At 40.5% G+C, this 115343-nt stretch carries 107 protein-coding genes and 1 pseudogene; 18 read left to right on the forward strand and 90 right to left on the reverse strand.

Annotated features, from left to right (window positions below):
• Positions 1–31 precede the first annotated feature (31 nt).
• On the forward strand, positions 32–1081 hold the full coding sequence (locus tag ACDD58_RS14860) for a tyrosine-type recombinase/integrase (protein WP_117922151.1): 1050 nt from the start codon (positions 32–34) through the stop codon (positions 1079–1081).
• Positions 1082–1224: 143 nt separating this feature from the next.
• On the opposite strand, the gene ACDD58_RS14865 is transcribed toward ACDD58_RS14860, so the two are convergent.
• On the reverse strand, positions 1225–1950 hold the full coding sequence (locus ACDD58_RS14865) for a 1-acyl-sn-glycerol-3-phosphate acyltransferase (protein ID WP_117922152.1): 726 nt from the start codon (positions 1948–1950) through the stop codon (positions 1225–1227).
• A gap of 142 nt (positions 1951–2092) precedes the next feature.
• Entirely contained in the window at positions 2093–2428 is a 336-nt protein-coding gene (locus ACDD58_RS14870; protein ID WP_117922153.1) for a hypothetical protein, read from the reverse strand.
• Between the two features lie 222 nt (positions 2429–2650).
• Here ACDD58_RS14870 and lexA point away from each other — a divergent pair, with 222 nt between their 5' ends.
• Entirely contained in the window at positions 2651–3268 is a 618-nt protein-coding gene (gene lexA, locus ACDD58_RS14875) for a transcriptional repressor LexA (RefSeq protein ID WP_117922154.1), read from the forward strand.
• Between the two features lie 123 nt (positions 3269–3391).
• On the opposite strand, the gene rsfS is transcribed toward lexA, so the two are convergent.
• The 25 genes from rsfS to ACDD58_RS15000 all read right to left on the reverse strand — a co-directional run bounded on the left by rsfS (position 3392) and on the right by ACDD58_RS15000 (position 26603).
• The gene (rsfS, locus tag ACDD58_RS14880) at positions 3392–3739 is read right to left on the reverse strand and encodes a ribosome silencing factor (RefSeq protein WP_006856091.1); all 348 of its coding nucleotides are present in this window, start codon (positions 3737–3739) and stop codon (positions 3392–3394) included.
• A gap of 78 nt (positions 3740–3817) precedes the next feature.
• Positions 3818–4396: a bis(5'-nucleosyl)-tetraphosphatase (symmetrical) YqeK gene (gene yqeK, locus ACDD58_RS14885; RefSeq protein ID WP_186898768.1), complete on the reverse strand. Its 579-nt coding sequence runs from the start codon at positions 4394–4396 to the stop codon at positions 3818–3820.
• An 89-nt stretch (positions 4397–4485) separates the two neighbouring features.
• Positions 4486–5130 (reverse strand): nicotinate-nucleotide adenylyltransferase, encoded by a 645-nt coding sequence (gene nadD, locus ACDD58_RS14890; RefSeq protein ID WP_370778194.1) that lies wholly within the window; start codon positions 5128–5130, stop codon positions 4486–4488.
• Position 5131: 1 nt separating this feature from the next.
• On the reverse strand, positions 5132–5428 hold the full coding sequence (yhbY, locus tag ACDD58_RS14895; protein ID WP_370778196.1) for a ribosome assembly RNA-binding protein YhbY: 297 nt from the start codon (positions 5426–5428) through the stop codon (positions 5132–5134).
• Between the two features lie 57 nt (positions 5429–5485).
• Positions 5486–6769 (reverse strand): GTPase ObgE, encoded by a 1284-nt coding sequence (gene obgE / locus ACDD58_RS14900; RefSeq protein ID WP_370778198.1) that lies wholly within the window; start codon positions 6767–6769, stop codon positions 5486–5488.
• A 175-nt stretch (positions 6770–6944) separates the two neighbouring features.
• Positions 6945–7229, reverse strand: a complete 285-nt coding sequence (gene rpmA, locus ACDD58_RS14905) for a 50S ribosomal protein L27 (RefSeq protein ID WP_006856086.1) — start codon at positions 7227–7229, stop codon at positions 6945–6947.
• Between the two features lie 3 nt (positions 7230–7232).
• A complete protein-coding gene (locus tag ACDD58_RS14910) occupies positions 7233–7562 on the reverse strand; it encodes a ribosomal-processing cysteine protease Prp (protein ID WP_117922158.1) in 330 nt (109 codons plus the stop codon).
• Between the two features lie 18 nt (positions 7563–7580).
• Positions 7581–7886, reverse strand: a complete 306-nt coding sequence (rplU, locus tag ACDD58_RS14915) for a 50S ribosomal protein L21 (protein WP_006856084.1) — start codon at positions 7884–7886, stop codon at positions 7581–7583.
• Between the two features lie 160 nt (positions 7887–8046).
• The gene (locus ACDD58_RS14920) at positions 8047–8880 is read right to left on the reverse strand and encodes an undecaprenyl-diphosphate phosphatase (protein ID WP_370778201.1); all 834 of its coding nucleotides are present in this window, start codon (positions 8878–8880) and stop codon (positions 8047–8049) included.
• 17 nt (positions 8881–8897) lie between these two features.
• The gene (locus tag ACDD58_RS14925) at positions 8898–10154 is read right to left on the reverse strand and encodes a ribonuclease E/G (protein ID WP_370778203.1); all 1257 of its coding nucleotides are present in this window, start codon (positions 10152–10154) and stop codon (positions 8898–8900) included.
• A complete protein-coding gene (locus ACDD58_RS14930; protein WP_370778204.1) occupies positions 10151–10876 on the reverse strand; it encodes a TIGR03936 family radical SAM-associated protein in 726 nt (241 codons plus the stop codon). Before ACDD58_RS14930 ends, ACDD58_RS14925 begins: the two co-directional genes overlap by 4 nt.
• Positions 10877–10947: 71 nt before the next feature.
• Entirely contained in the window at positions 10948–12810 is a 1863-nt protein-coding gene (locus tag ACDD58_RS14935; RefSeq protein WP_370778206.1) for a TIGR03960 family B12-binding radical SAM protein, read from the reverse strand.
• A gap of 33 nt (positions 12811–12843) precedes the next feature.
• Positions 12844–13143: a hypothetical protein gene (locus ACDD58_RS14940; RefSeq protein ID WP_241070675.1), complete on the reverse strand. Its 300-nt coding sequence runs from the start codon at positions 13141–13143 to the stop codon at positions 12844–12846.
• A 146-nt stretch (positions 13144–13289) separates the two neighbouring features.
• Positions 13290–14357 carry an acyltransferase gene (locus ACDD58_RS14945; protein ID WP_370778208.1) on the reverse strand — a complete coding sequence of 356 codons (1068 nt, stop codon included), beginning with the start codon at positions 14355–14357 and terminating at the stop codon, positions 13290–13292.
• 122 nt (positions 14358–14479) lie between these two features.
• The gene (hisIE, locus tag ACDD58_RS14950; protein WP_370778210.1) at positions 14480–15763 is read right to left on the reverse strand and encodes a bifunctional phosphoribosyl-AMP cyclohydrolase/phosphoribosyl-ATP diphosphatase HisIE; all 1284 of its coding nucleotides are present in this window, start codon (positions 15761–15763) and stop codon (positions 14480–14482) included.
• Positions 15764–15859: 96 nt separating this feature from the next.
• Positions 15860–16447: an imidazoleglycerol-phosphate dehydratase HisB gene (gene hisB / locus ACDD58_RS14955; protein ID WP_118208836.1), complete on the reverse strand. Its 588-nt coding sequence runs from the start codon at positions 16445–16447 to the stop codon at positions 15860–15862.
• A gap of 16 nt (positions 16448–16463) precedes the next feature.
• On the reverse strand, positions 16464–17756 hold the full coding sequence (gene hisD, locus ACDD58_RS14960) for a histidinol dehydrogenase (RefSeq protein ID WP_117922165.1): 1293 nt from the start codon (positions 17754–17756) through the stop codon (positions 16464–16466).
• Positions 17757–17826: 70 nt separating this feature from the next.
• Complete coding sequence (gene hisG, locus ACDD58_RS14965; protein WP_117922166.1) at positions 17827–18474, reverse strand: ATP phosphoribosyltransferase; 648 nt, start codon at positions 18472–18474, stop codon at positions 17827–17829.
• 13 nt (positions 18475–18487) lie between these two features.
• Complete coding sequence (gene hisZ / locus ACDD58_RS14970) at positions 18488–19672, reverse strand: ATP phosphoribosyltransferase regulatory subunit (protein ID WP_118208834.1); 1185 nt, start codon at positions 19670–19672, stop codon at positions 18488–18490.
• Between the two features lie 138 nt (positions 19673–19810).
• Positions 19811–20344, reverse strand: a complete 534-nt coding sequence (locus ACDD58_RS14975) for a Holliday junction resolvase RecU (RefSeq protein WP_117922168.1) — start codon at positions 20342–20344, stop codon at positions 19811–19813.
• An 87-nt stretch (positions 20345–20431) separates the two neighbouring features.
• On the reverse strand, positions 20432–21424 hold the full coding sequence (locus tag ACDD58_RS14980; RefSeq protein WP_370778213.1) for an RluA family pseudouridine synthase: 993 nt from the start codon (positions 21422–21424) through the stop codon (positions 20432–20434).
• A gap of 12 nt (positions 21425–21436) precedes the next feature.
• Positions 21437–23371, reverse strand: coding sequence for a YgiQ family radical SAM protein (locus ACDD58_RS14985; RefSeq protein WP_370778215.1), 1935 nt, complete (start codon positions 23369–23371; stop codon positions 21437–21439).
• Between the two features lie 78 nt (positions 23372–23449).
• Positions 23450–24160 carry a pseudouridine synthase gene (locus ACDD58_RS14990; protein WP_117922171.1) on the reverse strand — a complete coding sequence of 237 codons (711 nt, stop codon included), beginning with the start codon at positions 24158–24160 and terminating at the stop codon, positions 23450–23452.
• 96 nt (positions 24161–24256) lie between these two features.
• On the reverse strand, positions 24257–25099 hold the full coding sequence (locus tag ACDD58_RS14995; RefSeq protein ID WP_117922172.1) for a M23 family metallopeptidase: 843 nt from the start codon (positions 25097–25099) through the stop codon (positions 24257–24259).
• A gap of 46 nt (positions 25100–25145) precedes the next feature.
• Positions 25146–26603, reverse strand: coding sequence for an aminoacyl-histidine dipeptidase (locus ACDD58_RS15000; RefSeq protein ID WP_118208830.1), 1458 nt, complete (start codon positions 26601–26603; stop codon positions 25146–25148).
• A 30-nt stretch (positions 26604–26633) separates the two neighbouring features.
• On the opposite strand from ACDD58_RS15000, the pseudogene ACDD58_RS15005 reads away from it, so the two are divergent.
• Positions 26634–27002 (forward strand): annotated as a pseudogene (locus ACDD58_RS15005) (nucleoside recognition domain-containing protein); the annotation flags it as partial.
• Between the two features lie 234 nt (positions 27003–27236).
• On the forward strand, positions 27237–27617 hold the full coding sequence (locus ACDD58_RS15010) for a hypothetical protein (protein ID WP_243102828.1): 381 nt from the start codon (positions 27237–27239) through the stop codon (positions 27615–27617).
• On the opposite strand, the gene ACDD58_RS15015 is transcribed toward ACDD58_RS15010, so the two are convergent.
• From ACDD58_RS15015 to ACDD58_RS15060, 10 genes are all read right to left on the reverse strand, one after another.
• The gene (locus ACDD58_RS15015; protein WP_117922175.1) at positions 27544–28149 is read right to left on the reverse strand and encodes an ATPase; all 606 of its coding nucleotides are present in this window, start codon (positions 28147–28149) and stop codon (positions 27544–27546) included. The two genes, ACDD58_RS15010 and ACDD58_RS15015, sit on opposite strands and share 74 nt — an antisense overlap.
• Positions 28150–28161: 12 nt before the next feature.
• Positions 28162–28647: a pantetheine-phosphate adenylyltransferase gene (coaD, locus tag ACDD58_RS15020; RefSeq protein WP_117922176.1), complete on the reverse strand. Its 486-nt coding sequence runs from the start codon at positions 28645–28647 to the stop codon at positions 28162–28164.
• Positions 28648–28683: 36 nt separating this feature from the next.
• Positions 28684–29238, reverse strand: a complete 555-nt coding sequence (gene rsmD / locus ACDD58_RS15025) for a 16S rRNA (guanine(966)-N(2))-methyltransferase RsmD (RefSeq protein WP_186898757.1) — start codon at positions 29236–29238, stop codon at positions 28684–28686.
• 89 nt (positions 29239–29327) lie between these two features.
• Complete coding sequence (locus tag ACDD58_RS15030; protein ID WP_186898756.1) at positions 29328–29870, reverse strand: CinA family protein; 543 nt, start codon at positions 29868–29870, stop codon at positions 29328–29330.
• Between the two features lie 11 nt (positions 29871–29881).
• A complete protein-coding gene (gene pgsA, locus ACDD58_RS15035; protein ID WP_117922179.1) occupies positions 29882–30424 on the reverse strand; it encodes a CDP-diacylglycerol--glycerol-3-phosphate 3-phosphatidyltransferase in 543 nt (180 codons plus the stop codon).
• A 41-nt stretch (positions 30425–30465) separates the two neighbouring features.
• Complete coding sequence (gene rimO / locus ACDD58_RS15040) at positions 30466–31800, reverse strand: 30S ribosomal protein S12 methylthiotransferase RimO (protein WP_117922180.1); 1335 nt, start codon at positions 31798–31800, stop codon at positions 30466–30468.
• On the reverse strand, positions 31790–32035 hold the full coding sequence (rpoZ, locus tag ACDD58_RS15045; RefSeq protein ID WP_186898755.1) for a DNA-directed RNA polymerase subunit omega: 246 nt from the start codon (positions 32033–32035) through the stop codon (positions 31790–31792). The genes rimO and rpoZ overlap by 11 nt, the downstream gene beginning before the upstream one ends.
• Positions 32036–32132: 97 nt before the next feature.
• Positions 32133–32771, reverse strand: coding sequence for a guanylate kinase (gene gmk / locus ACDD58_RS15050; protein ID WP_117922182.1), 639 nt, complete (start codon positions 32769–32771; stop codon positions 32133–32135).
• The gene (locus tag ACDD58_RS15055; RefSeq protein ID WP_117922183.1) at positions 32752–33021 is read right to left on the reverse strand and encodes a DUF370 domain-containing protein; all 270 of its coding nucleotides are present in this window, start codon (positions 33019–33021) and stop codon (positions 32752–32754) included. Before ACDD58_RS15055 ends, gmk begins: the two co-directional genes overlap by 20 nt.
• Before the next feature lie 11 nt (positions 33022–33032).
• The gene (locus ACDD58_RS15060; RefSeq protein ID WP_117922191.1) at positions 33033–33911 is read right to left on the reverse strand and encodes a YicC/YloC family endoribonuclease; all 879 of its coding nucleotides are present in this window, start codon (positions 33909–33911) and stop codon (positions 33033–33035) included.
• 297 nt (positions 33912–34208) lie between these two features.
• On the opposite strand from ACDD58_RS15060, the gene ACDD58_RS15065 reads away from it, so the two are divergent.
• A complete protein-coding gene (locus ACDD58_RS15065; protein WP_370778221.1) occupies positions 34209–34583 on the forward strand; it encodes a helix-turn-helix transcriptional regulator in 375 nt (124 codons plus the stop codon).
• On the opposite strand, the gene ACDD58_RS15070 is transcribed toward ACDD58_RS15065, so the two are convergent.
• The 4 genes from ACDD58_RS15070 to nadA all read right to left on the reverse strand — a co-directional run bounded on the left by ACDD58_RS15070 (position 34537) and on the right by nadA (position 38180).
• Positions 34537–35073: a transcription repressor NadR gene (locus tag ACDD58_RS15070; RefSeq protein ID WP_117922184.1), complete on the reverse strand. Its 537-nt coding sequence runs from the start codon at positions 35071–35073 to the stop codon at positions 34537–34539. The two genes, ACDD58_RS15065 and ACDD58_RS15070, sit on opposite strands and share 47 nt — an antisense overlap.
• 63 nt (positions 35074–35136) lie before the next feature.
• Entirely contained in the window at positions 35137–36021 is an 885-nt protein-coding gene (nadC, locus tag ACDD58_RS15075) for a carboxylating nicotinate-nucleotide diphosphorylase (protein ID WP_370778760.1), read from the reverse strand.
• Positions 35990–37210, reverse strand: a complete 1221-nt coding sequence (locus ACDD58_RS15080) for an L-aspartate oxidase (RefSeq protein ID WP_370778223.1) — start codon at positions 37208–37210, stop codon at positions 35990–35992. The genes nadC and ACDD58_RS15080 overlap by 32 nt, the downstream gene beginning before the upstream one ends.
• 61 nt (positions 37211–37271) lie before the next feature.
• Positions 37272–38180: a quinolinate synthase NadA gene (gene nadA / locus ACDD58_RS15085; RefSeq protein WP_370778225.1), complete on the reverse strand. Its 909-nt coding sequence runs from the start codon at positions 38178–38180 to the stop codon at positions 37272–37274.
• A 254-nt stretch (positions 38181–38434) separates the two neighbouring features.
• Between nadA and ACDD58_RS15090 the strand changes: the two genes are divergently transcribed.
• A complete protein-coding gene (locus ACDD58_RS15090) occupies positions 38435–38869 on the forward strand; it encodes a hypothetical protein (protein WP_370778227.1) in 435 nt (144 codons plus the stop codon).
• 55 nt (positions 38870–38924) lie between these two features.
• On the opposite strand, the gene ACDD58_RS15095 is transcribed toward ACDD58_RS15090, so the two are convergent.
• The 6 genes from ACDD58_RS15095 to ACDD58_RS15120 form a co-directional block, all read right to left on the reverse strand.
• On the reverse strand, positions 38925–39158 hold the full coding sequence (locus ACDD58_RS15095; RefSeq protein ID WP_370778229.1) for an HPr family phosphocarrier protein: 234 nt from the start codon (positions 39156–39158) through the stop codon (positions 38925–38927).
• A gap of 66 nt (positions 39159–39224) precedes the next feature.
• A complete protein-coding gene (pepF, locus tag ACDD58_RS15100; RefSeq protein WP_370778231.1) occupies positions 39225–41027 on the reverse strand; it encodes an oligoendopeptidase F in 1803 nt (600 codons plus the stop codon).
• Between the two features lie 100 nt (positions 41028–41127).
• Positions 41128–45045 carry a hypothetical protein gene (locus ACDD58_RS15105; protein WP_370778233.1) on the reverse strand — a complete coding sequence of 1306 codons (3918 nt, stop codon included), beginning with the start codon at positions 45043–45045 and terminating at the stop codon, positions 41128–41130.
• A 165-nt stretch (positions 45046–45210) separates the two neighbouring features.
• The gene (locus ACDD58_RS15110; protein ID WP_370778234.1) at positions 45211–46827 is read right to left on the reverse strand and encodes an Ig-like domain-containing protein; all 1617 of its coding nucleotides are present in this window, start codon (positions 46825–46827) and stop codon (positions 45211–45213) included.
• An 809-nt stretch (positions 46828–47636) separates the two neighbouring features.
• A complete protein-coding gene (locus tag ACDD58_RS15115; protein WP_370778236.1) occupies positions 47637–48383 on the reverse strand; it encodes a hypothetical protein in 747 nt (248 codons plus the stop codon).
• A 62-nt stretch (positions 48384–48445) separates the two neighbouring features.
• Positions 48446–49195, reverse strand: coding sequence for a hypothetical protein (locus tag ACDD58_RS15120; protein ID WP_243102826.1), 750 nt, complete (start codon positions 49193–49195; stop codon positions 48446–48448).
• A gap of 320 nt (positions 49196–49515) precedes the next feature.
• On the opposite strand from ACDD58_RS15120, the gene ACDD58_RS15125 reads away from it, so the two are divergent.
• Positions 49516–51312 carry an NFACT family protein gene (locus ACDD58_RS15125; protein ID WP_370778238.1) on the forward strand — a complete coding sequence of 599 codons (1797 nt, stop codon included), beginning with the start codon at positions 49516–49518 and terminating at the stop codon, positions 51310–51312.
• A gap of 121 nt (positions 51313–51433) precedes the next feature.
• Here ACDD58_RS15125 and ACDD58_RS15130 read toward each other — a convergent pair whose 3' ends face one another.
• Together ACDD58_RS15130 and ACDD58_RS15135 are read right to left on the reverse strand one after the other, a co-directional pair.
• The gene (locus ACDD58_RS15130; RefSeq protein WP_370778239.1) at positions 51434–52291 is read right to left on the reverse strand and encodes a lysostaphin resistance A-like protein; all 858 of its coding nucleotides are present in this window, start codon (positions 52289–52291) and stop codon (positions 51434–51436) included.
• A gap of 40 nt (positions 52292–52331) precedes the next feature.
• On the reverse strand, positions 52332–53459 hold the full coding sequence (locus ACDD58_RS15135; protein WP_370778241.1) for a glycoside hydrolase family 105 protein: 1128 nt from the start codon (positions 53457–53459) through the stop codon (positions 52332–52334).
• A gap of 385 nt (positions 53460–53844) precedes the next feature.
• Here ACDD58_RS15135 and ACDD58_RS15140 point away from each other — a divergent pair, with 385 nt between their 5' ends.
• Positions 53845–54051: an alpha/beta-type small acid-soluble spore protein gene (locus ACDD58_RS15140; protein ID WP_117921873.1), complete on the forward strand. Its 207-nt coding sequence runs from the start codon at positions 53845–53847 to the stop codon at positions 54049–54051.
• A 175-nt stretch (positions 54052–54226) separates the two neighbouring features.
• On the opposite strand, the gene recG is transcribed toward ACDD58_RS15140, so the two are convergent.
• The 3 genes from recG to ACDD58_RS15155 are packed head-to-tail and all read right to left on the reverse strand — an operon-like array spanning position 54227 to position 58369.
• Positions 54227–56284, reverse strand: a complete 2058-nt coding sequence (gene recG / locus ACDD58_RS15145; protein WP_370778243.1) for an ATP-dependent DNA helicase RecG — start codon at positions 56282–56284, stop codon at positions 54227–54229.
• Positions 56285–56297: 13 nt separating this feature from the next.
• Entirely contained in the window at positions 56298–57995 is a 1698-nt protein-coding gene (locus ACDD58_RS15150; RefSeq protein WP_370778245.1) for a DAK2 domain-containing protein, read from the reverse strand.
• Positions 57996–58009: 14 nt separating this feature from the next.
• Positions 58010–58369, reverse strand: a complete 360-nt coding sequence (locus ACDD58_RS15155) for an Asp23/Gls24 family envelope stress response protein (RefSeq protein WP_015560583.1) — start codon at positions 58367–58369, stop codon at positions 58010–58012.
• A gap of 206 nt (positions 58370–58575) precedes the next feature.
• On the opposite strand from ACDD58_RS15155, the gene rpmB reads away from it, so the two are divergent.
• A complete protein-coding gene (rpmB, locus tag ACDD58_RS15160; protein WP_006856028.1) occupies positions 58576–58761 on the forward strand; it encodes a 50S ribosomal protein L28 in 186 nt (61 codons plus the stop codon).
• Between the two features lie 183 nt (positions 58762–58944).
• On the opposite strand, the gene ACDD58_RS15165 is transcribed toward rpmB, so the two are convergent.
• The 11 genes from ACDD58_RS15165 to ACDD58_RS15215 all read right to left on the reverse strand — a co-directional run bounded on the left by ACDD58_RS15165 (position 58945) and on the right by ACDD58_RS15215 (position 76942).
• On the reverse strand, positions 58945–64506 hold the full coding sequence (locus ACDD58_RS15165; protein ID WP_370778247.1) for a carbohydrate binding domain-containing protein: 5562 nt from the start codon (positions 64504–64506) through the stop codon (positions 58945–58947).
• Between the two features lie 187 nt (positions 64507–64693).
• Positions 64694–65956: a hypothetical protein gene (locus ACDD58_RS15170; protein ID WP_117921870.1), complete on the reverse strand. Its 1263-nt coding sequence runs from the start codon at positions 65954–65956 to the stop codon at positions 64694–64696.
• 104 nt (positions 65957–66060) lie between these two features.
• On the reverse strand, positions 66061–66903 hold the full coding sequence (locus tag ACDD58_RS15175; RefSeq protein ID WP_370778249.1) for a sugar phosphate isomerase/epimerase family protein: 843 nt from the start codon (positions 66901–66903) through the stop codon (positions 66061–66063).
• Positions 66904–66922: 19 nt separating this feature from the next.
• On the reverse strand, positions 66923–68479 hold the full coding sequence (locus ACDD58_RS15180; protein ID WP_370778251.1) for a glycoside hydrolase family 28 protein: 1557 nt from the start codon (positions 68477–68479) through the stop codon (positions 66923–66925).
• Between the two features lie 14 nt (positions 68480–68493).
• Positions 68494–69132 (reverse strand): hypothetical protein, encoded by a 639-nt coding sequence (locus tag ACDD58_RS15185; RefSeq protein ID WP_370778253.1) that lies wholly within the window; start codon positions 69130–69132, stop codon positions 68494–68496.
• A gap of 32 nt (positions 69133–69164) precedes the next feature.
• Positions 69165–71057 carry a family 43 glycosylhydrolase gene (locus ACDD58_RS15190; protein WP_370778256.1) on the reverse strand — a complete coding sequence of 631 codons (1893 nt, stop codon included), beginning with the start codon at positions 71055–71057 and terminating at the stop codon, positions 69165–69167.
• A 3-nt stretch (positions 71058–71060) separates the two neighbouring features.
• On the reverse strand, positions 71061–72641 hold the full coding sequence (locus ACDD58_RS15195; RefSeq protein ID WP_117921865.1) for a glycoside hydrolase 43 family protein: 1581 nt from the start codon (positions 72639–72641) through the stop codon (positions 71061–71063).
• A 57-nt stretch (positions 72642–72698) separates the two neighbouring features.
• Positions 72699–73385 (reverse strand): rhamnogalacturonan acetylesterase, encoded by a 687-nt coding sequence (locus ACDD58_RS15200; RefSeq protein ID WP_006856021.1) that lies wholly within the window; start codon positions 73383–73385, stop codon positions 72699–72701.
• Positions 73386–73399: 14 nt separating this feature from the next.
• Positions 73400–74242 carry a carbohydrate ABC transporter permease gene (locus ACDD58_RS15205; RefSeq protein WP_006856020.1) on the reverse strand — a complete coding sequence of 281 codons (843 nt, stop codon included), beginning with the start codon at positions 74240–74242 and terminating at the stop codon, positions 73400–73402.
• Positions 74243–74257: 15 nt separating this feature from the next.
• On the reverse strand, positions 74258–75223 hold the full coding sequence (locus ACDD58_RS15210) for a sugar ABC transporter permease (protein ID WP_006856019.1): 966 nt from the start codon (positions 75221–75223) through the stop codon (positions 74258–74260).
• Positions 75224–75340: 117 nt separating this feature from the next.
• The gene (locus tag ACDD58_RS15215) at positions 75341–76942 is read right to left on the reverse strand and encodes an extracellular solute-binding protein (protein ID WP_370778258.1); all 1602 of its coding nucleotides are present in this window, start codon (positions 76940–76942) and stop codon (positions 75341–75343) included.
• Positions 76943–77195: 253 nt separating this feature from the next.
• On the opposite strand from ACDD58_RS15215, the gene ACDD58_RS15220 reads away from it, so the two are divergent.
• The 3 genes from ACDD58_RS15220 to ACDD58_RS15230 all read left to right on the forward strand — a co-directional run bounded on the left by ACDD58_RS15220 (position 77196) and on the right by ACDD58_RS15230 (position 81425).
• Positions 77196–79463, forward strand: a complete 2268-nt coding sequence (locus ACDD58_RS15220; protein WP_370778260.1) for a helix-turn-helix domain-containing protein — start codon at positions 77196–77198, stop codon at positions 79461–79463.
• 46 nt (positions 79464–79509) lie between these two features.
• Positions 79510–80943 (forward strand): serine hydrolase domain-containing protein, encoded by a 1434-nt coding sequence (locus ACDD58_RS15225; RefSeq protein WP_370778261.1) that lies wholly within the window; start codon positions 79510–79512, stop codon positions 80941–80943.
• A 257-nt stretch (positions 80944–81200) separates the two neighbouring features.
• Positions 81201–81425, forward strand: a complete 225-nt coding sequence (locus ACDD58_RS15230) for a hypothetical protein (protein WP_147402997.1) — start codon at positions 81201–81203, stop codon at positions 81423–81425.
• Between the two features lie 232 nt (positions 81426–81657).
• On the opposite strand, the gene ACDD58_RS15235 is transcribed toward ACDD58_RS15230, so the two are convergent.
• From ACDD58_RS15235 to ACDD58_RS15245, 3 genes are all read right to left on the reverse strand, one after another.
• Entirely contained in the window at positions 81658–82461 is an 804-nt protein-coding gene (locus ACDD58_RS15235; RefSeq protein ID WP_015560591.1) for a gluconate 5-dehydrogenase, read from the reverse strand.
• A gap of 198 nt (positions 82462–82659) precedes the next feature.
• The gene (locus ACDD58_RS15240) at positions 82660–84141 is read right to left on the reverse strand and encodes a UxaA family hydrolase (protein ID WP_117921858.1); all 1482 of its coding nucleotides are present in this window, start codon (positions 84139–84141) and stop codon (positions 82660–82662) included.
• Between the two features lie 14 nt (positions 84142–84155).
• A complete protein-coding gene (locus ACDD58_RS15245) occupies positions 84156–85622 on the reverse strand; it encodes a tagaturonate reductase (protein ID WP_117921857.1) in 1467 nt (488 codons plus the stop codon).
• Between the two features lie 313 nt (positions 85623–85935).
• Here ACDD58_RS15245 and ACDD58_RS15250 point away from each other — a divergent pair, with 313 nt between their 5' ends.
• The 4 genes from ACDD58_RS15250 to ACDD58_RS15265 all read left to right on the forward strand — a co-directional run bounded on the left by ACDD58_RS15250 (position 85936) and on the right by ACDD58_RS15265 (position 90060).
• Entirely contained in the window at positions 85936–86946 is a 1011-nt protein-coding gene (locus tag ACDD58_RS15250) for a LacI family DNA-binding transcriptional regulator (protein WP_117921856.1), read from the forward strand.
• Between the two features lie 24 nt (positions 86947–86970).
• Positions 86971–88386, forward strand: a complete 1416-nt coding sequence (gene uxaC, locus ACDD58_RS15255) for a glucuronate isomerase (RefSeq protein ID WP_117921855.1) — start codon at positions 86971–86973, stop codon at positions 88384–88386.
• Between the two features lie 52 nt (positions 88387–88438).
• Positions 88439–89302, forward strand: a complete 864-nt coding sequence (gene kduI / locus ACDD58_RS15260) for a 5-dehydro-4-deoxy-D-glucuronate isomerase (RefSeq protein WP_117921854.1) — start codon at positions 88439–88441, stop codon at positions 89300–89302.
• A gap of 119 nt (positions 89303–89421) precedes the next feature.
• Positions 89422–90060: an RpiB/LacA/LacB family sugar-phosphate isomerase gene (locus ACDD58_RS15265; protein WP_370778265.1), complete on the forward strand. Its 639-nt coding sequence runs from the start codon at positions 89422–89424 to the stop codon at positions 90058–90060.
• Here ACDD58_RS15265 and ACDD58_RS15270 read toward each other — a convergent pair.
• From ACDD58_RS15270 to proB, 18 genes are all read right to left on the reverse strand, one after another.
• Complete coding sequence (locus ACDD58_RS15270) at positions 90057–90203, reverse strand: hypothetical protein (RefSeq protein WP_006856007.1); 147 nt, start codon at positions 90201–90203, stop codon at positions 90057–90059. The two genes, ACDD58_RS15265 and ACDD58_RS15270, sit on opposite strands and share 4 nt — an antisense overlap.
• Before the next feature lie 123 nt (positions 90204–90326).
• Positions 90327–90764, reverse strand: coding sequence for a GerW family sporulation protein (locus tag ACDD58_RS15275; protein WP_370778267.1), 438 nt, complete (start codon positions 90762–90764; stop codon positions 90327–90329).
• A 29-nt stretch (positions 90765–90793) separates the two neighbouring features.
• Positions 90794–91729, reverse strand: coding sequence for a hypothetical protein (locus tag ACDD58_RS15280; RefSeq protein ID WP_370778269.1), 936 nt, complete (start codon positions 91727–91729; stop codon positions 90794–90796).
• A gap of 10 nt (positions 91730–91739) precedes the next feature.
• Positions 91740–92057: a hypothetical protein gene (locus tag ACDD58_RS15285; RefSeq protein WP_117921851.1), complete on the reverse strand. Its 318-nt coding sequence runs from the start codon at positions 92055–92057 to the stop codon at positions 91740–91742.
• A gap of 32 nt (positions 92058–92089) precedes the next feature.
• Positions 92090–92542: an NUDIX hydrolase gene (locus ACDD58_RS15290; protein WP_370778271.1), complete on the reverse strand. Its 453-nt coding sequence runs from the start codon at positions 92540–92542 to the stop codon at positions 92090–92092.
• A 79-nt stretch (positions 92543–92621) separates the two neighbouring features.
• Positions 92622–94112: a peptidoglycan D,D-transpeptidase FtsI family protein gene (locus tag ACDD58_RS15295; RefSeq protein ID WP_370778273.1), complete on the reverse strand. Its 1491-nt coding sequence runs from the start codon at positions 94110–94112 to the stop codon at positions 92622–92624.
• Positions 94051–95427, reverse strand: coding sequence for an FtsW/RodA/SpoVE family cell cycle protein (locus tag ACDD58_RS15300; protein WP_186898730.1), 1377 nt, complete (start codon positions 95425–95427; stop codon positions 94051–94053). Before ACDD58_RS15300 ends, ACDD58_RS15295 begins: the two co-directional genes overlap by 62 nt.
• 4 nt (positions 95428–95431) lie before the next feature.
• Entirely contained in the window at positions 95432–97726 is a 2295-nt protein-coding gene (locus tag ACDD58_RS15305; RefSeq protein WP_370778275.1) for a DUF3656 domain-containing protein, read from the reverse strand.
• Positions 97727–97827: 101 nt separating this feature from the next.
• Positions 97828–98295, reverse strand: a complete 468-nt coding sequence (locus ACDD58_RS15310) for a cell division protein ZapA (protein WP_370778277.1) — start codon at positions 98293–98295, stop codon at positions 97828–97830.
• A 67-nt stretch (positions 98296–98362) separates the two neighbouring features.
• Entirely contained in the window at positions 98363–99355 is a 993-nt protein-coding gene (gene ruvB / locus ACDD58_RS15315) for a Holliday junction branch migration DNA helicase RuvB (RefSeq protein ID WP_117921846.1), read from the reverse strand.
• 19 nt (positions 99356–99374) lie between these two features.
• Positions 99375–99986 carry a Holliday junction branch migration protein RuvA gene (gene ruvA, locus ACDD58_RS15320; RefSeq protein WP_117921845.1) on the reverse strand — a complete coding sequence of 204 codons (612 nt, stop codon included), beginning with the start codon at positions 99984–99986 and terminating at the stop codon, positions 99375–99377.
• 15 nt (positions 99987–100001) lie between these two features.
• Positions 100002–100499: a Gx transporter family protein gene (locus ACDD58_RS15325; protein ID WP_117921844.1), complete on the reverse strand. Its 498-nt coding sequence runs from the start codon at positions 100497–100499 to the stop codon at positions 100002–100004.
• The gene (locus tag ACDD58_RS15330) at positions 100489–100857 is read right to left on the reverse strand and encodes a NusG domain II-containing protein (RefSeq protein ID WP_015520684.1); all 369 of its coding nucleotides are present in this window, start codon (positions 100855–100857) and stop codon (positions 100489–100491) included. Before ACDD58_RS15330 ends, ACDD58_RS15325 begins: the two co-directional genes overlap by 11 nt.
• A gap of 162 nt (positions 100858–101019) precedes the next feature.
• On the reverse strand, positions 101020–102510 hold the full coding sequence (miaB, locus tag ACDD58_RS15335) for a tRNA (N6-isopentenyl adenosine(37)-C2)-methylthiotransferase MiaB (RefSeq protein WP_370778279.1): 1491 nt from the start codon (positions 102508–102510) through the stop codon (positions 101020–101022).
• Positions 102511–102547: 37 nt separating this feature from the next.
• On the reverse strand, positions 102548–103816 hold the full coding sequence (locus ACDD58_RS15340) for a glutamate-5-semialdehyde dehydrogenase (RefSeq protein ID WP_370778281.1): 1269 nt from the start codon (positions 103814–103816) through the stop codon (positions 102548–102550).
• A gap of 296 nt (positions 103817–104112) precedes the next feature.
• The gene (locus ACDD58_RS15345) at positions 104113–104706 is read right to left on the reverse strand and encodes a 5-formyltetrahydrofolate cyclo-ligase (RefSeq protein WP_370778282.1); all 594 of its coding nucleotides are present in this window, start codon (positions 104704–104706) and stop codon (positions 104113–104115) included.
• On the reverse strand, positions 104681–104905 hold the full coding sequence (locus ACDD58_RS15350; RefSeq protein ID WP_015560603.1) for a DUF896 domain-containing protein: 225 nt from the start codon (positions 104903–104905) through the stop codon (positions 104681–104683). Before ACDD58_RS15350 ends, ACDD58_RS15345 begins: the two co-directional genes overlap by 26 nt.
• 52 nt (positions 104906–104957) lie before the next feature.
• Complete coding sequence (proB, locus tag ACDD58_RS15355) at positions 104958–105809, reverse strand: glutamate 5-kinase (RefSeq protein ID WP_006855958.1); 852 nt, start codon at positions 105807–105809, stop codon at positions 104958–104960.
• Between the two features lie 226 nt (positions 105810–106035).
• Here proB and ACDD58_RS15360 point away from each other — a divergent pair, with 226 nt between their 5' ends.
• Positions 106036–107121 carry an FAD:protein FMN transferase gene (locus tag ACDD58_RS15360; protein ID WP_370778285.1) on the forward strand — a complete coding sequence of 362 codons (1086 nt, stop codon included), beginning with the start codon at positions 106036–106038 and terminating at the stop codon, positions 107119–107121.
• 21 nt (positions 107122–107142) lie between these two features.
• Here the strand turns inward: ACDD58_RS15360 and ACDD58_RS15365 are convergent, their stop codons facing one another.
• The 6 genes from ACDD58_RS15365 to gnpA form a co-directional block, all read right to left on the reverse strand.
• On the reverse strand, positions 107143–108429 hold the full coding sequence (locus ACDD58_RS15365; RefSeq protein WP_186898723.1) for a polyhydroxyalkanoate depolymerase: 1287 nt from the start codon (positions 108427–108429) through the stop codon (positions 107143–107145).
• Positions 108380–108844 (reverse strand): hypothetical protein, encoded by a 465-nt coding sequence (locus tag ACDD58_RS15370; protein ID WP_006858764.1) that lies wholly within the window; start codon positions 108842–108844, stop codon positions 108380–108382. Before ACDD58_RS15370 ends, ACDD58_RS15365 begins: the two co-directional genes overlap by 50 nt.
• Positions 108841–109569, reverse strand: coding sequence for a carbohydrate ABC transporter permease (locus ACDD58_RS15375; RefSeq protein WP_006858775.1), 729 nt, complete (start codon positions 109567–109569; stop codon positions 108841–108843). Before ACDD58_RS15375 ends, ACDD58_RS15370 begins: the two co-directional genes overlap by 4 nt.
• A gap of 70 nt (positions 109570–109639) precedes the next feature.
• A complete protein-coding gene (locus tag ACDD58_RS15380; protein ID WP_006858763.1) occupies positions 109640–110524 on the reverse strand; it encodes a carbohydrate ABC transporter permease in 885 nt (294 codons plus the stop codon).
• Positions 110525–110589: 65 nt separating this feature from the next.
• Positions 110590–111948, reverse strand: coding sequence for an ABC transporter substrate-binding protein (locus ACDD58_RS15385; RefSeq protein WP_370778288.1), 1359 nt, complete (start codon positions 111946–111948; stop codon positions 110590–110592).
• 82 nt (positions 111949–112030) lie between these two features.
• A complete protein-coding gene (gnpA, locus tag ACDD58_RS15390) occupies positions 112031–114193 on the reverse strand; it encodes a 1,3-beta-galactosyl-N-acetylhexosamine phosphorylase (RefSeq protein ID WP_006858761.1) in 2163 nt (720 codons plus the stop codon).
• Between the two features lie 268 nt (positions 114194–114461).
• Between gnpA and ACDD58_RS15395 the strand changes: the two genes are divergently transcribed.
• On the forward strand, positions 114462–115337 hold the full coding sequence (locus tag ACDD58_RS15395; protein WP_006858760.1) for an AraC family transcriptional regulator: 876 nt from the start codon (positions 114462–114464) through the stop codon (positions 115335–115337).
• Positions 115338–115343: the final 6 nt, after the last annotated feature.

The raw sequence follows: 115343 nt of genomic DNA on the forward strand, positions 1-115343 counted from the left end.
TACTGTAAAGTGCGTAGAATGGAGACCTGCTATGAAAGAAAAAGCATATTATGAAACAATAAATGTAAAGAATGAAGTAAAATTACGAAAACTATTAGAGGCATTACCCCCTTTTTGCAAACAATTTTTTATCGGCATCGAAGCAACCAGCTCCTCCAGGACAAAAATTGCATATGCTTACGATATCGGCTGTTTCTTTGATTACCTGCATACAACAAATCCGATCTGTGCCAAAATGAATATTACTGAGTTTCCCATATCTATTTTAAATGAGATTACACCAATGGATATCGAAGAATATCTCTCTTATCTGAAATATTACGAAAAAGACGGAACGGAACATACAAATGATGAGGTGGGACTAAAACGAAAACTTTCTTCTTTACGCTCCTTTTATCATTACTATTATAAAAATGGACTGATTGAAGATGATCCTACAGTTAAAGTAGACATGCCTAAAATACATGAAAAGAATATCATCCGTCTGGATGTTGATGAGGTTGCAAAACTTCTTGATGAAGTAGAATCCGGTGAAAATCTTACTGCAAAGCAGCAACAATATCACGAAAAAACAAAAGTACGGGATCTTGCAATGATGACACTTCTGCTTGGAACAGGTATCCGTGTTTCAGAATGTGTTGGTCTTGATATGGAAGATGTTGATTTTAAAAATAATGGTATTAAGATTCACCGCAAAGGTGGCGCAGAGGTTGTTGTATATTTCGGAGATGAGGTTCGCAAAGCACTTATGGATTACTTTGTGGAACGTCAGAAAGTTACTGCAGCTGACGGAAGTATTAATGCCCTCTTTTTATCGCTTCAGAATAAACGCATGAGTGTGCGAACTGTTGAAAATATGGTAAAAAAATACTCCAAACTGGTAACAACCTTAAAACATATTACACCGCATAAACTCCGCAGTACCTATGGTACGTCACTCTATCGGGAAACCGGTGATATTTATCTGGTTGCGGATGTTCTTGGCCATAAAGACGTCAATACTACCCGCAAACACTATGCTGCTCTTGATGATGAAAGGCGAAGAAGTGCTGCTAAGTATGTCAAGTTAAGGGAAGTTTAACTGATAGAATATACAAGTATATAGATAAATCATGAGAATAAATACGAAAGACATTTTGTAACGCGATTATTATTGAAATGATATGATACAAAAGTGTTATCCGTTCAAGAACTATATAACACTTTTGTACAATATCCAGAATTTTACATCTCCGGCAACAGAATACTGTTGATTTTTTCTTGAATCCTGTGCTGCACCAGTTCTGCAATCTCATGTGTTTTCAAAGAACCGTATTCGTCAAATAAAATAGGTTTCAGATAATGTACCTGTGTTGTAACAGGTCCCAGATTAAAACTGTTAAAAACCTTATAGGAATCGATCAGAGCAACCGGTATGATCGGTGCTTTTGTCTTTAAAGCAATTTTAAAACTTCCTGCTTTAAAATCACATACATTATTACGATTATTAAAATCATATCCCCCTTCCGGGAAAAGAATATAACGTTTGCCCTGTTTGACATCTTCTGAAACTTCATTGATGATCGTAAGTGCCTGTCTTACATCTTTTTTATCAAGACGTTTTCCCTGCAGCAGATCAACAAATTCCCGGACAAGAATTGTATTGGACTTTGCGCGATCCATAACAATGGAACACGGATTTTTATGTGTATAGATAATACCAAGTGCATCATATTTTCCCTGATGATTCGGATACATCATATAACCACCCTCAGATGGGAGATTCTCCAATCCATATGCTTTTGTTTTAATTCCACCAGTCGTTTTCATAAGGCGGATCACGTGGCGCGCAAGCTCATATCGCTCTTCTTCTGAATATTTTTCAGGATGATCCGCTTCCTTTCGCATCTTTGGAATCATATATGGTGCCCTGAAAAGATTCATAAGAATTACATAAATAAACTTTAACATAACTTCAATGCTATCCTCCGTACCTGGCACAGAAACATCCTGAAAAATTCATTCTACCCAGTGATGCTTTTTTGCCGAATGTAACTATTATAGCCTATTTTGAAGAAAAATACAACATTCTTACATATGGCTCCGTCAAGGTCTATTTTAAGTATTCTGCTGAATAATATGGTACCGTCAGATATTCCCCCTCATGGATGTCATCCGGGAAAACATGATTGATCGTACATACTTCTTCTATATACTCTGAAGTATCTTTATAATCATCTGTCATATATATCCCCGCAATGTCACTCAATGTCTGTCCCGGTATGATCTGTATGCTGGTGTAATATTTATAAGTAGTACTCGATTCACCGGCTGCCTGCGCACGGATAGTACCAAAACATGTAAAGCAGATAATTCCAAATAATACCATTGATAATGCGATCAAAAAAACTGGTTTCTGATTCTTCCTATTCTCTCTTATGCTTCTCATAAATAACCTCCATCTAATGCGAACATATGTTACGAACAACTGTTTGTATATCTGTATCATAATACACGAACATTTGTTTGTCAATAATAAAATCGAACAAATTTTCGGAATATATGTTTGCATTTCTGTTTGTAATATGATAGAATAAATAATAAACACAGGGCAGAATAATCCCTTTACAAATTGATGAAATATATTTTATCGTATAACAGGAGGCACTTTATGGCATATGGCAAAATCAGCAGTAAGCAGCAAGAAATATTAGAATATATCAAGCAGGAAATTTTAAACAAGGGTTATCCTCCTGCTGTTCGCGAGATCTGTGAAGCAGTTCATCTGAAGTCAACCTCTTCTGTTCATTCACACCTTGAGACACTTGAGAAGAATGGCTATATCCGAAGAGACCCTACAAAACCACGTGCAATCGAGATTATTGATGACAATTTTAATTTAACCAGACGTGAAGTTGTTAATGTTCCTATCCTCGGTCAGGTAGCTGCCGGTCAGCCGTTACTTGCTGTTGAAAATATCGAAAATTACTTTCCGATTCCTACTGAGTTTATGCCGAATGCAGAGACATTTATGCTAAAGGTAAAAGGTGACAGTATGATCAATGCAGGAATATTTAATGGTGATAAGATTCTTGTACAGAAACAGTCTGACGCACAGAATGGAGATATTGTTGTTGCTCTTGTAGATGATTCTGCAACAGTAAAGACTTTTTATAAAGAAAATGGTCACTATCGCCTGCAGCCGGAAAATGACACCATGGATCCAATTATTGTAAACGAATGTTCGATCCTTGGAAAAGTATTCGGTATTATGCGATTTTTAAATTAAAGAGAAAAAGAAAAATCACCAGCTTTTCATTATGATCTGGTGATTTTTTCTTCATATGAGATTTATATATGCAAAAATAGTTTCTATTTATAATATCTGATTACCTTTATAAAATTTTATCCCTTACAGTTCATCCACACTGATTTCTTTACCATCTTTCCAGATACGTTCCAGATCATAAAACAGTCTGTCTTCCTTTGAAAAAATATGAATAATGATATCATTATAATCCATCAGAATCCATGTAGATGACTGGTTACCTTCTACCTGTCGTACTTTAAGATCTGCTTTATACAAAGCCTCATCGACTGCATCGCGCATTGCCTGGATCTGGTTCTGATTCATTCCATCTGCAATGATAAAAAAATCTGCGATCGGTGAAATCTCACGGATATCAATTACTTTGACATCCTCTGCTTTTTTATCTTCCAGTGCTTTTACTGCTATTTTACAATATTCTGCTGAAGTCATAAATTTACTCTCCTATTATTCTGTAGATTTTCCGGTACTGTTCATTCACAGCCAGGAATAGATTTAAGTTTCAAAATATTAATTATGATTTTTCCTGTACTGCCGGTAAAAATCATACGTCATCTTTGTCGTTGCATCAATGCTTCCACCCCGGCTGGACAAATAAGCAAGCGTGTCATGCAGTATTTCCGCCATACAGGCATCTAAATCCTCGAAGGCAATCTTTCTTATATAAGGAAGATTCTCAGCCTTATCGCGCCCAGGCTCAATATAATCTGCAATATAGATGATCTTATCTAAAAGGCTCATATCCGGCTCACCTGTCGTATGAACTTTGATCGCATGCAAAATCTGCGGATCAGACACCTCGTACACAGTTTCAGCCAAAAAGGCTCCTAATTTTGCATGTAACAGATATGGGCTTTTGTATTCTACCGGATTGATCAGAATATGATTTTGCTCACACATTTCTATTTTCTGGTCATTCGGGATGCATTTTGCACAATCATGAAGTAACCCTGCAAGCATTGCCTTTTCCATGGAATACTCATGTGCCATGGCAAGACATCCTGCCGTATACATAACACCTTTTGTATGTTCGTAACGTCCTTTATCCAGTTCTTTTTTTAATTTTTTTCGAATTTCAATAAGTTCCATGATGCCCTCCATTCCTGCCCGTTTCACAATGAAAATACCATTTTCATCACAGGTCTGTGACATGACATAAATCCTGTGTGCCTTATCCCCTATTTTTCTTCATATAAATGGCGTTTCTTAATATATGTCATTACTTTAGAAGGAATCAGGGATATATCTGTCTTTCCACATTTTAAAGCTGCCCGGATCTCACTCGATGAAATATCTGTTTTTCCACCTGTAATTGGATAAATTTCAGCCGGAAACAATTTTTTCAGGGCAGAAATCTTTTCCTCAACTTCCGACAAATTCATATCATCACGTACCGCAGCCAGAATAACTGCCTTTTCGCAAATAATCTCTGGATGATACCATTTTTCAAGATAATCAAGTGAATCTGCACCCATAATAAAGAAAAATTTTATATCCGGATATATTTCTTTTAATTTTGCGAGCGTCAGATAAGTATAACTTGTCCCTTCCGCATCGACTTCAATTCGCGAAAGTTTAAAATATGGGATATCGCAGATAGCCAGCTCTGTCATTTCTGCCCGGATGTCTGCGGCTGTCATTTTATTTTCATCTTTATTTGGTGAATGACCTGCCGGAATAAACCATACCTCATCTAATGCAAATTCTTCATATGCACTCTGTGCAATATTTAAATGTCCCTTATGAATCGGATCAAAAGAACCGCCTAAGATACCAATTTTCTTTAAGTGTTTTTGTCCGACCCTGCACTCTGCTTCTAACATATCAGCCTGGCAGCTCGTACTTGGTATTTTTCTTTGCCTGACGGAATAAAATGATTTTCTTTCCAATTACTTTTACAACATCAGAATGTGTTCGTTCTGCTGTCATTGCAGCGATTTCCCTCGGATCATCGATACAGTTTTTTAATACAGCTACTTTGATGAGTTCTCTCTTTTCTAAGGCTTCATCCAACGCCATGATGATCTCCGGCGTAAGGCTTGCTTTTCCGATATGAAAAATCGGATCCATTGTACTTGCACACCCACCAAGGTATGCGCGCTGTTTACTTGTTAATGCCATAACGTTCCTCATTTCCGCACCTCTTTCCGGTGCCATTAATATCACATCAGTTTCTTATTATTTATAATAATCAAATTCAAATCCATACATACGCACAGTATCACCATCTTCGATTCCCTGGGCTTCTAGCTCCTTTAAGATTCCCTGTTCTTTCATAAATTTCTGGAAGAATAAAAATCCTTTTTCGGAATCGATATTGGTATAACCAAGCATTTTTTCAATCTTTGGTCCCTCAATCTCAAATGCTCCGTCTGCCGCCTGTGAAATCGTGTAAGGCTCATCCTTAAAGAATCGTAATGCCGGATCAAACTCAGGTTCATAGATCACTGGTTCGCTGCTGCAGTTATCGAGAAGTTCCTGCACATGATACAGTAACTCTTTTAATCCCTTGCCACTGACTGCCGAGATTGGGAATACACGGATTCCGTCTTTTTCAAACTCCTGTCTTAAAGACTGGACGATCTCATTTTCATCCCCATAAACAGCATCCATTTTATTTGCTGCAATTACCTGTGGCTTGTCTAAAAGTTTTGGATCATATGCCTCTAACTCTTTCATGATGGCACGGATATCTGCAATCGGGTCACGTCCTTCCGTTCCGGCTGCATCAACCACATGGATCATAACTTTTGTACGCTCAATATGGCGTAAAAACTCAAGTCCAAGTCCGATGCCTTCCGATGCACCCTCGATCAGTCCAGGAATATCTGCAATCACAAAGCCCTTTGCACCATCTAAATCTACAACTCCAAGATTTGGCTGCAATGTCGTAAAATGATAATTGGCAATCTTTGGCTGTGCATTTGTCACCCTTGATAATAACGTTGATTTTCCAACGTTCGGAAAACCAACCAGTCCAACATCTGCGATTACCTTTAACTCCAGCTTTACTTCAAGTTCGATCGCATCTCCACCAGGCTGCGCATACTTCGGTGCCTGCATGGTAGAAGTTGCAAAATGCTGGTTTCCAAGACCGCCACGGCCACCTTTTAAAATTACCTGCCTGCGGTTATCGCCGGACATATCAGCGATCACTTTTCCGGATTCTGCATCTTTAATTACCGTTCCAGCAGGAACTTTTAAGATCAGATCCTCACCATTCTTACCATGGCAGTTACGTTTTCCGCCCTCTTCTCCAGGCTGTGCGGCAAATTTTCTTCTGTGACGGTAATCAGTAAGTGTATTTAATCCGTCGTCAACCACGAATACAATATCACCGCCGCGTCCGCCGTCTCCGCCATCCGGACCACCATCCGGTACATATTTTTCCCTGCGGAAACTAACATGACCGTCTCCGCCTTTTCCTGATTTTATAATAATTGTTGCTCTGTCTGCAAACATATTTTTCTACCTCAAATTTAACAAAAACATGTACATAAAGCCGTTATCATCATAACCTCTGGTACATGTAAATTATCTGTCACATTCTTAATACAAATAGAACCCGGCTATTACATCCATCTGCGATGGATGTGCCATCTGTGATGGGTGTTCATAGTCGGGTCCACAGTACATCTTATTCAGCTACTGGATAAACGGAAGCCTGTTTTTTATCTCTTCCTTTTCTTTCGAATCTTAAGATACCATCTGTTAAAGCAAATAATGTATCATCTCCACCGATACCTACATTAACGCCTGGATGAATCTTTGTTCCACGCTGTCTGTATAAAATGTTTCCAGCTTTTACAAACTGTCCGTCTGCTCTTTTTGCTCCTAATCTCTTAGATTCGGAATCACGACCGTTCTTTGTAGAACCAACTCCCTTTTTATGAGCAAAAAACTGAAGGTTCATATTTAACATGTCTTACACCTCCCTGAATTTTAGAATGATATAATCATTTCCATAAGTGTTTTGTATTCCCTGCAAACCTAAAACCAATGACCTCATAAGTAGATCGGCATCATGTCCTGCCGGGGAAGAAAACGATAAGCTTATCTTTCCTGTCTCCTCATCCGAATCAGTAGAAAAGGCATCTTTCGTATATAAGCCGAGACTGTTTACCGTATTGATGACCAATGCGGAAATCCCTGCACACACAATATCTTCGCCTTCCTCTGCATATCCGGCATGTCCAAGACATTCAAAGCCTAAAAACTCGTTGTCACGGTTTCTGAAAATCGTTATCTTTGTCATAACAACTTTCCCTGTCGATTACGCGTTGATCTTTTCAATCTTAACCTGTGTAAACGCCTGTCTGTGACCGTTTTTCTTGTGATAGCCAGTCTTTCTCTTGTACTTGTAAACGATAACTTTTTTACCTCTGCCCTCTTTTACGACAGAAGCCTCAACAGAAGCGTTTGCTACATCAGAGCCAACTTTGATACCGTTGTCAGATACAGCTAAAACCTGATCAAAAGTTACTTTCTCACCAGCTTCTTTTCCGAGCTTTTCAATGGTAATGATATCGCCTTCGGATACTTTGTACTGTTTACCACCTGTTGCTATAATTGCGTACATATGGCACCTCCTATTATCATTACTCGCCAGTTATGGTGCCTTCTATCTGGTTTTAATACAGAATAGACGGACTTTTAGACCTCACTGTGCGGCATACTTCGTTACTTTAGCATATTTTTTTTATTACGTCAACTGTTTTTTTCATATTTCAAAAATATTTTTAAATAAAAGCAAAATATATTAAAACTAATGCTCCAAGAACAATCCTGTACCAGCCAAATACTTTAAAGTCATGTTTTCTGATATAGGACATCAGGAAACGGATCACAATAATTGAAACAAGGAATGCCACCACTGTTCCAACTCCTAAAATGATAAGCTCTGCTCCAGTAAATGCGAATCCGAACTTTAAGAGTTTTAACAGACTCATGCCAAGCATAACCGGAACCGCAAGATAAAATGTAAATTCTGCAACGGCAACACGTGAAACACCGATGATCAGTCCACCGATGATCGTTGCACCGGAACGAGAAGTTCCCGGAATTATGGAAAGCACCTGAAATAATCCGATCATAAACGCTGTCTGATAAGAAATATCAGCCAGTGTCCTGATCTTCGGTTCTCTTGTCTTATTCCAGTTTTCGATCAGAATAAAAGCTACACCATAAAAGATCAGTGCAATGGCAATTACGACCGGAGTATGAAGATGTGCTTCAATATAATCATCAAATAAAATCGTAACAGCCGCTCCCGGAATGCATGCTACAACTACCTTAAACCATAAAGAAAATATATCTTTTCTTATTACCGGCTTTGTTTTATCTTTAAACTGAAACGGAAACATCCGGTTCCAATAAAGAACAACGACTGCAAGGATCGCACCGAGCTGGATAATAATAAAAAACATTTCTTTGAAAGAATCGCTTGCGTTTAACTGCAGAAATTCATCAACTAAAAGCATATGTCCGGTGCTGCTGATCGGCAGCCATTCTGTAATTCCCTCCACGATTCCAAGAAAAATTACTTTTAAAATCTCAATAAAACTTAAATCCATTTTACACTCCATTCCTGTCAGGATAAACTCTCCCGCAATGATTTTTTTATTTTTTTTCTGGTAACCTCTACCAGACCGAGTTTTGTCATCTCGACAATCTGCGTTGGTACCGGATCTTTTTTCAATGCCGCTCCAAAAGCATTCAAAAGTTCCATTTCTGCCTTCTTTGATTCCAGATTAATAAAATCAACGATCACAATTCCCGAAATATTGCGGAGCCTTATCTGCCGTGCAATTTCTTCTGCAGCTTCTATATTCACTTTAAGGAAATTTTCCTGCATTTCTTTTTTTGCAATATTCTTTCCGGTGTTTACATCGATCACCGTCAATGCTTCTGTCGGCTGGATGACAAGGTACGCTCCAGACTTTAGCCATACCCGCTCCCTCAATGCATCATGAAGCTGCGAAGCAATTCCACTAAGGGTAGCTAACGAAATCATTTCGTCATTATAATAACGGATTTTTAATCCATGCCCGGTAAGTACTTCATCTACTCTCGATTTAATACTGCCTCCGGTCACAAGCTGCTCTGTGCCAATGCCATACATGCCACAGATTGATTCATAAATTGTCCGGTCATCTGTCACAACTTCTTCCAGATCTGTTTCATAAAGCCCGTTTAACATCTTCTTCCACGGCTGATCCTCTTTATGAACAAGAGAATAGCAGTTTAAATGTTTTGAACCTGAAATACTTCTTTCGACCTCTTTTTCAAGCTGAATTAATTCAAAAAGCAGTTCATCTTTTGATGCCTGCGCTGCATTCGTACGGATGATCACACCACATTTTAACTGATCTTCCTTTGGCAGAAAACTTTTCACAGTGTTTAACAGTTCTTCTCTTTTTTCATTTCCAAGTTTAGAAGAGACACCGATCTTTCGTTTTCCAGTCGTAAGGATCACATATTTTCCAGTGAAAGTAAGGTTTGTGCTTACGGAAGGATCCTTTGTCTTTAACGCTTCTTTTACTACCTGGACAAGAAGTTCATCTCCTGCACATATCGCCTTTTTTTCGGACTGCTTCTTGGTAAAAACCGGATTTTTCAATTCCTGTAACGGAAGATAACAGTTTTGTCCCGGAGCAATACGGACAAATGCGGCATTCAGATTCTTTACAACATTTTCCACCCTGCCGATATAAATATTTCCAAGTAAAGACGTCCCTGTCAGAGATTCCGGCACCACTTCTATTAATTTTTTCCTGTCATCACAGAGAGCTGCAATGCGGTATTCTTTTTTTTCTATTTCTGTCGTTGTAATGATAAAACGGTTCATCGGATCACTTCACCCATTTTTCCAAGGGAGATAAATCCATCACCTGCAGGATCTATTGCATACACATCCCTGCGGTGAATCTGGATCGCATTCTGGTCATAAGTATAACCCATCGCCTGAAACATTGCTTCAAGTACAAGTTCCGGTTTTAAGTTATCAGTACTTCCGGTGGATACCTTTAAATAAAACACTGGTCTGCCTTCTCTTTCTGATACGTCAAATGCATATACAAGCTGCTTTAAGTCCATGACTTTCTCGCTCTTTTTTGTCTGTTTCGTGACCAGAAATTCTTCTTTTTCTGTAAAATATCTGCGGATACCATCTGCAAAAGCAGGAACATCTGCAGCCGGTTCATAACCATCTTTAAAGTAAAGGTCATAATCTGCAGCAGCTACCATGGACATTGCTGTTTTGGCGTTGTCCGGCAGTTTTACATATTCAGTAACTTCCACACCTTCCACCATAGTATCGTTCAGCGCCTTGATCGATGCTTCACTTGATCTGGTAGAATTTACTTCAATATCAAGATACTCCCCATCACTGGTGATTCCTACACCTAACGGTGCCGCAAAAGACATGATCTGGTGCGGGGAAAAACCTTCTGAATAACAGATATCAATTTCTGCCCTGCGCATTGCTTTCTGAAAATAACGCATAATATCCAGATGTCCGATAAAACGCATTACTCCGTATTTATGGAATTTAATCCTTATTTTTATCATAATGTCAACCTTACATTAACCCTTTCTTCTTTTACATTAAGTATCTCATGTAAAACATTAAGTATCTGTTCTTAACGCTCTGCCATACAAACTCCTGTTTTAAACCGGGCTGCACCACATCCGGAACAGCGCATCCTGCAGTTTGGAGTTACATTCTCTCCCATAGCATTTTGCCATTCACGTTTTAAGAATTCTTTTGTCACACCCGTATCAATAAAATCCCATGGAAATACTTCGTCGAGGGAACGTTCTCTCTTGGTGTAAAAGTCCATATCTACACCGCATTCATCAAATGCATCTAACCATCTCTGATAACCAAAATATTCGGACCACGCGTCAAATATGCCGCCATGCTCATAAACAGTACGGATCACACTTCCAACTTTACGGTCACCACGTGCTAATACCCCCTCTAATACTGTCACGTCTGCTTCATGCCAGTTATATTTGATACTTTTACGGTTTAACTGTTCCTTTACCGTATCATTTACAACCTTCGCACGTGCAATATAATCTTCCGGATCATGCATGGATGCCCACTGGAACGGTGTAAAAGGCTTTGGCACAAAAAATGATGTTGAAATTGTGATCTGGCATTTACCATTCCGCCTGTCCTTCGGGATCTCATAATACCGCACCGCAATATCATTTGCCAGTTCCGGTATTGCTTTCATGTCTTCTTCTGTTTCTGTCGGAAGTCCTAACATAAAGTAAAGTTTTACCTTATTCCAGCCACCCTCGAATGCCATACCGGCACCTTCTAAGATAACCTCTTTTGTAAGTCCTTTATTGATAACATCTCTAAGCCGCTGGGAACCAGCTTCCGGGGCAAATGTCAGGCTGCTTTTTTTGATATCCTGTACTTTTCCCATAACATCTAATGAAAATGCGTCGATACGCAAAGATGGAAGTGAAATATTAACTCCCTTCCCTTTAAATTCTTCAATCAGAAATGTAACAAGTTCCTGCAGCTGTGAATAATCAGAGGAACTTAAAGAACTTAAAGAAATCTCTTCATGTCCGGTTGACTTTAACATCTTGTACGCAAGTTTCTTTAAACGTTCCACATCCTTTTCACGTGTCGGACGGTAAACCATACCAGCCTGACAGAAACGGCAGCCACGGATACATCCCCTTTGGATTTCAAGAACAACACGATCCTGTGTTGCCTTGATAAACGGTACGATCGGTTTTTCCGGGTAAACAGCCTGTGTCATATCGGTAACGATCTGCTTTGTGACTGTACGCGGTATATCCTCAAAAATCGGTTCAAATTCTGCGATCGTGCCATCTTCCTTATAACTTACTTCATATAAAGATGGTACATAAATACCAGGAATCTTTGCCGCCTCATGTAAAAACTCTTTGCGCGAAGCACCGCTCTGTTTCTTTTTTTTGTACAGATCAAGCAGTGTGTCATAGGAAACCTCTCCTTCTCCCATATAAAACAGATCAAAAAATTCTGCGATCGGTTCAGGATTATAAGTACATGGACCTCCACCGATCACGATCGGATCATCCTCTGTACGGTCTGCCGCCTCAATCGGGATCTGACTTAAATCTAAGATCTGTAAAATATTGGTATAGCACATTTCATACTGGATCGTGATTCCTAAGAAATCCGCATTTTTAACCGGCTGCTGTGATTCTAAGGAAAACAGTGGAATCTTCTCATCCTTTAAAATTTTATGCAGATCCGGCCACGGAGAATATACACGCTCACACCAGACATCCTCCCTTTTATTTAACATATCATATAAGATCTGGATACCAAGGTGTGACATTCCTATCTCGTAAACATCCGGAAAGCACATCACGAACCGGATATCAACCGCATCTTTATCTTTTATCACACTATTTAATTCGTTACCTATATAGCGTGCTGGTTTGTCGATCTTCATCAGTATCTCATCGGATAAAGCTAATTTTGTCATTTAAAAAAATCCTTTCTCTTTTCTCTCTTGCGCTCAATGTATCATAACATAATTTTTGAGATTTGTATAATAATGATTATCACAGATCATTTCTGTGACCGTCTGTGTGCTGTAACCACAAATATCCGTATGTGTATACATACAGGCTAAAAAAACTGCAAAAATGCATAAAGAAAGAAAAATACGCAGTTTTAGTGCAGCTGCAAATCCCATTTCCGGTGCAGAATACTCTGATTCTCCTGTCCGCCTTTTTTGCATGCCGTTTTCCTCATAAAAAGAGTCACGGATATTCTGCACATATTCCCTTCGTCTGTCTATTATTTGTCTGTCCATAAAAATCTCCATTCTTGCGTGTGAAAAATGTATTTTTCACACTATCCTCATTTCCAAGCCAGTCTGTCTGTATATAATTATATTACATACAAATGTTTTATATGCGGCATTGATTTACCATAAAAATATTATGTATACTTATCGTTTTATTTTTTCTTTCTTGAAAATGGGATCTGAAGCCATTTCAGTAATGTATTATCAAGGATCATTGCACCGAATGCCGAAATAAAAAGTGTCAGGACCATCATAACGATACAGCCACCTGCAATGCCACCGCTCAATACATCAACCTGTAGCTTCTGCTTTACCACAAAATGAAGTACACCCCAGTGGATCAGTAAAATAGAATAACTGTACCGGCTGATCCACTGCACAAAAAAACTGTTTTTTGTTTTCTGAACTGCAAGTCTTTTTACCAATATAAAAATAGCTGCTGAAAATGCCATCATTGTCGGTGAATTCTGATAGATATAATCTACATAATTATTTCCGTTCCAGATCCACATACATGTTTCCAAAAAAGCAAGGAAGCCCGCCATCAAAAAAACATTTTCCATTTTTCTGCTGCATTTTTCGGCAAGAAAATATCCAAACAAAAAAGTTCCCGCAAAAGAATCTACAACGATTCCAAACACAGATTTTACCCCAAACAAGGGCAGATAAGTATCCAGCGTGCAGATGATAAATATTACTCCGATCACACCCGACAACACATTATCCGGTATATTGTGTACGATATACCGGATAAACGGTGTCAACACATACAACCAGATAATTACATAAACAAGCCAGAAATGCGGTGCCTCCACCGGGGCACCTGTTAAGACCCGTTTTAACATCAGAAACCAGTGGTCTGGTTTCAGCCAGTCAATCCCCTCTTTTGCAACAACATAGAGGATATAATAGACAACCAGAGGTATCGCTACTTTCGTGAAACGTTTTCGAAAAAAAATACCGGCCGGCTCATTTTTTACCGGAAGCAGCAACGCTCCGCTTAACATTACAAAAAGCAGATTACAGGATAAAAAAATATAATTAAAGATGGTAAGCACCCGAAATGCGATACTTCCGTATTCTGTCATGGACGCAGCAAGTGAAACTGTATGTACCCCGATCACAAATACGGTTGCTATGACACGCAGATCATCAATGTAGATCTTACGATTTTTTATATTCTTATTTCCAATAAATATTTGTTTTATTTTTTCCAGCATAGGATTCTCCCTTTTGCGGCTTTTATGTGATTATGGATTTTCCCTATTACCCAAAAAAACTTTGCCGTACTTTTCAGTATAGCAAAGTTTTTCTATTCCCTCAACCGTTGAATATGTAATTATTATCTCTGGGAAAGTTCCTGAGTAATCTCCTCCCAGGTAACTCCTTTTTCTGCCATTAAAACCATCATGTGATACATAAAATCAGATATCTCGTATTTGATATCTTCCGAATCCGGATTTTTAGCGGCAATGATGATCTCTGATGCTTCCTCACCGATTTTCTTTAAGATCTTATCAAGTCCTTTATCAAACAGATAGTTGGTATAAGAACCTTCTTTTGGATTTGCCTTACGGTCTAAAATGATTGCATAAACATCTTCTAATACCTTAAGCGGATTCTTCTCCATGTATTCTTTTTTAACGATCTCGTTAAAGAAACAGGAAACATTTCCGGTATGACATGCCGCACCGATCTGTGATACTTTTGCTAAAATTGTGTCATAATCGCAGTCAGCAGTCAATGACTTTACATACTGGATATGACCCGATGTCATTCCTTTGATCCATAATTCCTGACGGCTTCTGCTGTAATAGGTCATCTTTCCAATATTAATCGTCGTCTCAAATGCCTCTTCATTCATATATGCAAGCATCAATACTTCATCTGTACGATAATCCTGCACGATAACCGGAACCATACCATCTGAATTTTTCTTTAAATCTGCCCATTTTAATGCAGGTTCAAAGTTATCCATCTTAATTCCACCTGCGGAAAGCTGGGACTTTATTTCCATGATATCTGTTTCCGGATCATTGATAAAAGAACCGGCGATTCCACGCACATTTTCCCGTTTTAATGTCTCAATAATTTTTTCGTAATCACATTCCTCAAAATATACGACATAAGGAACATCCGTAATATTTTCGATCGCAGTCAGAACACCGGTATTTAAAACCAGAAGCTCATGAAAATGCTCCTGCATTTCCTCCTGATGTTTAAAAACAAAATCAACATTTGCTACTGATACGAGGATGCGTTCTTTTCCAAAACGATCGCTTGCCTCTCTTGCGATATCCATACTGTTAGATTTCGCACCGTTTACAATAACCTGCAGACATCCGGCATAAATAAACTTCTTAACATCTTCAAAACGGCTGATATTCCCGCCGGCACAGACTTTGATTTCAACATTACGATTGATGTTTTTGATCGTTTGAATATTTTTTTCATGTTCTTCATCATCCTCCGATAGATCAAAGATAATGATCTTATCAATACCACTGTCATTATAAAGACGTGCAAGACTGATCACATCCCATCCCATCGGTTCAAAATTATCCATACCTTTTACAGCCTGTCCATTTTTCAGATAAATGGTGGCGACAATGTTTTTATGTTCCATATTATAAAACTCTCCATTCCTGCATTTTCCTGATAAGCGATATACTTTTCTCTTTCATTGATCACAGATTCATTTCTGCAGGAATTGTCAAGTCTCCTACAGACTGCCCTTTGTGGACAGCACATCTGTGATACGTGGGTCATAACCGGTTGCTTCATCTAAAGCTCTCGCAAAAGCTTTAAACATTGCTTCGATCATATGATGATTATTGCCTCCTGACAGTACACGGATATGCAGATTCATACCCGCCGCATAAGAAACGGCATAGAAAAATTCTTTTACCATTTCCGTATCCATATACCCCACCCGTTCTACGGTAAATTCACCGTCAAAAACAAGATACGGTCTGCCGGAAAGATCCACGGCACAAAGCACTAAAGTTTCATCCATCGGCAAAATACAGCTTCCAAAACGTTTGATGCCTTTTTTATTTTTTAGTGCTTTACGGATCGCATTGCCAAGCACGATTCCGGTATCCTCGATCGTATGATGGCAGTCTACCGCAAGATCCCCTTCTACTTTAACATCAAGATCAAAGAAACCATGTCTTGCAAAGCCGTCAAGCATATGATCAAAAAAGCCGATTCCGGTATCAATATCTGCTTTACCGGTTCCATCTATGTTCAGATTGATCTTTATATCTGTCTCTTTTGTTTTTCGTATGTACTCCGCTGTTCTTTCCATTTTATCACATTCCTCTCTAGTCTTCAAACCGTACCCGGATTGAATTTGCATGTGCAGTTAACTGCTCACATTCAGCAAACTGTACGATATCTTTATAGATCGGTTCAAGTGCCTCCCTTGAATAAGAGATAATACTTGATTTTTTGATAAAATCATCCACACTAAGCGGCGAGAAAAATTTTGCTGTTCCGTTGGTCGGCAGCACATGATTTGGTCCGGCAAAATAATCACCAAGCGGTTCACTTGAATATTCTCCGACAAAGATTGCTCCTGCATTGCGGATCTTTGTCATTGTCTCAAACGGATTCTTTGTAACAAGTTCAAGATGTTCCGATGCGATCTCATTTACCGTTGCAATGGCTTCATCCATATTTTCTGCTACCAGAATATATCCATAATTATCTAAGGATTTCTGAATGATCTCTTTTCTGGATAACTGCGCCACAAAGCCTTCCACTTCTTTTGATACCTGCTCAGCCAAGGTTCTGCTTGTTGTGACAAGGATCGCAGAAGCCATTTCGTCATGTTCCGCCTGTGAGAGAAGATCTGCCGCAACAAATCGCGGATTTGCTGTCTCATCTGCCAATACCATGATCTCACTCGGTCCTGCGATAGAATCAATACTTACAAAACCAAATACGGCTTTTTTTGCAAGTGCCACGTAAATATTACCAGGACCTACGATCTTGTCTACTTTCGGAATACTTTCCGTACCAAATGCCAGTGCTGCGATTGCCTGTGCCCCACCGACTTTATAAATAGCATCCACACCTGCCTCTTTTGCAGCGACCAAAGTTGCCGGATTGACTTTTCCGTCTTTTCCAGGCGGCGTTGTCATAACGATTTTCTTTACACCTGCAACTTTCGCCGGAACGATATTCATAAGCACAGAAGACGGATAAACCGCCTTTCCCCCCGGTACATAGACACCGACTTTCTCTAAAGCTGTCACTTTCTGACCTAAAATAATTCCGGATTCCTCAGAGTCAAACCAGGAATACTGGCGCTGCTTCTCATGATATTTACGGATATTTACCAATGCTTTACGGATCACTGCAAGCAATTTTTCATCAACTTTCTCATATGCCTCTTTGATCTCGTCCTCTGTGACCAGGATATTTTCTGCGTTAATGTCAGCTCCGTCAAAACGCTTTGTGTAATCAAAAATCGCTGCATCACGGTTCGCTCTCACATTTTCTATGATCTCATTTACTCTGCCTTCAAATTCACCATAAGAATTCGGGCTTCTTTTTAAAAGATTTTCCAATATATTTGTTCTTGCTTCTTCTGTCAGTTCTATAATACGCATACTTCTCCTCCATTCCAGAATATCTGCTGCATCTCTTTTATTTCAGATACACTGCAGCAGACATTTTATATTATTTAATTACGGTCTTTAAATCAGAAATCAGTTTTGTAATACGCTCATTCTCCATCTTCATGCTCACCTGATTAACTACCATGCGGGCAGAAAGCGGACAGACCTCCTCAAGCACTGACAAACCATTCTCACGCAGTGTTGAACCTGTCTCTACGATATCACAGATAACCTCCGACAATCCAACGATCGGTGCTAATTCGATCGATCCATTCAGTTTGATGATCTCAACTGTCTGGTGTTTCTTATTATAAAAATAATCTTTTGCAATACGCGGATATTTGGTCGCAACACGGATCAGTTCGTGGTGGTTTAACAGTTCTTTGGCGCTTTCCGGTCCGCAGATACACATGCGGCATTTTCCAAATCCAAGATCTAATACCTCATAAATATTTCTGCCTTCCTCTAAGATCGTATCCTTTCCTACGATACCGATATCCGCAGCGCCGTATTCCACGTAAGTCGGCACATCCGGTCCCTTTGCAAGGAAAAAACGAAGTTTTAACTCTTCGTTGACGAAAATCAGCTTTCTGGTATCTTTATCCTTCATCTCCTCACAGGTGATCCCGATCTGTTCAAACATCTCTAAGGTTTTCTTTGCAAGTCTGCCCTTTCCAAGTGCAAAGGTTAAATATCTCATATCTTCCATCGTATCTGTCTCCTTACATAAATGTCACATTTACACAATGATTCTGTTCTGCGTAGGCACGATAATCTTCTTCGGTTTTTGAGATATCTCTTGCCATAAGCTCCACATTGCTGCCGCACTTACGCAGCTCCATTGCCTTTTTGACTGCCTCACTGCGCATTTCCTGTCCATAAATAATAAGTTCATTCTGATACTGCACCGGAATCTCAATCTTTTGTCTCGAAAGTGCTGCCATCAACTGGTCAATAACGATCGCAAAACCGATAGATGCAGATTCTTTTCCGAAATAAGTCAGAAGTTCATCATAACGGCCGCCTTTTACGATCGGTTCACCACTTCCAAACGTGTATCCCGCAAAAATGATACCTGTATAGTACTGGTAATTGCTTACGATCCCTAATTCCACGGAAACATATTTATCAATTCCATAAATCTTTAAAACCTGATGTAATTCTTCCAGACGTTCGATCGCGTTCAAAATACGGGGATATGCATCGGCATATTTCTTAGCTGTCTGCAGTTCATCTGCACCGGTATAGAGATTACCAAGCATTCCAAACAATGCTTTTAAATCATCGTTTAAGTTCAGGGTCTCTGCAAACTCAGTTACGCCGAAATAATTTTTATTGGAAATAAGATCATGAAGTTCTTCTTCCTGTTCCTCATTCAGACCTGCCGCATCTGTTAAGCCGCGGAAAAATTCTGCATGACCGACAGAAAGCTGAAATTCTTTCAGACCGGCTTTTTTTAAACAGTCAATTACCATGGCAATGATCTCTGCATCTGCATCTACCGTAGAATCCCCTAAAAGTTCTGCACCAAGCTGTGTGCTTTCCTTTAATCTGCCCTGATAACTGTTGTTATTCAAAAATGTATTGCCCATATAACACAGGCGGATCGGCATGTTCTCCTCACCGAAATACATTGCAGCACAGCGTGCGATAGAAGGTGTAATATCCGGACGAAGTACTAACGTATTTCCTTCCCGGTCAAAAAACTTATACAGATCCTTCGAAGGTGTTGTTCCAATCTCTCTGCCAAATGTGTCAAAAAACTCAAATGTCGGTGTCTGAATCGGATGATAACCATATTGTTTCTGCACTTTTAATAATTCATCCTGTAAAATCAGCTTTTTCTCGCATTCGTCATTGTAAATGTCCCTGACACCCTCAGGTGTATGTAATAACTGTCTTTTCATCGCATCTCCATTCCGGGACGTTCTATAACAGGTGCCTCTGTTTTCTATCGTCCCTGCACACATTTTTCTTTCACTTTAGTGTGCTACCTTGTTACCATATGAAACTGTTGTTTATTATATTGGAAAACAAATGGAATGTCAATCCCTTGCCAGTAAATCTTTTTGCAGGGTATCCAGATAGGGAACCAGAACTGCTTTTCCTTTTGGGAGAAAATAATCAGGCTCTAATTCTTCATACCGGAAACTTTTTCTTCCACCCTCTTTGGCTCGGTTCCAGAATTCTAACAGCTTTACAAGACGCAGATAATAAAATTCATCCCTTGCGGTAAAACTGATCAGGAAAAATGAAATTCCTCCCTGTTTTTCATAATTTTCCATAAATGTCACCTGATGTTCATGAATATTCTGAAGAGGAAATGTATCCGTTGCACATTCTTTTGCATCAAAGCAGACCGGAATCCCCTGTACAGCACCAATGTAATCAACCGTACTTTTCTGGTCAAAATATGCCAGGGTGATATGTCTGGTTTCCTTGTCAATGTTGATCGGTGTGATCGGCGTTGGCACTTTCTGGATCAGTGCAAGTCCGTTTGCCAGATAGGTTTCATTGGTACGGTTGATAAATTCTTCTAAGGTAGAACCGCGGAGTCCTCTTGAGTTCCAGGTTGCCATGATAATACTCCATTTCTGCCCATCTTTTGGGCATTCTGCTTTTACATGCAGGTTTTGCATGCAGCTACAAATGATCTACAAGATTTTTTATGATTGATTTTCAATTATTTTCCATGCCCGTTCAAACTCACTGCCACATGGTGCCGTGATCTCTTTTCCATCCTCAAATACAAAACGACTCGCATGGAGAAGCTGGGATGTTATATTCGCATTTTTCTTAAAATATGCGTTAACGTCAGAATTTCCATATTTATAATCTCCGATGATCGGATGCCCGGTTGATGCAAGATGCGCACGGATCTGATGCGACCGTCCGGTCATCAGATGTACTTCAAGTTCAGTATAACCACCCCTGCAGCGTATCGGGCGGTACTCTGTTTCGATTGGAAGCCATTCCCCCACAGAAGGCTTTGTTTTTCGGATCAAAACCTGATTTTCCGTTTCATCTTTTTGCAGATATCCTTTCAGATAAGAAGATTCTTTTACTGTTCCCCTTACGATACAACGGTAATATTTCTGTACAGTACGCTCTTTTAGGGCTTTTGCCATATTCTGAAGTCCCTTTAAGGTTTTTCCGGCAGCCAGCAGTCCTGACGTATTACGGTCAAGTCGGTTACAGATGGACGGACGGAATGTCCGGAATGAACTTTCTGTCAGTTCTCCCTTAGCGATCAGATATGCAAGAATATATTCATTTGCCGAAATATCCTCCGGTTTTGCTTTTTGTGAAAGCATCCCCGTTGGTTTATTGATAAAAATAATATCTTTGTCTTCATAAACAACCTGAAGTTTACGTTTTCCTGACGTAAATTCCTTCGAAAGTACATTAAGTGCCTCATATTCCGGGTTAGATGTTGTACTTCCACTGAATTTTTCGAAGGTTTCATCTGAGAAAAACAGTTTTACATCATCACCTTTATTGAGTTTTTCCGTTCCATCTGCCTTTTTCCCATTTAAAGTAATGTTCTTTTTCCGGAGCATTTTGTATATAAAGCTGCCCGGCGCATTGCCAAGCAGCTTTTTTAAATATTTGTCGAAACGCTGTCCCGCTTCGTTGTCATTAATTTTAAATTCACGCATTGATTTTTCTTTCTATTTCTTTTTATGAATATTGCGGATCGTCTTTTTCTTCTTTGCACCGGTACTCTGTCTGGCTCTGTTTCCGGCTGCAGCCGTCCGTCTGTCGTTTTTTGCACTATTCCTGTGGAAAGTATTTTCTCCCTGATGTTCTCTTCGCGGACGGATCAGGCAATGTTTATCATATCCGATCAGATCAGTTCTTCCGGTTTTTGTGAGAGCTTCAACCACCAGATCATAATTTTTCGGATTCCGGTACTGGATCAAGGCTCTCTGCATTGCCTTCTCGTGCGGATTGACGGCAACATAAACCGGCTCCATCGTGCGCGGATCTAATCCCGTATAGTACATACAGGTCGAAATCGTTGAAGGCGTCGGATAAAAATCCTGCACCTGTTCCGGCATATACCCAAGATCCCGTAAAAATTCAGCCAGCTCTACTGCTTCTTTTAAAGTAGAACCCGGATGGGAGGACATCAGGTACGGAACCAGATACTGTTTTTTACCCAGCTTTTCATTCATGTCCTTATATGCCTTCACAAATTTCTTGTAGACCTCAACACTCGGTTTTCCCATCTTCTCTAATACAGCATTCGATATATGTTCCGGTGCAACCTTAAGCTGACCGCTGACGTGATGTTCACAGAGTTCACGTAAAAAAGTACGGTCTTCATCATAGATCAGATAATCAAACCGGATACCTGAACGAATAAAAACTTTTTTTACATTTGGAAGCTGTCTTAACTTCCGAAGCAGGGAAAGATAATCTTTGTGGTCTACTTTCAGATTTTTGCACGGCTGCGGAAACAGACACTGCTTATGAGGACACACACCTTTGGTGAGCTGCTTGTCACATGCCGGTGCACGGAAATTTGCCGTTGGCCCTCCTACATCATGAATATATCCTTTAAAGTCCGGCTCCCAGACGATCTGGTTTGCCTCCGCTAAAATGGATTCATGGCTCCTGGTCTGAATAATGCGTCCCTGATGGAATGTCAATGCACAGAAACTGCATCCACCATAACAGCCACGGTTGCTGACTAAAGAAAACTTTACTTCTTCAATCGCAGGTACCCCTCCTGCTTCCTCGTAAGACGGATGGTATGTTCTCATATAAGGAAGCGAATATACCTGATCCATCTCACTCTGTGTCAGAGGTTTTGATGGCGGATTCTGTACCACAAACATTTTGCCGTCATAAGTTTCGAACAGACGTTTTGCCACAAACGGGTCTGTATTGCTGTACTGTACATAAAAACTCTTTGCATATTCTTTTTTGTCCGCAAGCAGTGCTTCATAATGAGGCAGTTCGATCGCATCATAGATGTCTTCACGTTTTCTGGTCTTATATACAGTACCATCAATAAATGTAATATCTTTAATGTCAAGACCACTGTCTAGGGCATCTGCAATTTCTATGATACTGTGTTCACCCATACCATAGGAAATGATGTCTGCGCCGGAATCTAAAAGAATTGAACGTTTTAATTTATTCGACCAGTAATCATAATGTGCAAGCCTTCTTAAACTCGCCTCAATCCCACCAATGATGATCGGTTTATGTTTATAGGTCTGCCGGATCAGATTACAATAGACGATCGTTGCATAATCCGGACGTTTTCCCATTACACCTCCCGGTGTGAAGGCATCATTCTGTCTTCTTTTTTTCGAAACAGAATAATGATTTACCATGGAATCCATATTTCCCGCGGAAACAAGAAATCCAAGCCGGGGTTCACCTAAAATATTGATGGATTCTTTATCATGCCAGTCAGGCTGCGCAATAATTCCGACTTTATAGCCATGCGCCTCTAATAAACGCGATATGATTGCATGTCCAAATGACGGATGATCCACATAAGCATCACCACACACATAAACAAAATCAAGCTGGTCTATGCCGGCTTCTCTCATGTCCTCTTTGCTGATTGGTAAAAAACCGTTTTTCATGTTAATCCTCATTTCTGTATGTTACGTTACAGGCAATTTAAATATCCGATATACCTCTGCCTGTTTTGTCTTTTTTTCTTATCTTACATTACGCAGCCGCTGTAATTCCGGTTCTGTCAATGGACGATATTCACCGGGCGCAAGATCATCCGGCAGAACAAGTGTACCCATTTCCACACGTTTCAGATAAGTAACCTTCTTCCCGACCGCCTCAAACATCCGTTTGACCTGATGAAACTTCCCTTCTGTAATTGTTAACCTGATCTTTGAATTGTCACCCTGATGCAGGATCTCCAGAAGTGCCGGTTTTGTAGGCTTCTCCTCTCCTATGTCAACTCCATTTTTAAAAAGGTTAACATCTTCTTCTGTGACCAAACCGTCAATTTCTGCATAGTAAACCTTCGAAACATGCTTCGTTGGACTAAGCAGATCATGCGCTAATGCTCCATCATTTGTGATAAGCAGCAATCCTTCGGTATCAATATCAAGTCTTCCTACCGGAAAAAGATCATGCCTGGCAGTGTCAGTCAGATAGTCCATAACTGTCCGGTGCAGATTATCTTCTGTTGCACTCACACAGCCAGCCGGTTTATGGAATAGATAATATTCATACTCTGTATACGTGAGTGGGTTTCCGCGATAACATACCGTATCATTTTTTTCATCCACCTTTTGTTCCGGTTTCTTTATCACTTCCCCATTTACGGTGACAAGACCGGAACGGATATATTTTTTTACTTCACTTCTGCTCCCTGTTCCAAGTTCGGTCAGCAATTTATCCAGCCGCATGTTTTCTCCATTCTTTCAGATGCATCTGTATAGATCAGCTCTTATTTTCTGTATTTGTGTTATGTTCACAATCATATTGCCTGAAAAATTTATAACTTACCTGAGTACGCCGCCCTGTCTTTCCCATAAATAAGATAGCATTGGATATGAATTGACAGAAAACTCCGTTCCATTTTTATCATTCATATAAATCCCCATATGAAGGTGAACCACAAAATTCCCAGTTGTTCCCTCCACGTCGCTGTAGCCGGTATCTCCCATAAATCCAAGGAATGTCCCAGCCGATATCTGTTCACCGATCTGAAAATCTTTTGCATACTCTGCCAGATGAGCATAATAAAAATATGCTCCGGACGGACTGCGGATTCCGATCCGGTAGCCGCCAAGACGCAGCCAGCCTATATTTTCCACGACACCGTCCGTCATGCTGTAGACCGGATATATTCCGCGCACATTTTCAGATGCCATAATATCGCATCCTTCATGACCACGGTCACCGCCAAAAGTCCGGCTCTGCATCCAGCTGTTTTCAAAACCGACCGTATCATCTGGTTTTCCCACAATTTTTCCAACCGGGAAACACAAAAGATCACTCCAGGCACATTTGACATATTCCTTTATTTCTGAAAATTCATCACCACGATATTTTTTTGCATCAGAAAGCTGCTCTTTCAATATCCGAGGATCTGTTATCTGACAGTCTGATGCAAAATACATCGTCAGTAATTCACTGAATTTGTCAATATCTGATTCCGCGGCATCAAAAAAGGTATCGCTCTGATCTTTTGTCAGGTTATGGTTCCGCAGATTGTCAAATGCCTTTTCATAAGAAAAACAGTTTCTCCTGTGTGCACTCTCTGATATTTCTTCTGTCAAAAGTACCTGAAGCACTGCCATTCCAAGTAAAAACAGGCACTGCCATAATCTGACTTTTTTCATAAGATCAGCCTGGACTCCCTCATTTTATTTGTGATATTAATTTTTACTATTTACATCTCTTTAAAAATTCCACGATCAGTTTCCATACCTTTTCCGTAGAAGAAATGCTGAGACGTTCTTTTGGTGTATGAATATCAAAATTATCCGGTCCAAAAGAAACACAGTCTAAATCTGCGATCTTGCCAGATAAAATACCACACTCAAGTCCCGCATGAATTGCTTCAAATACCGGCTCTTCATGGAACAATTCTTCATATACCGCACTGATTCCCTCACGGATATCTGACTCGGCACGATATTCCCATGCCGGATAATCTCCGCTTACAGAAATCTCACCACCCAAAAACTCAGCTAAGTATTCTAATTTGTCTTTTAATTCTTCTTTTCTGGTAGAAACGCTGCTTCGTACAGAAGCCGTCAGCTCCAGAGCATCTTTGGTCAGTTTCATGATTCCCGTATTTAAAGATGTTTCAACCAGTCCAGGCATTACCATGCTCATATGCTGTACACCATTTGGTACATTGCGCAGATAGAATATCACTTTTGTCATGGAAGAATAAGATAATACATCATATTCGCCTGCTCCATTTTCTTTTACTTCAATGCAGACAGCCGGATCTGAAACAGCATATTCTTTTTTAAAGATATTCTCTAATTCCGAAACATAATCCAGAAATTCTGTCTTTTTTTCCTCCGGGATAACAATTTCTGCTTCACTCTCACGTGGGATTGCATTATCTTTTAATCCGCCTGCAAATGAAACAATTGCCATTTCCATACGATCAAAAAGATATTTCAATACGCGTCCCATCAGAATGTTTGCATTTGCATGTTCTTTATCAATCTCACTGCCAGAGTGACCGCCCTCTAAACCGGTTACAGTCAGCCCCACACTATATCCCTGCTGTGTCTGCCATGTTACTGGGATCACCGTGTCCACGGTCATGCCTCCGGCACAGCTTGTCAGGAAATGACCTTCCACATCAGAGTCAATATTTAACATCTTGTGACCTTTTAACATGGAAAGGTCTATAACTTCTGCCCCAAGCATACCGATCTCTTCATCTACCGTGATCACAGCTTCCAGCCTCGGATGTGCGATTTCCGGTGAATCCATGATTGCCAGTATATAGGCAACTGCAATACCATCATCACCGCCTAATGTCGTTCCTCTTGCTTTTAAGAAATCGCCATCCACATAAAGATCAAGACCATCTTTTTCAAAATCAATCTCCACGCCCTTTTCTTTTTCGCAGACCATATCCATATGTCCCTGCATGATGATCGGATCTGCATTTTCATAACCGGCAGATGCCTCCTTTATGATCACAATATTGTTTGCCTCATCCTGGTAATATTCCAATTCATGCTCTTTTGCAAAAGAAACCAGATAATCACTGATCTGTTTTGTGTTTCTTGAGCCATGCGGAATCTCCGCTAATTTTTCAAAATATGCAAATACTTTTTTTGATTCTAACTCTGGTAAATTTAATTTGTTCTTCATAGATGCCTCCTGTTTCTCATATATTCTAATATGAAAAAAAAATTATTATTATTGTATATCCTTATTTTTGTTATTTATATTTTATTTTTCCCCAAAAGCGCAGTAACTGCAGCTGCAAATGGACTCATTCTGTGGTATGAGCGTGTGCTTCCCTCTCTACTGCCATTTGCTATTTTATCCAATATACTGATCTACTCCGGTTTTACGGAATATCTCGTAAAACTCTTTTATCCTTTTCTCCGCCTGATCTTACCAACCAGCAGAAACGGTTCGTTTGTATTACTTTCAGGTTTTCTGTTTGGTTTTCCAATGGGAAGTAAAAACTGTGCTGAAATGTTAAAATGCGGGAAACTGGAATACATAGAAGCAAACATACTGTTTATGGTTACAAACAATATCAGTCCTGTATTTATCAGCGGTTATATCCTCTGTCAGGAGCTCCAGATGCCTTCTCTGATCTTTCTCAGCTATCTGGTGTTATTTCTTCCTCCCATTATCACCGGGAGAATTCTGTTTGCCATCGTACAAAGGAGAAGAAAAACACTTGCCAGGCAAAACAGTAAAAACACCAGCACATACAAAAAGCCAGCATCTGGATCTCAAATAAATTTTAAAATCATAGACGCCGGCATCATGAACGGTTTCGAAACATTAACCAGACTTGGAGGTTATATTATGCTGTTTTCCATGATTTCTTCCATGCTTCAGCTGATTCCATTTCCGGAAATCATAAATCTGATGCTTTGTGGATTTACAGAAATCACAAACGGTATCAAAGCCGTGAGTCAGTCATCTCTCTCACCTGCACACCGCTACACACTTGCCATGGCATTTACCGCCTTCGGCGGGCTCTCCGGTCTGGCACAGACTGGTTCAATGATAAAAGGAACCAGTCTCTCCATCAAAACATATGGAATGTTTAAACTTATCATGACCGTAATTACTGCTGTTCTGGCATGGGCTGCTGTATCTCTTGTGTATCCGGCTGCTGTTCTTCCTGCAGATCTGCCGTAGGATTCAACTCGGCACGATTTGTGGTGACAACATCAAGAAATCCCTGCAGAGCACTCATATATGCTTCGCTTCTTGCCTTTGAAGAATCCATTGCATGCGAGATCGTGCTCTCTAAATTCTTTAAAATATCGTCCGTATACTGCATAGCGCCCATACGGATGTTATTGGCATCATTGGTCGCATTGTCTAAGATCTCCTGTGCCTGCTTCGTTGCGATCATGACAACTTCATTTGCCTGTGCATATGCCTGCTGCATAATTTCATGCTCGCTGACAAGTTCATCTGTTTTCACCTGCGCCTGGGCGATGATTGCATCCGCTTTTGCCTGTGCATCTGCTAAGATTGCCTCTTTATTGCTGATAATCTTCTGATATCGCTTGATCTCATCCGGAGTCTTACTACGGAGTTCATTTAATAATTCTTCCATAGTCTCACGGTTTACAATGATCTTAGACGGTGCAAAGGCCTGTGTCTTACAGCCGTCAATATAATCTTCGATCTCATCTATTATCTGTTCAATTCTGCTGGCCATAGTAACCACTCCTTATTTTTTAATCTGATACTTTTCATAAATCCGGTCTATAAAACGTGTCGGCACAAACTTGGATAAATCTCCTCCATAAGATGCAAATTCTTTCACGATCGTAGAACTCAGATAAGAATACTGGAGACTGGTTGTCAGAAAAATCGTCTCTACTTCCGGATTTTCCACATGATTTGTCTGTGCTATCTGCAGCTCATATTCAAAATCGGTCACAGCCCTGAGTCCTCTTACAATGATCGTTGCGTCAATTTCCCTCATATAATCAACTAACAGACCATCAAAACATGTCACTGTAACATTTGGCATGGAATCCGTCATCTCTTTAATCATACTAACACGTTCATCTAAAGAAAACAACGAATTTTTTGCGCTGTTATTAAGTACCCCGACAACAAGTTCGTCCACAATTTTAGCAGATCGTTCTATAATATCTAAATGACCTAATGTCAGCGGATCAAAACTTCCCGGATAAATTGCTTTTTTCATAGGTTCCTCCCATACAGATGGATCACATAATTTTCTCTAGTTGTTTCTGATGATAAATGCATGTTCATTTGTCTTATATGTCTTTAAGCGTTTTAATGTATATCCCATGTCTGACAGATAGTCAAATGACGTATCGAGAGAAGCCTCAACAATGATCATCCCATTTTCTTTTAAAAGTGAGGAGTCTTTCAGGTAAGTTAACACCTCATATTCAAGTTCCTGTTTATATGGAGGATCCATAAAGATGATATCAAACCGGTATTTTCCTTCCATCGCTCTTAAAGCAGATAAAACATCCGAATTATATAATTTCGTTTCTTTTGTGAACTTTGTAAATTGAATGTTATCCTCTACACATGCAGCCGCCTTTTTATTGTTTTCAACAAAAACGGCATACTGTGCCCCCCTGCTGACTGCCTCAAGTCCCATCTGTCCGCTTCCGGCAAACAGATCTAAAAAATAACATCCCGGAACCTCGTCCTGTATGATATTAAACAAAGTTTCTTTGATACGGTCTGTGGTAGGTCTGGTGTCAAGTCCCTCTACTGTCTTTAAAGGAAGGCTTCTCGCTGTTCCTGCAATAATTCTCATATTACACTCCATTCTTGCCCGTATTCAGGGCATCTCAAGTTTGTGCGCAAGCACAAATCTTGCGTGTAAAAAATCTTTGATTTTTCACACTAATCTCCATTATACTCTTTTTCTATACATTTCTTTAGCAGTAAAAGTGCACTCTCTGTAGCACTTTTTCTTACATCCATGCGGTTACCGGAAAACAAATGACGTTCCGTCACTGTTTTTCCATTCAGATAACAACCGATAAAAACCAGTCCGACCGGGCACTCTTTTGTTCCACCGTCCGGTCCCGCAACGCCTGTCACGGACACGGCAGCCATGGTTCCTGCTGTTTTTGCTGCCGAAGAAGCCATATCTGCTGCTGTCTCACTGCTCACCACGCCATAAGTGTCAATGGTTTCAGGTGCAACATGTATCATTTTTACTTTTGCTTCGTTCGAATATGTCACATAGCCTTCGGTAAAGAATTCTGAAATTCCCGGAACATTGATCAACGTCGATGCGATCATCCCACCGGTAGCGGATTCAGCCGTGGTAATCGTGATTTGATATTTTTTTAACAAACTATAAATGGAATATTCCAGCGGCTCCTGTGCCACATTTTTCCCGGTACAGGAATCACTGGAATCATATACATGTTCAGCCAACTGCTATTCTCCTATTTCTGCTCTTTTAAAACATTTTTGTTCTTGGCAATATAGTCGATCAAAGATACAACTGTAAGTATAAGTGCAATGTATGTAAGAACCGTGCCAAGCACTGCAAAAAACTGATTTGGGATATCTAAGATCAATACGATCACCATCAGCATCTGGAAAACCGTTTTAAATTTTCCCCAATAGCTGGCAGCAATTACAATTCCATTGTCGGCCGCAACCAGACGAAATCCGCTGATAATAAATTCTCTCGCGATGATAATGATAACGATCCATGCTGCAAGCTGTCCTTTTTCAATCAGACAGATCATCGCTGAGCAGACAAGCAGTTTGTCTGCCAGCGGATCCATAAATTTTCCAAAATCAGTAACCAGGTTATATTTTCTCGCAATCTTACCATCTAACATATCAGTAAGGCTTGCAATAATGAAAATTGCTACTGCAATATAATTTCCATAACCTTCAAAATACGGAGCAAGCATAAAAAAAACAAAAAACGGAATCAATATCATACGCATTACTGTCAGTTTATTTGGTAAATTCATAATTTACACTCTCCATTCTGCACAATAAATTTTAAATACAATCAGATCAATTCTCCAATCAGATCATACTCATAAGCACCGGTCACACGTACCTTTGCAATATCTCCAGTCATGAGTTCTTCATCTGTGTTGATAAAAATGTAACCATCCACATCAGGCGCATCACGGTAAGTTCTTCCGACGTATGCATTTTCATCGCTCACTTTTCCTTCAATGAAAACGTATAACTCCCTGCCTTTCATTGTCTCATTTTTATCAAAAATGATCTCTTCCTGTAACTCCATGACATCCGCCTGCCAGTCTTTTTTCAGTTCTTCGTCAACCTGATCTGCAAACTCAGCAGCAGGTGTTCCTTCTTCCGGCGAATACGTAAAAGCTCCGAGACGGTCAAACTCCATATCATTGATAAACTGCATCAATTCTTCATGCATTTCCTGCGTTTCGCCTGGAAAACCACAGATCAGTGTAGTACGCAGTGTAATATCCGGAATACGTTCACGTAAATGCGTAATTATCCGTACCAGATCAGCATTGTTTGTTCTTCGTCCCATACGTTTTAATATGGTATCGTTTGCATGCTGGATCGGAATATCCAGATAATGGCACACTTTCTCATTGCGGATCATTGCATCAATAAGGTCTTCGTATATTTCTTCCGGATAACAATACATGATACGGATCCAGAACAGACCATCAATTTTGTTTAATTCATCTAACAGGCGATGCAGTGACTTTTCACCATAGAGGTCTACTCCATAAAGTGTAGTCTCCTGTGCTACTAAGATAAGTTCTTTTGCTCCGGCAGCAACCAGCTCTTTTGCCTGTGCGATCAGATCTTCCATCGGAACACTGCGGTAATTACCACGGATGTACGGAATGATACAATAAGTACATCGTTTATTACATCCCTCTGCGATCTTTAAATACGCAAAATGTCCACCTGTTGTCACAGACCGTTTTGTATGCAGTGTCGGAAGTCCCTCTAATGTTTTAAAATTTTCATAGTGTTTGCCCTCTAAGGACTGATGAACTGCGTTTACAATGTCTTCGTAGGAATTCGTACCAAGGATTGCATCCACCTCCGGGATTTCCTTGATAATCTCCTCTTTATAGCGCTGTGCAAGACATCCTGTCACAATCAGGGCTTTTAACCTGGCTTCTTTTTTCAGTTCTGACATCTCAAGGATGGTATTGATGCTTTCCTCTTTTGCATCATTGATAAAACAGCAGGTATTGACAATAATTATGTCCGCCTCCCGCTCATCATCCGTCATTTCGATCCCATCATCTCTTAACATGCCAAGCATAAACTCTGTGTCGACTAAATTTTTGTCACATCCGAGTGATACAAATAAAAGTTTTAAATTATTCTTCATCCGATGACTCCGGTAAAATCTTTACTTTTCCTTCATAAAGTTCTTCTACTGCGATAGATAATGGTTTCGGGCATACTTTCTTCTCTGCCATCGGCTCATCACCTGCAATAATCTGGCGTGCTCTTTTTGCCGCTGCGATCACAATAGAATAACGGCTGTTTACAACCGGCTCCTCGCCAATCTCCACACCGTCATTTACAACTTTCATTAATTCTACATAAGATGGATGTATCATAATAATTCCCCTTTCTTTGCGCATTGCGCATATGGCGGTTACCCGCACTTAAATTCTTATATTTATGCTACAGATAGTAATCTGTGTCATGGACAAACTATTTTGAAAATGCTTTTAGTTCATTCCGCATTTCCTGTATCGCTGTCGTATTTCGATTCACGCGGTAATGTTCATTTTTTATGATCTGATGAACTTCCTCCACGCATTCTTCTAATATATCATTGACCACAAGATAATCATAGGACTCAATGCCCTCTGCCTCTTCAACAGCTCTCGCCAGTCTTGACTCAATTACATCCATGGTCTCTGTTCCTCTGCCTACCAGACGATTTTTTAACTCTCCGGCGCTTGGCGGAGTCACAAACAAAAGTAACGTATCCGGGAACTTTTCTCTGACTTTCAGTGCTCCCTGGATCTCGATCTCTAAGATGACATCTTTCCCGGCTTCTAACTGTTCTTCCACATATGCTTTCGGTGTTCCGTAATAATTGCCAACGAACTGGGCATATTCGATCAATGCATCTTCTTCTATCATCTGTTCAAACTGTTCTCTGGTGCGGAAAAAATATTCCACACCATCTGTTTCGCCCGGTCTTGGATTTCTTGTTGTGGCTGAGATAGAAAGTGCATAGCTGTCAGCATATTTTTTCATCAGTTCTTTCATGATGGTTCCTTTTCCAGAACCGGAAAATCCGGATACCACCGTAAGGATTCCTCTATTCTTTCGCATCATCATATACCTCTGTCACATTGCCGTTAAACCGGCCTGCAAGTGTCTCCGGCTGCAATGCTGATAAAATGATCTTATTATTTTCTGTAAAAATGACACTTTTCGTTCTGCGTCCCTGTGTCGCATCGATCAGATTTTCCTGTTCCTTGCCTTTCTGTACCATACGCTTTGCCGGTGCAGAATCTAAGGATACGATGCAGACAATCTTATCGGTATTGACCATATTGCCGAATCCGATATTCATTAACTTTGCCATACACCACCGCCCTATTCTATATTCTGAATCTGTTCCCTGACTTTTTCGATATCCGTCTTTAAGCTGATACCGATATCAGAAATTTCAAGATCATTCGTCTTAGAAAGGATCGTATTGGCTTCGCGGTTCATCTCCTGCGCGATAAAATCAAGTTTTCTGCCCACACTGCCGCCTGTCTCTAAAGTATCTTTGGTACTCTTAATATGACTGCGCAGCCGGACTGTCTCTTCATCCACACAGATCTTATCCGCAAAAATTGTTACTTCTGTTGCAATTCTTGCATCATCAATCTGACGGTCACCTAACAACTCAGCCACTTTAGCTTCTAAACGTTCCCGATATTCTTTAATGATCATAGGAGAACGTTCCTCGATAAAGTCAACATAAGAAAGCATGCCATCAAGTTTCTCGCACAAATCTTTCTTTAAATGTTCGCCTTCTTTGATCCGGCTCTCCACGAGCTGCTCTGCTGCACCACGTATCGCCCTTTCAAGTCCCATCCAAAGCGATTTTTCATCGATACTCTGTTCTTCCATGGCAAACACTTCCGGATATCTTGAAAGCGTACTCACACGGATATCATTATCAAGTCCGAACTTCTCAGCCATCTGATTTAAATATGTCAGATACTGGGCTGCAAGTGCTTCATTGTATTTTAATGAAACATTATCCTGCGTAAAATCTTCATAACTGATAAAGATATCGACTTTTCCCCGTTCCATATACTCTTTCAAAAGAGTGCGGATCGCACTTTCAAAAAAATTCAGCTTTTTGGGCATCTTGATATTAACATCGAGATAACGGTGATTGACCGCTTTTATCTCTACTGTAAATTTACGGTCTTCATCCGCAAATTCACACCGGCCGAAACCGGTCATACTTTTTATCATATCTTTCTCCGTTTCTGCAAAATAACCTGTCACGTAAAAATCACTTATGCATCACGGCTTCATCTCTTTCTCGTATGCATAAGTGATTTTATTATAAAGCGAATTTGGTTTCAAGTCAATATAGCGGATTTTTTATTTTACTTTAATTTTCAGACTGCAACGACTATTTATGTTTTTCATCATATTGCTTTCTGTACTTCCATGCAAAGAAAAGTGCAGCGCCAACAACAAAAACAAGAACTACATAATGCAACATCATTTTGTATAGAAACTATACACATACATATGGAGGTATGTATGATTGCAGACAAAATTAAGCTTTTACGGGAAGCAAGTCATCTGACACAGACAGAGCTTGCAAAAAAGTTAAACATCACGCGAAATAGCGTCAATGCCTGGGAAATGGGTATTTCCGTTCCATCTACCACTTACCTGATCGAACTCGCCTTACTTTTTCATGTTTCTACAGACTTTTTACTAGGCTTAGAACAAAATAATACCATTGATATTTCCACGCTTTCTGAACGTGAAGCTGTACTAGTCTATGAATTGGTGGATTATTTTACTTCACAAAAAAAGATGTTGTCGACTGACAACATCTTTTGGGGTTGGCAATATTACTTTCTTACTGTTCATACGGAAGTAATTCCGCAAGATATCCTTTCTTTTTGAGTGCTTCCTCTATCTCATTTAACACTTCTTCACTCTCAGCGCTGATCTTATGAAAATGATATCCAGACGTCACATTGAGAAGTGGTGTTGATTTTCCTGTTTTTAAATCATCCATAAAATTCTGCACATCACGCCTGCTCTTGATATTTAACGAGGCATCTAACTTTCCATAAACCCGGTGATTGACCATGACATTGACCACACAGCCACCAAGATCAACGATTGTGGTAAGTTCATCCTCCACCTGTTCATTGGTATGACAGACTTTAAATATCTTAGACGCCTGTTTCGGCTCATCTAACAAATATCCCCTTGCCGTAGAAATAATCGGATACCCTTGTGTGCGGAGAAGTGCAATATCCTGTACCACAACCTGTCTGCTGACACCTGTTTTCTTTCCAAGTGCCGTACCAGACACCGGTGTATCTGCTTCCCGTATCATGGTAAGGATTTCTTTTCTTCTGTCTGTTCCGGTCATTTCTTTTTCCATTTGCGATCCTCTCCTTTTTGACTCTCCACTTATTTTAGCTGAATCTGTTTATTTTTACAAGCGTTACTGAAGGGAATCTGTTACTTTCAAATGTTTCAGACTGACATCTAAGATCGGTGCAGAATGTGTCAGTGCACCACTGGAAACATAATCAACGCCAAGCTCTGTGATCGTCCTGATATTTTCTTTTGTGATATTTCCGGAACACTCTGTCTTTGCCCTTCCAGCAATCAGACGGATTGCCTCCGCCATCTGTTCCGGTGTCATATTATCAAGCATAATGATGTCTGCACCAGCTTCCACAGCTTCTTTTACCATATCAAGATTTTCTGTTTCCACCTCAATCTTACGGACAAACGGAGCATAGGCTTTTGCCGCAAGAACTGCCTCTTTTACACCTCCTGCCGCGTCAATATGATTATCTTTTAACAGCACACCGTCAGACAAATTATAGCGATGATTCTGTCCACCACCCACGCAGACCGCATATTTTTCAAAAATACGCATACATGGTGTTGTCTTTCTTGTATCAAGCAGTGTTGTACTGCTGCCCTCTAATAACTGCGCAACCTCACGTGTATATGTTGCAATACCACTCAGACGCTGTAAATAATTAAGGGCCGTACGTTCTCCAGATAAAAGCACACGCACATCTCCCTTTACCGTTGCAAGAAGCTGTCCCTTTTTAACAGCATCACCGTCTTTTACCTCAGTACCATCCTGTTTTTTTGCCCATATCACTTTTGTAGAGACATCTAACATGGTAAATACACGCTCAAATACCGGAAGTCCTGCGATCACTCCATCCTGTTTGCAGATCAGTTCCACTTCTCCGGCTTTATATTCCGGCATTACTGCGTTAGTGGATACATCCTCACTGTGAATATCTTCCTCTAAGGCAAGACGGATATATTTGTCAGCAACAAGCTGCATGGTAATTGGATTCAAATTCATGATCTTTATTTCCTTTCTCTTCGTTTTGTATTTTTATTGCTGCACGTTTTGCAAATACAAGGCTTTCTAACAGACTGTTGCTTGCAAGACGGTTCTTTCCGTGAACACCATTGCAGCTTGTTTCCCCGGCTGCGTAAAGACGCGGCATTGTAGTCATGGAATCACGGTCCACATGAACACCACCCATAAAATAATGCTGTGCCGGTACGATCGGTGCCGGTTCTTTCAACAGATCATAGCCTTCTTCTAAACAGCGCTCATATATGTGTGGAAAATGTTTTAAAATAATTTCTTTTGGAACATGTGCAAATGAAATCCATTCATGTTCCACCCCTTCTTTTTTCATCTCTTCCTGAATCGCTTTGGTCACAACATCACGCGGCAAAAGTTCATTAACAAAACGTTCTCCTTTGTGATTGAGCAGAATCGCTCCCTCTCCCCTTGCTGATTCCGAGATCAGAAAACTTCTTCCGGGTTTTTTGCTGTAAAGACAGGTCGGGTGGATCTGTACATAGTCCATGTGTTCAAGTTCCACACCATGTTTTTCGGCAATCCGGCATGCATCGCCGGTCAGGATTGGAAAATTAGTGGAATGTTCATAAAGTCCGCCAATTCCTCCCGTCGCCATGATCGTGTTGTTGGCATGGATATGTAGTGTCTCGCCTTCTTTTGTTTCTGCAGCCATACCGGTACATTTCCCACCATCCACCAAAATATCTGTCATTGTCGTATATTCTAAAATGGTGACATTAGAACATTTTTTTACATGCGATAAAAGTGTCGTCGTAATTTCTTTTCCGGTAATATCCTCGTGAAAACAAATTCTTGGTCTTGAGTGTGCTCCCTCTCTGGTATATGCAAGGCTTCCATCCGGATTCTTTGCAAACCGTACACCAAAATTCAGCAGATCATTGATCACATCCCTGCTGGAACGTATCATGATATCAACGCTCTCTTTCCGGTTTTCATAATGCCCTGCCCGCATGGTATCTTCAAAATACGAATCGTAATCCTCTTCATCCCGTAATACACAGATTCCTCCCTGTGCCAGCATGGAATCACAGCTTTCTAAGTCTTCTTTTGAAAGCATAAGAACACTCATTTCTTCTGGCAGATTTAAAGCTGCATAAAGTCCTGCCACACCACATCCTGCAATTACCACGTCGTAATACAGATTTCTCATATCTGACCTCATTTCTGTGCTGCCACCTGATATAATTTATATTTTACAGCACACATTACTTTTATTTTCCTGCAAGTTCTAACATTCTCGCCAGTGCATTTTTTGCTGCTTTTTCCGTTTCCGGTTTCGCATGGATTTCATTCTCTCCCGTTTTTAAAACATGAAGCACTTTTTCAGGCGTGATTTTTTTCATATTCACACAGGTCGGTATCGTCTCCGGGAAATAAAATTCTGCATCCGGTCTGCGCTCTTTTAATTTTGTAAGAACTCCACACTCCGTACCAATGATAAATTCTTTGTCACTGCTCTCACCGGCGAAATTGATAATTCCGCTTGTGGAACCGATAAAATCTGCAATCTCAATAATTTTACGGTTACATTCCGGATGAACCAGAACTTTTGCATCCGGGTGCTCTGCCTTTAAGTCAAGCAATTCCTCTGCCTGCATAAATTCATGCACAATGCAGAATCCCTCGTTGTAAATAAATTCTTTTTCCGGTACTGCTGCTGCAACAAAATGAGCCAGATTCCGGTCCGGAATGAATAAAATATGTTTGTTCGGCAGATTTTTTACGATCTTTACCGCATTTGCGGAGGTCACACATACATCAGACCATGATTTAATCTCCTGTGTTGAATTGATATAACACACAACTGCCAGATCCTCATACTGGTTTCTCGCCGCTTCGACAGTTTCTTTTGTCACCATATGTGCCATCGGACAATCTGCAGCAAGATCCGGCATCAATACCGTTTTATCCGGATTTAATAGTTTTGCGCTCTCGCCCATAAATGTCACTCCGCAGAGTACAATTGTTTTATTATCAAGTTCTGTTGCCTTTTTACTCAGGAAATAAGAATCTCCGATATAATCAGCAAGCGCCTGTACCTCCGGTCTTACATAATAATGCGCTAAGATCACGGCATCTTTTTTCTTTTTCCACTCTTCTAATTCTTCTAAACTAATCATATACCCTCTTAACTCTCTTTCAAAAATCTTATTTTGCCCATCAATCCCAGATTTTTACTGAAACTTTTCGTAGTATATCACTTATCATTACATATGACAAGACACATGTTTGAAATTATGTAAAGTTTTTTATAGAAAACAATCAATCATTCTGAATCCATACATAATCCAGACTGTTTTGCAGCATATTAAGCAGTAGAATGTATGACCCACATTCGGTTACTGCAAAAAAATATGAAAAAGAGGTATTATATATGTTAAACGGAGATACCATAAAGTTACTGCGTGAATGTGATGCCGGCACAAAAATGGCAGTTTATTCCATGGATGAGATCTGTGATAAAATCTCAGATACAGATTTCAAAAATGTTGTCACAGCATCCAGGCAGAAACATGAACGTCTTGGTAATGAAATCCATACACAATTAGAAAAATGCGATGATTCCGCCAAAGAACCGAACGTATTTGCAAAAGGAATGTCCTGGCTGAAAACAAATGCCAAATTAGCTGTCGAGGAAAGCGATGCTGTGTGTGCCGATCTGTTAACCGAAGGATGTAACATGGGTGTCAAATCACTCTGCCGTTATTACAACCAGTACGCAGCTGCAGACGAACAGGCACAAGGATTCTGCAAGGAACTGATCCATCTGGAAGAAAATCTCGCCAAAGAAATACGAAGTTATCTATAGGCAGACAAATCAAAAAAGACAATAACAACCTTTTGGATTGTTACTGTCTTTTTTGTTATCTGCCTTTTACAACAAATTCCTGAATTTCTTCCATAACCATATCATCTTCTTCATATATCGTCAGAGTCAGTGGCTTTGACAGATCCATTGTGCAGACGCCGATAATAGATTTTCCATCCACAATATATCTGCCTTTTGCAAGATCAAATGTTCCCTTATGACTGCTTAGAATATGACATAGTTTCTTTGCTTTTTCCGGTGCATCGATCAATACTTCTATCTGCTTCAAAACAAAATCCTCCTGTTTTTGTTCTTGTATAGATATAGTATTCCACAATTTTCCACCGGTTATTCATTATTCAGCAAGCAATACTTCAATCTCATCAAGCACTTCTCCAAACACATCAAGTGCTTCCTGGATCGGCTTTGGTGTTTCAAGATTAACGCCTGCAATTTTAAGGAGTTCTACCGGAGAGGCAGAACATCCGCCTGACAAAAATTTCTTATAACGCTCTACTGCAGGTGCTCCCTCTTTTAAGATTCCATGTGCCAGTGCAACCGCGGAAGAAAATCCCGTTGCATACTGATATACATAAAAATTATAATAAAAATGAGGGATTCTTGCCCACTCATAGGCAATCTCAGGATCTGATACCATATCCGGTCCAAAATATTTGCAATTCAGGTCATAATACAGTTTATTTAATGTCTCAGCAGTCAGGCTTTCTCCCTCTTCTGCCATCTTATTACTTAACATTTCATACTCTGCAAACATTGTCTGACGGTAAACAGTTCCTTTGAAGCTGTCAAGATAATGGTTGAGCAGATAAGCGCGCTCTTTTTTATCTGTCGTATTTTTCAGAAGATATTCCATTAAAAGTACTTCGTTACATGTAGATGCCACTTCCGCAACGAAAATCTTATACTGGGAATAAATATATGGCTGCGCTTCGTTTGAATAGTAGGAGTGCATTGCATGTCCCATCTCATGTGCAAGTGTAAACATGTTATCAAGCGTATCATTGTGATTTAACAATACATATGGATGTCCGCCATATGCGCCTGCAGAATAGGCCCCGCTTCTCTTTCCCTCATTCTCATAAACATCGATCCAGCGGCTTTCAAATCCTTCTTTTACCTTTGCAACATATTCTTCGCCAAGTGGTGCTAATGCCTTTAAAACAGTCTCTTTTGCCTCTTCAAAAGAAATCTTCTTTGCTGCATCTGCAATCATTGGTGTATACACATCATACATATGAAGTTCATCTACACCGAGACATTTTTTACGAAGACGTACATAACGGTGCATTTTGTCCATATTTTTATTGATCGTATCGATCAGATTATAATACACAGACGGAGAAACATTGTTTGCATCCACTGCTGCTTCCAATGTTGAAGCATAATGTCTTGCATTTGCATAAAAAATCTGCTGTTTTACCTGTCCATTATATAATGCAGCAAGTGTATTAGCATACTGTTTATATACACCGTAAAAACCTTCAAATGCGTCTTTGCGCACGCGGCGGTCTGCAGACTCTTCAAACGGCACAAAATTACCGTGGGACAGTCTTACTGTATCACCCTCTTCATCTTTGATCTCCGGGAATACAAAATCAGCATTGTTGATAATAGAATATACCTGTCCGGATGTCTCTGCCATATCCCCTGTCATCGCCACCAGCTTTTCCATCTCCGCAGAAAGCGTATGTGCTTTGGTACGCTCAATCTCTTCAATCTGCTTCCGGTAAAGTTCCAGTTCCGGCAGTTCTTTATAATATCCTTCTAATACATTTTCATCCATTGTAAGAATCTCCGGGACAATAAATGCTGTGCGGCTCGACACTTTTGTCATCATGGAATACATTTTCTGAGACATTGCCTGATGTGCAGTATTTTTCTGATCCTCATCAAACAGTCTCTCTGCATATTCAAAATCATAATCCAGTTTTTCTCCTGCTTTTGCTGCATTTTCCAATACAAACAGCAGATTTTTTGCAGATGCAGCTACCTTGCCTTCCATTTTCCCGATCTCATCCAGGATCTTATCAATCTCCGTTAAATCTTTTTTCCAATCCTCATCGGATGCATACATATCTTTTAAATTCCATGTGTATTCTTCTTTTACTTCACTTCGTTTTAATAATTTTTTTGCCATTGTAAACCTCCAGATTTTTACTGCCAGAAAATAATTCCAACACTCTTTAATTTACGCTCTGCAAAAGAAATTGTAAAGAAAAATATTGATGTTTTTTTATCTATTGTTTATTCGGTGCAAGGAACAGCTCGTAGAAGTTATTCAATGCATCCGGTTCTCTGCTGTTTCCGATTCCATGGTCTTCCACATATTTTTTTATCTCTTTGATGGTTTCTTTTGATAATACATAGGTTTCAACCGGGGTATCATGATCCATATTATTTAATGCTGATTCCAGTGCCGCACGGTATTCCGGATCGACTTTCCAGATAGAATTATCTTCAAGTCCTCCCTCTTCATACGGCTTATGATAATATTTGCTGTTGATGAAACGGGTAACTCCGGTCAGATCCATCTGTGTGATCTTCTTCGGTGTTGTATCAGTTACATACACCATGATCTGTTTCACATAAGTATTTCCTGTATGGTCAACTACAGTCAGATTTTCCGATGTGGCAAAATCATGCTGCAGGTTTGTAAACTCACCTGCCTGATAGTCCGGGATCGTAAAGGATGTGAAAACCTCCGGATCACTTGGAGCCGGGTTTGTTCCCGGCAAAATCGGGCTTCCATCCTCACGGTCGGTCGCTGTTGCATGGCTTAAAATCTCTTCTTCCGTGATAAATCCGCTCTGTGCCTGCTCTAAAGTGTAATACAGATCCTGCGCCTGAATCCACGGACAATCATCCCATACAGCATAAAGTGTGATCTCTCCACCATCTTCTGCTACAAGGTTCTGCCCGATATCTCCGGCTTTCCACTGCGGGATAAAAGTGTCTTTGCCATCTTCTAAAGCCCAGCCCATAAAAATGGATGCATACACCTTTTTCTTTGGTGCTTCGGCTTTCTTATCTTCCTCAATTTTATCCAGATCTGCGTCTTTTAAAGCATCCATATCGACTGCATCATCTTCTGTCCTTTTTTCCAGCATAGCATCTCCGTTAAGATCTGTTTCATCTGCAGCGTCTGTATCATCAGAATCCGCTTGTGTTTCTGCAGCTTCATCAGAATTATCTTCCATGCCTGATTCATCCATATCGTCCACGGATTTCGATACATCTGCTATATCCGCATCATTACCATCGTTTCCGGTATCTTCGTCATCGATAACTGAATTTTTATCATCTTGGGTTTCAGCATCTTCAATTTCAGTGTCTTCACTTTCGGCATCTTCGATTTCAGTGTCATTGTTTTCTACGTCGTCACTTTCGGCATCTTCAATTTCAGTGTCTTCGATCTCAGTGTCTTCCTCTTCTTCTTCATATCCTGCCATCATTGCTTTTGGAATTGCCCCGGAAATGACACCATCTGTCACATTCTGACCATCGAGTGTATATTTCACATAGGCTGCTGTTCCGTCTGCATTCCATACATCCGGCAGTGTCACATCGGTATCATACGTGGTTTCGATATCGTCGATATGTCCGGCTCCGCCGTTTGGATCAAAATGGATCGTATATTTATTTGCTTCTGCACTGGCTGTCATTGTAACGTTTCCTGCCGGCATTGTGAATGTAAATTTCTTTGTATCCACGGTCTGATCTCCACCGGAACCTCCGGTATAATTACCAGTCCAGTTCAGCCAGTGATAGCCTTCTTTTACATTGGCGTCGATCGTTACGCTCTGGCCGTAACGGTACGGTCCTGCTCCGATCGTTTTTTCTATACCTGTCCCGGCATTTAAGGTCACATTGTAAAGGTGTCTTTCATAATAATAATCAATGACCATCTTTCCATCCGCAGTGACTGCTTTCGTCTGTGTTTTCGGACTGTCAAATCCGGTATATGTCTTTACTGCAGGCATTACTTTGCTTCCGATCTGTGCTTTCTTTGTCTCTGTCTCGGCAAGTTCATAGTTCTTATCATCATGGTCAGATGCAATTCCGGTTGTTTTCTGTTTCCAGTGATGAACGGTATAAACAGCTTCATCTAACACTCCGGTAAGAGTTAAGGTCATGTTATAAGCAGGCATGCTTCTCTCATAGGCATAGGTTTTATCATTCACATAATCAGATGTAACCTTACAGTTTGTCGAAACACCGGTCTTTTCATTGAGATCCGTCCACATGCTGAACACGTAGCCGGTATTAAAGGTCGGTGTGGAAACAATGTTTGCATTACACGGCAATTCATACGACGCCATGTAATAATCACCGGATACCGTGCTGCTACTGTTTACTGTGCCACCGGCACCAGTGATCGCCGTCCCATTATTAAATACCTGTGTTACAGCTTTATTGACCGTGGTTTTGTCAATCTTGACAGTAAGTACATAGATCGGAACTCCGACTGATTCTTTCGTTAATATGTCATCAATGGTAGTCTTTGTTGCAACATTTTGTGATCTCAAATCACCGGACAGCTTAGATCCATTCTTAAACTCTTCCACTCCGGAATTTTTCTCATATGTACAGTCGATACTGTAACTGATATAACTGCCTCTGCTTGGGTTTTTAAATTTACTATCCGTATATTTTGTTCCCTTATCTCCCTGTGTATCAACCGCAAATGTTACCGTATGATTTTTCGCATTCCATGTTCCTTTTATTGTTGTTTTTGTATCAGCTTCTTTATTATATACTGTCAATTCCGGTTTCGTATTGGTCGGAGTCAGTGCTTTATCTAATGTGACCACCAGTTTTCCATTGTAATAACCTGTTTTTGTCTGCAGGGTTTTATTGGTGATCTTCTGTGAAACGTTAACTGTGGTAGGGCTCTTTACCGTTGTGACCTGATTTCCCTCTGCAAAGTTATCCGAGATATCTATCGCAATACCTGTCACAAACATGGTAACCCATTTGTTAAAATCTCCGGTATTGGTCTGCAAAGTATAATACTGATTTGCATAGGCAGGCTGTGTACTTTCCTTTTTAATTGTAAAATCGACCAGATCTCCTTTTGTTGTCGTCGCTTTACTGTACAGTGCATTTCCATTGATCGATAAATACGGACTTACATCTTTTGACAGTCCGAAAATCTTTTTGTTTTTATCAAACTTTTCAGACGCTTTCTGTGCATACAGGTTCATTTTGGTAAATTTGGAATTACTATTAGTGCTCTCCACAAAAATCATCAGATATTGTCCGGTCAAAGGCACTTTATCATTTGCCTTGTATGCCTTTGATCTCACACTTGTAACCATTCCGGTTTTAATGTCTTTCTCTACCCATTCTCCATTATGCTTTGAAACATCATCAATATTAAAATCCGCGGACATTCTAAGACGCACTGCCCTCATCGGAACTGACATATCACAGTTTTCCACAATGATCAGCTGCCATCCACCGGCGCCCTCGCCACCGCCGATATGCTCATAATACGGAATGTTGAATACCGAATACGTTCCATAGATCTTGCTGCTTTTATTAATGATATCCGTCACATCCGCATACATGTTTACGAAGGTGTACTGTTGCCTCACTCCTTCCTCTTTGTTTTGGTTTTTATAATCAATTGACCTGTTATCATAAGTTGCATACTGTGCCTTTATCAGTTTTGCTGTTCCATCCGGCAGTACAAAAGCGATTTCTGATTTTGCAAGTGCTTTCGCATCTGTGTCCGATCTTTTGATACTTGTCCTTGCCTGCCATACCAGATATGCTGCACGGATCGTCCCATCCGCACCTTCTGACTTTGTCAGCTTTGCAGACCGGTTGTTTTTGATCTTCTTTCCGATCACTGAATTATCTGCATTTTTCAAAACATTTTCCGCAGCTTTATACTGGTCTTTTTTACTATCATAGGTATTATAATTCGTAACGATATCATAAGCCCATGTATCATAGTTCGTATTTCCGGTATAGTTAATATTCAGCCGCCCATACAGCGGGGTTTCTTTTCCAGCCTGTGAATCTGTCATATAGACATTTCCTGCTTCTTCTACCGTGATCGCTTTTATGTTCTGTGGGATCATGGTGATCAGAACCATTACTGCACAGAGCAGTAAAAATCTGCTTAGTTTCAATATTTTTTCTTTCATAGATCTCCTTTCGACTTTCCGTCCTGTGTATTTATATTTTCATTTTGAAAATACCGTGGTAAAAAAAATGAACTGCAAGGTAATCAGAGATTCCAAGCAGTTCATTTTTCTGACTATCAAAATTAATTTTGATAGTTTTCATACTTATTCAATTTTACTTGTTGTTTAAAGCTCAGTTACCCATCCATCCTTTTCATCAGTTTCATCCATGCCTCTTCCTGTTGTGAAACCTGTACTATATTTAGCAAAGGAAGTCTGTTTATCGCTGACAGTCACTTTCCAGGAATAACTCCACCGTCCATCTGCTGTTTTTAAAGTAATAATAGAATATCCTTTTCCTATTACATCCAGATAGCCTTCATCTTTGACTCTTAAAACATTTTCATTGCTACTGGTCATGATAATCTTATTATTGCTTGTAATAGCATCTGCTGAATCACTTGATGCTGCAACCTTCTTATCTGCGGAGAAAAATTCTTCATTAACCGGCAGCAACCGATTTTCAATCGTTCCATCCTCATGTTTCTTTACATAGTACTTGATATTATCGTACATATCAAATCCCACTGCCAGTACCATGTCATTTTTCTTGACAGTTACCTTATAAGCAGCTTTGACTTTCTTATTGGCTTTGGATGTAACTGTGATCGTTGCGGTTCCTACCTTTTTCGGTGTAACAAAACCGGTAGAAGAAACGGCTGCGACACTTGTGTTGCTGGACTTATAGGAAACAGCACTGTTCTTTACGCCGGTGATCCGTTTTACCTTGATCTGTGCCTGTCCGTATTTTTCTTTCTGTACTAAAAGCTGTTCTCCAATAAACTGATCCATGCTCTCGTGATCTTCGGTATAAAATTCAAGGCTGTGTGCATCACCACAATGATTATAAATCTTATGGAAAGATTTTTCCGGGTACAAAACCACGTTATCTTCTTCGAGGACGATCTTACCTTTTCCTTTTTCGGAATAGTCCGTGTCAATCATATCCGCCGTTTTTACGGTTACCTTAAACACAGCTTTTACTTTCTTGTTGATTTTGGAAGTTACAGTGATTGTAGCTGTACCAGCTTTCTTTCCGGTTACTTTTCCTTTGGATGATACCGTTGCAATTTTCTTGTCACTGGAAGAAAAGGTAAGGTTCTTATTGCTGAGACCTTTAAACGATTTTACCTTGATCGTGGTTGTATTTCCAACAATGATACTCTCTTTGCTCTTTTTTAAAGTGATCTTTGCTTTCTGCTTTCCTTTGCTTACCGTCAGACTCAGTGTTCCTTTTACTTTGGAATCATAAATGGATGTCACAGTGATTTTACATTTTCCTTTTTTCTTTACTGTCACAACACCCTTTGCATTTACTGTTGCAATGCTGGTGTTCGAGGATTTGTATTTCAGTTCACCGGATTTGATACCGTCTTTACTGTTTTTTGATCCTACTACCACTCCATTTTTAAACATGGCAACCGGGATGATCGTGAACTTCTCTCCTGCATAAACAGTTTTCTTTTTTATGCAGTGATAATGTCTGTATGTAGAAATATTGCAACAATGTTCCTGCGTTTTATGCCATTTGGCATCATCCGATGTTGCAAACACGATCTGATTCTTTGGCTGATCCTCTCCAAAGTAATCAATGTATGTTGCCTGCTTTGCCGATACTTCCTCCGGCTGTGGTACTACGATGCTGCTGATGCACATGATAAGTGCCAGCGTGAGCACGACTGCTTTTTTCCATCCTGCCACCTTTGCGGTGTTCATTCCTTTCCGGTTTCTTCTTTCTCTCATAACTTCGATTCTCCTTTATCTTTTATTTTTGATTCTTTTACCTTACGACATTGACAAACGAAATGGAAACTTTTATAATATACCTATCAAGACAGCCGGGTGATAAGCAAATACCTATCTGCTCCGGTGAAACAAGTTTATAAGTTACAAAAAATAACCGTCAACTTTTCTCAGGAGCTGGACGGTTATTTTTTTGTCTTATCATGGGTATCATTACTGACACTTCTGATAAGCGTTATGATGGCACATATCATAATAATGAATGTGAACAAGTCACTGTATGTAACCATGCTACCACCCCTTTCTCCGAATCTCGGAGCAGATCTAAGTGGTAAAGCCGTCCTGCCGGCTGCCTTGAAAAGTATATTATATTGGATTTCCTGTTTTTATTATAAACGTAATGCTATGGAAAAGCAACTTCTCTGATCGAATCTCTTCTTAATTTAATTGTCAAAGTACGGTGTGTGAATAAAGCCATTGTTTCACTTAAATGCGTCAGGAATATTCTTAAAGATATCTGTAATGAAATAAAAAAGACTGTTACGGATATGCCATCTTTATTAATAAAAAGCTGACATATAGAATATCCAGATTAAAACTGATATTTCATTTCTTCATATGTAAATTTAGTATAACAAATTTTTTACATAAAAAAAGACATTTTCATTTATTTAATTTTATTTTTATATTTGTAATTTACTTTTAATTAAAATATACAAATTCAAATTGTTCTGTTCCCGCAATAATAAAAATGAGTGCAAGCATGTTGACACACTTGCACTCATTGATATTTTATATCAGTTTAAATTTTATTTTATAGTTGTAACCTTCACAGTATGCTGCTTCTCAAGATGAGAACAATCACAAAACTTATAATCTTTTTTATTAAATGTGATCTTCTGTGTCGTTACGCCCGAAAATTTTATATCATCCACATATATATAGCCGCTGCTCTTTGAACAGACTCCTGTAATAGCAACCCCTTGTATAATGTTGTATTTGGTTTTTGTATTGATCTTTGACTCCTTTTCATCTTTAGAAACAACATTCCTCAGCGGCATATTGTTAACTGTAATCATATAATATTTTCCTGATTTTTTGCAGCTTGCCAGTTTCCCGGCTTTAATATTTCTGTCAGTTACTGAATCATACAATTCCACTTGTATTTTTTTACCATCTTTGATCAATATCACCGGATATCTTGAAGAGATAGTACCGGCATATTTACCATTTTTACTGTTTTCAAGATCAATCCCTGTATTTACATAAACACGATCCCAATTCTTTTTTAGGGCTGATGCCGGAACATACACCTTAACCGAAAGTTTCATATTTTTCTTTATTTTTGATGCTTTTTTATAGCCAATCCCAAGATAGTAACTATTATTTTCCCACGCCTCTTCTGATTTATCTCCGTTAAATGTAACCTTTGTGCGAAGCGCCTTATTTGCAGCAGCAAATGTCTCTGCCGACGGAATAGCTGCAAACACACCGATCAAAAGTGCCATTACCAGTACTTTTGCCATTACCACAATACTCTGTTTGTGTTTTACCATACACAAATCCTCCTGTCCTTATTCTCCTGGTTTTAACATTTTTTTACTTTACAAATTAGCTATTATTTAATAGTTGTAACCTTCGGAGAATAATATTTATCCAAATGACCTCCACTGTACCACTTATAGTCTTCCTTATTAAATGTAATCTTCTGCACAGTCACACCTGAAATCTGCAAATCATCAATATATACATAACCGCTGGTCTTTGTGCAGATGCCCGTGACACCGATTCCCTGTCCAAGATTATATTTCGTTTTCGTGTTAATCTTTGATGTCTTTTCATCCTTATAAACAGTATTTTTCAATGGCATATTATTGATCGTGATCACATAATATTTTCCGGATTTTTTATAGCTGGCTATTTTCCCAGGCTTACACTCTTTTTCTTTCACCAGATCCACCAGCGCAAGACGTATTTTTTTGCCCTCTTTGCTCAGAATTACCTGATATTTTGCACCGATCTCCCCAGCATATTTACCGTTTTTACTATTTTCCAGATTTATCCATGCATCCACAATTACAGTATCTCCATTCTTTTTTAAGGCTGCTGCCGGAACGTACACTTTTGCGGACATTTTCATATTTTTCTTGATTTTTGAAGCTTTTTGATAACCTGCCTGCATAATATAATTGTTATTTCTCCACGCTTCATCAGAGTCCTTATCTCCGTTAAATGTAACCTTTGTACGAAGCGCTTTATTTGCAGCAGCAAATGTCTCTGTCGACGGAATAGCTGCAAACACACCGATCAAAAGTGCCATTACCAGTACTTTCGCTATCACCACAATACTCTTTTTTTGTTTTAACATACGCAAATCCTCCAATCCTCATTCTCCCTATGTTCCTCTTAGCAACTCATTTCTAAATACAATACTGCCAGCTTAATTTTTCTTTCAGGCACACATTCATATCAAAATCTGCATATTATTGTTTGTATAATTTTATTAGTTTTTTCGACAAATTTTGACAAGTTATTGTATTTATAGGAATTTATATAATAATTATATTATTTTCATTTTAATGTGTCAACAAATATACTATCTATCAACATTGTTTTTGCATTAAAAATCCGTTATAATATCATTCTGCGGGAAATCCGCGGAAACACATTCCGAAAGGAGATTTAAAAATGGCTTTTGATGGATTAGTAATATCCAATCTTGTATATGAACTGAATCAGACAATTTTAAATGCAAAAATCAGCAAAATTGCACAGCCGGAAAATGACGAACTTCTTTTTACCTTAAAAGGAAGCAACGGACAGTTCCGCCTTGCCATGTCAGCAAGTGCTTCCCTGCCTTTTGTGTATCTGACTGAAACGAACAAACCAAGTCCCCTGACCGCACCAAATTTTTGTATGCTGTTGCGCAAACATATCGCAAACGGACGGATCATAAAAATTTATCAGCCCCATATGGAACGTATTATTCATTTTGACATTGAACATCTTGATGAGATGGGGGATCTGTGTCAGAAAACACTGATTGTAGAATTGATGGGAAAACACAGCAACATTATTTTCTGTAACGCCGACGGCATGATTATTGACAGTATCAAACATGTATCCTCCATGATGAGTTCTGTGCGTGAAGTCCTTCCGGGACGGGCTTACTGTATTCCTGCGACACAGGAAGATAAATTAAATCCACTTGAAGTTACGGAAGAAGTTTTCATGGAATCCGTCATGAAAAAACCTGTTTCCATCACAAAGGCAATTTATGGTTCTTTCACCGGAATCAGTCCTGTGATCGCAAATGAAATCTGTTACCGTGCTTCGATTGATGGAGATATGCCAGTAGATTCATTGGATGCAGACGGCAAAAAACATCTGTTCCATAACTTTTCATGGATGATGGATGATGTCAGAAATCACAATTACTGTCCAAACATCATCATGCGCGGACGGGAACCGATCGATTTTTCCTGTTTCCGCCTGTCAGAATATGTCCACACTACATCTGACAAAAAAATCATGCAGAACACAGACATTTCTGACACAGATGGCTATACTATGACAGAATATGATTCGATCTCCAAAGTACTTGAAGAATACTACGCTTCAAGAAATATTTACACACGCATCCGACAAAAATCTGTCGATCTGCGTAAAATCGTATCAACTGCATTAGAACGTAACCGGAAAAAATACCAGCTCCAGCAAAAGCAGTTAAAAGACACCGAAAAACGTGATAAATATAAAGTATACGGTGAGCTCATCCACACATACGGCTACGGTTTAGAGGAAGGTGCCAGACAGCTCGAAGCAGTCAATTATTATACAAACGAAAACGTTACGATTCCTCTTGATCCGACTTTAGATGCCAAAGCAAATGCGCAAAAATATTTTGATAAATACGGGAAGTTAAAACGTACTTATGAGGCACTTACCGATCTGATCCAGGAGACAAAGTCTGAAATTGAACATTTAGAGAGTATTGCCACCTCTTTAGATATTGCCCTGACTGAGGATGATCTGGTGCAGATCAAAGAAGAACTGGTAGAATATGGATATATCAAACGGAAACGCACCGATAAAAAAGCAAAGATCAAAAGCAAACCTTTTCATTACATTTCTTCGGACGGTTATCATATGTATGTTGGGAAAAATAATTATCAGAATGAAGAACTGACATTTAAATTTGCAACCGGAAACGACTGGTGGTTTCATGCCAAAGGAATGCCAGGTTCCCATGTTATCGTAAAAACAAACAACGAAACAGACCTGCCAGACCGCATGTTTGAAGAAGCCGGAAAACTTGCCGGTTACTATTCAAGCGGCAGGGACAGTGATAAGATTGAGATCGATTATCTTCAGAAAAAAAATGTAAAAAAGCCAAACGGAAGTGCTCCGGGCTTTGTGGTGTATTACACTAATTTTTCGCTGACGGTACATCCTGATATTTCTGATCTGACGCTGGTGGAATAAAACAATAACCAGCCCTCCAAAACAACTATGAATCAGCGTTATAAAATGATAAAAATCGCAGCCGTGGATTTATAAGACCACGACTGCGATTTTTCTGTCTAAAATTATATTTTAAAATAAGTTATGCTTCTTTCTTTTTACTGAGTAATAATAATGCGATGACAGCAAAAAGCAGATACGCTGCTATGGAAATAACAGAAGACTCCACACCGAATTCTCCACCCGTCAGCAGAAAAGAATCTGTATCAAGCACATAATTATACCAGGCTGTACCATCCACCGCAGAGCCGATATGGATCAATCCTCCGATCATCAGACAATTCCAGACTCCATGCATGAGTGCAGAATACCAGATTGTTCCGGTATAACAGGTCACAAGGGAGAACAAAATGCCAACCAGACTTCCTGCTATCACAACCTGGATCATTCCAGAAATACTCATCCCCTCTTCGATATGCAGACATCCAAACAGAACGGATGGAACGATCACTGCAATTTTCCGGTTCCACGCATATTCTACCGAACTCATAATAACTCCACGGAATACTGTCTCTTCCACGATTCCGGTTGCCAGCCCTAAATATGCCACGCTTCCGGCGACAAGCCGTTTTATCGTTTCCGATTCCATGGACGATTGCTGCCATGTTCCTGCAAATAACTGATATACTAAGATCACCAGCAACGGCATTGCAAAAGCAGCGATGATCCAAAATGGATACAGATCCGGCTTCCCAACCTTAAAATCTGTCACTGGTATTTTCAACATCTTCTTGCATATCAGCCAGACTCCGCCAAGCACCAGTCCTGCATATAAAATTCCGGTAAAAATATTCCCGGTCACTGCTGACATTCCGCCTGCCACCAGCATATTTCCGATCAACAGTGCCAGAAGCTGTGAAAATGCCAATAAGCAAAGTGCAAGGATACTTACCCCAACTGCTTTTGTTCCACTAAATTTTGTTTGATTATTACCTCTCATATCTGCTCCTTTTTCCTTTACCGGCAAATAATTTTTTATTTTACTTCTCTAAACGCTTCATCTCTGTATATGCAAGTAAAAATGGACCGACACCTTTTGCATCATCTTTTACAACCGGCTCGGACATATAATAATCAAATGTTCCGGAACGGCGGTTTGCTCCGCCTAATCCTGCAACCAGACAGATACCATCTAAATGAAGCTCTCCGTTTTCATCTTCCGATAAATATTTATCACAAATACCGTGAAATGCCCTCTCACCATAAACACGGTAACTTTCCGGCAAAAATCCAAGACGTACACCCTTAAGCAGTGCATATGCCATGATCGAGCTTCCGCTTGTCTCAAGATAATTACGATCCATTCCACCGACATTTACGACCTGATACCACATGCCACTCTCATCCTGATATTTTAACATGGAATCCATCAGATCCACAAAGATCTGTTTTATTTTTTCATATGGTTCGCCGACAGACGCATCTGCTTTATCTAGGGTATCAAGCAAAGCCATGGAATACCATCCCAATGCACGAAGCCAGAAATTCTGGCTGAGACCGGTTACTTTATCACACCAGAACATTTCTCTTGAGGAATCATACGCATGATAGTAAAGTCCAGTCTTTGGATCACGCATGTGCTCTGCCACATTAAAAAACTGTGAAAAAATATCGTCATAATTTTTTTTGTCATTGAAACGGGTCTCATACTCCATATAAAATGGCTGGCACATATAAAGTCCGTCTAACCATACCTGATTCGGATAAATGTTTTTATGCCAGAAATTTCCTTCTTTTGTACGAGGCATTTTCTTGATCTGGCTATATACAAGGTCGATCGCTTTACGGTATTTTTCTTTTCCTGTCAGATCATAAAGTTCAAATAATGTCTTTCCGGCATTGACATTGTCAATATTCAGTTCTTCCACGGAATATCCTTCAATCGAACCATCCTCCATAACTTTACAGTCAATAAAATGATCTGCAAATGAAAAATATTTTTCGTCTTTTGTGATGGCATACATCTCTAAAATTGCCTTGATCATACAGCCATCAATATAATTCCAGGTTGACTTTTTCCCCTGCAGAATTTTTTCGATGTTCCAGATCGGGCGATCCGGTGTGCTTTTTTCTAAAAGTTCATCAATGTATTTTTCAATCTTATCCATACTGTTTTTCTCCTTCTCCTGTGCATTTTGCCAGCCTGCATTACGAATTTCTGACACAACCACGTTACCTTTATCATAGCTTATATGATCCGGTTTGTAAATAAATATTTGTAAGCGCTTACAAGTTTTATTTACAAAACATAAAACAGATATCTTATGCGTTTTTCAAAACGGATATTACTTGCTTTTCTGACAAAAAATACATGTTTATCTGACATCATATTTCATATACTATCACTGAACAAAACAAAACGCGATCAAAAACACCGCAGCAAAACACAAACGCCGCGGAACATATGATCAGCGCGGCGTTTGTTCAGACTTAAATACAAAGGATACTTTGAAACAAATGATGTATCACAACACACCAAAGGAGGAAACTATTATGGCAAGTCGTTCATCTAACAGAGCAGCAGTTCCTGAAGCAAAAAGTGCATTAGACCGTTTCAAATATGAGGTAGCAAGCGAGATCGGCGTACCTTTAAAGGACGGTTACAATGGAGACCTTACTTCCAGACAGAACGGTTCTGTCGGCGGTTATATGGTTAAGAAAATGATCGAGGCACAGGAGAAACAGATGTCAGGCAAGTAATCATCTGCCAGCTAAGATTTATCGTCCGCTAAAATCATAATTTTGTCAGGAGCTATATGTCACCAGGAATTATGATTCCAGCCCAAAAAACGGGATGCTTTCCATAACGGAAGCTCCCGTTTTTTATATTTTTATATTCTGCCTCTAAATAAAATCCATTATAAACAGATCTCTGTCATAAATTTAATCTGCTCTTTTGATCCTCGAAGAAAATCTCCAGATAATGCTGCAGATTGACATTTTCTTCGCCAAAAAGTTCCGGGTCTGCGGCAAGCAGATCCTGCACTTCCTCTGATGCCTGTTGTAACACGGCTGCATCCTGATAAATATCTGCCAGCAAAAACTGCATCTCTCCGGACTGGCGGATGCCAAAAAAATCTCCCGGACCACGTAATTTCAGGTCTTCGCTTGCAATTTTAAATCCATCATTAGATTTATTTAAAATATCAAGCCGTTTCATCGAATTTTTACTGTCTGAGGCGTTGACCATAATACAGTAAGACTGGGCGTCACCTCTTCCGACACGTCCTCTTAACTGATGGAGCTGTGCAAGTCCAAAACGTTCTGCATTCTCGATCATCATGACCGTAGCATTCGGCACATTGACGCCAACCTCAACAACTGTCGTGGAAACAAGCACCTGAATCTCATTTTTTACAAATTGATCCATAATCTTATTTTTCTGGTCAGCTTTCATCTGTCCGTGTAAAACACCGATCACAATGTCTTCCGGCAGTTCTTCCCGCAGACGTTTTGCATAATCGGTAACGTTCTCCGCTTCCATATTTTCACTTTCTTCCACCAGCGGACAGATCACATATGCCTGATGTCCCGCGCGTATCTCATGCTCGATAAAAGCATATGCTTTCGGGCGGTATCGCCGGTCAACTACACAGTTTTTGATTGGAAGTCTTTTTGCCGGAACTTCATCAATGACAGAAATATCCAGATCCCCATAGATAATGATCGCCAAAGTACGTGGAATCGGTGTTGCACTCATGACAAGTACATGCGGTTCTGTTCCTTTTCCTGCAAATGTTTCACGCTGCCGTACTCCAAAACGATGCTGTTCGTCCGTGATCACAAGTGCCAGATTCTGATAAATTGCTTTCTCCTGTATCAGTGCATGTGTCCCGATGATCATAGCATTCGGATATACCTCTAATGCTTCATAAGCGCGGCGTTTCTGTTTTGCCGTCATGGAACCGGTCAAAAGCACGATAGGAATATGAAGTCCAAACTGTTCACACATATTCTGATAAGACTCATAATGCTGTCTTGCAAGTACTTCCGTCGGCGCCATGATCGCAGACTGGTATCCATTGTGTGCTGTATCAGCCATCGCAAGGAACGCAACGATCGTTTTACCGGAGCCTACGTCTCCCTGGATCAGACGCTGCATGACCGTCTCGGAACGCATATCACGTTTCACATCCGCAAGTGCTTTTTTCTGTGCATTGGTAAGCTCATAAGGAAGTTTTTCTATCAACCCATTTGTAAAATCATCCTCAGTAAAAACAAACTCATTTTTCTCTTTGACATGCTTTTCCTTCTGATACTGCATGCTTAATATAAAAAGGAAAAATTCATCAAACACAAGGCGTCTTCTCGCTGTAATGAGTGTATCCATATCCTCCGGAAAATGAATCTGCCGTATGGCGTAATTATACTCACAAAGCCCATATTTTTCGCGGATCGCGCATGGAAGATAATCCATAAACAACTGTTCGTCTCCAAGTGCCGCCCGCACTGTTTTCGTGACAAGATTATTGGAAAGTCCGTTGGTCAGCGTGTATACAGGCAGAAATACCTGTTCCATGGATGCATACTGTTCTTCTGTAAACAAGGCTGCCTGCTCCATGACAAGTCTTCCGTTCTTTTTATTAACTTTTCCATAAAATATGTAGGTGTTGCCGGCTTTTAAATTATTTTTCATATAAGGCATCCGGTACCATACCAGTTCTAAGGAAACTCCCATCTCACTGATCGTCGTAACCGTGATCTGCATAGTACGCACTTTTCGCACTACCGGTGTTCTTGTGATCCGTCCAAGAACCGCTGCCTGTTCTCCGTCTGACACCTCATCCACATGCTTCGCCTGCGGGTACTGTATATATGTCCGGGGATAATGAAGGAGTATATCACCTACGGTGTATACTCCTATCTTATGAAATAATTCTTCTGTTTTAGCGCCAACACCCTTAATATCTCTTAAAGGGGAATTGCGGTCCATTTTTACTCCATTCTTATTCTACAGAAATGACATAATAGTAGATTGGCTGTCCGCCGTAATGCACTTCGATCTCGACATCCGGGAATGCCTCTCCAATCTTCTCGCCAAGTGCATTTGCATCTTCTTCTTTCGTATCCTCACCATAATAAATGCTGACAATCGCAGAATCTTCATTCACAAGCTGTTTCATCATATCCATGACTGTCGGTTCTAAATTCTGTCCTACGGAAAGAATACCGGAATCGCCGATACCCATAAAATCATCCTGTTTGATTTCTTTATCATCGATCACTGTGTCACGGACTGCATAAGTAACCTGACCTGTCTTGACCGTGGAAATCTCAGCACTCATACGCTGTTCATTGTCTTCCGGTGTACTGTCCGGAATGAAATTGATCAGAGCAGTGATACCCTGCGGAATCGTCTTAGTCGGGATAACAATGATCTTTTTGTCCTCTACTAAAGATGCTGCCTGATTTGCTGCAAGGATAATATTTTTATTGTTCGGCAAAATAAACACCGTCTTTGCATTTACTTTTTCAATGGCATTTAACATATCCTCAGTACTCGGGTTCATAGTCTGACCACCCTCGATGATATAATCAACACCGAGTCCCTTAAAGATCTCATTGATTCCCTCTCCGATGCTGACGGATATAAATCCCATCTCTTTTGGAGGCTCTGCCGGTTTTTCCTCTTTTTCTTCCGGAATACCTGCTGACTGCATCTCTTTTTCTTTCAGGGCAGAAATCTTTTCATCACGCTCTAACTTCATATTTTCAATGATGATTGTAGTCAGGGAGCCATAGGTCAGTCCTCTCTGCATCGCAAGTCCCGGATCGTTGGTATGTACATGTACCTTTACGATCTCATCATCTGCGACAACAACAATGGAATCACCGATCGTCTCCAGATAAGACTTAAACTCATTCTCCTGCTGCAGTGTGATCGGCGTATCAAGCATAATAAGGAACTGTGTACAATATGCAAATTTGATCTCCTGATTTGCCTGTGCTTCAATATTGTAGGATGTTCCTGTACTTTCCGGTGCCTTTTTCACCGCCTGGGTTTCCTCGATGGTGTAATCCACTTCTTTGCCGAGCAGTGCATCCATTGCTCCTTTCATAACCTGCATCAGACCCTGTCCGCCGGAATCCACAACTCCCGCCTGTTTTAAAACAGGAAGCATCTCCGGTGTGAGATCTAACACGCGGTCACCTTCCTTGATGACTTCTTCACAGAAATATACCAGATCTTCTGTATCATCACAAAGTTCTAACGCACGGTCAGACATGCCTTTTGCCACAGTCAGGATTGTTCCCTCTTTTGGCTTCATAACAGCTTTGTATGCTGTCTCAACGGCCTTCTGGAAAGAATCTGATAAAATCTGTACGTTGATCTCATCATATTCCGCGATCACCTTTGTAAAACCACGGAACAACTGTGAAAGAATAACACCGGAGTTACCTCTCGCTCCTCTTAAAGAACCGGATGAAATAGCTTTTGCCAATGCTTTCATCTCCGGTTTTTCCAAAGCACTTACCTCTCTTGCCGCTGACATGATCGTCATTGACATATTTGTACCGGTATCACCATCCGGAACCGGGAATACGTTCAGCTCGTTGATCCATTCTTTCTTTGCATCCAGATTCTTTGCTCCGGCAAGAAACATCTTCGCCACAAGCTCAGTATTTATCGTAGTGATTTCCACCTTCTATGTCCTCCTTAATCAATTACACGCACGCCTTCAACGTAAATGTTAATTTTTTTGATTTCCAGTCCGGTAAACTCTTCTACTTTATATCTTACCGTCTCTATTAAATTATCGGAAACCGTACTGATGCTGACGCCGTAGGATACGATCACGTGAAAATCGATCGTAATCTTATTATCCTCGTCAATCGCTACATTAATACCATGTGTCAAATAATCTTTTTTCAGTAACTTCACCAGACCATCTTTCATGTTAACTGCAGCCATACCTACGATTCCAAAGCACTCTACAGCTACAGATCCTGCATAGGTTGCAATCACTTCCGGGTCTATTGAAACTCTTCCCAACTGGGTATCCATATGTCCATTCATATACGTTCCTGCTCCTTTCAAAGCCATATTAACGCTAGTTTATTGTCTATTATAACCGCTTTTTACCAAAATTCCTAGTCCTGTTTACTATTTTTAATATTTTTTTTAAAATTTACTTGCAATATAAAAATGAATCTGTTAGAATAAACATGTTGTGAGTCTGATAGTACAGGCAGACTTAGTGAATTACAAGGAGGTGCAAAACTATGGCAAAATGTGCAGTTTGTGGAAAGGGCGCTCATTTCGGAAATAATGTCAGCCATTCTCATAGAAGATCAAATAGAATGTGGAAATCAAACATCAAGCGTGTGAGCTGTAAAGTAAACGGAACACCTAAGAAATTATATGTATGTGCTTCCTGTTTGAAATCCGGCAAAGTTGAAAGAGCTTAATTGAACAGTAAAAAAGCTGTCATATCAAATTTGATATGGCAGTTTTTTTATGTAATAGGAAATTTCGTTGAAATTCTCTATTACATAAAATAATGTTCTATAAATTAAATACGAAGACTCAAAAAAGGGATGGCATTTCATATCTGTCATCCCTCTTTCCTTTAAAAGATCAAATTCCTGTCTTTATTTTTTCTTTACCTTTATCACACAGGTAACCTTTTTCCCACTGGACGTAGTTGCTGTAATTTTTACCTTTCCAGCTTTCTTTGCTTTTACAGTTCCAAACTGGTCTACCGTTGCAATCTTTTTATTTGAACTCTTCCATTTTACGATATCCGTTGAATTAAACGGTTTTACTTTTGCCTTAAGTTCATATCTGCCGCCAGTCTTCATGGTCAGCTGTTTTTTATTTAATTTGATTGACGTCGATTTTTTGGCTTTCTTTACAACATGTACCTTACATGTTACTTTTTTGCCGCTCGTCGTCTTAGCTGTGATGACTGCAGTGCCGGTCTTTTTAGCTGTTACTTTTCCATTTTTTACGGTTGCCACTGATTTTTTGGAACTGCTCCACTTAATTTTATTGGTACTGTCAATTGGATTCATGGTTGCTTTAAGGCTTATTTTTTTCCCTTTTACCACATAAATCTCTTTGACATTCATGGTTACTTTTTTAGACGGAATTTTAACTGTAACGGTACAAACTGCTGTTTTTTTACCGTCTGGCGTTTTTACTGTAATTTTTGTCTTACCTTTTCCGACCGCCTTAATCACGCCTTTGGCATTTACGGTTGCAACCTTTTTGTTGCCTGAACGGAATACCACCTTTTTATTTGCTGCATTTTCCGGTGTTATTTTTGCTGTCAGCGTAAACTTTTTTCCTTTATTTAAAGTAACTTTCGTTTTATTCAAAGATATGGCTGTTACCGCTGCATTTCCTGAATCCTGTGAGTCTGGTGCTTTTTCATCTGGCTTCTTTGTATCTGGTGTCTTTTCATCTGGTATCTTCGTATCTGGTGTTTTTTCATCTGGCTTCTTTATATCCGGCGTATTTTCATCCGGTTTTTTATCTCCTGGTTTCTCCGGATCTACATTTTCTCTATCCTTCCACTTCGCATAAAGAACAACATCACCTGTCATATTAGCTTCGATATTCTCTACCAGAACTGTATATTCAGGATCAAGATACCATCCCAAAAATTCATTTGTATCACAGGAAGGCGCTTTCAACCCGACCATTTTACCATAAGTATAAGCATCCGGATTCGGATTTTTTACGTCTGCATCAAGATTCATCACATATTGAATCTGATATTTATTCGGCTTATAGAACAGCTTTATTACCAGTTTATCTGAGGCTTTCCCTGATACAACACTACCATTCACTTCAGGTGCAAACGTATATCCTTCATAATTTCTGCACAGTCCATCTTTTTGTGCATCCACCATGGTATCTGCCTTGGCTGCTCCATGTGCCTTTTCATATAACACATAACTTCCATTTTTCTGAAGATAATGTTCTACCTGATAGCTGCAGACACCATCGAGTGTCTCATCGCCAACCTTTGTAAGAGACACATCCTTAAGCCACATTTTTGTATTTTCCGGTGTATTCTCATCACATGCACCAAAGAAAAATCCAACTGTAGCTTTTTCATCATTTGCCTTAAACTGACATGTAAACTCCTGTTCATCCCCTGTCATATCAAAACTGAATTTCTGTCCACTGATATCAACATCAAGTTTTTTATTTATCTCGGACTTTGCCTTAAATTTTAAAACATATTCTGTATCTTTAGAAACAAGAACATTCTGCGATAACTGGATTCCCCAGGAATCATAAACACCAAACTGGTTTTTCCACGGATAAAGCATATTGATTTCTGCCTGACCGCCCACATAACGGACACTGGCAGATTCCGGTTCACCACCTGCCCAGAATTTCCAATTCTTTTCGCCTTCCGAGAAATCACCATTCGTCATGTATTCCTGAATACCGGCGCTTGTGATCTGCAAAAATGCCAGATTCGTATCTGAAAATCCATCTGCTTTTATTACGATCTCATAGTTTCCTGTCTGGTGAAATACACTACCGGAAATAGTAATTTTATCATCATCAAACTTGCTGTTTTGTTTTTCCACAGCGGTTCCATTCACATAAACTGTCTTTTCTGCAGCATTCCATGCATCATTGACACCAACCAGGTTCAATACTGCATCCTGTGTCAGCTTGACACTTCCTGCGGATTCAACTTCAGGAATCCGCGTCAGTGCATCTTCCGCACCCATTTCTTCTATACAAATATTATCAAAATAAACTGTATGTTCATCAGATGGTGTGATCAGACTGCCCATCGCCACATTTCCAAGCATGAATGCTATTTCCGCATTATTTTCCGGTGCAGTAAAATAACGGGTGTATTTATGATATCTGCTTCCCAGTTTATAGGTTGTAAGTCCACCTGCAATCTGAAGGCTGACCGGACGGTCCACTGTTGCACGAGCATCAAAGGTAATCTTATATTCAACGCCTTTTTTTACCGGAATATTTTTTTGTATCAACTGAAGATCCCAGAAATTCTGAGCCCATTTATACTCAATTTTCGCTTCTTTCGATTCTGTTACGCTGAGATTTCCCGCAGGATATCCTTCCCCCTCGTTAAAATAGCTGTCTGCCCATGATGCTGTTCCTTTTGAAAAATTGCCATTCAAAACCAGATTTTTTCCTGCTGGAAATACCTCAAGATTCCACTCACAAAGATCAAATCCGGAAGCTGAAATTTTGATTTTATATTTTCCTTCCTCTGAAATAGTTCCAGCCGGAATTGTCATCGTAGTATCATCAAATACAGCTTCCACCTGTTTTCCATCAACTGTTACTGTTTTTTCTGCTGCTTTCCATGCATCCCCTGTACTACTTGCAGGATGCATCTGAAATACAATATCCTGATCTGCTTTTGCTACACCATTTTTATAGAAGAACGGCATCTGCAAAATCGGCGCATTCGAAACATTAAGTTTCACATTACGAAATGAAATTTTGCACTCACCTGATACCTGCGCAAGCAGATATTTAAACTCCATCACACCGGAACTATTACAGGTAAACGTAATATCCTCGTTTGTCCAGTCAGTTGTCGTCTTACACTGTTTTTCGGTAATAACTGTATAACTTCCATCTGTCGTTTCTATTTTAGCAGTGTATGTTTCTCCCGCACGTTCTGCTTTCTGTTCAAAATGCAGTTCATACGTCATTCCCTCTTCCATCTGCATGGCATCGGCAATCAGCATTTTATCCCATACATTTCCACTTGGAACTGCAGTTACCGTACACACGCCATCTGCCACATCAACAGCCGGATTACCATAAGTACTCCATCCTTTTAAATCATTTCCGCTGCATCCTGCAAAATCACCATTTTCAATCGGATATACTTTTATCTGGCTGTAATCCACGTTATAATTTGTCAGACGTTTCAGGGATATATTATCTATATGTATTTTCTTACCATCATTCCCAACTATAAATGATACACTTCCTGTTTTGTCAGATACATTTTCCGGCACTGTAAAAGATACTTTTTTCTTTTGCATGTCCGAAGTCAGATCCACCGTTTCAGAAATATACTCTGTGCCATTTGCTCCCTTCACCTGCACTCTGATACTATCACCTGAAAATGCAGCAGCATCGAAAGTAAGTTCATAACGATCTTTTCCAAGCAGAGAAATTCCTGTCTGTTCTATGCCAGCATTTTCATCTGTTCCAGATCCAAGTACCAGTTTACGCTGTGTATCAACATTTGCAGCTGCATTACCTTTTACATTCCAAAATTTTAATCTTGTATAGGCACCACCTGCATCTTTATTATTTCCCTGATCAAAGGTTCCGTTATAAATGTGTTCTCCACCCTTTGTCGGTTCCTTATCTCCATCTTCTGTGATTCCCTGATAAAGTCCGATTGCAACCAATGATGCATTTCTGATATAAACTCCGGCCGTGGACGTCAAACCAAGGTTTAATTCCAGACGTGCATAGTCATCGTTAAATTCTTTCATGTCGAACTTATAGGTATAAGTTTTCCATTCGGTCGTCAATGGAACGGTAAAAGCATCGCTGTATTTTGTCCAGCTTCCAAGGAAATTATAGGTAAAATCGCCTGCCTGTGCCGTGATACTGCGTGCTTCATCTGCTTTTGCATCAAATTTTAATTCATATTCATATCCATATGTCAAAGGAAACTGATGCATCAGCTGCACAGAGTACCCATTTTCTCCGGCAGAACTGATGCTTACCTTAGCACCACCCTCGGCAGCAGTCACATTCGCTGCACCTCCTGTGCCATTCTGCAGATACCAACCTTCGATTCCCTCTGCATGTTCAGTAATTTTTCTTGCCTTTGTCAGATCACCGCTTAAGAAATTGGTTTTTCCGACAATGCCGCCTTCTAATCCGCCAGCCTGCGCCGCCTCTGATTCAACAGTTTTTTCATCCTCAGAATAATCATGGATTTCTCCATTTGCATCCAGCAGATCATAGACACGCACATAGTCTACTTTCATCTGTCCGCCATCAATGTCATCCAGATTGCCACTGTCGTAATTACCACCCACTGCCAGGTTTAACATGATATAAAATTCCTGGTCAAACGGAGCCGGATAAGTAAAGTTTTCTTTATTATCTGAACCAATAGAATACCAGTTGGTAATGGTCTTGTAGCACTGATCATCTACGAACCAGCTGATCTTACCCGGTGTCCATTCTAACGCATATTCATGCTCCTGTGTAAAATTAAAGGATGGATCGATCGTCGTATCATAGTGTCCTCCACGTGATTTATTATTCGGCCATGAATTACCAAAATGTATCGTACCGTCAACACTTCCCGTAACACGTCCTCTTGCCTCCATAATATCGATCTCACCGGACGAAGCCCATCCACCATAAGCGTCATCCAGCGGCATCATCCAGAATGCCGGCCAGTATCCGGTACCTTCCGGAAGAGACATTTTTGCCTCAATACGACCATATTTTTTTGCATATAACGGCTCTTTTGCAGTTCCGTTATAATAATCATTTCCTTTTGTCCATAATTTCGCAGAGGTATAAGTGGAGCTTCCTCTGTTTTCTTTTCTTGCCGTAATCACAAGATGTCCATCTTCAAAAGAGATATTTTCTCCTTTTGTATAATATTCTTTCTCAGCATTTCCCCATCCGGCAACTCCATAATCACTGCCATCACCAGACTGATAATCCCATTTTGTCAGATCTAGCGAATCTTCATTAAATTCATCACTCCAGACCAGTTCCCAGTCTGTACTCTTTGTTTCTTTTGTTTCGCAGTCTACCGTATTTTTTGTAACTTTAGAACCAATCTGGGGGAAATCTGAACTTTCTAATTCTATCTGTTCTGTCTCAATTTCTGTCTCTATCTCAGCATCGTTTTCTGTCTCCATGCCGATTTCTGTCTCTGTCCCTGTTTCCGTATTAATCTCCGTATTGATTTCTTTTTCGGTGCCAGCTTCGGTTCCTGTCTGACTCTCTGTCTCGTTTTCTGATGTCTCAGCTTCTGATATTTCCGATTCTGATACTTCTGATTCCTGCACACTCTCCGTTGTTTGTGCTGCCTCTTCTGTGACCGGATCATTCTGCGCCCCTAATACCGTCCCGCACGGCATCACAGATGTTGCAGCCACAGTTGCCGTCAACGTAATTGCGATAATTCTGGTTAGTTTCCTGTTTTTCATCATTATACTCCTTCTCTTCTTTTTAGGTGCAAATCCCCCTTGCAACCTTATTTTTATTAAAAAATACAATGATGCCAGAAACAATTCTCCATTTTTCAAAATGGTTTCTTTTTTTTACTTTTTATTTCGAAAAAAACACCCGAAAATTCAGATCTGAATTTTCAGGTGCTTTTCTTTATTCATTCTCTTATTTTACTTTGATACTTTTTCCTTCATAATATAAGGTACTCTTAAAGGTTTTATATTTCTTATTGATTTTCACTTTCTTTTCAGCGACAACTTTTACGTAATATGTTTTACCTGATTTCAAAGCAGCTTTTCCATATTTTTTAATCGTAACACTTGTTTTCTTGCTGTTATAGGTACCGACTTTTTTATATCCGCTCTTTTCCTTATTGGAAACATATACCGTATAACTTGTTGCTCCTGTCACTTTATTCCAGTTTGCAGAAATTTTCTTTCCGGATGATTTTAATTTTAAATTCTTGTATGGTGCCTTTGCAAAATATAATGTGTCAGACCATGCACCATAAGCCTTTTTGTTATTATTTAAATTGACATAACCTCTTACTTTGATACGGTAAAACTGTGTTTTCTTGATCTTATTGGTAGAAATATCAAGGCGTTTAGAAGTCGTTGTATTACTTAATATTTTCTTTCCGGAATTATCATAAAGAATATATTCATATCCACTCGCGGAATTAGAAGGATTCCATTCTATATATGCAGTATTTATATATGAATAAAATACGGTATTTTCTACTCCGGTGATCTTCGTTGGTTTAACTTTTACATCATAATAGTAACTGCCAGAACCTGCATAAGCTGTAAAGCCTGTACTGCTTGTTCTTCCTGCATAAACATGTCCACAATAACGGTTGTTCTTTTTTAATCCGGTAATTTTTACATTGTTATTTTGGGAGATAACTTCTGATGCTGTACGCTGCGATGCATTATTTAAATAATAATCGATCTTATAACAGTTTGCACCGGAAGAAGCCGGCCAGGTCAATGAAATGGATGTCGTACCTGCACCACTCTGTTTTACTGAACTCGATGCAACCTGCGCTGGAGCTGTTACAACTTCAATCGCCTTCGACCACGTCACATCGGCCGGCACAGTCGAACCAGAATGTGTTGCTGATGTTCCAATCTGGACGTAATAACTCTTTCCCGCAGAAAGACCTGAAATATAGCTTTCTGATTCATCATAGTTCCGCTCGCTTTTACTGCTGTTAAAACTTGAATCATTGCTGATACGATAATAATAATAAATATCATTCTGCATAACAGCATCCCACTGTACTGTTACAGAGCTGCTGCCCGCTTTTACCTGTTTCACGCCTGCCGGTGCAGCAGTCTGTGCATTCGCATCAACTCTTCCGGCAAGAACTAATGTCAGCGCAAACAGCATAACAAATAAAATTTTTTTTGTCTGTTTTCTTAACATTTTTATTCTCCTCTTTTTTATATTATTAATCTTATTTTACATCTTATATCACAGGAATACAATCCTACTTTCTTCCCAGCCTGATTTTTTCTAAAAAACTTCTTTTAAATCCGGCACGAATCATACAATCCCTGAATATATTCTTTAGACTGTACTGCATTCTCCGGCGTTGTATTTTCAAGCGTCACATGTATATACGGCTTTCTCTCCTTAATGAAACGAATAATCTTCTCATAGTTCATCTCACCTGTTCCTGCAGCGACTGACACCAGTTTCCCATCCTGCACCACAAAATCTTTCATATGGACCATTGCAATATCATCTCCAAGCAGCTCTATCGTTTCTTCTATGATCGCATCCCTGTTCTGATAATTGCTGATATCCAAAAGATTGACCGGATCAAAAATGATCTGAAGATTTGGAGACGCGATCTCATCAAGCACTTTCCGCGCTCTCTTCGGATTGCATACGATATGTTTCCACACCGGCTCGATTGCAAAAATAACGCCCATTTTTTCTGCATAGGAAATCACCGGTTTCACATTCTGTATAAAAATATCCAGCGCCTCATCTGAGTGATTTTTTTCCTCAAACTTATATGCCTCGTTGACAGCACCTGTCTCTGTTCCGACTACCCCGACGCCAAGCAGTGATGCAAACCGAATATGCGCCAGATAACGGTGTGTGATCTTTGCAAGCTGTCCTTCATCTGGATTTGCAAGGTTTAAATAACATCCCAGTACGGCAATATCAAGATCGTTTTTTGCAAATATTTTTTTCAAGTACATTGCATACCCCGGAGTCAGTGCCCCATCATCCACCGGATATTCCGTGATTACTTTTGAGAGTGCCAGATGTCCGCACAAAAACCCCTGCTCCTTTGCGATTGCAAGGCGCTCCTCAAGTGGTGCTTTTTTGATATCATGTAAACGTATTCCTAACTGCATATGTTTTCCTCTTTCTGTTCTACTGCACGAAATGGTCAATTCCCTCTGTAACAAGAAGTTCTCCATCCTGTCCCTCTATTTCCACGTTTTCTAATACCAGTTCTTTGATGTTGCGCGCAAAGATTCCCTTCTTTGTACACTCTTCCACACCGGAAGACATGGCAGGAACGCCGGATTTCGAATTCTTAGCATATGTCACTGTAATATTTTTCATAATGATCTGCTCAATTTTCTGTTCCGGCAGTCCATCAAAATATGCAGCTGCCACATGACAATTTTGGGCTTTAATATCCTCAAAATCAAGTCTTAAGATCGCAGGTGTACCATCATCTACCGGCATTTTTTCACGGCTCTGGACAAACTCGGTCTTGCCGTCCGGATCACAGAAATAAAAACAGTTTATCACAAACGGCGTCATAACCTGATCCATATCGATTTTCCGGAAAATAATCTGATCTAAAACGGCATCTTTTCCCCGTCCTCTGCGTGTCTTGATACGTAGTCCCCGGTCTGTATCGTAAAACCGGCATTCTTCCACGACCAGATTTTTGACACCGCCAGCCATCTCACTTCCGACTGTTACTGCACCATGACCATTTTCCATCAGGCATTGTCTGATATGGATATTTTCAGAAGGTGTCCTATATTTCTTTCCCATATAGATCTTACCAGACTTAACTGCTATGCAGTCATCTCCAAGTGAGAATTTCACACCGACAATATCTACATTTTTGCATGATTCAGGATCCAGGCCATCCGTATTTGGCGAATCGCTTGGATTGTTGATCGTAAGTCCGTAGAATTTCAGGTTATCTGAAAAATACGGATGCAGTGTCCAGGACGGACTGTTCTTGAAAGTTACACCACAAAGTGTCACATTCTGACAATGGCTTAAGAAAAACAGACGCGGGCGGAATGCTCCTACCATGACTTTCGGATTTTTCCACCAGTTTTCTTTTGAAGCATTGCCATTTATCGTTCCTCTTCCGTAGATCAATACATTTTCTACATCCAGTCCGGTGATGATGCCGGCAAACATCGGTAATGGATTTCCTTCCCACGTTCCTAAATTATATTCACCCTGTTCATCATAACTTTCAATCATACCAGGAAATTTCGGATAGGCCGCCCTGTCTGTATCTGCGATAAGTTCTGCTCCCTTTGCAAGCTCAAGGCGCAGATTACTTTTTAAAAACAGACTGGTAATGCGATAGCTTCCCTTTGGAATAAGCACACGGCTTTCCTTCGGACAGGCTAGGATCGCTGCCTGTATAAACTTCGTATCATCCTGTTTTCCATCGCCTGTAGCACCAAAATCACGGACATTTAATGTGACAAATTCATATGCTGTAACAAACGATACCGTTCCTAGTTCGGTACCATCTGCTGTTCTTACAGAAACCTCATAGGAAGTCTGCGGTTTTAAATCAAACAATGAATTTATAACCGTATCCGTTGAAAATACCTCTTCACCGTTCAGCAGAACATGATATGTTTCTTTTGTATTGTAAATTCCACCATCTGCAATTTCAATGACCGCATTGCGGGCAGATTTCATAATCAGTTTTACTTCCATGACTCTTTTCCTCCCTATTCCGACTGTTCCATCGCAAGCAGATCATATTGTTCTATTGTTCTTGCTGTAATGTCTGACAGATATTCCGTCTGATCTGTCATGCCCGTATTTTTCAGATGCCCTGCCATTAAAGCACCTGTTTCTGCATATTTTTCTTTCAGCAAAATTCCAATATTGCAGCCTTTTAATATGGCATAGGTGAGTTCCGGTGTTTCTTCTCCCTCAGCTAACGCATCCTTTAATACGCATTTATAAACTGCGGTCAAAGTCCGGTATTTTTCATAAATCTCAAAACTGATCCCATCAATCACATCCACCAGGGCTGCTAAATATGCATTTCTTGCTTTTGCATCGGCAAATCCGGTTGACGCCTCATCTTCCATCCGGTCAACGATCTTATTGTACCGCTCTTTTTTCCCACATACCGTTTCATATTCCATAAAAAAAGGCATGGCATAGATATCCTCCGGCAATTCGCCCTGCGCTGCACGGATCTGTTCTGCTTTCTCCTTATATACTCCATCTCCTGTTTCTTTATAAAACATGACTGCTAGTCTTCCGAGCCGGTCTGCCTCTGATTCATTCAGAGAAGCAATCGCCTCTTCCGGCATCTGCATAAGTTTTCTGATATCTTCCTGTCTTTTTGTTTCCATTTGTCTCCCTCGTTTTTCTGATACTGACTTTTTTATGCTTCGATATCCTGATAAATAAAATTTAAAAAATCTGCATACAATTTGTGTTCTCCGGCAACCGCATAAATACCTGTCATTGCCCCGGTAAAGCGCTTACCCATATGAATTCCTTCATCGCATAGATAATAAACATTCGCAATCTCTGCTGCTATATGTTTTTCTTCCCCCTGCAGCCGGTAAGTAAAACGCCGCTTTAAATACTCTGTTTCCACTTTCAGGCTGATCTTTTTCCCTGAACAATCACATGGAAGCATCTGTCTCTCATGCAGAACATCTTTATCCCCAATATGTTCTTTTACCTGGATATAATAAGAATTTTCCCTGCAGACTGCAAGACACACCCATGTATTTTCGTCATAATAACAGACTAAACCTGCTTCCTGACCACCTATAAGTTCCGGTATCACAAGTTCCGTTTCCGCAGTAAAACAAAACGAAGTCTGTCTCTGCAATAAAATATTTTTAGCAGCCACATCTCTGAGTGGAAAACAGCTCCCTTTGATACGGATTCCTGATGAGAGAAAACGGATTCCTTCCGGCTCCGGTGCACGTGGTGTCATCCATTTTGGGTTCCAGCCAATATCCGGCTCTTCTTCCGGCATCCACACCGGAAGGTCCGGTCTTTTCTGCAAAACAGAAGGACCTTTTAATCCATTTACGACCGGCCAGCCATCCGCTGTCCAGCTTACCGGATCAAGTGCCGTCTCCCTGCCAAGCATACTGTAACCATCTCCGATCATCCTGCCGCAGAGATATACCATATACCACTCCCCGTTCTGTGTGCAGACCGGCTTTCCATGACCACATCTCTGGATCGCTGCCCCCTCATCCATCTGCCGCATGATCGGGTTGTATGGACACGGTTCATAATTTCCCATAAGCGTCTTACTTCTCGCAACCGAAATCCTGTGCCCCATTCCGGTTCCTCCTTCTGCCAAAAACAGATAATAATAACCGTCTTTTTTCAACAGATGTGGTCCTTCCGGCGCACGTTTCTGATCTCCGTAATACAACAATTTTGCCTCAGAGATCTGCTTTGTGCAGTCATCATTCAGTTCTAAAATCCTCGCCCCACGGTTTAGCAGCATATAGTGTCTGCCATTCTCGTGAAAGATAGACGGATCAATTCCATCCTCATCAATGACCGCCGGTTTACTGTACGGTCCCTCCGGTCTATCTGAGCTTACCACGATCTGTTTACGGTACACAGTGCCTGTGTCATTCAGGCGGTAGGTTGCCGTGACATAAAATTTTCCATTATCATAAGAAATATCCGGTGCCCAGTAGCCTCTGCCGCCTTCCAGTTCATCCAGTGCCGCCCACTGTGGATCTGTGATCGCATGACCGATGATCTCCCAGTGTATCAGATCCCTCGAGTGCGAAACCGGGATACAGGGGAAAAATATGAATGATGAATTCACCATATAATAATCTTCCCCGACACGCACAATAGACGGGTCCGGGAACATTCCACAGCGTATCGGATTATGATACATCCCCTCATAAGATGCACCTGTTCGTTCTTTATAGTAAGAAAGAAGTTTCTCATCTTTTCTTTCATATGCAATCTGATACGGTGTCACACATTTACCATCTCCTGCCGTAATATCCATTCCAACTTTTTCCACAAGGTAACGGTTCATTTCCAGATTACCGGACGCCGCTGCATAATGCAGAATATTTCTATGATTTTCATCCACCGTATTCATACTTGCTCTGGAATATTCGACAATATACTTTACAATAGAAAAATCTCCAAGTTCCGCTGCATACAAAGCAAGCGGTACACCTTTTTCCGTCACATCATCAATGCAGGATGGATTTTCTGTCAGTTCACGGATCACACCATCTAAATTTTTTGCTTCTAATTCTTTTTGAAGTCCCATAATCTAATCTTCCAGTGCCTCTACATGCAGATACTCGAAATCTCCATAGCCTCCCAGTTCCTTTTCCCCGATGACATTCGCAAACAGCCCTATCTTCGCACCTACCCAGGTATGATCAGACGGTGTAAACTCTGCTCTCACTTCCGTCCATGATGCACTATCTGTATCATCAGTCAATGAATAATAACAATGGAATACACTGCCGTTATCTCCCTCGCGCATCGCAAAGATCAGATAAACTTGTTCCTGTCCCTCCGGCAGTACCAAAAGCTGCTCTGCCTTCTCGCGCATTCCATCCTCACTGTCATAGGATTTTCCAAGAATCAGACGTTTCTGACCTCTGATTACGCGGACTGCGAGGTATGCATAGTGACCGCCCATCATAACCATTCCTGCCTGCTCCTGTTCAGACAGGGCAGAAATGTCAACACAGGCAGATGCCTCAAAATATGGGCAGACCAGTTTTTCCGTCAGCACATTCGAACACTCCCAGAGGATCGGCTCCACTTTCCCTGATGGATTTTTACAGTATAATCTCAAAAATCCCTTTCTCTCTTTCAAAGAATAGAAATCATCCTTCGGATTGCCAAGCCACTGCCACTGCAAGCCGATTTTTTCCGATGAAAAATCATCTCCCGCCGCAAGATAACAAGGTTTCTCCGTGATTCCGGTATTTGGTTTTTTATGGATGATACATGGCTCCCCACAGCCATCCACTGCGTTGATCCCCATAACCGGCCAGTCATTTTCCCATGTAACCGGCTGCATATGGACGATTCGTCCGTAAAGTCCTCTGTCCTGAAAATGAATGAACCATTCATCTCCATTCACTGTATCCACCAGAGCCCCCTGATGTGGTCCATTTATGATACTGTTGCCCTGATGAAGCACATTTTTTTCTTCATAAGGCCCGTAAATATTTTTCGAACGCAAAATAACCTGCCAGCCGGTTTTTACACCGCCTGCCGGGGCAAAAATATAATAATATCCATTTTGTTTATATACTTTAGGTCCCTCAATCGTCGGCTGTGTCTTAAGTCCACAGTAGAGAATATGATCCTCCCCTGTTGCCTTTGTTCCATCCCATGACATCGGGAATATGCCAAGATGACTCTTAAATCCAATACGGCTCTTCGCATAACCATGGATGATATATGCATTTCCATCCTCATCCCAGAACGGGCAGGAATCGATCAGACCTTTTCCGGCTAACACAAGTACCGGTTTTTCCCAGATTCCAAGTGCATCTTTTGCGCGCACCATGTAAATGCCCTCATCCGGCATTCCGTAGTAAATGTAAAAATATCCTTCATGGTAACGGATCGCAGGCGCCCAGACGCCTTTTGCATGCTGCGGCAGATCATAGCCCGGCTCATCGATCTTTTCGATCGCATAATTTTTCAGTTCCCAGTTTACCAGATCTTTTGATGTTAAGATCGGCAGTCCCGGCACATAATTAAAGCTGGACGCCGTCATATAATAGGTATTCCCTACGCGTATCACATCCGGATCGGAATAATCTGCAAAAAGTATCGGGTTTTTATAAGTTCCATCTTCCTGATCTGATTTCCATAATAATGACATAACCCTCAAATCCTCCTAAACACTGGTTTTATTTCCTGATACAAAAATGGCAAGGGATCACTCCCAAGCCACTAATAAATCACTATAGATACCGCCAAGTTCTTTTAAACCTCTCGCTATACATCCCGCATAGACAACTGCACCCATATATTTCAGATGCGTATTGTCAGTCAGCCCGTCCATATGGGACGGATAGACACCTGCCGGCAGATGCATGTACCATTCTTTGGTTTTTTCAGCTCCAGCCTTTCGCATTTCTGCGCGGCTCATACTGTAAAGATCGATCAGCGGAACATTTAAATTTTCAGCTGTCTGTTTCATTGCCGCCACATAATCGGTATGTTCCCCGATATCTAAATGTTCCTCATCAATAAAACATCTGCGCTCAAGCGGCGTAATAAAAACCGGCCATGCTCCTTTGTTTCTTGCTGCATTTACAAATTTTTCCAGATTCACCATGTAATCGGAATATGGATCTGTATACCGCTGTGGATCATTCTTTTTCTCATCGTTATGTCCAAACTGGATAAATAGAAAATCTCCTGCGGTAATTTTGTCATAAATCGGTGTCAGTCTCGACTCATCGATAAAGCTTTTTGTGCTTCTGCCGTTTTTGGCATGGTTCTCCACCCGCACCTCCGGCTTTAGGAACAGGTTCATCACCTGTCCTATGCCGGTCTGCGGAAATGTAAGAATGTCATTGTATTGTACGGTTGAATCTCCAGCCCAGAAAATAGTCGCCATACAAACCTTCCTCCTTATTCTTTTACAGCTCCGATATTTACACCTTTTACAAAGTATTTCTGTAAGAACGGATATACGATCATGAATGGAATGATGATAACGATGATCGCTGCATTCTTTACGGTGTTCTCAGTTGCACCACCGTTTGCCTGCGGAAGATCACTACCCATGATGATACTTCTTAACTTCATCTGGAAGTTATAAAGGTTTGAATCTGTAATATAAAGTTTGTAATGTGTATAGTCGTTCCAGTATGTAACGGCAAACATAAGACCGATGGATGCTAATGCTGCTTTTGACATCGGAAGTACGATACGGATAAATGTCTGCATCGGAGTACATCCGTCAAGTGTTGCCGACTCAAACAGGCTGGCAGGAATACCTTCGAAGAAGTTCCTCATCAATACCAGGTTATACACGTTCAGTGCCGGGAATAAGATAACGACCCAGATGGTATTGGTTAAATGTAATGATTTTAATACGAGGTAGGTAGGGATCATACCACCCTGGAAAATCATGGTAAAAAGTAATAAGTTTGCAAATAAGTTACGTCCCGGCATATCCCACTGGATCAGTACATATGCACCAAATGTAGATAAAATCAAGGCGATGATCGTACCTGCAATCGTTGTGATTACAGAAATCATTAACGGATGGGACAGCGTCGGGTTTTTGAATACGGAAATGTATCCTGCAAGGCCAAATTCCTCCGGCCATAATTTCATACCATATGCGGTTTTTAAATCGAATGAGTCAACTAATACTTTCCACATCGGGATGATAATCAGTAAACTTAAGATAATAAATATTAACCCGTTTACGATCGGGAAAACTTCTATTTTTTTCTTGCTTTTCATATCTGCTGCTCCTTCCTAGACGATTCCGCGTCCATCACGTACTTTCTTGCTTAAGTGATTGCAGAACAGTACCAGTACACAACCAACCAGAGATTTGAACAGACCAACGGCTGTCGTATAACCGTAATTTGGAATCGCACCACTGTTGAAGGTCTGATAGTAAATATAAGTTTCAAGTACGTTTGCTGTACCTAAAACAGCATCGTTCTGCATTACAAATGCGGACTCGAACAGGTTCATAACCTTTGCAAGGTTTAAGATTAAAACAGTAAGGATCGTATTCTGTAATGCCGGGAATGTGATATATCTCATCTTGCCCCAGCGTCCTGCACCATCCATTGCTGCAGCTTCATAAAGCTCTGTATTTATTCCGGCAAGCGTAGCCATAAAGATAACGGTCTGCCAACCGGTTTCTTTCCAAATATTAATGATATAGTACGCAAGTCTCCACCATTTTGAATCCCCCAGGAAATAAATTCCGGAATCAAGTACACCAGCGTTGATCAGGAATGTATTTACAAGACCTTCTGCTGTCGGTGCCAGGATCAAAGTAAAGACAGATGCGGTAACTACCCATGACATAAAGTGTGGCAGATAAATAATTGTCTGCACGATCTTTTTAAAATGAATATTTGCGATCTCATTCAAAAAGATAGAAACAATAACAGCAGCTGCTGTTGTCAAAAACAATTTGATAATACTAATCTGTAAGGTATTCCAGAATGCCGTCCAGAAATTTGGCATGGAAAACATTTTCTGAAAATTTTTGAGACCAACAAAACTTGCCTCTTTGATTCCGTTATAATCGGTAAATGCAAAACGGATTCCAAGCATTGGCAAATAAAAGAATATTAATGCAAAAATTAATACAGGAAGAAACATCAGATAGAATCCTCTGTATTTATAGATTTTTGCTGCCAGGTGGTTCTTCTTTCCACCGGTTGTAGCCGTTACGGCTGATTTTTCATTACTTTTTCTCATATCTGTTCTTCCTTTTCAATCAAACATGAATTTGTGATCCATGATCTGTGCCGGCTGCGGATATCCGCAGCCAGGACACCAATCATAGTTCTTAGTTCCGTTTACCGGAAAGTTTTATTATTTGTTTAAAGAATCAACGATTGCCTGTGACCACTCTGCACCGTGATTTGACTCAAACTGTGCATATGCATCATCAACAGTGATCTCGCCCATAACAACTTTTGCGATCAGCTCGTTCTTTAATGTTGTTAAATCACCATTGTACTCGCTCATCTCATCTGTGGTAGGAACAAGATCAGCAGCTTTGCAGTTATCATTGAATAACTGTGCAGACTCTTTTGCTTCTGCTGCTACAGATTCTTCCTGAGGATCGTTTGCAAGCTCAACTAAAGCAAGCATTGGATCGATGTGAGCTTTGGTGTACTGTGTACCCTCTTTCTCACGGTTCTCTAACATATGGAACTCACCATCAGCATATGTTTTCTCGTTCTCTGTTCCAGCAAATAATGTCTCTGCTGCTGTTGACCAGTGAATGCCTTCTACACCGTATGTCCATAAGAACTGAACGTCTCCGCCATCCTGCATCGGCTCGATGAAATATTTGAATACGCCTTCCGGGTTCTCGCATGCAGATGTGATGCACCATACTGGTGGAACACGGTCAAGGTACTGACCTACTTCAGCGATCGGAGGTAATGCTACTAACTCACCGTCTTTACCGTTTGCTTCAAGGTTTGTCTTTAAGTTGGTTGCCCATGTACCTGCCCAGTAAGTAAATACACCAAAGCTGTCATCATAGAATTTGTTACGGCAGTCAGATGTACCATTTGTTAATGTGGTAGGATCAATCACGCCCTCTTTGTAAGCAGCTGCCATTCTCTCAAGTGCGCTCTTCATAGAATCCTCTGTGAATCCGTCTTTCCATGTTCCGTCTTCTGCTTTATAGAAGCTTGGGTTTGCATCCTGATAGAACTCTGGTAAGTAGTTTGTATATGGAGCCTCTGTTCCGATGAAACCAGCAGCAGATACACCGTAGGTATCTCCGTTTACACCATTTCCATCCGGGTCACCGGTTGTAAATGCTTCGAGCATTGCAAGATACTCATCATAGTTTGTCGGAACATCAAGTCCGCAGTTGTCTAACCATGCTTTCTTAACATATGTAACACATCCGTTACCACGAGCTGCAGGCATACCGTATAACTTACCATCAAGTCTTACACCATCGATAACTCCTGTGCTGCCGTATGCATCCTGTCTTGTTTTTAAATCAGAAGATGCATAAGCGTCTGTCATATCCCACAGAACTCCCTGCTCTGCATAACCTGCATAATAGGTTGAAGATAAGATCATAACATCTGGCCAGTCACCACTTGCAACTGTCTGTCCTACTACATCGTAGTAAGCATCATGATCCGGCTGGATCACATTGATCTTCATTCCAAGAAGATCCTCTAATTTGGCAATGAACTCTGCCTGTCCGTTTTCCTGTGTGAAAACAGTTCCATCTACCATAATGGTGATTTCTTCTGGTTTCTCAACATCAGAATCGGTTGCTGCTGCATCTGCGGAAGCATCACCGCTTTCTGTGGTTGCTTCATTATTAGTAGAAGCATTTGAATTTGTTGTTCCTGCGTTACCAGTATTGCTGGAACCGCATCCTGCCATACCAGCTACCATAGCGGCAGCCATAAGGACTGATACTACCTTCTTTTTCATAAGAACCTCCTTATTAGGAAAAATTTGTTTCGACACTGCTCTGATGTAAGTGCTTTCATGTCTTGCTCATACATTACCATCTTATGGGATTTTCAGCAAGAAACAATATTTGACAGGGGGTACAAAATTTGTTTTTGTGCCTCGCAACCCATTGATTTTACTGGTTTTTTCGGTTTCTGTTGTAATTTTCCCATATTATGATAAAATAAAAAAAGTACGATTAAAATACATCCAAAAAGGACATTTATCACCTATGAGAATAAATTTGAATCACACATCAGATACCACAGCAAAAAATGAATCCACTACTTTTCTTATGATTCGCTTTGCTGTCACATACAGTGTCTTTTTGCTTATCATTTTACTTCTGATGGTATATCTCCACCGCGTTTCAACAACACGTTCCGAACAGGATTTCTGGGATCAGGATCAGTCTACCTTTGAAAGCGCTGTATCTCTTTTAGATAATAATTTTACCACCATGGACTCTATTACCAGACAGCTCAGTATGAATACAAAACTATACCGTCTTGCTACCATGACGTCCACTGACGATAATGATTTCTACTTGTCCGGTCTTGCCATGAAGCAGTCTCTTGCTTCTTATATGTATTCCTACAATGAACTTCCATTTAGTACATATTTTGTTTATCTGAGAAACAGTGGCTATATTATCAGTGTAAACACTTTCAATTCAGAACAGCTCTATTATATAAGAAACTATTTATCTTCCGGGGCTAATTTTAATGAATGGCATGATCTGCTTAACAATAATCTTACAAAAGATGCCGCGATTTATCCTCTTTCCGATTTTATGCTTCCGGAAAGTGATAACGCTTATCTTTATGTTTTGAATATGGATGTTCTGACCTACAAAGATATTCCTGCCACTGTGGCATTTCATATTAGTGAACAGACTTTTCGCAAAATTTTCAATGGTGTCTCATTAGGTGATACCGGTTACATTCTTGCAGTTGATGATCAAAACCAGCCGGTATTTTCCCTTTGTGGAGATGAGTTTCAGTCTTCTGAGGACAATTTATCCACGCTTGCAGAATCTGTATTATCCTTATCTTACGATGGCAATAATACCTGTATTCACGACGACACCCATATCATGCGAATGGCTTCAAAAACAAATGACTGGACTTTTTATCTGGTACAGCCGGAATCTATTTATCCGTCCGACTATCAGATTATTTTCCTGTTCATCCTTTTTGCAGCAGTTGTCGGTGGACTTATCATGATATTTATTTTAGTCCGTAACAATATGCGCCCGATTCTTCACTTAGACGGCCAGCTTAAGGAAACACTGCACGCAAATACGCAGCTGATCGAGGAAGCCGCTGCGATCCGTCCAGTTTTATATGACAATTATTTAAGACAGCTGATGAGTGGTGTTATTACTACCCCTGATGAATTTGCATTTATCCGGAATTATCTGCATTTAGAGGATTCCTCGCTTCACTATTATGTTTTATATGGTGTAACTTATGAAAATGATCCTACCATTGATACTTTTCCGAATGAAAATACAGCTTCCGATAGTTCTGAAAACGCAAAAGATATCATAACAAATCTCTTAGCAAGATATTTTTCCTACGAGAACAATTTATATCTTTGTTCGCCAAAGAAACATATTTACACTTTACTGATTCCTTTTCATGAAAAACCAGACAAAATGCTGATCTCTCTTCAGGAAAAGGTTTTAAAATTTCACAGTGAGCTGTTAGAAGAATATTCAATCTGGTTTTTTGCCGGAATAGGTCTTTCCTGTTCCTTTACCAACATCTGGGAATCCTACCAGCAGGCGAAAGATGCAGCCGGCTATACCAGCAAGAACTATATTTTCCTTCCATATGAAATGTTAAAAAAAGATTCGCATGTTTATTACTATCCGGCAGAATTTTCAACCCGTCTGATCCGCTCCATTACCGGAGGCAATAAGACGCAGGTGATCGAGATTTTTAACCTGATCCATCAGGAAAATATTGAAGAACGTTCCCTTCCGTTCCAGTTATTGCGCTTTTTACTTACCGACATCCGCAATACCTTATTGAAAGCTCGATTTACCTACACCGGAGAAATTACCCCGGAGATCATGGAAATCGACACCCTGCTTTCACAGGATGAGCTTACCTTCCGTCTCTGTGAAGATATCAGCATCAGGCTGTGTGATTTCTTTGCATCAAAGTCCGAGAAAAATAACCTGATTGACAGCATTGTGACTTATATACGTGAAAATTACAAAAATCCGGCTCTCTGCTTAAGCAAGATCTCCGACGAGTTCCACATATCAGAAAGTTATTTTTCTCATATGTTTAAGGAAAATATGAACGTAAACTTTTCCGTTTATCTGGAAGATCTGCGCCTTACAGAAGCAGCCCATCTGATTGAAAAAGGCGAGTCCGGTATCAATGAAATCGCTTTGGAAGTTGGTTATAACAACCAGACTTCTTTCCGGCGTGCATTTAAGAAAAAATATGGTGTTACACCGAGCAGTTTCGGTGTTCAGTCTTAAATTAAAAACAATAACAGCGTAAATTAACGCAGAAATGGAGTATACAATGTTTGATTTCAAAAAAGATTCTCCAGAAAGTGTTGGCATCCCTTCCAGATGCCTTCTTAAATTTTTGGAACGTTTACAGAAAAAACAGATTCCCATGCACAGTTTTCTTCTGATGCGGCATGATACCCTGATTGCTGAAGGCTATTATGCTCCCTACCAAAAAGATACCCTGCATCGCATGTTTTCCATCAGTAAAAGTTTTACTTCCATTGCGATCGGTCTGTTAGAAGCAGAGGGAAAATTATCTCTCGATGATCCCATTGTCAGATATTTTCCGGATAAAGTTCCATCTAATGTACATCCATGGATCGCAGAAATGACGATCCGCGATATGCTCATGATGCGTACCTGTCATGCATCCACAACTTATAAAGTCAATATGAAAAATGACTGGGTAGAAAGTTTCTTTACAGTACCGCCAACTCATCCGTCAGGAAAGCTCTTTCATTATGATACTTCCTCTGCACATACACTCTGTGCACTCGTAGAACGGCTTTCCGGAATGTCAATGCTCGATTACCTGAAACAAAAACTGTCCGTTCTGGAATTATCAAGCGAGTCCTATATGTTGACCGATCCCTTTGGTATCTCCATGGGTGGCAGTGGTCTTGTTGCACTTCCATCTGACCTTTTAAAATTCGGTTATCTTTTAGCTCATAATGGAAATATTAACGGAAAACAGCTCGTTCCAGCTTCTTATATCAAAACAGCTGCCTCATATCTCTCCGATACCCGCATGACAGCGCCCCTTCCAAGTGAAGCCTGCGGCTATGGTTATCAGATCTGGCGCAGTGAAAAGAATGGTTTTGTCTGCTACGGCATGGGTGGCCAGTTCATCCATTACCTTCCGGATTATGATCTGCTCTTTGTCACTACTGCGGACACACAGGGACTTGCGGGTGGAAATCAACTGATTTATGATGCTCTGTATGACGAGATTCTTCCTTATATACAGGCAAATCCACTCCCGGAGGATCAAAAATCGCATACAGAGCTTCTTTCTGCGCTCTCTTCCCTTGCGATTTCACCTCTGGACAACGGATCAAGCACAGCTCCCGCTGTTTCGCATATCTTAGGAAAGCGATATGTGTTTGAAAAAAATGACGGTGAGTTTACGGATTTTACGGCGGATTTTACAAATGATGAGGGATGTTTTACGTTTACACTGCATGACCAGATATGTTCGATCCATTTTGGTTTCGGAAAACTTGTCTGCGGACAGTTTCCAATCTATGATCAGAAATATGCCGCCAGCGGTATCTGGGTATCGGAGAATACTTTGTATGTGCGGGCGCATATTATGGATGCATTTGTGGGAAGTGTCCATTTTGAGATGGTGTTTGGGGAATCTGATGTGACAGTGTTTATGAAGAAACAGGAAGAAAGTTTGTTTAGGGAGTTTCAGGGACATCTGTTCGGGACGATTGGCTAGCTAGAACTGCAGGTAAAACTATGTTATACCTATATTTTCTTAATAAGATTCGGGTGTCAAAAGGTGATTCTCAACTTAGCGGCTGGCAGATTTCACAAATCCGTAACTAATTTTGTGACTTTGGGAGAAAATTAGGAAATCTTGTTTTACCGGTTCATAACGCAGTGTTGCGTTGCCATGAATGGCAACACAAGTCTTAATTCTCAATGGTAAAATAGAGTTAGTAATTTGATTTTTATGAGGTGATTGATTTGGACGTGAACTCTTTATCACAAAAGTTTTATGTACGTAAATTAGACGAAAATGACCTGGATATTATTTTTGATTTGTGTTGTGGGAATCCTGTTTTTTATCAATATCATCCTCCCTTTGTCACAAAAGAAAGTATATTAAAAGACATGAAAGCACTACCATCAGGAAAAAGTTATGATGATAAATTCTATGTTGGTTTTTTTGAAAAGGAATCTTTAGTTGCTATTTAATGCTTTCTGGTCAAAAAATATCTTTCACGTTATCAACGAGGGAAAATATATTCTTATGGAGCGAAAAATATAAATTATCGCTTTTAAAAGCCAGCATATCTCACCACAAAACTTCCGGCTCCAGTGCACTAAGGCTCGCCGACAGTGCACCGGAACCGGCAATTTTATGGTTCCGATGCACGCCCCAAGGCTCAGCCAACACCAAAGTGATGCTAACTATAAGCTGCCATTTTTACTGTGGCTGTTTACCAATATAAGCTAAAATACCACCGTCTACATACAGCACATGACCATTTACAAAGTTAGATGCATCAGATGCAAGGAATACAGCCGGTCCCTGTAAGTCTTCTGCATTTCCCCATCTTGCAGCCGGAGTTTTTGCAATAATGAACTGGTCAAACGGATGTCTGGAACCATCTGGCTGGATCTCACGAAGAGGTGCAGTCTGAGGTGTTGCGATATAACCAGGTCCGATACCGTTACACTGGATATTGAATTCACCATACTCAGATGCAATATTCTTTGTTAACATTTTTAATCCACCCTTTGCAGCAGCGTAAGCGGAAACAGTCTCACGACCAAGTTCACTCATCATAGAGCAGATGTTGATGATCTTTCCGTGACCTTTTTTGATCATAGACGGGATAACTGCTTTTGATACGATAAACGGTGCATTTAAGTCAACGTCGATTACCTGTCTGAATTCTGCTGCTGACATATCGCACATCGGGATACGTTTGATGATACCTGCATTATTTACAAGAATATCGATCACACCAACTTCTTCTTCTACTTTCTTAATGAAAGCGTTTACCTGCTCCTCATTTGTAACATCACATACATAACCATGAGCTTTAATACCTTTTTCTGCATATGCAGCTAATCCTTTATCAACCAGCTCCTGTTTGATATCATTAAATACGATGGTTGCGCCAGCCTCTGCATAAGCAGATGCGATTGCAAATCCGATACCATAAGATGCGCCTGTTACTAATGCAATTTTGCCCTCTAATGAGAAATTGTTTAAAAATGACATATTTCTATCTCCTTTTTTGTGTTATGTTTAAGATTCTATAAATAAGAATCCAGTTTCTGCGTTTTCTGCCCAATATTTCTGAAATGACAAATTGAATCCTGTGCAAATATTCTGTTGTCTAAATTATTAAACATGTGACACAATGATTACATGTTTTTGTGAATATTCATTTTATTGTCTATTGCCAGTATGTCATCTCTACAGAGTGACTCCCTGTTTAAAAATTGCCATATCATGGAATCCTGCTTCTTCACTGCGTACTTTCTTACCGGATGCAACATCGATCACATAGTCAAATAATTTCTGACCTGTTTCTTCTAACTCTGCATCTTCCACAAGAACACCCGCATTGAAATCGATCCAGTTCTTTTTCTTTCCGGCAAGAGTACTGTTGCTGGAAATCTTTACTGTTGGAACCGGGGATGCAAACGGTGTTCCGCGTCCGGTCGTAAACAGTACAATATGTGCACCGCTGGCTGCTAATGCAGTTGCAGCGACAAGATCATTACCCGGTGCGCTAAGAAGGTTCAGTCCCGGTGTATGTACACGTTCACCGTAGGAAAGAACGCCTTTTACTGCAGCACTTCCTGATTTCTGCGTACATCCCAAAGACTTATCCTCTAAAGTTGAAATACCGCCTTTTTTATTTCCCGGTGACGGATTTTCATAAATCGTCTGATGATTATCTTTAAAATACTGTTTAAAATCATTGATCAGATCTACGGTCTGATGGAACAGTTCTTCATTTTCACAGCGGTTCATCAGCAATGTTTCTGCACCAAACATCTCTGGCACCTCTGTCAGGATCGTCGTTCCACCTTTTCCGATTAAAATATCAGAAAACTTACCAACCAGCGGATTTGCTGTAATTCCGGAGAATCCATCACTTCCACCGCACTTCATGCCAATGATGAGTTTGGATGCACTGATCGGCTCACGGGAAAATCCAGCAGCATAATCGATCAGTTCTTCTAAGAGTTTTTCGCCCTCTTCCATCTCATCTTCACATTCCTGGCAGACTAAAAATTTCACACGGTTCTCATCATAATCACCAATGTATTTCTTCAGTTCACCAATATTACTGTTTTCACATCCAAGTCCAAGTACTAAAACACCACCTGCGTTCGGATGCTTTACGAGATCTGCAAGGATTGTTCTGGTGTGTTCCTGGTCGTCTCCCATCTGGGAACATCCATATGGATGAGGAAATGCAATGACTTCCTCCACAGAACCATGAACCTTTGCATTGGCACGTTTTGCCATCGCTGTTGCGATGTTGTTCACACAGCCGACCGTCGGTATGATCCAGACTTCATTACGCACACCGACGCTTCCATCCGGACGTGAAAATCCCATAAAAGTACGATCCTCTGTCTTTTTTTCCTCTGTTTTTACCGGCTCATAGGTATAGGTAAGCAGATCACCAAGAGCAGTTTTGATATTATGTACATGCACCCACTGACCGGCTTTGATATCCTCTTTTGCATTTCCGATACGGAAACCATATTTGATCACATCGCCGCCCTGCGGAATATCACTGATCGCCATCTTATGACCGGCAGGGATCATCTCAGCCGCTGTAAATTCTTTTCCATCAACAGCGACTTTTTCTCCCTCCGCAATTTCCTTTATGGCAACAATGACATTATCATTTTCATTAATTTTGATAAAATCTTTCATAAGTATTCTCCTGCTTATGCGTTAAAAGTTTTTTCCATTGCTGCTCTCATTCCAAGTGCACGGATATCTTCCATGTAACCAGTTACAGCCTCTTCCACTCCTGCTAATTTTGTAAGGTCCTCACCCCAGAAATGCTCATTGGATAATACTGCATGTGTATATTCTGCTGCATCTTTTGAACTGTTTTCTGCAAAGAACTCTAATACCGCTGCGTCATCTAAGATCTGATACTCAGCACCATCACGATGTCCGATCAATGCTTTGTCGCGAATCTCTGTACCTGTATAGAATGCCATCAGGGCAGCCAGTGAAAATGTCAGGTGTGTCGGAAGTTTTCCTTCGTTCTTAATGTACTCTAAGAAGCTCGGCATACATCTTGCGCGCCATTTTGAAACAGAGTTCAGGGAAATGGATAATAATGCATGTTTTACATATGGGTTGTTAAATCTTGTAATAACTGCCTCTGCAAAATCGATCAGATCCTGTTTCGGAAGTGTTAATGTAGGAATAACTTCATCAAAGATCGTTGCTTTCATAAAGTTGAAGATCAATTCATCCTGCATGGACTCTAACACGATATCATTACCACAGAGATAAGATGCCAGTACAAAAGAAGTATGGGCACCATTTAAGATACGTACTTTTCTCTGTTTATAAGGTTTCTGATTGTCAGTAAAGATAACCGGGAGTCCTGCATCCGGAAGTGCAAATTCTTTGCTGATATCTTTTGCACTCTCGATAACCCAGAGAGCAAATGGTTCACCTGTTACAATCAGGTTATCCTGATATCCGAACTCTTTGCAAAGTTCCTCAGCCTCATCTCTTGGGTAACCGGTTACAATACGGTCAACTAATGTGGATGTAAATACACATGCCTCATCTAACCATTTCTTAAATCCTTCTTCTAAGTTCCAGAGTACTGCAAGTTTCTCTACACACTCTTTTAAATGGATACCATTATCATCGATCAGCTCAACCGGAAGCATCACAAGACCTTTGTCCATTGCTCCGTTAAAATGTTTATATCTTTCATATAAGAATTTGGTCAATTTACCCGGATAGCTCTTCGGCGGCTCCATCTCTAATCTGTCTGTATCATCATAAACGATACCTGCCTCTGTTGTATTAGAAACAATGTAACGTAAGCTGTCAAGTTTTGCATAATCTGCATATTTCTGATATTCACCATAAGCATCTACTGCATCTGCAACGCTGGTTACGATACGGTTAATACGCTTCGGCTCTCCATCCACGATTCCTCTTAACTGTACTGTATACTGGCACTCCTGATCGTGAAATCTGTCAAGACTTCCGAACTCAATCGGTTTTACAAGTACGATGTCTCCGTTAAATTTTCCCTGCTCATTTGCAATGTCGATCATGTAGTCAACAAACGCACGAAGGAAATTTCCTTCTCCAAACTGTAATACTTTAACTGGTCTTTCTACTTTTCCTGTTTTTTTTCTGTTTAATAAATCCATGATTTCCTCCTGATTATCAGATCATTACTGCACCTTGTCATTTTGTAAGCGTTTACAATTTGTATTCTTACACCTTTTTACCGTTTCGTCAATATGTAATTTTGCACAATTTAGTGATTTTTATTATTTTTCTTTAAAATCGTCACTTTTTCTTCTACATTTTTTCTATATTTTACAAAATCTGATATTGCTTTCTTTTTTTTGTTATTGTATAATCAGACCAGTAGCAATGAAACTGCTTTCATTTTCTTTTACATTTCTTTATAAGATGTAATACAGGAAGCAATTTTAACATATTAAAGGGATTTTATTTATGACAATATACGACATTTCGAAAAAAGCCGGTGTATCCATCGCGACTGTTTCCCGTGTATTAAACGGCAGCGACAAAGTCCGACCTTCTACAAAGAAAAAAGTCATGGATATCATTGAAAAATATGATTATACACCAAACGCTTTTGCACGCGGCATGGGACTTCACTCCCTGCAGACGATCGGTATTCTCTGTGCAGATTCCTCTGATCTTTTTCTTGCAAAGGCGGTTTATTATTTAGAACAGGAACTGCAGGCAAATGGTTATGAGTCACTGCTCTGCTGTACCGGTTATAATTTAGAGATCAAACAGAATTACCTGAATTTGATCCTTTCCAAAAAAGTAGACAGTATCATTCTTGTCGGTTCTAACTTCATCGGTACTACCGAAGATGAAAACCAGTACATTAAGGATATTTCCTCACAGGTACCGATCATGCTGTTAAACGCTTCTTTCGATTATCCAAACGTTTACAGCACTTTATGTGATGACTATACGACCATGTTTGAGGCAACAGAATCTATGTTGGATTCCGGGATTGCCGATCCAGTCTATATTTATAATTCCATTTCATACAGTGGTCGCAAAAAATTAAACGGTTTCAAAGATGCTTTAAAAAAACATGGCATCTCTGATATAGAAAACAGAATCCACAAATACGACGGGGATTCCCAGCAGTTTAACGAAATTGCTGACTTTATGGATCAGGTTGCAAAAGAGGCCCCTCCTTTTCATGGAGTGATCGCTGCCGACGATGTACTCGCCGTCGGTGTAGTCAAATATGCGCAGCGCAATCATATTTCCGTACCCGATGATCTATCCATCATGGGGTACAACAATTCCATGCTGACAACCTGCTGTATTCCGGAACTTACTTCCGTGGACAACCGCCTGGAAACACAGACACATCAGTTAGTGCAGACCTTAGTGGGAGTTCTTTCTGGTGAAGAAATGCCGAAAAAATCTATTTTTTCCGGCAAATTAATTAAACGTGGAACTACCTTATTCTAAAACAAACATAATGGAGGAAAAACAATGAAACAATTTATGGACGAAAACTTCTTGCTTCAGAGCGAGACCGCACAGAAACTTTACCATTCTTACGCAGCAGATGCGCCGATCTTAGATTACCACTGCCACATCAATCCGCAGGAAATCTATGAAGACCGCCAGTTTGAGAATATTACCCAGGTATGGTTAGGCGGCGATCATTACAAATGGCGCTTTATGCGTTCCTGTGGTGTAGACGAGAAATATATCACCGGCGATGCCTCTGACAAGGAAAAATTCTTAAAATGGGCAGAAGTTCTCGGAAAAGCCATCGGTAACCCGCTCTTCCACTGGAGTCATCTGGAGTTAAAAAAATATTTCGGCTACAATGGTGTTTTAAATAAGAAAACCGCTGAGGAAGTATGGGAATTATGTAATAAGAGACTTGCAGAGAAAGATATGTCTGTCCGCAACATTATCAGACAATCCAATGTTACATTAATCTGCACCACAGATGATCCTGTTGATTCCTTAGAGTGGCATAAAAAAATCGCTGAGGATGATTCCTTTGATGTACAGGTACTTCCTGCATGGCGTCCTGACAAGGCAATGAACATTGAAAAAGTTACTTATTTAGATTATATCTCCCAGTTATCTGAAGTTTCCGGCATCAATGTAGATACGTTTGCGGCTTTAAAGAAAGCTCTTTCAAACCGCATGGATTTCTTTGCTTCCATGGGATGCAGCGTATCTGACCATGCTCTGGAATATGTAATGTATGCTCCTGCTTCTGATGATGAGATCGAGGCTATTTTTGCAAAACGTCTTTCCGGCGAAGGTGTTACACGCGCAGAAGAATTAAAATTCAAAACCGCATTTATGTTATTTGTCGGCACAGAATATACAAAACGCAACTGGGTAATGCAGCTTCATTATGGATGCAAACGTGACAACAATACTCCGATGTTTGACCGCCTTGGACCGGATACCGGTTATGACTGCATCAACAACTATGCTCCGTCTTCCGAAATGGCAGATTTCTTAAACTCTTTAAATAAGAATGGCAATCTTCCAAAGACAATCATTTACAGCTTAAACCCGAACGACAACCAGGCAATCGGCACTATCTTAGGATGCTTCCAGGATTCCACCGCTGTTGCAAAGATCCAGCAGGGTTCCGCATGGTGGTTCAACGATCACAAGACCGGTATGCAGGATCAGATGATCTCCCTTGCAAACCTCGGAAATCTTTCCGGTTTTGTCGGCATGCTGACTGACTCAAGAAGTTTCTTATCCTATACACGCCATGATTACTTCCGCAGAATCCTCTGCAACCTCATTGGTGAGTGGGTAGAAAACGGTGAGTTCCCGGCAGATTATGATACATTAGAGGAGATTATCAAAGGTATCTGCTACAACAACTCCGTAAATTATTTCGGATTCAATTTAAAAACCTGTTAATCAGAAAGCCAATCTGTTATGCGCACCGAAATGCGCAGGAAAGGAACATTTTATGGAACTTCGTACTGCAGCATCTCCAAGAGATGTCAAACATTACACAACCGAACGTTTAAGAGAGGAATTTTTAATTGACGACCTGTTTCAGCCGGAAATCATCAAACTTGTATACAGCCATATCGACCGTATCATCACAGGATCTGCTGTTCCGGTAAAAGAGACTTTAAAATTAACCGCCGGCGATGAGCTGCGTGCACAGTATTTCTGCGAACGCCGTGAGCTCGGTGTGATCAATATCGGTGGTGCCGGTGTGATCACGATCGATGGAAAAGAATACAAAGTTGCCCATAAAGAAGGCATGTATATCGGCATGGGTTCAAAGGATATTTCTTTTGCAAGTGAAAACGCAGATTCCCCTGCAAAATTTTACTTAAACAGCGCTCCTGCCCATATGACTTATCCTACCGTACTGATCAAACCGGAGGGTACACCGGAAGACGGTGTTGTCATTGTAAAGGACTGTAACAAAGTTGAGCTCGGTTCTTTAGAGACAGCCAACCACAGAACGATCTGCAAATATATTCTTCCGGGACAGGTAGAAAGCTGTCAGCTTGAAATGGGTATGACAAAACTTGAACCGGGCAGCGTATGGAACACAATGCCATGCCACACACATGACAGACGTATGGAAGTTTATCTGTACTTTGATATGCCAAAAGATGCACTTGTAATGCATTACATGGGCGAACCGACCGAGACAAGACACATCGTTATGCGCAACGAACAGGCTGTTATCTCTCCGAGCTGGTCCATTCACTCCGGATGCGGTACACAGGCATACACTTTCATCTGGGGAATGGTTGGCGAGAATCAGGACTTTGATGATATGGATGATGTTGCAATGAAAGATTTAATGTAATAACCTATCGTATATTTACAGATATACATTTTTAAGAACCAGATATAATGCCGGAATACGGACGTACTGCCAGTATTCCGGCAAAACAATATACCGGCAGTACAGAAATGAGGATATTCATGAAAATTGCATTAATCAACGAAAACAGCCAGGCAGCAAAAAATGAAATGATCTGTGCTACTTTAAAATCTGTCGTAGAACCAATGGGACATGAGGTATTCAACTACGGCATGTATTCTGCAGAAGATACACACCAGCTTACTTATGTGCAGAATGGTATTCTTGCAGCAGTTTTATTAAACTCCGGTGCCGCTGATTTTGTCATCACAGGCTGCGGAACCGGCGAGGGCGCTATGCTTGCATGCAACGCTTTCCCACAGGTACTCTGCGGACATATCGAGTCCCCACTTGACGCTTATCTGTTCTCACAGGTCAATGACGGAAACTGCATTGCTCTCCCATTCGCCGAGAATTTTGGCTGGGGTGGAGAATTAAATCTTACCTATATCTTTGAAAAACTGTTCTGTGCTCCGGGTGGCGGCGGATATCCAAAGGAACGTGTCATACCGGAACAGCGCAATAAAAAAATCTTAGACGAGGTTAAAAAAATAACTCATCGTGATCTTGTATCTATTTTAAAAGAACTTGACCGCGACCTTGTCATTGGCGCTTTAAGTGGCGATCATTTCAGGGAGTATTTCTTTGCAAACTGTAAAGACGAAGCAATCGCTGCCTGCGTAAAGGAACTGATCGGCTAGCAATCATCACAGCAGAACAGATAATACCCTGCCAGCATACATAAAATCATGAGAACAAACCCACAGAAACGGTTGTGAATCACGATCATCACAAGCATTCCCATTGCAAAGCAAAACAGTGCGAATCCAAGCATCCGTTTCATGGCAGACTCCAATAAAGAAACGCATATATTACTGATAATATATGCGTTTCTTCTTGTTTTTTATACTGTTTTAAAAACTTTTTATGACCATCCACCATTTATGAAACATGAAACCTGTGATTCCTATTTATTCACAGAATCCTTTAAGATATCTTCCATCTCTTTTCCGGCTGCTGCCTCTGCAGCAGCATCTGTCTGATTCTCAGTAACATTCTCAGAAGATGCATCATTTTTTGAAGTAAATTTGTTTACAAAATCCGGCACCATATCAAGCACTTTTGTGATTCCGTCCTGATTCTTAATATTTACCAGTTTGGTTGTACCATTCTGGATCACAAGAACTGCGCTTGGCATGATCTTTCCACCCATACCACCGGCACCGTTATTTTTCTTTTCCTGTGAAAAAGCACCAGCTGCAACACCAAACGAAACATCAACCAGTGGAAGAATGATCGTATCCCCAATATGGATCGCATCCCCTACTACCGTCTTGGTTGTGATAAAACTGTCCATCCCTTTAAACAAAGATTCTACTGTTGTATGAAAACTATTGTCTGCCATAATGAAACCCTGCCTTTCTTTCTGCTATTTTATTTAAAAACTTTCTTTATCAAATTCCGGATATCACGCTCTTTTAATAGGCGGATACCGGATATAAGTACATGTATCAGACGTATATGTCCTTTTACGAAAAAAGTACCTTCCACATACGCTTTATCTGCTTCAAAATCCGGATAGATTCCAACATCATATTGATAAACTGCCGGAAACATTGCGAGGACTCCAAGTGCCTGTCCAGTCGCTGATGGTTCCCATAATGCAAAATTCAATTCTGTATTGATCTTTCGAAAGCGAGAATGTTTCAACAGATATTTAATCTCTCTCCAAACTACAGAAACACTATTACGGTTATGTTCATCGGTCAATACATCTTTTATCTTTCCTGCCCGATCGGACAGATTTTCCCATTTTCTACGAACACCTTTGATTTTCTCAATGGTACTGTGAAATTTACCGGTTATCTTCTGTCCAGGCGATATCTTTCCAGAAGATGTCTTTTCTGTATTTCTTTGTGCTGCGGAATCCAGCTCCGTTGTCTGTGTGTCATCTTTTGAGTCTTTCTGTTGCAACTCTGCTGTATTTTTCGATTCAGCATCCTGCTGTTGCTTTTTTATATCTGAAAAAATTCCGTTTTCATCCTCTGTTTTTTTCTCATGAACTGCCACGTCTGTGCTGTCTGCAATCGTTTCTTCCGCTTCGTCCTCCATTTTCTCACCCAGAGAAATATTCCTTCCAAACAACTTCAGCTTATAAGAAAGTCCTTCTTCATTATAGGAATACATAAAGGATAAAATATGAAGCATCCAGTGTACTTTTCCCTCTATCCGGACATTTTCTTCAATGATTCCCTCCATACGGTAACGAACCGGCACCAAAAGCACGAGAAGAACGATCAGTAGAAAAAACGTAAGCAGTGTCAGCAGAATCCATCCGATTATTTTTAATATGAGCAATACAACCGACATTTCAAGCTCCTTAACCCTGTTTTTCTGCAAGATATGTGCGGACGGCAAATGTACCTGTGCTACGGTACACCTCATCTATAATGGATGCTGCGACCTCAACTGCTTCATCGTAACCCTTTGCCAATCCCACGATTACCATATCTTTTTTAGGATATTCCTTTTGCATCAGTTCATATGATGGTATGATATCAAGCAGATTCTGTCTGTTAGAGGCCAATGTGATCACATAAATCCCGATCTGTCCGGCATTGTGCATAATCTTCCACTTGACTTTCTTTGTCTTATGTACAATACTCTCCCCCACATACAAATCCTTATACCATATCATACATCCTGCTCCATCTTTCTGATGTGTTTTGTTTATTCATACCTGTGGCTGCCCCACAGATTATTCTTTTTTAATTCCTGATATTCCTCATACGCTCTCTCTAACATCTGTTTCTCATTCGGAAACTTCAAAAGATGATACGCCTCATGGTATTTGTAATAACCGGAATCGACAAAATACTCTTCACGCTGCGGTTTGCTGTAATAACTGTCTGCCATCATCAGATACCAGTGCACCGTCTTCTCCACAACATCCTCCGGTACTGTAAATGAATACTGGCTTTTTCCGATATATTTCATCAGAGTCGCTTTCACACCAGTCTCTTCATATACTTCCCTCATCGCTGTATCTTTATATTCTTCTCCTACTTCCACAGTTCCTTTTGGAAGTACCCATCCCTCGTATTTATTTTTGTAATTTTTGTACAAGAGCAATATTTTGCCGCGAAATATTACCACACCACCACAACTTGTTGCCTCGATCATCGCAATACCTCCTGATGTGGTCTTTTATAATACTATCATGTTTATAAGTATAATACTTTTCAAAAGCACATGCAACATTTCATTCATTATAATATGCATCAAAGACCTCTTTTGCAATCGGTACGGCATATTCACTTCCGACACCTGCTTTTTCCACGATTACGGCAATCGCAATATCCGATTTATCTTCCCTGTGTGCATATCCTACAAACCAGGAATGTGAAGAATCTGCTCCGGTAGAATACTCTGCTGATCCTGTCTTTCCTGCCGCCTCGTAACTTTGACCGCTCAATTTCTTACCGGTACCAGTCTCGACCACATAACTCATATAATCCTTTAAAATCGCAGCTTCATCCGTTGACATAAGCGTGCCATATTCTTCCGGCTCGTATTGCTCCACTAAAACTCCGTCGCTGCTTTCTACATGATCTAACACATACGGTTTCATCAGAATGCCGTCATTGTTGATCGCACTTACGATCAGCGCCATATGAAACGGTGTCACAAGCGTCTGTCCCTGTCCAATGGAAGTTGCCATAATTGCAGAAGCTCCATCTGTCTTTTCTAATACAAAACTGCTCTTAGATGCCTGCAGATCCGTCGGCAGACTGGTATTAAACAACATTTTATCACACAACTGTCCAAACCTGTCTACATCAAGCTCCATTCCGAGTGATGCATAAAATGCATTACAGGAGTTGGCAAATGCCTGACGCAGATTCTGGGTTCCGTGGCTCTTATTTCCATAACAGTGAATCGTATGATCTCCCACTGTATAGCTGCCTGTACAGGTATAACTGTAATTTTCATAGTCCGCATGTTCCTGGATATACTCTAAAGTTGTCAGGATCTTAAATGTCGATCCCGGCGGATAAAGTCCCTGTGTTGCACGGTTTAACAGTGCTGCATCTGTGTTATCGTCCGCCGTCAGGTTATCCCAGTCTGCAGCGATCGTGTTTGGATCAAAATCCGGTTTTGATACCATTGCAAGAATCTTGCCGGTAGAAGGCTCTAATACAACGATTGCTCCCTTATAGTATCCTAACGCATCATATGCCGTTGCCTGCAGTCCATAATCTAACGTCGTGACTACATTATCTCCCGGACTTTTCTCACCCTGCATCTCATCTCCGACCTTATCTAAAAAAGCTGTATTGGAACGCAGCAGGTTAAAGTTCGCAAGTGACTCAATTCCTGACTTTCCCTTGGTAGAATACCCGACTATGTGTGAAAATATACTGCCGTATGGATATCTCCTTGTCTCATTTCCCTCATTGTCCGTCACCGTCTCCGCAAGCACCTGACCATCATTTGTCAGGATCTGACCGCGTACGATTTTCTGGGCAAATGTCTCCTGTCTGGTATTGTAAGGATTATTGATAAATTCCTCACTCTTAAAAAATTGAAAGTAAGAAAAATACCCCATCAGGCAGATAAACAATGCCAGAAACGAATACGTGATAACCGCAAATTCCCGGTTTTTTGTATTTTTTTTCTTTTTACCTGTCTTAATAGAGTTCTTCGACCTGTTGTCTTTCATATCCGGTCTTTCGCTGTTTTTTTCTCGCATTGTTCTCTCCTTCATCCTGCCTCAAAATATACAATCCCTGAATCACCGCAAACAGCATCATGGTTGCCAGCAGAGAACTTCCTCCATAGCTTACTAACGGCAGTGTTACTCCGGTTGACGGAATAAATTTTGTCACACCGCCAATGGTAAGGAATACCTGAAACGCATACACTGTTCCAAGTCCTAACGCTACAAGTTTATAAAACTGTTCTTTCATCTGCATTGCAATATTTAAAAACATCAGAAAGCAGCTGATGCACACCATGATCAGGCAGATTGCAAAAATACCTCCTAATTCTTCTGATATTGCAGAAAAAATAAAATCCTGCTCAACAACCGGTATTTTATTTGGTGTTCCCTGATACAATCCTGTGCCAAACCATCCACCGGTTCCGATCGCAAACAGGGACTGGCATATCTGATACCCCTCATTATCAATAACACTGAGCGGATCGCGCCATGCCACAACCCTGACGCGGACATGTGAAAATAATCCATAGGCAGCAACAGCGGCGATGCATCCGGCCAGAAGACCGCCGGCAAAATAAAACAATTTTCTGGTCGCAACATAAAGCATAACCAGATAGGTAACAAAAAAGATCAATGCACCTCCAAGATCTCTTGATGCCACTAAGATCAACACATGTACTGCCGCCACGATCGTTGTGATACAGACGGTTTTAAAATCTGTGTTTTTATAAAGCATTCCTGCCACAAAAAACACGAATAGAATTTTCACGAACTCAGATGGCTGTATCGAAAACAGTCCACCGATCGTAACCGATATCTTCGCACCATAACTGGTAGAACCAAATATGGTAACTGCAGCAAGTCCAATAATACCGATCATTGCATACAGCCACGTCAGTCTTCGTAATGACTGCACTTTCCGTATCAGTACCGGTATCACGATCGTAATGACCGACGCACAGATCGCGATCGCATACTGTCTTATCGCCTTCTCATAAGAAAGCCTTGTCAGCATGATAAAACCGATCATTAAAAGCATGCACATATTATTTGTCACAAGCCTGGATGCCTTAGGATACAATAACTGATAATTAACGATCACGATCGTCACTAAAATTACCTGAAGGAAATAAAGAATGATAAGATTAATTTCATCGGTAACTGTATAGAGCACTAAAAACGCGTCCAGATGGATCAGATACATAAAAAATATCTGCCGGTCAAATATATGATTTCTCTTTTCTGTACTGATTCTGCTGCGGAATGCCGAAAAACACTCATACGCATAACACGCAAACAATATGATCATCAGATATTTTGAAACTTCTACGATAAGATTTTCCATACCGTTATTCTACTCCTCGTTTATAATGTCCACCGGTATATTCTCCCATATACAGTTCCTGCAGACTGTTTTTCCCATTTAAAAAGACTGTTTTATATAAATTTAATATCTGTTTTACCTGTGATTCCTGCTCCGTTGTAAAGCTGATCCTGTATGCATGGATTCCCATTTTTTCCAGTTCATCACGATAAGGGAATAAAATCAGCGGAGCTGTATTATAAATCGTATTGTAACATTCCGTACAATTATTTTTTACCGGAAAATATTTCCCATAACGATCTTTCAGATAGGTGACAGTCCGAACCTTATCACACCCCCGGTCTGCCCCGGCATTGGCATGTACACACTGCGCAGATATCATCAGCGGCAGATTGCCATAAAGAACTATTTCACTCTGTGTATTATCCCTGTTTTGTAATTCTTTCCGGTTAAGTTCAAATGGAACCGTATCACGAACCGGCTGCATATCCCAGAGCTGCCTTTTTGCATAAGAATTCCAGATATAAAGATTGTGATCTAAAATAATATCCGTATCCGGAAGATTTTTCCTGATAAATGCAAGTTCATCATAACTTTTTACTACAAATCCATCTATCCCGGTCTGTTTCATTTCCGACAGATTTTTTTCATAGAAAGAAAGCGTAGGAAAACGAAATACTGCCGGCATAATATAATAAACTTTTTTCCCTGACAAATGAATACGGACTGTATCTTCTTTTAATGCTGCAAACAGGTTTTCTCTTGTATAACAACTGCTGTCAAGATATATGGAATCCACACAGGACTCATCAAGCAGTTTTTTTATAAAACCCCGGTTTTCAATGGAAACCGAAAGCTGTGATTTTCCATTCCCGGATGCTGCTTTTTTCTCATTTTGTACAGATACCAATTTCACTGGTCGATCTTCACCCGATATTTTTTCATCTGCCCCGGCTTTATCCCTTCGTGCAGGTACAGTCAGTGTTTCACTCAGCAATTCCAATGCATTTCTCCGCAATACATTTAAGGCCTGCACCGGGAGGAAAATATCATCATCCATATCTATATCAAGTTTTTCAAACTCATACGGCGTATTCCCGGTCTTTTTTATGCTTGCAGACACTTTTTCTTCTGTAAGCGGCTGTTTTAATGCAGCCTGTACCACATCTCCATCCGCAGAGATCCGGACATCATTCCATGTAATTTCCAGTTTAGCAGGAAAATCTTTTTTTAATCTTAAAGTTCCATTGATTTTTTCTTTTTTTTCAGACCGGACATAACGCTCTTTTATTTCTTCCCAGAGTGCTTCATTTCCTTTTGTATGCGATGGCTTATCAAATGTGATCATCTCTCTGCCATTATGTCTTTTATAGTACCCATCTGTAAATCCACTACGGTTTCCAAAATCATAAAGATGCTGCATATCTTCTTTCGTTACTTTAAAGTCTTTCTTTGCAGTCACCTCATCCGTGCGCAGACATGCATTGATATAACGATCTATGTATTTACGGTAAACAGATACCACACCAGCAGCATATTCTGCCTTTTTCATTCTTCCCTCGATTTTAAAGGAATCAACACCATTTTCGATCAGATCCGGGATCATTGATACGGTACAGAGATCCTTCGGGCTTAAAATATAGATATCACGCTCTTTTTTCCCTGTCTTTACCGGATGCTTCTTTTCATCAAAAACCTCATAGGAAAGGCGGCACGGCTGGGCACATCTGCCACGGTTTCCGCTTCGTCCTCCCAGCATACTGCTGAGCAGACACTGACCGGAATAACAGTAACAAAGTGCCCCATGAACAAAGCTTTCGATTTCAATATCCACATGATCTCTGATATCACGTATTTCCGTAAGCGACATCTCACGCGCTGTCACTACACGGTCAGCCCCCATCTCCTTCATCATTGCGGCACCGTAGCGGTTTGTCACTGTCATCTGTGTACTCGTATGTATGGATAATCCAGGGAAAGCCTCTCTCACCATCTGAAAAGCTCCCATATCCTGGATGATAACCGCATCCAGTCCCTGTTTATAATAAGGCAGCAGATATGAATATAAGTCTTCGGTCAATTCACGTTCCTTAAACAGGGTATTTACCGTGAGGTATACTTTTCTCCCATGGATATGCGCATAATCGATTGCCGAAAGCAGTTCTTCCTCGGTAAAATTATCAGCATAGGCACGTGCCCCGAATCTTCCTCCACCGAGATATACTGCATCTGCACCGGCATTTATTACTGCACGAAAGGTTTCCATGGAGCCTGCCGGTGCTAACAATTCTATATTCTGATATCGTTTATTACTGTTCATTCTGATTCTCTCCATCAAAAACATAAAAGGACGAAAATAATCTCTCCGTCCCCTCACTTTTTCCTGTATGACAGATTTCTGCTGCAGGCATCCATCTGTTATTAATCAGTTGTATCTTCCTGTTCTGTTTCATCTTCATCTGACGCATCTTCTTCGATCTTTCCAAGAAGAGACTCCTCTAATGACGATTCTAAACGCGCCTTATTCAATAGCAATTCACGGTTTTCTGTATCTAAACGCTTAATCTCTTTCTTATCATTTTCGGACTGGATCTGTTCTGCGATCAGATCGTGTTTCAGATCATAAATCTCTTTTTCTTTTGCCTCAATCTCACGTTCTAACTTCTCAGCCTGGGTTTTTGCTTTAAAATAATCATCTGCAATATTAAGCTCTAACAAGGTTGCTTTCATGTCGGCTGGAAATCTCTGATATCCCTCTATACTGTCAAATTCATTTATCTTTCCATTGATATAGACTGCAACCTTCTGAAGATATTCTTCGCTTTCGTATCCGCTTAATGTGTACACTTTTCCGCCGATCACAACTTCTGCACTTGTTTTCTCTGCCATTTATCTTCTCCTCCGGTCTGCTGTACAATATATGGTATATTATAATGACATTCCATGCTAAAATCAACTATTTTGTCAATCCGAAATGCTGATACGCAAAATCAGTTACCACACGTCCTTTGGGTGTGCGGTTGATAAATCCGTTTTTCACCAGATACGGCTCATATACATCTTCGATCGTTCCGGAATCCTCACCGATCGCCGCCGCTAACGTATCAAGTCCCACCGGTCCACCAGAGAACTTTTCAATCATGATCTTTAAAATATTACGGTCGTTCTGATCGAGTCCCATCTTATCAACCTCTAAGAGATCCAGCGCAAAGGCAGCAACTTCCTTTGATATCTTCCCGTCATATTTCACCTCTGCGAAATCCCTGACACGCTTTAACAGACGGTTTGCCAGTCGTGGTGTTCCACGCGAACGTCTTGCAAGCTCAAATGCACCTTCCTCATCAATTTCAACACCCAGTGTTTTTGCAGAATGAAGAATGATCGTCTTTAGTTCCTCCACCGTATAAAATTCCAGATGATGCACCACGCCAAAACGGTCACGGAGCGGTGCTGACAAAAGCCCCGCTCTCGTAGTTGCACCGACCAGCGTAAATTTCGGCAGATCCAGACGGATTGCACGCGCAGTTGCCCCTTTTCCGATCATAATATCGATCACATAGTCTTCCATTGCCGGATAAAGAACTTCTTCCACCTGGCGGTTTAACCTGTGTATCTCATCCACAAACAGGACATCCCCCTCCTGCAGATTGCTTAAGATAGCTGCCATCTCTCCCGGTTTTCCGATTGCAGGGCCACTTGTCACCTTAAGATGTGTTCCCATCTCATTTGCAATGATTCCTGCAAGCGTCGTTTTTCCAAGTCCGGGAGGACCGTAAAAAAGCACATGATCTAAGGACTCTCCCCTTTGTTTTGCCGCCTCAATATATATTTTTAAATTTTCCTTTGCTTTCTGCTGTCCGATATAATCATCAAGCGTCTGCGGACGCAGGCTTTTTTCAATTTTAATATCCTCTTCCTGCACCTGCGTGGAAATGACTCTTTTTTCCATTTAACTTTTCACCACATTTCTATAAAAATGCCATCTTCTTCAATGCCATCTTTAATATTTCTTCCACATCCGTCTCTTCCGTGATCTCAATACCGTTTAATGCCCGAAGAGCTTCGGAAGACGAATAGCCAAGCGCGACCAGTGCCTGTACCGCCTCATTCTTAGTGCCACTGGCATGATTTTCTGTGGACTCACCCGTCTTTTCAAATTTCTGTTCAAATGCATCTTCCAGACTCAGTTTGTCTTTTAATTCAAGAATCAGTCTCTGGGCTGTCTTTGCACCTACTCCCGGTGCCTTAGCGATTGCTTTCGCATCATCACCGAGAACTGCAAACCTGAGATCATCCGTCGTCATCACGGATAAGATCGCAAGTGCTCCTTTCGGTCCGATTCCACTGACACCTAACAGTAACTTATAAATTTTTAATTCGTCCTTTGTCAGAAATCCAAAAAGCAGCATGGCATCTTCCCTGACATGCAGATAAGTATATACTTTTACTTCTTCCCCGACAGAAGGAAGATACCGGAATGTCTGTCCTGTCGTGTAAATATGATAACCGATCCCACCGGTCTCCACCACGATACTCTCCTCGTCCATATCCGTCAAAACACCTTTGATGTATGAATACATGCTAAAATCCTCCTGTTACACCATCCGTTTTCCGATCCGTTTTATCATTTCCTGTGCCGCAATACCGACCAAAAATCCAGTCAGTGCACCGGCGATCAGCAGCACCGGCATATAATAAAAAATATTATAATTTTCCACAACATAAGCAGCCACAACAAGCTGACCTACATTGTGAAAGATTCCGCCACTCACACTGACAGGCAGAACACCAAACCATTTTGTTTTTTTCAGCAGATACATCACAAGAAAACTAAGCAGTCCGCCTGCAAGACTATATAAAATACTGAACATATTTCCAAACAGGAAACCGGAAAGTACAATACGCAGTGCAGACACTGCCAGTGCTTCTTTCGTTCCCACGCAGTAAAGCATCAGAACCACAACTATATTTGTTAGTCCAAGTTTTACACCTGGTATTCCAAAATAAAACGGAATCAGTGATTCCACATAGCTGCAGATGAGTGCCAGTGCCAGGTAAACACCTAAATATGCTGTTTTTTTCTTATCTCGCAATGGAATCCAACTCACTTTCTCCGGCACCGATCACCTGCACCACTACTTTGTTCGGGAGACAGACGATCGTCTCATTTGTTTTTGAAATAGCTTTCTGATGCACACAGAGTTTGTCCGGGCAGTCAGCTTCCGTCACATCAGCTTTTCCGTCCTTTATCACAAGCAGATTCGTTGTTTTCCCATCTTTCCGGATCGGAATCTCATCATCCTCATCAAGCGGGTAAGTACCATAAACCTTTCCATCTACCGTAACCTCCACACTTGCACCGGCATTCTGATGTGTCAGATAAAAACCTGCCGCAAACCCTGCCAGACAAATAAAAATAACACTTAAAAAAATGATATCTCTTTTCTTCATAAAATTTTACACTTACACTGTCTCCCCCATATAGTAGAAGCCAAAGGCTTCTTCTCAGAATTTTATACACACTCCCCCATATAGTAGAAGCCGAAGGCTTCTTCTCAGGATTTTATACACACTCCCCCATATAGTAGAAGCCAAAGGCTTCTTCTCAGAGTTTTATACACACTCCCCCATATAGTAGAAGCCTTTGCATTCCAGAAGTTTCACATCCACGATTTTTCCTATCATATCCTCTGTTCCCGGCAGATGTACTACCGAGTTATTGCTAAGTCTGCCAGTCACAAGAGCTGCATCCTGCTCATTTTTTTCTTCGATCAGAACCGGAAGTGTCTGTCCGGTCAGCGCTCCGGCTTTTTCTGCGGAAATAGTCTGCACTTCTTTTAACAAACGGTCAAAACGTGCTTTGATCACGTCATCCGGAATCTGATCGTCCATCACAGCTGCCGGGGTGCCGGTACGTTTTGAATAAATAAATGTAAATGCACTGTCATAACGCACTTTACGTACCACGTCCATGGTTTCCTCAAAATCTTCCTCTGTCTCTCCAGGGAATCCGACAATAATATCCGTTGTAAGTGCAATATCAGGCACTGCGGCACGGATCTTATCTACCAGTTCTAAATAATGTTCCTTGTCATAGCGGCGGTTCATCAGTTTTAAAATACGGCTGCTTCCTGACTGTAATGGAAGATGCAGATGTTTACAGATCTTTTTGGAATTTTTCATAACTTCGATCAGATCATCGGAAAGGTCCTTTGGATGGGAAGTCATAAAACGGATACGCTCAATGCCATCTACCTTTTCGATCTCCTGCAAAAGCTGTGCAAACGTCATTGGCTGCTCTAAATTTTTGCCATAAGAATTGACATTCTGTCCCAGGAGCATAATTTCCACAACTCCGTCAGCCGCAAGGCGTTCCACCTCACGGATGATTTCTTTGGGCTCTCTGCTCCGCTCCCTGCCGCGCACATACGGTACGATACAATAACTACAGAAGTTGTTGCATCCAAACATAATATTAACACCTGATTTAAAGGAGTATTTTCTTTCAACCGGAAGATCCTCAACGATCTTATCGGTATCTTTCCAGATATCGATCGTCATGGATGTACCATGACCTGCCGCATGCTCTGAATAACTGTTTTCCAATGCGGTAACGATCAGCTCTGCAAATTTATAGATATTATGTGTTCCAAAGATCAGGTTTACAAAACGGTAACTCTGTTTAATCTTTTCTACTACTGTCGGTTCCTGCATCATACAACCGCAGAGTCCGATCATCATAAATGGATTTTTCTTCTGAAAGCCGTTTAAGTATCCCAGTCGTCCGTATACTTTATTGTTTGCATTCTCACGAACTGTACAGGTGTTATAAATAACAAAATCTGCTTCCTCGGAATCTTCCTGCACATAGCCGATCTTTTCCAGAATACCGACTAATTTTTCGGAGTCCCTTGCATTCATCTGGCATCCGAATGTGGATACATGAAAAGTCAGCGGACTTCCTTTTTCCTCGGAAAGCTGTCTTAAATACTCTTTTGCAATATCCATAAAGTAATACTGACGTTCCGGTTCTGTTGACGGAATCTGTTTTTTATCTGCAATGCGCAGTGTCGGGCGCACTCCCGTTGTAACTTTCTGACTCATATAACTGTTAAATCCTCACTATTTCTATTGCTTTTTCTTATGGTCTTACCTGACCATTTCCATAAATGATATATTTTGTGCTGGTTAATGCTTCTAAGCCCATCGGACCTCTTGCATGAAGTTTCTGCGTGCTGATACCGATCTCCGCGCCAAAACCAAACTCAAAACCATCCGAAAACCGTGTGGATGCATTGACATAGACACAGGCAGCATCCACTTCATCTAAAAACTTCTGTGCATTGGTATAATTTTCCGTAATGATCGCCTCGGAATGTCCTGTATTATAGCGGTTAATATGGGCGATCGCCTCATCCACGGAAGTTACCGTCTTTGCAGAGATCGTATAATCTAAATATTCCCTGCCCCAGTCTTCTTCCACGGCCGGTTTGATCAGTTCTTTATTCAATGTAGCGTCGGCTTCTGCTGCCGCATAACTTCTCTCATCTGCATGCACCTCCACGTTTTTTTTCTGAAGTGCCTCTGTCAGTTTCGGCATAAACGCATCCACGATCTTTTCATGAATGACAAGCGACTCACAGGCATTACAGACACCGATCCTCTGGGTTTTGGCATTCAGAATGATATTTACCGCCATGTCAAAATCAGCAGACTCATCCACAAAAATATGACAGTTTCCGGTTCCTGTCTCGATCACAGGTATCGTTGCCTGATTCACAACTGCACGGATCAGTCCTGCTCCACCACGTGGAATCAGAACGTCGACATACTGGTTCATTTTCATGAATGCTGTCGCAGTATCCCTTGACGTATCTTCGATCAGAGATGCTGCTTCTTCTGGAATACCAAGCTGCTCTAATGTCTTCTGGATAACCGAAACGATCGCGATATTCGAATAGATCGCATCACTTCCCCCCTTTAAGATCACAGCATTCCCGGTCTTAAAACAAAGCCCGAAGGCATCTACGGTCACATTCGGCCTTGCCTCATAGATCATGCCGACCACACCAAGCGGTACACGTTTTTTTCCGATCATCAGACCGTTCGGACGTTTTTTCATGGAAAGGACTTCCCCGATCGGATCATCTAAAGCTGCTACCTGCTGCAGACCTTCCGCAATCTGTGCGATTCTCGCTTCATTTAGCATCAGACGGTCTAAGAGTCCCTCCGGCATATGATTATTCCTGCCATTTTCAAGATCTTTTTCATTTGCGGCAATGATATCAGCAGATGCAGCAATAAGTGCATCTGCCACTGCGATAAGAGCCTGATTTTTCTCATTGGTGCCTAACGTGGCAAGGGTGCGGGATGCAGCTTTGGCTCCCTGGCATATTTGTTCTAGTTCCATGATGATACCTTTCCTTTCTGTGAAATGTTTATATGGTGTTGCGGCGATTTGGCGAAACTCTGCAATGATTGTATATATTATGGCGATACCTGGGGCGAAACTCTGCGATAGGCTGTGGTTGTCGTGAACCGGGCACCTGTTTAACGAAGGCACGCTCTCGCTGCGTGTCGCTCGTAGCGGTACTAAGCGACCAAAATACGGTCGCTAAGTGCCGACGGCTCCCCAGCACCTTCTTTTAAACAGGTGCCCGGTTCACAACAGTCGAAGGTTTTTGGAGCGTTTCGCTTTGGGTAGCCTCAAATTATCTTATATTCATTTTCTTCAGTATAAATACGATCCATTTTTACATCTGTGTCAAGTGTTTCAAGTTCCGATACAAGCTGGTTCTCGTAAGCTAATGCAAAGCGTTTTAGCTTTGCATATCTTGCAAAATAGCGGTCATAAAAACCTTTGCCGTAGCCGTAACGGCTGCCGGTGGGGGCAAAGACGACACCCGGGACTAAAACTGCAATCTGCTGGTCGTATAAATCCATGGGATTTATACGGCGGCATTCCACAGTTGGTTCCATGACATGAAATGCACCCTCCGATGTCTGTGCGAAAGATGTGATCTCGTAAAATTCCATGGTACAGTCTGTTCCTGTCCGTGGCAGCGCGACATGTTTTCCATCATGTAACGCCTGTCTGAGAAACGTCAGGCAGTCTGCTTCTTTTCCAAGCGGATAATATCCAAAAATCCAGTCTGTTTTGGCATACCAGTCCGATTTTAACAGATTATCACAGATTTTTCTGCTCTTTTCATGTTTTTCAGATTCTGACATTGCGTCCCGGATGGCAAGATGCTTTTTCCGGATCTCTTTTTTGTCAGGAAAGCTTTTTCTTGTTTCCATATTCTTCTCCGAGATTTGTGACTGTTCCATCCGGATTCTGCATATCAATGTTATTTAACTGTGCTACGAGATTGCGTTTTACATCTGCAACATAGGCTTTGCGCAACATTGCCTGCTCTTCTTTTTCCGCCTCGGTAAGTCCTTCCGCCTGTGATTTGCGGTAAAGTGCGTTGATTCTGTCAATCTGTTCCTGTTTCATTAAAATCTCCATTCCTGCGCATGAAAAATTTATTATTCACACAAATCTTTTTCTATCCGATTGTTTCTAATATAAAATCCTGTATACGGAATGTTTCCTTTTTCTGTGCCTTAAAAATGGTTCCCCTAAAGCTGTCATCAAAAATATGATGCAGTACACAGACATCTGCTCCGTTTGCAATGATCATATCTGTCCCGGAAAGTGTCGCGATCTTTGCCGCGGTCAGCTTGGTCGCCATGCCGCCAGTTCCGACATCGCTTCCGGTCGTACTCTTTGCCATTCCAAGAATGTCTGAATCCATCTTTTCGACCACTTCGATCAATTTTGCATCCGGATTCTTATGCGGATCATCCGTAAATAATCCGTCAATATCGGATAACAAAATCAAAAGATCTGCTCCAATCAGTGAAGCAACGATCGCAGAAAGCGTGTCATTGTCACCAAACTGCATCTCATAGGTAGATACCGTGTCATTTTCATTGACAATCGGGATCGCACCTAAACGGAACAATTCATCAAATGTATTTTTGGCATTTTCTCTGGAAACTGGGTTGACCATGGTATTTTTGGTCATAAGCACCTGACCTGCCACCTGGTTATATTCTGCAAACAGCTTCTGGTAGATCATCATCAGTCTTGCCTGTCCGACTGCTGCACATGCCTGTTTTGTAGAGAGTTCCCGTGGCCGCTCTGTCATGCCAAGCGACTGTCTTCCAACTGCGATCGCACCGGAACTGACTAAGCAGACATCCATCCCCCTGTTTCTTAAGTTGCAAAGCTCGCGCACTAAGTGCTCTAGTTTTGTAAAATTCAGACTGCCGGTCTCCTCATAATTTAATGAAGAAGAACCGATCTTAACAACAACTCTTTTTTTCTCATGAAAGTGAAAACTTTTCTGGTCCATTTTCCCATTGAATCCCCTTTATTTCTGATTATTCTTTTTCGAACATATGCACTGTATTATACTCTATCATATCTGATGCAAAATATCAAAGAAAAAAAGTGAATGCTTGTAGCATATTCATTTTTATGCTACAGTGATGTTCGAATGACACCATTTTATGAAATGATGTTTCAGATAACGAACAAAAGCGTATCTGCTGTGTATTCTCACGGCAGACTGACTGGAAATGGAGAATAACTTGAAGAACAAGATTTTTATGAAACGAAAATATCTTTTATATATACTGCTGTCTATACCGGTTTTACTGTTATCCGGATGTGCTCTGCCTTCCCGGCTCAATTTGGGCAAAACTTCCGGCTCCGGCGAATCGATCTCCAAATCGGGTTTTTATTTTAATACCGTCATTACTGTCACCTTATACGGAACAAAAGACGAATCCCTGCTCGATGATTGTTTTTCTCTCGCAGACACTTATGAAAATTATTTTTCCAATACAATTGCGGACAGCGATGTGTCAAAAATCAATGCAGCAGGCGGTGCACCTGTCACCGTGCATGAAGAAACCGCAGAACTGATCAAAAAAGGTCTTTATTATGGAGATCTGAGCAATGGAAAATTTGATATTACGATTGGAAAATTATCGGATCTGTGGGATATTTCTACCAAGGCTTTATTAGAGAAAACAGATGCCTCTATGATTCCATCTGATGATGAGATCAAAAAGGCTTTAACGACAGTAGACTATCAGAATGTAGTTGTAGATGGCAATACCGTCACCTTAAAAGATCCGTCCGCTAAAATTGATCTCGGCGGAATTGCCAAAGGATATATTGCAGACCGCATGAAAGATTACCTGAATCAAAAAGGAGCCGCCTGCGGCTATATCAACCTCGGCGGCAATGTGCTCTGTCTTGGTGCAAAACCGGACGGTTCTTCCTATAATATTGGCATCCAGCGTCCGTTTGACGATGAGGGCGCTGCAATGCTCGCTGTATCCGTGACCGACCAGACCGTTGTGTCTTCCGGTGTTTATGAGCGCTATTTTGAGGTGGACGGCAAACGCTATCATCACATTTTAGATACTGCTACCGGATATCCCTATGATAACGGACTGCTGGGTGTTTCGATCATCACGGACGAATCCGTGGACGGTGATGGACTCTCCACCACCTGTTTTGCACTGGGTTTAGCTGACGGGATGGCGCTTGTGGAAAGTCTGGATAATACAGAAGCCGTTTTTATTACGGAGGATTATGAATTGCATTTTAGTTCGGGGATGGGGACTAAAATTCCGTATCAGGTGATGGAGTGATGATCTGCCATGGTATGGATTTTATAACTGTATGATCTGATTATTTTCTTCCGTAAAGTTTCCACCATCCATATTCTTTCTCACAAAAGGAACTCCCTTGCGAACATAAAATATATTATCTGTAAGCAGTGCATCCGGGTTTTCGGACGGGCTGATGGTTCCACCTAAATCATCATAACTGACGTTATTACGAAATGTGTTATGAATGGCCTCCTGCATACAAAACATCACACAACCGCCTTCATTTTGCCTGCTGTAATTATACTCATACACCGTTCCATCCCCGGAATCTGCATCGTAAGCCATCCCGTCCTGATTCAGCCGCGTGTCTGCCACTTCATTATAACAAAACAACGCATCTTTACATTTCCATGGCCAGATTGCCGCAGCAACCTTTCCACCACGGTTGCCCGGATTGCAATAAATACGGTCATTGATCTCACATGCCACAGAATCGGTCATATTATGTTCCACAAACGGGCGCAGTGCATACATGACCGTTATTCCATCTCCACCTGCCATTTTCACATAATTATCCCGTATCACAATATTCTCATGACCATATTTCAAAAACCTTTTTTTATCCAGTTCCGCACCCGCAAATTTCTCATGTGCATAACTATACCCGACTGCGATCCCCCAACGGCTCACACGATATACATAGCATCCCTCCACCAGGATATCTGAAAATCTTGCCACTCCTGTCATTGCTTCTTCCGCTGGCTGTAATGCTGTCATATAGATGCCGCCATTATTCATATGCTTGTCATAAACATTTCCATGAACATCATGGATTTTAAGATTTCGAAGTGTGATTCCACATCTTAAACCTTTCTCTTTTGCAACGACTGCAACACCTGTACGCTCCATTTTATCTGCCTGTGAATAATTTTCGCCGATCACTTTATCCGCACTGTTTGTAATCTCAATATCCTGTATGATAATATACTCGGCATCAAATAGAAGTACTGCCGAGGAAACATAACCATGGTAAACATGCGTCGGCGAATCCAGTTCTTTTCCATAATCCTGATACCAGATTCCCTGTCCGTCTGTCTTTATCAGAGGATCTTCACCACATCCATAACTTCCAATTACAATCGGCATCTGCTTTGTTCCGCTGTCACGAATCTGTAAAAACTGTTTTTCAAAAACACTTCCACACGCAAGCAATATGTGATCCCCCGGTTTTAGTGCAAGCCTATTGACGGCAAAAAGACTTGCGAATGCACTGTTTTCACTCAAACCGTCATTGGTATCATTTCCGTTTATCGAATCGACATAATATTTCCTGCACAAGTCTGTCATACACTTCCTCCCGCAATCTTTTTTCAATGATCTGCTCTACCTCTTCATAAGAAAAAAGATCTCCAAAATATCTTCCAAATAAATCTTTATTCCGCTCATAGAAAGCTTTTTTCTGATTTTCTGTAATCTCCGGACTGATTCCTGATTTTCTAATATTTTCTGTCGGCTGTACGAAATCCAACCGGAAACGCGTCAATTCATACTGTAGATACATCGGCAATGAATATCTGCGCGGTCCGTAAAATACCTTTTTCTCCATTTCAAGCCTGGCATTCTCTTCATTTTTTTCTGCACATCTTTTTTCCAACGCCTCTATATCGGCGTTTTCAATCAACCCCAGCTTTTCTGCAAGAACAAGTTCGGCTTTCGCATATGCCCACTCTTCTGGTGTAAGGCAGTATCTTTTTTCTATCATTTAACAGCCCCCGTAATTCCGTTTGCAAAACTTTTCTGCAGACATAAGAAAATAATCGCCGTCGGAAGTGTACAGATCAGTACACCGAGCATCAACATCCCATAATCAACACTGTAGCCGCTTTTTAAGTTTGCCACAAGCATTGGCATTGTGATGGAATCATTATTTTGAAAGACAATCTTTGGCCACAGATAACTATTCCATGCGTTCATAAAAGTAACCGTCATTGCAGCTCCATATGTTGATTTCATAACAGGCACAAACATCCGGAAAAAAATCTGTATTTCACTTAGTCCCTCCAGACGAGCCGCCTCTATAATATCATGAGGGAAAGACCGCGCCGCCTGACGGAACATCATAATCATAAATGGCGTTGAAATAGACGGCAAAACAAATGCAATCCAGCTATTGACCAGATTCCAGGAAGAGATCATTTTAAAAAGCGGGATCATTATTGCAACAAATGGCAGCATCATGGCTAACAACAATACACTCATCAATATGTCTTTTCCCTTATCATGATAAATTTCAAAGCCATAACCTGCAATTGAACAGACCAATAATGTGATAATCGTCATAAGAATCGCATTTCGAAATGAATTGATCATTGCCAGCCCCAGATTCTGATTGGCAATCAATGCCTTAAAATTTTCGACTAAATATGTTCCAGGAAGCAGTTTTCCCCTGACCACATCAATACTTTGATTAGTTGCACCACAAACCATGTAATATAGTGGAAATACAGACAAAAAACTTGCAAAAATCAATACAATATGTGATATACATAATTTTCCTTTACTCACGTTTGTCACCTACTTTCATTTGAATTGCAGACAAAATTGCCACTATAATAAGGATAAACACTGAAAGTGCTGCCGCATAATTAAATTTTGGTGTCTCCACAAAAGAAATGTTATAAATATAATGCGTCAATGTCATTGTTGACTTTCCCGGTCCACCAGCCGTTAAATTTACAGACTCGTCAAACAACTGCAGTGTTCCAGACGTTGACATAATAGCCGTCAGTAATATGGTAGGCTTTAACAGTGGAATGGTGATCTTTGTAAACTGTTGAAACGGTGATGCCCCATCAATACGACTCGCCTCATAGACGGAATAATCAATATTCTGCAGCCCTGCAAGATAAAACACCATATTGTAACCGGTCCATCTCCAGACCAACGCGATTATAATTACAAATCTTGCAGCCCATGCATTCTGAAACCAGTCTACGGTCGGAAGTCCAATCGCAGAAATAACGTGATTTACCAGACCATCCTGCGCAAACAGTGACTTAAAAATCATAGAATACGATACCAGTGATGTTGCACATGGCAGGAAAATCATAGTTCGATAGATTCCTTTTCCCTTTATATTCGGATTGTTCAGTAATTGAGCAAGAACAAGGGCAATGATCAACATGACTGGAACCTGTATGATAAAATAAAATACTGTATTGAAAAGGCACTGCAAAAATGTTTTGTCCTTCAGTATCCTGACATAGTTTGCAAAGCCAACCCACCTTACAGAATCTCCCATACCATTCTTAAATGACAGCATAAGCGCCTGTATCATGGGATAAAAACAAAATACAAAAATCAATATAGCTGCCGGAAGCAAAAACGCCCAACCAGTGAGGTTATGTTTTCTTTCCAGACTTAATTTTCTTTTTTTCTCCATATATTTTCTCCTAATGTAATACCGGGAACATAAAATTTGTTCCCGGTACAAACCACTTTACATATTTAATTTTCAATATTAAATTCTAATGTTTCCTGTGCATTATTCATTTCACCGTCAATATCAGCATTATTCTGAACAACATTTGTGATTGCATCTGTCAATGCACTTCTTATGTCCGAATAGTATGCACCACAGTCAAATGCTGGAACCGAACCTGCATATCCAACGATATCTTTATATACTGCCTGTCCACCATAAAAATCTGATGCCTGATTATATACATCAGACTGTGCAGCCGGAATGTAGCTTGCAATCGCACCTGCATTCGGCAACAGATCATCATATAATTCCACACTGCTTCCAAATGTAGATTTTAAGAAATCAAATGCAAGTTCTGTATTCTTACAGTTAGAAGATACTGCCCAGCTTGCACCACCACAATTTGCATAATTTGTGGCTCCATCAACTCCATCCAGTTTTGGCATGTTTACAATTGCCCATTTTCCTGACTGATCCTCTGCCGCCTGAATGGATGACATGATCCAGCATCCATTGATCACTCCTGCTGTTTTTCCGTCATTCATAGAGGCAATATACTGATCCCAGTCCGTATACTCGGCAATAATACCCTCATCAACTAATTTTTTATAAACTTCCATTGTCTTTTTTAACGCTTCATTGTCTGCAATATGAACCTTTCCGTCAACAATTGGTGAGGCTCCTGCCGACTGCAGCATTTCCATAAGTAATTCGGATCCCCCGGAGGAAGCGATCATTGGCACTCCATTCGCCTCTACTACTTTTTTTGCAAGTTCCTCAAACTGTGACCATGTAGTATCCTTAAAATCGTCAACCGTAAGACCTGCCGCTTCTACCATATCCGAACGAATTGCCATAATCGTTGCACCATTATCAAAAGGAAGTCCATAATTTTTTCCCTCTGCCGTGGAATCTGCAAGTTTTCCCTCTGTAAACTGCGAAAAATCAATTCCGGAATCTGTTAATTCTGTAAAAATTCCAGGAAAATTGGCAATATTTTTATGGAACGAATAGTCCTGCATCAGAAAAATATCCGGTAAAGTACTGTAATCTCCTGACGTTGCAGCTGTAATCAGCTTTGTCTCAATATCATTATAAATATTTTCCTGAATATCCAGTTTAAAATCTGGATGGTCTTTCTGATAAATCTTTTCTGCCTGTTCCATGGCATAAATATTAAAAGTGGGATCCCAGCACCATACCGTAAGTGTTTCATCTCCATTTTCATTTGTTTCTGCGGAAACACTCTGCGTATCCTCATTACTGTTCGTAACATTTTCTTTTTCGTTCGTGTTTCCTTCATTTTGGTTCCCACCACATCCGGCAAGCACAGATACTATCATAGTTGCTGCCAACATGAATCCCAATGCTTTTTTCTTCATAAAAAATACCTCCCTGCAAAAATTATTATTTTTTTATTTTATAAAATATGACGGTATGATACCACTCATAAATTATCAATAGTTACATTGTCTCATTCAACCACCGCATTTCTCCTGGTTCTAGTGTCAACCTTACGATAAAATCGCCATTGATATACAGATCTGTCTGACATTCTTTTCCTGAATTATTTATGACAGCTATTTTTTGCGTTTTCTGAAAAACAGTGACCTCAGTATCTACATTTGTTACGTAATATCGTTTCATCTCCTGTTCCATTCCCGCTGCATAATAAATTGCACGAAGCAGAATACGGCAGTTCTGAGGGGAATACGGCAGTCCTGCAAAGTAAACACCGTGACCTTTTCCGTATTGATTAACAACCAGCTGGCTGTATTCTCCATCCATTGCAAGAATCTGATAATGATCTCCCTGCGCATAAATGCGGGTCGTACCTTCTCCGAAATCAATATCCCCTTCAATATCTTCCAAGATAAAATGCTGCGGATTTTTCTCGTTATATTTATCTGTACTTAGTGAAAAACCCATCTCACGATCTACACCAAGCACATCCGCCAGCTGGAAAAATCTTCCCTGATGCTGATATGCTGTCGGTTCTCCTACTCCGATAAATCCACCACCTTCATCCACAAACTGTCTTAACGTTGTTACAACTGCTTCATCAATCCAATTTTCAGCTCCACTGAATGACGTATATGCATCTCCAACATTGATGATCACCCTGATATCTTTTGGGATTCCTTTTTTCACATCATCAAAAGAGATAAATTCCACATCAAACGGCATTCCACTCAGACATTCCAGCACTCCCTCTGCAGAATAAGTTTCTCTGTGCCATATTGCATGATGCACCTGGTTTGACATCCATTTCCGCAAACCTCCCCAACAGTTTAAAACTGCTACTTTAAATGGTGCAACATAAGATTTCGTCCCGTTCATATTTTCATGTATCTGTCTGAATTCCCCGACAACACTTTGAATCTCTTCTATAAATCCCGGCCATTCACTGGCCAATTTTAAATATCCGCCATATCCGATGCGGTCAAGCGGAGAACGTAAAATTGCCCTTCTCGCTTTCATCCAGTTGTCCTTTGCCTCCCCTATGGGATCTCCGCCTTCTCCAAACACGTCGGGGAAAAAATATGGCAAAAGCCTTCCTTCTGTATATTTAACCCCTTTTATATCTGAAATCATACGGAGTGTCACACCACTGCCAACAGAACCAACTACTGCATCCAGACCAATTTCTGCAAAATATTTTCCGTATGGTTCCGTCCCTATCCAATGATCTCCCAAAAACATCATCGCTTCTTTTCCATAGGAATGAACAATATCTACAAGTTCCTTGGCAAGCGCACAAACTTCCTGCTGCTGGAATTCAATAAAATCCTTAAACTCACGACTTGGCACACGGAACATGCTGTTGTGATATCCCTGATCCACAATAAATTCCGGTCTGAATTTATACCCTGCCCACTTTTCAAATTTCTCTAATATGTATGGACTTACACTTGCACTATATCCAAACCATTCTACAAATTTTTCACGTTTTTTATCATCAAAGGTAAGTGTAAACTGGTGAAAAAAAGTCGTAAATCTTACCACGTCGATCTGCGGGTTTTCTTCACACCAGCGTTTTAATTTTTCTTTTACGTACTTCTGGGTTTTCGGCTGCCGCACATCATATGTCAGTTGATGTGGTGTATCTTTCCAATCATTTGTAATAAAGTTATACATATGTACAGGATCCCATATTAAAAACGCCAGAAAACTTACCGTATATTCATGATAAGGAATGGTTTTTATTTCAACTTCTTCCCGTTCTTTTTTAAATTCCCAGTCATCGACAGAAACCACTTCACCCGTTGTGCGATCAATTACTTCCCACCATCTTTTGGGATCATCCAACGTATTGACTTTTAACTGCTGTGTATGAAATCCCTCCATCAATCTTATACATAGTTTTTCACTTCTTGCAGTTACACGATTGCTGATCAGGTATTCCTGTTGAATCTCTTCTGGATTTTGCTCGGCCCAGGCATTATCCTTTCTGGTCGTATAATACGTTGCATATTTCTTTACCGGCTCATTCAATAACGCATCCGGCATCTCCGTTCCGTCACAGTCACGCAATGCATCTGCTCCAAGAAGATTTTTCAATCGTATTGTTTCCTCGACAATGTCTGCATCGGTCGGCAATGTCAGTCTGCCTGTTTGTTTTGTCATTCCCGTCTTCTCCTTTCTTGTCTCATCACCTGATGTTTTAAGTATATCTGTCTGCATCAACTGCTTCAATTTTTATGTTGCTCTAATTTTTATATATCTTGCTTTATACTCAATAAAATATTTGCATTTATCATAAATTACTGTATACTTGCAATAAGAAACCCTATTCAATTGCTATTTTATTCATCAGTTTCACAACATTATTTTAGTAATATTGCGGTTTTAATCTATAAGATATAAAATTTGATACAACAGGAAGATAATACAAATGAGTAATGAATTAATTAATTTTGAGTACAAAGGAGTACCCGATCCGGATTTTAAACTTCGTTATATTTCTATTTCTAAATACGAAGGGGATTGGCAAAGCCACCCTCACACCCATCAGTTTTCTGAACTTTTCTATGTTATCAGTGGAAAAGGTGTATTTTACATTGAAAATGATACGGTTTCTGTATGTGCAGACGATCTGATAATCATAAATCCACATATTGAACATACGGAAAAAACGATGTCAAACGATCCTATGACCTATATTGTATTTGGTGTAGAAGGGCTCGCTTTCTATTTTAATTCCCAAAACGCTGCTAACCCAAAAGGATACAGCTACTATAATTATGGTTCCGCCAAAACACACTTTATTAATTTTTCCCAGATTATGATAAAAGAATTTAATGCAAGAAAGCCAGGTTTTGAAGCAATCTGTCATGGTCTCCTACAGGTTTTGCTTGTTTATATTACACGCGAACAGCATCTTTCTGTCATATCTGATACCACTTTGCAAATATCAAAGGAATGTTTTGTTGCGAAAAAATATATTGATGCTAATTATGCAAAAAATATTACTTTAGATCTGCTCGCTGAAATCACCCATATCAACAAATTTTATTTATCACATTCTTTTACGGAGTATGTTGGAACATCCCCCATCAATTACCTGATGGAAACCAGACTCGCTGCAAGCAAAGAACTATTGCTCAGCTCCAGTCGCTCGATTGCAGAAGTTGCATCTAGCACAGGTTTTTCATCACAGTCGTATTTTTCGCAGATTTTCCGAAAGAATACAGGTATGTCACCCCTGCAATACCGTAAACTGAAACAAACAGATTCGAAAACCATGCAGGATGATTCCTATTATATTTGAAAATTT

The sequence above is a fragment of the Roseburia sp. genome (assembly GCF_041325975.1).
Classification (GTDB): domain Bacteria; phylum Bacillota; class Clostridia; order Lachnospirales; family Lachnospiraceae; genus Roseburia; species Roseburia rectibacter.

Bases quoted from the DNA above. Each gene is read 5' to 3' on its own strand.
- rplU (WP_006856084.1), bottom strand. From the start codon at position 7,886: ATGTACGCAATTATAGCAACAGGTGGTAAACAGTACAAAGTATCCGAA.
- ACDD58_RS15345 (WP_370778282.1), bottom strand. From the start codon at position 104,706: ATGGAAACAAGAAAAAGCTTTCCTGACAAAAAAGAGATCCGGAAAAAG.
- ACDD58_RS14940 (WP_241070675.1), bottom strand. From the start codon at position 13,143: ATGGACAGACAAATAATAGACAGACGAAGGGAATATGTGCAGAATATC.
- ACDD58_RS14935 (WP_370778206.1), bottom strand. From the start codon at position 12,810: ATGACAAAATTAGCTTTATCCGATGAGATACTGATGAAGATCGACAAA.
- ACDD58_RS14945 (WP_370778208.1), bottom strand. From the start codon at position 14,357: ATGCTGGAAAAAATAAAACAAATATTTATTGGAAATAAGAATATAAAA.
- ACDD58_RS15265 (WP_370778265.1), top strand. From the start codon at position 89,422: ATGAAAATTGCATTAATCAACGAAAACAGCCAGGCAGCAAAAAATGAA.
- ACDD58_RS15140 (WP_117921873.1), top strand. From the start codon at position 53,845: ATGGCAAGTCGTTCATCTAACAGAGCAGCAGTTCCTGAAGCAAAAAGT.
- rpmA (WP_006856086.1), bottom strand. From the start codon at position 7,229: ATGTTAAATATGAACCTTCAGTTTTTTGCTCATAAAAAGGGAGTTGGT.
- ACDD58_RS15225 (WP_370778261.1), top strand. From the start codon at position 79,510: ATGTTTGATTTCAAAAAAGATTCTCCAGAAAGTGTTGGCATCCCTTCC.
- ACDD58_RS14870 (WP_117922153.1), bottom strand. From the start codon at position 2,428: ATGAGAAGCATAAGAGAGAATAGGAAGAATCAGAAACCAGTTTTTTTG.
- ACDD58_RS15110 (WP_370778234.1), bottom strand. From the start codon at position 46,827: ATGAGAGAAAGAAGAAACCGGAAAGGAATGAACACCGCAAAGGTGGCA.
- ACDD58_RS15105 (WP_370778233.1), bottom strand. From the start codon at position 45,045: ATGAAAGAAAAAATATTGAAACTAAGCAGATTTTTACTGCTCTGTGCA.
- ACDD58_RS15275 (WP_370778267.1), bottom strand. From the start codon at position 90,764: ATGGCAGACAATAGTTTTCATACAACAGTAGAATCTTTGTTTAAAGGG.
- hisG (WP_117922166.1), bottom strand. From the start codon at position 18,474: ATGGAAGATATGAGATATTTAACCTTTGCACTTGGAAAGGGCAGACTT.
- ACDD58_RS15310 (WP_370778277.1), bottom strand. From the start codon at position 98,295: ATGGCAGAGAAAACAAGTGCAGAAGTTGTGATCGGCGGAAAAGTGTAC.
- rsmD (WP_186898757.1), bottom strand. From the start codon at position 29,238: ATGAGAATTATTGCAGGAACAGCGAGAAGCCTTCCTTTAAAGACAGTA.
- gnpA (WP_006858761.1), bottom strand. From the start codon at position 114,193: ATGACAAAACAAACAGGCAGACTGACATTGCCGACCGATGCAGACATT.
- yqeK (WP_186898768.1), bottom strand. From the start codon at position 4,396: ATGGAACTTATTGAAATTCGAAAAAAATTAAAAAAAGAACTGGATAAA.
- ACDD58_RS15070 (WP_117922184.1), bottom strand. From the start codon at position 35,073: ATGGAAAAAGAAATGACCGGAACAGACAGAAGAAAAGAAATCCTTACC.
- ACDD58_RS15155 (WP_015560583.1), bottom strand. From the start codon at position 58,369: ATGAATGGACATATGGATACCCAGTTGGGAAGAGTTTCAATAGACCCG.
- ACDD58_RS15250 (WP_117921856.1), top strand. From the start codon at position 85,936: ATGACAATATACGACATTTCGAAAAAAGCCGGTGTATCCATCGCGACT.
- pepF (WP_370778231.1), bottom strand. From the start codon at position 41,027: ATGGCAAAAAAATTATTAAAACGAAGTGAAGTAAAAGAAGAATACACA.
- hisIE (WP_370778210.1), bottom strand. From the start codon at position 15,763: ATGGAACATAAAAACATTGTCGCCACCATTTATCTGAAAAATGGACAG.
- ACDD58_RS15195 (WP_117921865.1), bottom strand. From the start codon at position 72,641: ATGTCATTATTATGGAAATCAGATCAGGAAGATGGAACTTATAAAAAC.
- ACDD58_RS15180 (WP_370778251.1), bottom strand. From the start codon at position 68,479: ATGGAAGTAAAACTGATTATGAAATCTGCCCGCAATGCGGTCATTGAA.
- ACDD58_RS15170 (WP_117921870.1), bottom strand. From the start codon at position 65,956: ATGTTAAGAAAACAGACAAAAAAAATTTTATTTGTTATGCTGTTTGCG.
- ACDD58_RS14975 (WP_117922168.1), bottom strand. From the start codon at position 20,344: ATGGCAACCTGGAACTCAAGAGGACTCCGCGGTTCTACCTTAGAAGAA.
- obgE (WP_370778198.1), bottom strand. From the start codon at position 6,769: ATGTTTGCAGACAGAGCAACAATTATTATAAAATCAGGAAAAGGCGGA.
- ACDD58_RS15340 (WP_370778281.1), bottom strand. From the start codon at position 103,816: ATGGAACTAGAACAAATATGCCAGGGAGCCAAAGCTGCATCCCGCACC.
- yhbY (WP_370778196.1), bottom strand. From the start codon at position 5,428: ATGGCATTAACAAGTAAACAGCGCGCATACCTTGGTGGGTGTGCAAGT.
- ACDD58_RS15295 (WP_370778273.1), bottom strand. From the start codon at position 94,112: ATGCGAGAAAAAAACAGCGAAAGACCGGATATGAAAGACAACAGGTCG.
- ACDD58_RS15360 (WP_370778285.1), top strand. From the start codon at position 106,036: ATGGAGAATAACTTGAAGAACAAGATTTTTATGAAACGAAAATATCTT.
- miaB (WP_370778279.1), bottom strand. From the start codon at position 102,510: ATGAGTCAGAAAGTTACAACGGGAGTGCGCCCGACACTGCGCATTGCA.
- ACDD58_RS14925 (WP_370778203.1), bottom strand. From the start codon at position 10,154: ATGAACCGTTTTATCATTACAACGACAGAAATAGAAAAAAAAGAATAC.
- ACDD58_RS15000 (WP_118208830.1), bottom strand. From the start codon at position 26,603: ATGAAGAACAAATTAAATTTACCAGAGTTAGAATCAAAAAAAGTATTT.
- ACDD58_RS15220 (WP_370778260.1), top strand. From the start codon at position 77,196: ATGAGAATAAATTTGAATCACACATCAGATACCACAGCAAAAAATGAA.
- ACDD58_RS15200 (WP_006856021.1), bottom strand. From the start codon at position 73,385: ATGGCGACTATTTTCTGGGCTGGAGATTCAACCGTACAATACAATGAC.
- ACDD58_RS15350 (WP_015560603.1), bottom strand. From the start codon at position 104,905: ATGAAACAGGAACAGATTGACAGAATCAACGCACTTTACCGCAAATCA.
- pgsA (WP_117922179.1), bottom strand. From the start codon at position 30,424: ATGAATTTACCAAATAAACTGACAGTAATGCGTATGATATTGATTCCG.
- ACDD58_RS15280 (WP_370778269.1), bottom strand. From the start codon at position 91,729: ATGTCGGTTGTATTGCTCATATTAAAAATAATCGGATGGATTCTGCTG.
- ACDD58_RS15125 (WP_370778238.1), top strand. From the start codon at position 49,516: ATGGCTTTTGATGGATTAGTAATATCCAATCTTGTATATGAACTGAAT.
- ACDD58_RS15240 (WP_117921858.1), bottom strand. From the start codon at position 84,141: ATGAAAGATTTTATCAAAATTAATGAAAATGATAATGTCATTGTTGCC.
- recG (WP_370778243.1), bottom strand. From the start codon at position 56,284: ATGGACCGCAATTCCCCTTTAAGAGATATTAAGGGTGTTGGCGCTAAA.
- ACDD58_RS15300 (WP_186898730.1), bottom strand. From the start codon at position 95,427: ATGGAAAATCTTATCGTAGAAGTTTCAAAATATCTGATGATCATATTG.
- ACDD58_RS15135 (WP_370778241.1), bottom strand. From the start codon at position 53,459: ATGGATAAGATTGAAAAATACATTGATGAACTTTTAGAAAAAAGCACA.
- ACDD58_RS15065 (WP_370778221.1), top strand. From the start codon at position 34,209: ATGATTGCAGACAAAATTAAGCTTTTACGGGAAGCAAGTCATCTGACA.
- uxaC (WP_117921855.1), top strand. From the start codon at position 86,971: ATGAAACAATTTATGGACGAAAACTTCTTGCTTCAGAGCGAGACCGCA.
- rimO (WP_117922180.1), bottom strand. From the start codon at position 31,800: ATGAAGAATAATTTAAAACTTTTATTTGTATCACTCGGATGTGACAAA.
- ACDD58_RS15185 (WP_370778253.1), bottom strand. From the start codon at position 69,132: ATGGAAACAAAAAGACAGGAAGATATCAGAAAACTTATGCAGATGCCG.
- rsfS (WP_006856091.1), bottom strand. From the start codon at position 3,739: ATGACTTCAGCAGAATATTGTAAAATAGCAGTAAAAGCACTGGAAGAT.
- ACDD58_RS15285 (WP_117921851.1), bottom strand. From the start codon at position 92,057: ATGATATGGTATAAGGATTTGTATGTGGGGGAGAGTATTGTACATAAG.
- ACDD58_RS15120 (WP_243102826.1), bottom strand. From the start codon at position 49,195: ATGTTAAAACAAAAAAAGAGTATTGTGGTGATAGCGAAAGTACTGGTA.
- nadA (WP_370778225.1), bottom strand. From the start codon at position 38,180: ATGATTAGTTTAGAAGAATTAGAAGAGTGGAAAAAGAAAAAAGATGCC.
- ACDD58_RS15010 (WP_243102828.1), top strand. From the start codon at position 27,237: ATGAACGGTTTCGAAACATTAACCAGACTTGGAGGTTATATTATGCTG.
- proB (WP_006855958.1), bottom strand. From the start codon at position 105,809: ATGGACCAGAAAAGTTTTCACTTTCATGAGAAAAAAAGAGTTGTTGTT.
- kduI (WP_117921854.1), top strand. From the start codon at position 88,439: ATGGAACTTCGTACTGCAGCATCTCCAAGAGATGTCAAACATTACACA.
- ACDD58_RS15115 (WP_370778236.1), bottom strand. From the start codon at position 48,383: ATGGTAAAACACAAACAGAGTATTGTGGTAATGGCAAAAGTACTGGTA.
- rpoZ (WP_186898755.1), bottom strand. From the start codon at position 32,035: ATGATACATCCATCTTATGTAGAATTAATGAAAGTTGTAAATGACGGT.
- ACDD58_RS15175 (WP_370778249.1), bottom strand. From the start codon at position 66,903: ATGCAGTTAGGAATACGTTTACATGATATCAAAAAAGCACCACTTGAG.
- ACDD58_RS15270 (WP_006856007.1), bottom strand. From the start codon at position 90,203: ATGAAACGGATGCTTGGATTCGCACTGTTTTGCTTTGCAATGGGAATG.
- ACDD58_RS14920 (WP_370778201.1), bottom strand. From the start codon at position 8,880: ATGGATTTAAGTTTTATTGAGATTTTAAAAGTAATTTTTCTTGGAATC.
- ACDD58_RS15305 (WP_370778275.1), bottom strand. From the start codon at position 97,726: ATGAACAGTAATAAACGATATCAGAATATAGAATTGTTAGCACCGGCA.
- ACDD58_RS15245 (WP_117921857.1), bottom strand. From the start codon at position 85,622: ATGGATTTATTAAACAGAAAAAAAACAGGAAAAGTAGAAAGACCAGTT.
- ACDD58_RS14865 (WP_117922152.1), bottom strand. From the start codon at position 1,950: ATGTTAAAGTTTATTTATGTAATTCTTATGAATCTTTTCAGGGCACCA.
- ACDD58_RS15190 (WP_370778256.1), bottom strand. From the start codon at position 71,057: ATGGGACTTCAAAAAGAATTAGAAGCAAAAAATTTAGATGGTGTGATC.
- ACDD58_RS15380 (WP_006858763.1), bottom strand. From the start codon at position 110,524: ATGGAGAAAAAAAGAAAATTAAGTCTGGAAAGAAAACATAACCTCACT.
- ACDD58_RS15370 (WP_006858764.1), bottom strand. From the start codon at position 108,844: ATGATAGAAAAAAGATACTGCCTTACACCAGAAGAGTGGGCATATGCG.
- ACDD58_RS15090 (WP_370778227.1), top strand. From the start codon at position 38,435: ATGTTAAACGGAGATACCATAAAGTTACTGCGTGAATGTGATGCCGGC.
- ACDD58_RS15080 (WP_370778223.1), bottom strand. From the start codon at position 37,210: ATGAGAAATCTGTATTACGACGTGGTAATTGCAGGATGTGGTGTGGCA.
- ACDD58_RS15365 (WP_186898723.1), bottom strand. From the start codon at position 108,429: ATGACAGACTTGTGCAGGAAATATTATGTCGATTCGATAAACGGAAAT.
- ruvB (WP_117921846.1), bottom strand. From the start codon at position 99,355: ATGGAAAAAAGAGTCATTTCCACGCAGGTGCAGGAAGAGGATATTAAA.
- hisZ (WP_118208834.1), bottom strand. From the start codon at position 19,672: ATGAAAAGACAGTTATTACATACACCTGAGGGTGTCAGGGACATTTAC.
- ACDD58_RS14860 (WP_117922151.1), top strand. From the start codon at position 32: ATGAAAGAAAAAGCATATTATGAAACAATAAATGTAAAGAATGAAGTA.
- lexA (WP_117922154.1), top strand. From the start codon at position 2,651: ATGGCATATGGCAAAATCAGCAGTAAGCAGCAAGAAATATTAGAATAT.
- ACDD58_RS15395 (WP_006858760.1), top strand. From the start codon at position 114,462: ATGAGTAATGAATTAATTAATTTTGAGTACAAAGGAGTACCCGATCCG.
- ACDD58_RS15130 (WP_370778239.1), bottom strand. From the start codon at position 52,291: ATGAGAGGTAATAATCAAACAAAATTTAGTGGAACAAAAGCAGTTGGG.
- nadD (WP_370778194.1), bottom strand. From the start codon at position 5,130: ATGTTAGAAGCAGAGTGCAGGGTCGGACAAAAACACTTAAAGAAAATT.
- ACDD58_RS15235 (WP_015560591.1), bottom strand. From the start codon at position 82,461: ATGTCATTTTTAAACAATTTCTCATTAGAGGGCAAAATTGCATTAGTA.
- ACDD58_RS15060 (WP_117922191.1), bottom strand. From the start codon at position 33,911: ATGATAAAAAGTATGACCGGTTTCGGCCGGTGTGAATTTGCGGATGAA.
- ACDD58_RS14910 (WP_117922158.1), bottom strand. From the start codon at position 7,562: ATGACAAAGATAACGATTTTCAGAAACCGTGACAACGAGTTTTTAGGC.
- ACDD58_RS15205 (WP_006856020.1), bottom strand. From the start codon at position 74,242: ATGAAAAGCAAGAAAAAAATAGAAGTTTTCCCGATCGTAAACGGGTTA.
- ruvA (WP_117921845.1), bottom strand. From the start codon at position 99,986: ATGTATTCATACATCAAAGGTGTTTTGACGGATATGGACGAGGAGAGT.
- ACDD58_RS15375 (WP_006858775.1), bottom strand. From the start codon at position 109,569: ATGGTTTGTGGTGCAACTAATCAAAGTATTGATGTGGTCAGGGGAAAA.
- ACDD58_RS15330 (WP_015520684.1), bottom strand. From the start codon at position 100,857: ATGAAGAAAAGAGATATCATTTTTTTAAGTGTTATTTTTATTTGTCTG.
- ACDD58_RS14930 (WP_370778204.1), bottom strand. From the start codon at position 10,876: ATGATAAAAATAAGGATTAAATTCCATAAATACGGAGTAATGCGTTTT.
- ACDD58_RS15290 (WP_370778271.1), bottom strand. From the start codon at position 92,542: ATGATCGAGGCAACAAGTTGTGGTGGTGTGGTAATATTTCGCGGCAAA.
- gmk (WP_117922182.1), bottom strand. From the start codon at position 32,771: ATGATGATGCGAAAGAATAGAGGAATCCTTACGGTGGTATCCGGATTT.
- ACDD58_RS14990 (WP_117922171.1), bottom strand. From the start codon at position 24,160: ATGCGGCTGGATAAATTGCTGACCGAACTTGGAACAGGGAGCAGAAGT.
- rpmB (WP_006856028.1), top strand. From the start codon at position 58,576: ATGGCAAAATGTGCAGTTTGTGGAAAGGGCGCTCATTTCGGAAATAAT.
- ACDD58_RS14980 (WP_370778213.1), bottom strand. From the start codon at position 21,424: ATGCGTGAATTTAAAATTAATGACAACGAAGCGGGACAGCGTTTCGAC.
- ACDD58_RS15385 (WP_370778288.1), bottom strand. From the start codon at position 111,948: ATGAAGAAAAAAGCATTGGGATTCATGTTGGCAGCAACTATGATAGTA.
- ACDD58_RS15015 (WP_117922175.1), bottom strand. From the start codon at position 28,149: ATGGCCAGCAGAATTGAACAGATAATAGATGAGATCGAAGATTATATT.
- ACDD58_RS14995 (WP_117922172.1), bottom strand. From the start codon at position 25,099: ATGAAAAAAGTCAGATTATGGCAGTGCCTGTTTTTACTTGGAATGGCA.
- ACDD58_RS15210 (WP_006856019.1), bottom strand. From the start codon at position 75,223: ATGAGAAAAAGTAATGAAAAATCAGCCGTAACGGCTACAACCGGTGGA.
- ACDD58_RS15055 (WP_117922183.1), bottom strand. From the start codon at position 33,021: ATGGCAAAGTTAATGAATATCGGATTCGGCAATATGGTCAATACCGAT.
- ACDD58_RS15165 (WP_370778247.1), bottom strand. From the start codon at position 64,506: ATGAAAAACAGGAAACTAACCAGAATTATCGCAATTACGTTGACGGCA.
- ACDD58_RS14985 (WP_370778215.1), bottom strand. From the start codon at position 23,371: ATGAAAAACGGTTTTTTACCAATCAGCAAAGAGGACATGAGAGAAGCC.
- coaD (WP_117922176.1), bottom strand. From the start codon at position 28,647: ATGAAAAAAGCAATTTATCCGGGAAGTTTTGATCCGCTGACATTAGGT.
- ACDD58_RS15215 (WP_370778258.1), bottom strand. From the start codon at position 76,942: ATGAAAAAGAAGGTAGTATCAGTCCTTATGGCTGCCGCTATGGTAGCT.
- hisD (WP_117922165.1), bottom strand. From the start codon at position 17,756: ATGCGTATTATAGAACTGACAGAAGAAGCAAGAACAAATATATTGGAA.
- hisB (WP_118208836.1), bottom strand. From the start codon at position 16,447: ATGGAAAGAACAGCGGAGTACATACGAAAAACAAAAGAGACAGATATA.